The following is a 111161-nucleotide window of genomic DNA, read 5'->3' as shown; positions in this document are numbered from 1 at the left end:
GGACGCTTCGAGGGAACGGGTGAGCTGTTGGACCGCGTGGACGAGGTCGTACGACTCGCTCGCGCTCAGCCCGGTCGCGGCCCAGGCCTGTCGGGGGACGTCGCTGGCACGCTCTTGGAGGGCGCGGCCCTCGCGCGTGAGGACGACGTCGACGACCCGCTCGTCGGCGGTCGACCGGACGCGACGCACCACGCCGTGCGCCTCGAGCCGCTTGAGGAGAGGGGAGAGCGTGCCGCTGTCGAGACGGAGGCGTTCGCCGAGGTGGCCGACGCTGATGCGCTCCTCCTCCCAGACCACGAGCATCACGAGGTACTGCGGGTAGGTGAGGCCGAGGCCGTCGAGCAACGGACGGTACGACGCGGTCATCGCGCGCGACGCCGAGTACAGCGCGAAGCACAGCTGCTGGTCGACGGTCGGCATGGCCATGTCTCCTGTATAGCGCGCAATCAAGTTGTGCACAACCAAATGTGGACGGGCAGGGCATGGCGACGCCCCTGCGCCGAGGGGGTCAGTGCAGGGGCGTCGCTGGTCGTCGGTCAGGTCACGGCATGACCGGGACCCTCCAGCAGTTGGAGACCGTCCACCTGCCCTGGAGCCGGTCCTCGATCCAGTCGAGCGCCGAAACCTGGTCCTCGATCAAGGGGAGGAAGTGGTTCGTGAGCACGACCTTGTCGCCGAGGTTCGGCAGGTAGATCGGGTGGTAGGTGACGTCGGCGCCCTTCTTGCACCAGTCGACGGCGAGCTGCCGTGCCTGCCCGTGGGGCACGGTGTCGTCGGCGACGCCGGTCGCGACGCGGACGGGCGTCGCAGGCTTGAGGCGGCCGATGCGCTGTGCGTCGACGGCCGCCTTGATGACGGGCTCCCGCGCGACGACCTCGCTGAGGGAGATGCCCTGCTTCGTCCAGTCCTTGGTCTTCGCGAAGGGGTAGCCGAAGATGCCGTCTCCGACGCACGTCGTCGAGATGTCGGCGAGCGCCGCCCGTCCCTTGTCGTTGGTGTAGGTGTCGATCAGGGGACGCAGCTCCGGGTACGTGTGCGCGAGCCCGTTGACCGTCCAGCCTGCGGCGGCGGCGAGAGCGCTGCCGTCGATGCCGGGGAGCGTACGAGCGAGGTCCGCCGGCGGCGCACCCACGTACGCGCCGGCGAGCTTGATCTCGGGTGCGTACGTGGGCTGGAGCTCGGCGGCCGCACCGGTCGCGCCGCCGCCCTGGCTGTAGCCGTACAGGCCGACCGGGGACGCCGTCGTGACCGAGGTGTTCGGAAGCGCCCTCGTCGCGCGGACCGCGTCGAGGACGGCGTGCGCCTCGTCGAGGCGGTTGACGTAGGTGTGGACGCGGTCGGTCGCGCCGAGACCGGCGTAGTCGGTGACCGTGACGGCGATGCCGCGCGACAGCAGCCGGTACGCGGCGAGGTTCTCGTAGCCGACCGACACGGTGATGCCGTCGCTGAGCCCGAGCGTGAGCGGGTTCTCGAGGGCGAGCGACGCGGCGCACTGGTCGCCCTGGCCCATGGTGCCGGGGGCGAGGACGACGAGCGGGCGCGCACCGCCGCCGGTCCAGCGGGCCGCGGGCTCGATGTACGCGGCGGTCACCGCGACCGGCTGTCCGTGGGTGTCGGTCGACTTGTACATCAGCCGGGTCGCGGTGCCGGGCAGCTGGCGGCCGTCGAGGCCGGGGAGGCTGAGCCCGAGCTTCAGCGGCTCCGTGCGGACGAGCGCGCCGTTCGCGGCGGGGAGCGTGGACGGTGGGTTGTAGAACGTCGGGATCTTGACGCCTCGGGAGACGACCTGGTCGCCGTCGTCAGCCGAGGCGGGGGCCGCCTGGACGCCGACGAAGGCGAGTGCGGACAGGGCCGCGACCATGCCTGCGATGCGCAGCTGCTTCACGAGTGACTCACTCCTGTGGGTGGTGGGCGCCCGCTGATCGGGTCGCCTGGACGTGCGACGGAGTGCGTTCACCCGCGGTGGCGGGGTCGGCGCAGCTGTCCGGACCGGCCCGCAACCCTGGGGTCCCTCCTGCGGGCGGTCACGTCGGGGCTTCGATGTTGCCCGGACGTTACTGACTGGTAACGGAGTGTAGGACTTTGTGACGCTCAGTGACAAGAGGTGTGGCGCCGCGCTCGCTAGGCTTTGTCCGTGCTGACGGGACGGAGGACCACCCTGTGACCGACGAGGTCTCGCCACCCGCCCGGACACGCACCGGGCGTCCGCCGCGGTCGGAGCAGCAGAAGGGCGAGCTGCGTACGCGCGTGGCGCACGAGGCGGTCCGCCTGTTCGCCCAGCGGGGCGTGACCGCCACGACCGGCGAGGCCATCGCCAGCGCTGCCGGCATCTCGGTGCGCACGCTCTGGCGGCACTTCCCGAGCAAGGAGAGCTGTGTCCGGCCGTTCCTGGACGAGGCTCTGACCGGTGCGGCCGAGCTCCTGCGTCACTGGCCGGCCGACACGTCGCTCGTCGACTTCCTGCGGCAGTGCTACGCCGCCGGCGTGATCACGCCTCCGGGCGACGAGCTCCTGACCGTGCTCGCGCTGATGCACCGCGAACCAGCACTTCGTACGGTCTGGCTCGAGGTGCACGAGGATGCGCTGCCGGTGTTCGCGGAGCTCCTCGCCGCGCGCTGGGGAGCGTCTGCCCGCAGCCTCGAGGTCCGCGTGCACGCGGCGACGCTCAACGGCGCCCTACGCGCGGCCGTCGAGGAGTACGAGCGAGACGCCGATCCGCGCGAGGATCCGACCGCGTGCATCTTCGCGCACCTCGACGCCGCGCTCAGCGCCGCCTCGCGCGGCTTTCCGACCTGAGGCTCTCCGACCTGAGGCGCGTACGCCCTCAGGCTCGGCGGTCGGCCGGCTTCACCGCGAGCACGGGGATCGTGATGTGCAGCAGGATGCGCTGCGCGGTGCTCCCGAGCAGCAGCTTGCCGACCGGCGAGCGTCGCTTGATGCCGATCACCAGCACGCTGGCGCCGACCTCGGCTGCGACCTCCTCGAGGACCGGGACGAGGTCCTCGTGGTGCGGGGTCTGACGCAGGTCGAGCTCCACGCCCGCCTCGTCGGTGCGTCGGCGGAGCGCCGCGGCGCGGTCGTCGGTCACCAGGTGGGCGTCCACCGGGGCGCCGGGCCGTGGCGAGTTGAGCACGACCAGCGGCTCGCCACGGTGCGCGGCCTCCTCGACCGCCGCCTCGAACGCGGCGTTGCCCTCTGCTGTGTCGACGTAGGCGACGAGGACGGTCATGGCTGCTCCTTGCGGGTGGTGTGTGCGACGGGGGTGTCGGTGTCTGCGGGGCCGCGGTCGGTGGTGTCGTCCGCGCCGGTCGCACTGTCGTCGTCCGCGCCGTCGGTGCCGTCGGTCCCCGACGGGTGCGCGAGCTCGGCGTCTGCGGCCTTGCGCCACCGCCAGGCGAACGCCGCCAGGGGGAGGAGCACGACGATGAAGAAGGCAGCGAACAGGACGCCGGAGATCGGCCGGGTGACGAAGCCCGACACGTCGCCCTCGAAGAGGATGAGGGACCGCCGTGCGTTGGCCTCGAGCAGCGACCCGAGCACGAAGGCGAGGACGAGCGGGCCGGGCTCGAACCCGAACTTCTTCATCAGGTAGCCGAGCAGGCCGAAGACGACGACGAGGAAGATGTCGAACGTGCTGTTCGCGACGGTGTAGACGCCGATCAGCGTGATGAGCACCGTGATCGGGGCCAGGATCGACCCACGGATCTGGAGGATCTTCACGAACAGGCCCACCAGCGGGATGCTCATGATCAGCAGCAGGATGTTGCCGATGTACATCGAGTTGACGACGCCCCAGAAGAGCTCAGGGTTGTCCTCGACGAGCTGAGGTCCAGGGGTGACTCCCTGGATGAGCAGTGCGCCGAAGATGACGGCGATCGTCGCGTTCGCAGGGATGCCCAAGGTCAGCAGAGGGATGAAGGACGACGTCGCTGCCGCGTTGTTCGCGGTCTCGGGGGCGGCGACACCCTCGACGGCGCCCTTGCCGAATCGCGACGGGTCCTTGGCGACCTTCTTCTCGACGCCGTACGCGGCGAGCGAGGAGAGGACCGCCCCGCCGCCGGGCAGGATGCCGAGGACGAAGCCGATGACCGAGCCGCGTCCGATCGCGCCGGACGACTGCTTGAGCTCCTTGCGCGACGGCCACACGTTGGCGACCTTGGCCGGCGGCCGGCTCGCCGCGTCACGCTGCTCGAGGTTGTAGAGGATCTCGCCGAGGCCGAAGACACCCATCGCGATCGGGACGAAGTCGATGCCGTCGGCCATGGACAGCGAGTCGAAGGTGAAACGCTCGGCGCCGGTGAAGCCGTCGCGGCCGACCGTGGCCAGAAGCAGACCGATGCAGGCGGCGACGACGGCCTTGAGGCGGCCGCCGTTGCTCACCGTCGCGACCAGGAGGATGCCGAGCAGTGCGAGCGCCGTGTACTCCGGCGGGCCGAAGTCGAGTGCGAACCCGGCGATCAGGGGAGCGAGGAACGTCAGCGCGATGATCGAGACGGTGCCGCCGACGAACGACCCGATCGCGGCGATGCCCAGCGCCGTGCCCGCCTTGCCCTGGCGCGCCAGCGCGTACCCGTCGAAGACCGTCACCACGGACGACGCCTCGCCTGGCAGCCGTAGCAGGACGGACGTGATCGTGCCGCCGTACTGGGCGCCGTAGAAGATGCCGGCGAGCATGATGATCGCGGTCACCGGCTCGACCGCGAACGTCAGCGGCAGCAGGATCGCGATCGTGGCGGCGGGGCCCAGCCCCGGCAGGACGCCGACGAGCATGCCGACGAGCACACCGATCAGGCAGTACAGCAGGTTCTCCGGCTGCATCACGACGCCGAAGCCGTCGATCACCGGGCTGATTGAGTCCATGGGAGTTCTCCGTGGCCGTCAGGTGCGGGCCGGGTCAGAAGAGGTGCGGGATCGAGACACCGAGGGCGAGCACGAAGATGAGGTAGAACACCACCACCATCAGCACGCTGCCCACGATCGACACCCGCCAGCTCTCGCGGCCGAGGAAACGGAGCCACACGAACGCGAGGAGTGCGGCGGGGATCTCGAACCCGATCACGCCGACGACGAGGGCGAAGGGCACCATCGTCGCCAGCGCGGCGAGCACGGTGAGGCTCGAGCGACCGAACTGCTCGGCATCGTGGGTGGAACCGGCCCGCACAGCGAGGGCGATGCCCAGGATCGTCAGCGTGGCGCTCACGACCAGGGGCCAGGACCCGGCATCAGGCTCGCCGAGCGAGCCTGCGCCGAGACTGAGCGACATGAGGATCCCGGCGACACCGAACGCGATCACAGCGCCGGCGGCGATCAGGTTGGCGACCGGTCCGGCAGCGGGAGGCTTGGACTCCTCCCACTCCGCTGCCAGCTCCTCAGGCGTCAGCGCCTCGCGTGCGGGCTCGGTCACGAGGCGTCACCCATGTCGATGTTGTACTCCTCGACGAGTGCGGCGTACGAGTCACGCGCCTCGGTCCACTCCTTGACGACCTCGTCACCGCTGATCTCGTGCGGGGTGAGGAGCTGGCCCTCGTTGAACTCCTGGTACGCCGGGTCGTCGAAGGCGGCCTGGAAGGCCTCTTCGAGGCGGTCGATCGTGGCCTCGGGGGTGCCCTTCGGGGCGACGATCGCGCGGTACTGGGAGACCGGCACGTCGTATCCGGACTCGATCGCGGTCGGCACGTCCTCGAGGTACTGGTTGCGCTCCTTCGAGAAGACGACGAGCGGGGTGAGCTTGCCGGCCTCGATCTGGGGGTACGCCTCGCCGAGCTGGATGCTCGCGACGTCGACCTGCTCGCCGAGGACGGCGGTCATCGCGGGCGCGCCACCGTCGAACGGCACGTCCTCGCCGGCGACCCCGGCCTGGTTGAAGAGCAGCTGCGACGACAGCTGGCTGCCGGTGCCGACGCCGGTGGTGCCGAAGTTGACCTTCTTGCCCGACTTGATCAGGTCGTCGACCGTCTTCCACCCCGACGCGGGGTTGGCGACGAGCACGTAGTCGTCCTGGGAGATGCCGGTGACGACCTCGTAGTCCTCGATGTCGACGACCTCGTCCTCGGAGACGGCGAGCGGGGTGATCGCGATCAGGGAGGCGTTGATGACCATCAGGTTCTGGCCGTCGGCCGCCTTGCCCTCGAGCTCCTTCGCGGCGACCGCACCATTGGCGCCGGGCTTGTTCACCACGGGCATGGACTCGTCGAGGTCCTTGGCAGCAGGGTCGGCGAGCGCGCGGCCGATCAGGTCGGTGCTGCCGCCGGGGTCCTGGCCGATCGTCAGGGTGACAGCGCCGTCGGGGAAGTCCTCGCCGGAGGACTCCTCGTCGCCACCGAGGTTGCCGCCGCACGCAGCGAGGGAGGCGGTCAGGAGGAACGCACCTGCTACCGCTCCGGTCCGGGTGAGTGTTCGACGCTGCATGGGATCTCCTTCGTGCGGGGAGTTGATCGGGGGCCTGTGACCGCGATCACTACGGGGGTCTTTGTGGAGCGTAGGAGCCGTCAGTCATGCATGTCCAAGCCCGATCCTGCATCGAGTGATACCCTCCGGGCACCATGTATTCGTTCGAGCAGCTGCGTGGATTCGTGGCCGTCGCCGAGGAGCTCCATTTCGGGCGGGCCGCCGAGCGCCTCAACATGACCCAGCCTCCGCTGAGCCGGATGATCCAGAAGCTCGAGCGCGAGATCGGTGTCCGGTTGTTCGACCGGGACAACCGCGGCGTCGCGATCACGACGGCCGGCGCGGCCTTCCTCGTCGAGGCCAAACGGCTCCTCGCCCTCGCGGAGAGCGCCCCCGACCTCGCCCGGCGCATCTCGCGCGGCTCGGTCGGCACGGTACGGATCGGATTCACGGCCGCTTCAGCGTACGGGGTGCTCCCCGGGCTGCTCGACCACCTCTCGCGGACGGTGCCCGACATCGACGTCGACCTGTACGAGATGGTGACGCGGGAGCAGATCGAGGGCCTGCTCACCCATGGCATCGACCTGGGTCTCGCACGCCCGCCGTTCGACCCCGACGAGTTCGGCAGCCGGCTGCTGCGCCGCGAGGAGATGGTGGTCGCCGTCCCGACCGGCCACCCGTTGGCGGATCTGGAGCGCCCGCTGCGCCCGGAGGACCTCCAGGCCGAGCCGTTGATCATGTACTCCACTACCCGCGCCCGCTACTTCTACGACCTCGTCGTCGGGATCGTTCCGGTCTTCCACGAGAATGTCGTCCACTCCGTCAGCCAGGTGCTGACGATCGTGTGGCTGGTCAGCGCGCGACGTGGGGTGGCGTTCGTCCCGCGTTCGACGACGCTGCTCGGGATCGACGGCGTCGAGTACCTGCCGCTGGTCACCGAGCCCCGTCGTCCCGTCGAGCTGCACCTCCTCTGGCCGCGCGACTCGCAGAACCCCGCCCTGCACGCGGCGCTGCGTGCGCTCCAGACGCTGCCGGTGGAGGACTGAGCGATATCGCTCGGGTATCGCCCCATGTTCGGTTCGTCTTGGACACGCAGCGCGGCGCCTTCCTAGGGTGAGGAGGTCCCTCACCCCGACGAAGGAACGCCACTGTGACCACGACCGCCCGTCCCGCTGGAGATTCCGTCGAGCCCGGCTACGGCGCTGTGCCGACGGTCGCCCGCGTCGAGGTCGTGCCGGTCGCCGGCCACGACTCGATGCTGCTCAACCTGAGCGGTGCCCACGCGCCGTACTTCACGCGCAACGTCGTCGTGATGACGGACAGCCTCGGGCGTACGGGGCTGGGTGAGGTGCCGGGTGGCGAGGACATCCGGCGGACGATCGAGGACGCGGGCCGTCTGCTCCTCGGAGCGCCGGTCAGCCGGTACGCCAGCCTGCTGCGCGGCGTCCAGGAGACGTTCGCCGATCGCGACGCGGGCGGACGCGGCCTGCAGACGTTCGACCAGCGCGTGACCATCCACGCCGTCACCGCGCTCGAGTCGGCGCTGCTCGACCTGCTCGGGCAGCACCTCGGAGTGCCGGTCGCGGAGCTCCTCGGAGAGGGGCAGCAGCGCGGCAGCGTCCCGATGCTCGGCTACCTCTTCTACGTGGGCGACGCGTCCGCGACGGACCTGCCGTACGTCGTCGAGGACGACCCGGCCGACGACTGGGAGCGTGTACGCCGTCAGCCGGCGCTCGACCCCGCCGGCGTCGTACGCCTCGCCGAGGCCGCAGCCGCGCGCTACGGCTTCCACGACTTCAAGCTGAAGGGCGGTGTGCTGCCGGGGGAGCAGGAGATGGACGCCGTCCGTGCGCTCGCCGACCGCTTCCCCGATGCCCGGATCACGCTCGACCCCAACGGCGGCTGGCTGCTGGAGGACGCGGTCGCGCTGTGCCGAGACGCCGGTGACGTGCTCGCGTACGCCGAGGACCCGTGCGGCGCGGAGGGGGGCTTCTCGGGCCGCGAGACGATGGCGGAGTTCCGTCGCCGTACGGGCCTGAGGACGGCCACCAACATGATCGCGACCGACTGGCGGCAGATGGCCCACGCCGTGCGCTCCCACTCGGTCGACATCCCTCTCGCCGACCCGCACTTCTGGACCATGCGCGGGTCGGTGCGCGTGGCGCAGCTGTGCGACGACTTCGGCCTCACGTGGGGGTCGCACTCCAACAACCACTTCGACATCTCGCTCGCGATGTTCACCCACGTCGGGGCGGCCGCGCCGGGCGAGATCACGGCGCTGGACACGCACTGGATCTGGCAGGACGGGCAGGCGCTGACACAGAACCCGCACCAGATCCGCGACGGCGAGATCGAGGTGCCGGATCGCCCCGGCCTCGGCCTCGAGCTCGACCGGGACGCCCTCGACGCGGCGCACGCGCTGTACGAGGAGCACGGACTCGGTGCCCGTGACGACGCGGTCGCGATGCAGTTCCTGATCCCCGGCTGGGAGTTCGACCCGAAGCGTCCGGCCCTCGTCCGCTGACGCGGTCGCCGGCTCAGCCGAGGGCGAGGTGCACGGCGAGCGCGAGACCGGCGACGCCGATCGCGTACCGCAGCGGGCGCTCCGGCGTGATCCTGACCAGCGCCGGCCCGATCACCCCGCCGACGGTGGCACCGAGGCCCAGCGCGAGGACCGCCGGCCAGTCGACCGGGGCGAGGATGACGTACGCCAGCGCGGCGACGCCGTTCGCGGCTCCGGTGTAGACGTTCTTGGTCGCGTTCACGACGGCAAGGCGGTCGCGGTAGCGCACGGCGAGGACGGCGAGCGCGATGACACCGACGCCTGCACCGAAGTAGCCGCCGTACACGCCGACGAGGAGCAGCACGACGACCCATCCCGGTGACCACGACCGGGCGCGTCGCGTGGACCGGGCGCGACGGCGGTCCGTCCACGCGACGATCTGGTCACGGGCGAGGATCAACACGGCGCCGAGGGCGACGAGCCCGGGGACGACCCGTTCGAAGGTCGACGCGGGAGCGGAGAGCAGCAGCGCCGCGCCGAGGAGCCCGCCGACGGCGGAGAGCGCGGCCAGGCCCGCGACGCGACGCCCCTGACCGCGCAGCTCCGGCCGCGAGCCGACGATGCTGCCGACCGTGAGACCGAACAGGGCGACGGTGTTGGTGACGTTGGCCTCGAGCGGGTCGAGCCCGACGGCGAGGAGGGCGGGATAGCTGGCGATCGACGCCAGCCCGGCCATCGATCCGAACAGGCCCGCCGCCACTCCGGCGACGACCAGGAGCGCGAGGTCCGCGGTCATGGTGCGGCGGCCACCCAGGGCGTACGGGCGCGTCCGTGGCGCAGCCAGTCCTCGACGTTGGCGACGAGGAGGTCGTCCATCGCGGCTCGTGTCTCCTCGGTCGCCGATCCCATGTGGGGGAGGAGCACGACGTCCTCGCGTTCGAGCAGGGCCGCGGGGACGTACGGCTCGTCGAGGTAGGTGTCGAGGGCGGCGCCGGCGATGCGTCCGTCCTTCAGCGCATGGACCAGCGCGGACTCGTCGACGACCGTTCCGCGGGCGACGTTGACGAGGTAGCCGTTCGGGCCGAGCGCGTCGAGCACCTCGGCGTCGACCATCGCCGTCGTCCCCGGGCCGCCGGGCACGGTCACCACCAACGAGTCGGCCCAGGTCGCGAGCTCCAGCGGCGACGAGGCATAGCGGTAGAGCGAGCCTTCGACCCGACGACGGCTGTGATAGCCGACCTCGCACCAGAACGCGTCCAGCCGCCGGGCGACGGCAGCGCCGATCCGCCCGAGCCCGAGGATGCCGACGCGGGTTCCGGAGAGCCTGCGCCCTAGCGGGTACGGGTCGCCGGCCGTCCACGCACCCGAGCGGACGTGCCGGTCGCCGGCGCTGATGCGACGTCGTACGTCGAGCAGGGCGCCGACGGCGAGGTCGGCCACGCAGTCGTCGAGGACGCCCGGCGTATGCGAGACGGTGACGCCACGCGCAGCGGCAGCATCGAGATCGACGTGGTCCAGACCGACACCGTAGCTGGCGACGAGCTCGAGCGACGGGAGCGCGTCGAGCATCGCGTCGTCGACGGTGATCTTGTTGGTGACGACAGCGATGCGCGTGCCCGGTCCCGGCTCACCGACCACGGCGCCGTCGTCCGCGCGGATCCGCTCCACGACACCACGCCGGAGCCGGCCGAGGAGGGCGACCTCGACCGGCTCGTGGAGCGTACGCGTGCTCAGGGGCGCTTTCCGAACTCGGCCGTGCCCACCGTCCACGCACGAGCCTGCTCGCTCAGGGTGAAGCCGAGACCCGGCCGGTCGGACACGTACATGCGGCCGTCGCGCGTCTCGAGCTGCTCGTCGAACAGCGGGTCCAGCCAGTCGAAGTGCTCGACCCAGGGCTCGATCGGGTACGCCGCGGCGAGGTGCAGGTGGATCTCCATCGCGAAGTGCGGGGCGAGCTCCAGCTGCTTGGCCTCCGCGTACGCGGCGAGCTTCTGGAACTGCGTGATGCCGCCGATGCGCGGGGCGTCGGGCTGCACGACGTCGGAGGCACCGGCGTCGATGAGGCGCACGTGCTCGGCGACGCTCGCGAGCATCTCGCCGGTCGCGATGGGTGTGTCGAGCGCCCGAGCGAGGTTCGCATGGCCCTCGGCGTCGTACGCGTCGAGCGGCTCCTCGATCCACACGAGCCCGAACTCCTCGAAGATGCGGCCCATGCGCATCGCGGTCGCGCGGTCCCACTGCTGGTTGGCGTCGACCATGAGGGGCACGTCGGGATCGAGGGCTTCGCGTACGGCGGTCACGCGAGCGACGTCCTGGCGCCAGTCGGGCTGCCCGACCTTGAGCTTGATCGCACCGATGCCCGCCTCGAGTGAGCGGCCGGCGTTCTCGATGACCTCGTCGATCGGCGTGTGGAGGAAGCCGCCGGAGGTGTTGTAGGTCCGGACGGAGTCGCGGTGCGAGCCGAGGAGCTTGGCCAGCGGCAGTCCCGCCCGCTTGGCCTTGAGGTCCCACAGGCTGACATCGATGGCGGCGATCGCCTGCGTCGCGAGCCCGCTGCGCCCGACGGAGGCGCCTGCCCAGGTGAGCTTCGTCCAGATCTTGCCGATGTCGCTCGGGTCCTCGCCGATGAGCACCGGCGCGATCTCCTGCGCGTGCGCGAACTGCCCCGGGCCGCCGGCGCGCTTGGAGTAGGAGAAGCCCACCCCTTCGTAGCCCTGCTCGGTCGTGATCTCGGCGATCAGGAAGACGACCTCGGTCATCGGCTTCTGGCGGCCGGTCAGCACCTTGGCGTCGCTGATCGGGACCGCGAGCGGGAGGACGACCGACGAGAGCTTCACGTGGGCGATGCGGTCGATGGTGGCGTCCGCCTGCGCGGCGGCGATCAGGGCGGCGTCGGGGGAGCTCAGCGCGCTGACGGGATGGATGTCGGAGGTCGGCACGGCTGCTCCTCGTGGTGCGGGTCGGACGTCGGCGCGAGTCATTCGGGGCGCCCGTCGATGCGGCGGAAGATGTGCTGGACGTTGTCGTCGCGGAGCTCGGTCGGCAGGAGGTCGTCGGGGAGGTCCTGGTAGGCGACCGGGCGCAGGAACCGCTCGATCGCGCGCATCCCGACCGAGGTGGTGCTGGGTGCCGAGGTCGCGGGGTACGGGCCGCCGTGGACCATCGCGTGCCCCACCTCGACCCCGGTCGGCCAGCCGTTGAGGATGAGGCGTCCGGCGATCAGCTCGAGGTGCTCGAACAGCTCGCGGGCGGTGCCGTGGTCGCTCTCGTCGGCGTGGACGGTCGCGGTCAGCTGACCCTCGAGGGTGTCGGTGATCGCGACGAGCTCGCCGGCGTCGGCGACACGGACGACCAGGGACGCCGGGCCGAACATCTCCTGCTGGAGTTGCGGCTGGGCGAGGAAGTCGGCGCCGCTCACGTCGTACAGGGTGGGTGTGCCCGTGCAGGCGATCGACGCGTCTGCGGTGCCGGACCCGATCGGGCGTACGCCGTCGCTGCCGGCGGTGCGTGCGGTCGCGGCTTCGAAGGCGCCGGCGATGCCCGCACTGAGCATCGGCACGGACGCGACGTCGGCGACGGCTGCCTTCGCGGCGTCGACCAGCGCGTCGGCGCCATCGCCGTCGATGACGAACAGCAGCCCGGGCTTCGTGCAGAGCTGGCCCGCGCTGCCCGTCACCGAGGTGACGAACGCGGATCCGATCGCCGCGGCCCGGTCGGCCAGCGCACCCGGCAGGACGAACACCGGGTTGACGGCGGACATCTCGGCGTACACGGGGATCGGGACGGCGCGTCGCCGGGCGATCTCGACGAGGGCGAGGCCGCCGGCGCGGGAGCCGGTGAAGCCTACGGCCCGGATGCGCGGGTCGGCGACGAGCGCTCCGCCGAGCTCGTTGCTCGTGCCTTGGAGCAGCGAGAACGTGCCCTCGGGGAGGTCGTGCTTCTGGACCGCTGCGCGGATGGCGCGCCCGACGATCTCGGAGGTGCCGGGGTGCGACGGGTGCGCCTTCACGACGACCGGGGCCCCGGCGGCCAGCGCGGACGCGGTGTCGCCGCCCGCGACGGAGAAGGCGAGCGGGAAGTTGCTGGCGCCGAAGACGGCCACCGGACCGAGGGGCACCGACCGCTGCCGGACGTCCGGCTTGGGCAGCGGGCTGCGGGACGGGTCGCCGGGATCGATCCGTGCCTGCAGCCAGCTGCCCTCGCGCAGCGTCGCCGCGAACATCCGCAGCTGGCCCGTGGTGCGCGCGGTCTCACCCGCGACGCGGCCCGCGGGGAGCCCCGTCTCTGCGATCACCCGCTCGGCGAGCAGGCTGGCGCGCGCCTCGATCTCGTCGGCGATCGACTCCAGGAACGCGGCACGCTGCTCCGGCGTCGTACGGCGGTAGTCGCCGAACGCCGCCCACGCGAGCGTCGTCGCGCTGACGACCTCGTCCGGTCCGCACTCACCGAAGGCCGGTTCGAGCGCGGCACCGGTCGCAGGGTCGTACGCCTGGAAGGTGCCGCCCGCGGTGCCGGTGACGTCCTCGGCTCCGACGAGCGAGCTGCCGGTCACGTCTGCGAGGTCTGTCATCAGCTCACCTTCTTCACGAGTGCGGCGAGCTCGTCGAGCTCCCCTGCGGTGAGGTCCGTCAGCGGGGAGCGGACCGGGCCCGCGGGGCGTCCGACGACCTTGAGACCCGCCTTGATGATGCTCACCGCGTAGCCGGCCTTGCGGTTGCGCAGGTCGCAGTAGGGGATGACGAAGTCGTTCAGTGCGGCCACGACGTGAGCCTGGTCGCCTCGGCGTACGGCGTCGTAGAAGTCGATCGCGAACCCGGGGAGGAAGTTGAAGATCGCCGACGAGTACGTGGTGAGGCCTAGGCTCAGGTAGGGGAGCGCGAACAGCTCGGCCGTCGGCAGCCCGCCGACGTAGAGGAGGCGGTCGCCGAGCGCCGAGTAGATGCGGACCATCTGCTCGACGTTGCCGACGCCGTCCTTGAAGCCGACGAGGTTCGGACACGCGTCGGCGAGTCGAGCAACGGTGTGCTCGTCGTAGACGGCGTTCGCACGGTTGTAGATGATCACGCCGAGGTCGGTGGCGTCGCAGACGGCCTTGACGTGGGCGTACAGGCCGTCTTGGCTCGCCTCGGTGAGGTACGGCGGGAGCAGCAGGATGCCTGCAGCGCCGGCCCGCTCGGCCGACTGCGCGAGCTCGACGGCGGTCGCGGTGCCGTACCCGGCGGGGGCGATGACTGGGATCTCCTCCGGTGCCTCGTCGACGGCGGAGCGGACGGCCTGCTCGACCTCGGCCGGGGTCAGCGAGAAGAACTCGCCCGTGCCGCCGGCGGCGAACAGGCCCGCGGCGGGGTACTCCGACAGCCATCCGATGTGCTCGCGGTAGGCCTTCTCGTCGATCGTCAGCTCCTCGGTCAGGTGCGTGACGGGGAACGACAGGAGGCCCGACCCGAGGCGGGCGGCGACATCGGTGGGTGAGAGCTGCGACACGGTGGCTCCTCGGCCGGGGACAGGACGTGTCTCGACCCTAGGAAGCGGGAGCGATTCTGGTCTAACACTATCTAGGGATTGTCCGATACCCCGCGAGCATTACTTGCGGTCCGACCTCGGGCGATACCACGTGCCACTCGCGCGATGCCCGGACGATCTTGGCCGCCCGGCCGCGGAGCCTCGTACGCTCCCCGAGGAGAGGAGCCCGATGAACCCGACGACGCCCGACACGCTGGTCGAGCACCTGCGTGGAGCGCTCGGACCCACCGCGGTCCTGACCGGCCCGGAGGACACCGACGGCTACACCGCGGACTGGCGCGGCGCCTATCGTGGCGCGGCGCTGGCGGTGGTCCGGCCGGGGTCTACCGACGAGGTCGCGACCGTCGTACGGCTCTGCCGCAAGGCCGGCGTCAGCATCGTCCCGCAGGGTGGCAACACCGGGATGTGCGGCGGCGGGGTGCCGGACGCCTCGGCGACCCAGGTGGTCCTCTCGACCACGCGGATGCGCCGGGTCCGCGAGGTCGACCCGGCGAACGACGCCATCACCGTCGACGCCGGCGTCACCCTCGACGCGGTGCACGAGGCCGCCCGCGCTCACGGACGGATGTTCCCGCTCACCCTCGGTTCGCAGGGCAGCTGCACGATCGGCGGCAACGTCGCGACGAACGCCGGCGGCGCGGGCGTCCTGCGCTACGGGATGATGCGAGACCTGGTGCTCGGCCTCGAGGTCGTCCTGCCCGACGGTCAGGTGTGGGACGGGCTGCGCGGGCTCCGCAAGGACAACACCGGGTACGACCTCAAGCAGCTGTTCGTCGGAGCGGAGGGGACGCTCGGCATCGTCACGGCTGCGGTGCTGCGTCTGTTCCCGGAGACGCCTGCGCGGGCGACGGTGTGGGTCGCGCTCCCCGACCTCGGCGCCGGTGTCGCGCTGCTCGAGCTCCTGAAGAAGCACGCCGGCCCCCGGCTGGGCGCGTACGAGCTGGTGTCCCGCACCGCCCTCGACCTCGTGCTCGAGCACACCGTCGGGGCGCACGACCCGTTCGGGCAGAGCCACCCCTGGTACGGGTTGATCGAGCTCGAGGACGCCGACGACGCCGCACGGCTGGAGGAGGTCGTGGAGGCGGGTGTCGGAGCGGCGTTCGAGCAGGAGCTCGTCACGGACGCCGTTGTCGCCGGCAGCCCCGCCCAGCGCGCCGCGCTGTGGGGTCTGCGGGAGGGCATCTCGGAGGCGCAGAACGCCGTGGGGGCGAGCCTCAAGCAGGACGTCTCGGTGCCCATCAGCAGCCTCGCAGCGTTCACGGCGGACGTCGACGCCGCCGTCGAGGCCGTGCTGCCTGGAGTCCGCCGCGTCACCTACGGGCACGTCGGCGACGGCAACCTGCACTACAACCTCAGCAAGCCCGACGGTGCGGACGACGCGGGGCTGCTCGATGCCTCGGACGCCCTGACGAAGGCCGTGTACGACGTCGTCGCGGCTTACGACGGGAGCCTCAGCGCCGAGCACGGGCTCGGGCGGACGAAGACCGCCGCCGCTGCGGCGTACAAGGATCCGGTCGAGCTGGCGCTCATGCGCACGGTGAAGGCCGCGCTGGACCCGGCCGGCACGATGAACCCCGGCGTGCTGCTCGCGTGATCGTGGTGGTGGCTCCGCGCAGGATGGTAGGAAGAGTCGGGCGCGCCTCGGTTGTGCGTCGTCCGAGAGGAGTGGCGTGTCCGAGTCGACGATCCCCTGGTATGCGTTGTTCGGCCTGATGACCGTCGGGAGAGGCCCCTTGCCGACGTTGCGTGGAGTCGTCCGCGTGGTGTCGTTCGACCCGGAGGACGATGAGGAACCGGTCGAGACGCTCACGCGGGTGTGGGTGGACGGCGAGCGGGTGAGGCGCGAGTCGCTTGACGGTCAGCTGGAGTCGATCGACGGCGAGGAGGACCAGTGGGTGTGGGACGTCCCGGACCAGCCGCCGGTCTGCGACCCGCACTCCCGCAGCGGGTTCGTCGAGGACGGTGGCCTGCTGAGCCGGAGGGACCAGGAGATCTGGGACGACGAGGAGGACGAGCGCCCGATCGAGCCGATTCGGTCGACGACCTGTCTGGGCAGGGCGGCGTGGGACGTTCGCTGGGAGAACCAGCCGAAGCGTCGGATGCTGATCGACGACGAGACCGGGTTGGTGCTCCACCAGTCGGGGCTGGCGGCCTTCATCCCGGTGGCGGAGTGGGTCGAGCTGACGGTGGGCGAAGCCCTGGACGACTCGCTCTTCGCATGGGAGGGGTCGACACGCCCCGGCGACGACGACCCGCACGACCACAGCTCGTGGGAGGACTACCAGCCCATGAGTCGATCGGGGTCGCTTCGTCAGCACGTGTTCGAGCGCCTTCAGGTGCTCGCCGCGCTCGACACCGCGCTCACGCGTTGGGACGAGGTCACGGCGCTGGGCGCGGCCTCCGCGAACGCGTCCGCATTCGTCCACGGACTGCGTTCGCTTCTCGGGGTGGACGAGATGGGTGCTCGCGCGGTCACCGACCTCCAGCTGCGACGGCTGTCCGTCCGTGAGCGTACGGCCATCGCCGACGAGGTCGCGGACCTGCGCCGGGAGCTCGCCGACCTCGACGGTTGAGCGCTGCGGTCAGGCTCCGAGCGACCGGAGCCTGACCTCGAGGCCACCGAAGCCCGCCTTGCGTGCCGCCTCGATCGGCGTGCACTCGTCGAACACAGACAGGAGCCGCGGATCTGCCCCTCTGTCGAGGAGGAGGTTCGCGACGTCCTCCTGGCCGTCGAGGATGCAGGCGACGAGCGCCGTCGACTGGAACTCGGGGTGCGCGTAGTCGACGTCGACCCCCTGATCGAGATGGAACCGGACCAGCTCGACGTCGCCCTTGCAGGCCGCGTTGAACATGTCCTTCCAGTCTCCGCCGGACATCCTGTCTCCTCTTCGGTCGGTTTCGTTCGATCGGTTGTCGACTCAGGGCAGCGTGAGCCGTACGCCTGCTTCCTCGGCGCTGTGCGCGTCGCGGAGAGCATGGGTGCGCTCCAGGTCTGCCTCTGCGGTGAGCCGAGACGTGAAGTCGACACGTGCGGTCCACCTGCGGGCGAAGGCGAGCGCAGCGTGCAGACCGGCGAAGTTGTCGTTGTGCGTGGCGCCGCGCAAGGCCGACAGGTAGTTCAGCCTGTACACGGTCGGGACGACGATCCGGACCTCCCCGGCAGCATGCAGCTCGGCATTCATCATGAGTCGTGCGATGCGCCCGTTGCCGTCGGCGAACGGATGGACCTCGCTGATCAGGAACATCATGAACAACGCCCGCGCCGACGGTGACACGAGGTCGGCACCGAGGTCGAACCCGCGACGCAACGTCCCCTCGACGAGCTCGGGAGCGACGAACAGCGTCGCCCCGGCGCGGTTCGCGTGGCGCTTGAACCGGCCGGGCGCCGTCTCGGGACGGCCCCCCAGCAGCGTCGCGTGCCGTTCCTTGAGGATCTCGAGCAGCTCGTCGTCGGTCGTCGGGCGACGGCGCATCTCTGCGTCCGACGATGTCAGCTGGTACGTGCCGAGGACGTCGTGCGCGTCCTGGGGGCGCTGCGCCGGGACCATGTCGTCGAACACGATCGCGGCTGCTTCGTCGAGTGTGAACTCGGTGCCCTCGATGTAGTTGGAGAAGTAGGCCTCGTAGAACGGCAGGAGGGCGCGCCGGTCCCGATCGATCGGCATCGCGGTGACCACGTCCGGAGCGACGTCGGCGAGGTAGTCCGCGAGGCGGCCGAAGGCGTCGACGCGGCGACGATCGTACGCCTGACCTTGCGCGCGGCCCCGCAGCTGCGGCGTCTGCAGGATCGCGGTGGGGTGCGTGTTCATCGCGGCGCCGACCAGCTGGTTCAAGGTGGCGAGCTCGCGTCGTCGGCCGAGGAAGGGAGCGAGGGTGCGGGCTTCGTCCCTGACCTGGTTCAGCCCGTCCTCGCCGCGGTCTCGGCAGATGTCGTCCAGCCACACCTCGACCTCGGCCCGGGTCAGGGTCCTCGGTGGCCGGCCTGCCGCCGTACGGGTCGGGGCCAGGTTCTCGAGGAGGCTCCGGGCCGTCCCAGCCAGCCAGATGCCGTCCGGGAGCTCGATGTCACCGTGCATGGGGCCTGCGCCGTGCCGTGGAACGACCACTGTCCCGGCCAGCTTCAAGGGACGCGGCCTGCGGTGAGTGACGAACAGGGTCCCGCCAGGCGCCGTGCCCCCGAGGCGTGCGGAGCGGTCGACGATCACCGCACCAGGGAGCTCGTGCGCGACGAGCTCCCACAGGCGCTCGCGAACGACGTCCTCGGCGGGCTTGCTGAGATCGCTGGTGTAGACGCCGGTCCCGAGCTTCACCAGTCGACCTGCCGCGTGCGCACGCGCGACCCGGTCCTTCCCGTGCTCTCGGGAGTAGACCAGGGGAGGGAAGTCGTCAGCCATGCGAACGCCTTTGTCGGGAACCTGCAATTCCTCGCAGTTTAGACGCAGCCGCGATGAATTGCAGGTTTGAAAGACGTGAAACATACAATTATTCGCGCATGTGCGACGAATTGCATGTTTCGAACTCTTGTGGCGCAGTCGGTATGTCGTCCGAACCTGCACTCGGCGCCCAGCGGTCACGATTTGATCCAGGCCGCCGCCCGCGAGAGGATCGTTGCTGGCCGCAACTGGCCATCAGGTTCGTAAGGAACGGAGCGCGGGATGCAGCACCCGGGAAGCGAGGCGGCCCTCCTGGCCTGCTCAGGCTTCGGGCACGCTGCCTCGACCACCGTCTGACTCCCTCGGGCGCGGGATCGAGGCCATCGACCCGACCCCAGTTCCAGCTCCCGAGAGCGAGTCTCCGATGCATGCCCTGACCGAGTCCCAGATCCGCGCGTCCTTCGTCAACGCCTCCCGGCGTGAGGCGTCCCAAGCACCGCTTCCGCCTGGCCTACCCGACCTCGCGTGGGACGACCTCGACCTCCTGGGGTGGGTCGACCCGAAGGCGCCACGACGCGCGTACGCGGTCGTCCCGACTCCGGAAGGCGCCGTCGGGGTGCTGCTCCGGACGACCCAGCCGACCTCGCAGCGTCCGGCCGTCTGCACGTGGTGCGAGGACGTCGAGGCCACCGACGGCGTCGTCCTGTACGTCGCCAAGCGCGCAGGTGCAGCCGGCCGCAACGGCAACACCGTCGGCGCGCTCGTCCACGCCGACCTCTCCTGCTCCGCTCACGCACGTCGGCGTCCCACGCGGGCCGAGGGGGCGGTCGATCCCGTCGCCTTCGTCGAGCGCCGGGTCGCGGGGCTGCGCGAGCGCACGGCACGCTTCGCCGAGCGCGTGCTAGCCACCTCCTGATGCACGGGTTCCCTCAGGGAACTGACTGCGTTACGGTGAGGCATGCAGCGCACGCGGTTCGGTGACATGAGGTGCTCGATCGCCCGGACCTGGGACGTGGTCGGCGAGCCGTGGTCACCTCTGATCCTTCGCGACGTCTTCGTCGGCATCACCCGGTTCGACCAGATCCAGGCCGACCTCGGCATCTCCCGCAAGGTCCTCGCCGAGCGGCTCGCCTGGCTGGTCGAGCACGAGGTTCTCGAGCGGAGGGCGTACTCGGCACGTCCTCCGCGCCACGAGTACGCCCTCACGCCACGGGGCGCCGAGCTCTGCGACCTTCTGATGCTGATGGCGGCGTGGGGCGACCGCTGGCTCGCGGGGGAGGCGGGGCCGCCCGTGCTCTACCGCCACCACGGCTGCGGCGAGATCACCTCCGCGGAGACGCGCTGCGCGCACTGCCGTGAGCCGATGCACGCCACAGACGTGGACGTGCTCCCCGGCCCAGGCGCAGAACCCACCGAGGAGACACCGTGACCGAACCGCTCCGAGCGACGCTGCTCGCCCTGGACGCCGACGCGGACGCGTCGCCGATCCCGTGGGAGGACATACGCCGCCGCTTCTCCGAGGCGTCTGGCTATTGGTTCGCGACCACGTCCGCGGCGGGCCGTCCGCATGTCCGACCCGTGCTCGCCGTGTGGGTCGACGGCGCGGCCCATGTCGCCTCCGCCCCGGCAGCGGCGAAGACGGCCCACCTCGCCGCGGACGGCCGGTGCTCGCTCACCTGTCAGGCGGACGACGCGGACCTGGTCGTCGAAGGCGTTGCCGAGCGGGTGTCGGGGTCGGGTGACGTCGAACGTGTCGCCGCGGCGTACGCCTCCAAGTACGGCTGGGCGCCGGCAGTGCACGACGGTCTGCTCGTCGGCGCGGACGGTGCACCGACCGCAGGGCCACCGCCGTACGAGGTGTACCGGATCGACCTCGATCGGGCGTACGCCTTCGGGACCGACGGAGACCTCGGTCCGCGTTCGACGCGCTGGCAGCGGGAGTAGCCGCTAGCCCAAGGCCGCCTTCTCGGCGCCGATCGTCGTGTCGTCGCCGTGGCCGGTGTGCACCACGGTGTCGTCGGGCAGACCGAACAGTGCGGACCGGATCGACGAGCGGATCAGGTCCGCGTCCGAGTACGACCGCCCCGTCGCGCCGGGCCCGCCCTGGAAGAGCGTGTCTCCGGTGAAGACGCACCCGAGGTCCTCGGCGTAGAGGCAGACGGCTCCCGGAGCGTGCCCCGGCGTGTGGATGACCTGGAGCGTCGTCCCGCCGACCTCGATGGTGGCGCCGTCCTGCAGGTCGACGTCCCACAGGGTGTCAGGGTGCGTGAGCTCCCAGAGCGGACGGTCGGCGGGGTGCAGCATGATCGGCGCGACCACCCGCTCGCGCAGGGCCGGCGCGACACGCACGTGGTCGTCGTGCGCGTGGGTGCAGATGATCGCCTTCACTGTCCGGTCTCCGACGACGGCGAGGATGTCGTCGACGGAGTGCGGGGCGTCGATCACCACGCACTCGGTGTCGTCACCCACGACCCACACGTTGTTGTCGACGTCGAACGTCTCGCCGTCGAGGCTGAACGTCCCCGACGTGACCGCGTGGTCGACGCGTGCCATCAGAGCACCACCACCGAGCGGAGGACGTCGCCACCGTGCATGCGGCCGAAGGCGGCCTCGACGTCGTCGATGCCGATCTCCTCGCTGACGAACGCGTCGAGGTCGAGCCGTCCCTGCTGGTAGAGATCGACGAGCATCGGGAAGTCGCGCGACGGCAGGCAGTCGCCGTACCAGCTGGACTTGAGCGCACCCCCGCGGCTGAACATGTCGATCAGCGGGATGTCCGGCAGCTCCATGTCGGGCGTGGGGACGCCGACGAGGACGACGGTGCCCGCGAGGTCGCGAGCGTAGAAGGCCTGCTTCCACGTCTCGGGACGGCCGACCGCCTCGATCACGACGTCGGCGCCCTCCGCGCCGGCGTACACGGCGCCGACGATCTCGCGGATCGCGGCCACCGGGTCGGTCGTGGACGAGTCGACCGTGTGGGTCGCGCCGAGGCGTACGGCGGCCTCGAGCTTCTTGGCGTCGATGTCGACGGCGATGATCGGGGAGGCGCCAGCGAGCGCGGCGCCCGCGACGGCCGCCACCCCGACGCCGCCGCAGCCGATGACGGCGACGGACTTGCCGCGGGTGGCTGCGCCCGTGTTGATGGCGGCACCGATGCCGGCCATGACGCCGCAGCCCAGGAGGCCGACGGCGGCGGCACGGGCGGACGGGTCGACCTTCGTGCACTGGCCGGCAGCGACGAGCGTCTTCTCGGCGAACGCGCCGATGCCGAGCGCGGGGGAGAGCTCGGTGCCCGCGTCGGGACCTTCGGCCAGGGTCATCTTCTGCGTGGCGTTGAAGGTGTTGAAGCAGTACTGGAGGTCGCCGCGCTTGCATGCTCGGCACTCGCCGCAGACGGCGCGCCAGTTGAGGACCACGAAGTCGCCGGGCTCGACACCGGTGACGTCCGGTCCGACCGACTCGACGACGCCGGCGGCCTCGTGCCCGAGCAGGAACGGGAACTCGTCGTTGATGCCGCCCTCGCGATAGTGCAGGTCGGTGTGGCAGACCCCGCAGGCCCGGATCGCGACCACGGCTTCGCCCGGCCCGGGATCCGGCACGTTGATCGTCGTCACCTCGACCGGCTGACCCTTGGCGCGTGCCACGACCGCCTTCACCTGCTGCATGTGCCCATCCTCCGTGGTTCGGGATCTGTTCCCCTCGAACCTCTCACGTACGGGGTGGCCGCCGTCAGGCGAGGGTCGTGGCCGCCACCGACTTGGTGAGGAGGACGGCATCGTCAGGGGTGGTCGGTGCGGCCGTGAGGTGGAAGCCCGCGCGCTCGTAGAGGGCGATGTTGCGTCGGCTGCGCTTCCCGGTGAACAGCGCGACGGTCGTGGCCTCCTCCGGCGCGTGCTGCTCCGCGACCGCGAGCAGCCACGAGCCGATGCCGTTGCCGGCCTGGTCCGGCGCCACCATCAGTCGACCGATCTCCCATGTCGAGCCGACCGCTCGCGCGCGCACCGCGCCGACCAGCCGACCGTGGCGTCGTACGGCCCAGACCGTCCACGTCTTCGCCCACGCCTGGACGTCGGCGAGCGTCTCGTGCAGAGGTGCGAGGTCGAGCGTGTCGTTCGCGTGCGCCTCCTCCACCCAGCAGCTCCGCTGCAGCACGAGCAGCTCCGAGACGTCGTCACCCTCGCCCACTCGCGAGAGGCTGAGTCCGTCGACCGGGCCCGGCGTCGTGCCGTCGGTCGCCGGAGCGAGGTGCAACGGGCGCAGCGCACGCGCCACCCGCGCCAGCTCGACGACGACCTGGCGCGCTGCCCGGCCGAGCATCGGTCGCTCGCTGACGCGTCCGTCCTCGATGCTGTCCCCGATGCGCAGGGCGACGGTCGCGCCGATCGGCATCATCCGCAGCGTGGTGACCACCTGCTTGGTCATCTGCACCGACCGTGTCCCGGCCGAGGTGTTCCCGTAGCTGACGAAGGCGACGGGCTTCCAGGCCCACTCCTCGTACAGGTAGTCCAGCGCGTTCTTCAGGACCGCGGGCATGCCGTAGTTGTACTCCGGGGTGACCACGACGAAGGCGTCGGCGTCGGCGACCCGGCGGCTCCACGCGCGGGTGTGCTCGTGGGCGTAGACGCCGGTGGAGGGGTGCTCGAGCTCGTCGAGGAACGGCAGCGCCAGAGCGCCGAGGTCGACGACGTCGACGACCATGCGCTCGCGCTCGGTCTCTCGTCGCGTGGTCTCGACGAACCACTCCGCGACGGCGGGGGCGAGGCGGCCAGGTCGGCTGCTGGCGATGACGACAAGGACGCGGAGGGGGCTGCTCGGAGAATTCGATGACATGTCATCAACATAGTTCGAAAATCTATGACGTGTCAACGATCGGGTAGGGTGGCCCCGTGGACACAGACTGGTTGAGCTCGGACGAGGAGCAGGCGTGGCGCGCGATCCGGCGGATGTTCACCGCGCTGCCGGCGCGGCTGGGCCGGGACCTGGCGGAGGAGTCAGGCCTCTCGTCGGCTGACTACGAGGTCCTCAGCACGCTGTCGGAGAAGCCGGACCATCGATGGGCGCTCAAGGATCTCGCGAGCAAGGCGGAGTGGTCGCGCAGCAGGCTCTCCCACCACGCGAGCCGGATGCAGGCTCGTGGTCTGATCGACAAGGAGCCGGATCCCCAGGACGCGCGCGGATGCCTCCTGCGCCTGACGCCGCGGGGCCTCGCGGTGCTCGAGGAGGCTGCTCCCCGCCACGTCATGTCCGTACGGCGACGGTTCCTCGACCACCTCACATCCGAGGAGCTCGCGGTGCTGGGACGCCTCTCGGCGCGGGTCGCCGACCTTCCGGACTGATCAGGGTCCTGACGACGGCGCCGGAGGCACCGCCAGGAGCGCGAGCGCGGACGTCGTCACGAGGCCGGGAGCGCGTGCGGCGGTCAGCGCGCCCTGGTGGACGGCGGTCGCTGCGCCGTGGAGGAGGCTCTGGACCGCGGTGACCTGCCAGTCGAGCGGCATGTCCTTCCGGAACCGCCCCTCGCTCCGTCCGCGTCGCAGCACCGACTTCGCGCGGTCGACGAGCTGGGTGTGGGCGCGCTCGAGCAGGTCCGGCGACAGGGCCTGGTCTGCTGCCTGGACCAGCCCGCCGTTGCGGAACGTCACGGTCCACGAGGCGTCCAGGAGGCGGGTCATCGCGTCGTACGGGTCGCCCGTGACGTCGACCGCCGACAGCTCGGCCTCGGCGCGGTCGAGGGCGTGCTCGACGACGACCGCGACGAGCGCCGAGCGTGACTCGAAGTGGCCGTACAGAGTCATGCGTCCGACGCCCGCCGCCGTCGCGATCGCCGACATGCTCACACCCGGGTCCTCGGCGAGGCAGCGGGTCGCCGCCTCGACGATCGCGCTGATGTTGCGGCGTGCGTCGGCGCGCCTGGGGGGCGTGCCTGCGGGCAGCTCGACCACGGTCGCTCCTCTCGTCGCGCCGGGGAGGCGCCTCCGCATCGTAGCGCGCGCGACTGCTAACTCGTACACATGAGTCCACGTTCGTGCTAGCGTCAACTCGTACACCACCGTACGAATTAGGGGGAACGATGCAACACACCCACCACGAGGCGTCCCTGGAGGCGACACCCCGACCCTGGTGGAGGCGCCCGGTCGCTCTCTTCGTCCGCCACTACCTCGAGATGGTCGCGGCGATGGTCCTCGGCATGGTCGTGCTCTATCCGCTGTGGACCCTCGCGACGGACGGTGTCGCAGCCGACTGGGTCCGTCGGCCGGACGTCGAGGCGACCGTCATGTCGACCGCGATGGCGCTGCCGATGATCGCGCTGATGATCTACCGCGGTCACGGGGCTCGGCCGATCGTCGAGATGACGGTCGCGATGTTCGCCGGGTTCTGGGTGCTGTTCCCGCTGCTCTGGTGGAGCTCGGTCGACGAGATGACGGTGATGATGGTCGGGCACGTGCTGATGCTGCTGTTCATGCTGGTCGCGATGCTGCTGCGGACCGACGAGTACACGCATGCGCACACCTCCTGAGCGCGGTCCGTGGCCCGAGCCCTTGCGCCACAGCGCCGACGCACGGAAATGTAGGCGCGATGAGCAACGCGATAGTGACAGGTGCAGCGAGCGACATCGGACAAGCAATCGCGCGGGCGATCGTCTCCGAAGGAGGTCACGTCGTCCTCGCTGACAACGACCTCGCGACCGTCGAGGAGGTGGCGCGGGAGATCCCGGGCACGGAGGCGGTCTATCTCGACCTGCGGTCCCCGGACTCGGTGCGCGAGGTCGCGTCCGACTTCATCGAGCGACACGGCGCCCCGCACCAGGTGGTGAACGGGGCGGCGGTCTGCAACGGCGGGCCGTTCGAGTCGGTCGACGAGGCGACGTGGTCGCAGGACCTCGACGTCGTCCTGGGGGGCACGATCCGGCTGTCCCAAGCTCTGCTGCCCGCGATGCGCGAGGCCGGGCGGGGCTCGGTCGTCAACATCGCGTCGGTGAACGGGCACGCCTACTTCGGGAGCGATGTCTACAGCGCGGCGAAGGCGGGCGTCCTCAATCTCACTCGGACCCTCGCCGTCCAGTACGGCCCGTACGGCGTGCGCGTGAACTCGGTGTCGCCCGGCACGGTCGTGAACGCCCCGCGTCGACGTCAGCTGGCGGAGGACCCGCACGCGCTCGACCGTGCCACCGAGTGGTACCCGCTCGGTCGCGTCGGGGCGCCGGAGGACGTCGCCGACGCCGTCGTCTTCCTGCTCTCCGACCGCGCGAGCTGGATCACCGGCACCGATCTGCGGGTCGACGGAGGCCTCCTCGCCGGGATGCGGGGACTCGCCCAGGCCCTCGACACGAGCGGGGACGCCGGCTAGCCCGGGGGTGGGGAGTACGACCCGGGCGGGCCGAGTCCGTCCGCCTTGCGCTCCAGCACCGCGCGCTCCGCCGCGTTGCCGCAGAGCGCGGCGGCGCGCGCGTACTCCTCGCGGGCCTCGGCCGTGCGCTCCATCCGTGCCAGCATCTCCGCACGCACGGCGGGCAGCAGGTGCGATCCGGCGAGCGCACCGCTCTGCGCGATCCCGTCGACGACCTGCAGCCCGGCAGCAGGGCCGGACGCCATGGCCACCGCGACCGCACGGTTGAGGTCGACCACCGGCGACGGCGTGACCTGACCGAGCGCCTCGTACAGGACGACGATCCGGTCCCAGTCGGTCGCGTCGACCGTCGGAGCGAGCGCGTGGCACTCGGCGATGGAAGCCTGCAGACCGTACGGCCCGAGTCCCCGCCGCGCGGACGCCGCTCGCACCAGCGCTGCCCGACCGCGACGGATCGCCGACCGGTCCCAGCGCCTGCGGTCCTGGTCCTCCAGCAGGACGGGTCGCCCCTGCGCGTCGAGCCGTGCGGGGAACCGCGCGGCGGTCAGCTCCAGCAGGGCGAGCAGCCCGAAGACCTCGGGTTCGGGCGTCAGGCCGGCGAGCACGCGCGAGAGCCGCACCGCCTCCTGGGCGAGGTCCGTCCGGATCCACGTCTCGCCGCCGGAGGCCGACGAGCCTTCCGTGAAGATCAGGTAGATCACGCTGAGCACGGAGCCGAGACGCTCCGCCCGCTCGGACGGCTCGGGGACGGCGAACGGGACCTGAGCGGCGGCGAGCGCCTTCTTCGCTCGGGTGATGCGCGCCTGGACGGTCGGGACGGGGACGAAGAACGCCTTCGCGATCTCGTCCGTCGTGAGACCACCGACGACGCGCAGCGTCAGTGCGACGCGCGCCTCCTTGGCGAGCACCGGATGGCACGCCGTGAAGATCAGCGCAAGGACGTCGTCGTCGATCGCCCCCGGGTCGAACAGCACGTCGACGCCCGGGGTGCTCTCGTCGAGGTCGCGCGCGAGGTCCGCGTAGCGCTCGTCGCGTCCGGCGCGCCGCCGGAACGCGTCGATCGCCCTGCGGCGCCCGACCGCGAGCAGCCAGCCGGCCGGGTTGTCGGGCACCCCGCTGGTCGACCATCCGACCAGCGCCTCGGCGAGCGCCTCCTGAGCGACGTCCTCCGCGAGCGGGAGATCGCCGGTGTAGCGGGCGAGGGCGCCGACGATGCGGGCGGACTCCATCCGCCACACCGCCTCGACGGCGCGCCTCGCCTCGTACCCGGCCATCGGGACGCCTGCGTCCGGAGCGCTCAGAGCTGTCCGGTCCGCTCGCGCCAGGCGCGCTCCCTCTGGATCCACTCGTTGTCCTGCGGGAACTCGTCGATCGTCGGCACCCGGCGGATCTCCACCTTCGTGCCCTTGGCGTACGGGAGTCGCTTGGCCCACTCGACGGCCTCCTGCTTCGACGCCACGTCGAGGATGTAGTAGCCGCCGAACAGCTCCTTCGTCTCGCCGTACGGCCCGTCGGTGACGACAGGCGTCTCGTCGCTGAAGTCGACGACGACACCGTCCGACGGGTCGTCGAGGCCTTCGGCCGCGAGCAGGACGCCGGCGCGCATGAGCTCGTCGTTGAACTTCCCCATGATCTCGAGCATGTCGTTGAAGTCGACGTTCTCGAACGCCGCAAGCCCCTCGTCGGTCGTCCGCATGATCAGCATGTACTTGGACATCGTCGTGCTCCTCGTTCGGTTCGAGGTCGCCGTTCGACCTCTCCTCACCCACAGGTCGAACGGGCGGCGGAGGGATCGACAGCGCGCAGAGATTTCTTGTGGAGGATCCTCTCATCGTTGTCGCTGTGTTCTCGACCTCCCAGGTTCGGGACGGTCTGTCACTCGACCTCGCGGGGTGGCGGCGGGAACGCTGGGTGCATGGTGACCGTCTTTCGCAATGCGCGCGTGTTCGATGGCCACGCCTACCTCGGCGATGTCGGCGACGTCGTGATCGATCACGGCCGCGTCGTGTCCGTCGGGGGTACGGCGGAGGGCGACGCCGTCGTCGACGTGGCCGGTGGGCTGCTCGCGCCCGGCTTCGTCGACGCCCACGTCCACGCGGTCCAGGGCGGGCTGGAGAGGATCCGCTGCGACCTCAGCGAGACCGACCACGTCGAGCGGCGCTACCTGGACGTGATCGGCGAGTACGCCGCACGCCGACCGGACGTCGCCTGGATCCTCGGGGGCGGCTGGGCGATGGCGGCGTTCCCGGGCGGTACGCCGACGGCTGCGGCTCTCGACGCCGTCGTGCCAAACCGCCCGGTGTTCCTGCCGAACCGTGACCACCACGGCGCCTGGGTCAACTCCCGGGCGCTCGAGATCGCGGGCGTCGACCGCTCCACACCCGACCCGGTCGACGGTCGCATCGAGCGCGACCCGGACGGCAACCCGACCGGCACACTGCACGAGGGCGCGATGGCACTCGTCGCACGGCACGTCCCCCGGACCTCCGACGACGAGCTGTACGCCGGTCTGCTCGCCGGCCAGTCGTACCTGCACTCGCTCGGCGTCACGTCGTGGCAGGACGCGATCGTCGGGTCGTACTCGGGGATGGACGACAACGGCCCGACGTACGCCCGCGCGGCGGCGGCCGGTGACCTGACCGCCCATGTCGTCGGGGCGCTGTGGTGGGACCGCGACCGCGGCGTGGAGCAGGTCGCCGACCTGGTGCAGCGTCGTACGGCGCTGTCGGCGGGTCGGTTCGCGGCGACGAGCGTCAAGATCATGCAGGACGGTGTCGCCGAGAACGGGACCGCTGCGCTGGTCGAGCCGTACCTCGACCGGTGCGGGCACGCGACGGACAACCGCGGGCTGTCGTTCGTCGACCCGGCGGCGCTGCGCGTGTGCATCGCCGAGCTCGACGCACTGGGATTCCAGGTCCACGTGCACGGCCTCGGTGACCGCGGGGTGCGGGAGGCGCTCGACGCGTTCGAGGGCACCGACCCCGCGCGCCGACACCACATCGCCCACCTCCAGCTCGTCCATCCCGACGACGTCCCGCGGTTCTCCGCGCTGGGCGTCTCCGCGAACCTCCAGGCGCTGTGGGCGTGCTACGACGAGCAGATGGTGGACCTGACGCTCCCGTTCCTCGGGGATGAGCGGGCCAGCCGGCAGTACCCGTTCGCCGACCTCAAGGCGAACGGTGCCCACCTGGTGGCCGGCAGCGACTGGCCGGTCAGCACCCCCGACCCGCTCCAGGCCATCCACGTCGCCGTCAACCGGACGGCGTACGGGGAGGCCGGCCGCGCGGGCACTGACCCGTTCCTGCCGGAGCAGGCGCTCTCGCCCGAGGCGGCGTTCGCGGCGTACACGAGTGGGTCGGCATGGATCAACGGGCGCGACGACGCGGGCACGATCGCTGTCGGCAGCGTCGCCGACCTCGTCGTTCTCGACCGGGACCCGTTCGAGGATCCGGCGTCGATCGGCGCGGCGAGCGTGGTCACGACGTGGGTGGAGGGCCGCGCGGTCTCCACAGCCTGACGGACGGGGGACGCCCTAGCGGACGCTGTGGGCGAACTCCATCGACAGGCGAGCCTTGACGCTCAGGAGCGTCTCGATGATGAAGTCCTCTCGCGCGCCGTCCAGGCGGCTCATGGGCACGGCCACGCTCAGGCCGTCGATCGCGGGACGGGCGAAGGGCAGGGCGACGCCGAAGCAGCGGACGCCGATGCACGACTCGTCGCTCTCGGCCGCGTAGCCCAGGTCGGCGGCCTTGTCGATGATCGCGAGCACGGCGTCGCGCTCGGTCACGGTGTGCGTGGTGATCGGATCGATGGCGTCAGGGACGAGTGCCTCCCGGACGTCAGCGGGGTGCTCGGCGAGGATCGCGCGGCCGAGCGCGGTGGAGTAGGCGGGCAGCCGGCGGCCGACAGGGGAGTGCATGCGCAGCGGGTGCACGGACTCGCGCTTGGCGGTGTAGATGACGTCCGCCCCGGCGAGCCGGCCCAGGTTCACGGTCTCCTCGGTGGCGGTGGCGGTGGCGGTGGCGGTGGCGCCGCCAAGAACGTCGGCCCGGGCACCTACACCGCTGCGGTGGTGGTGCCGACCGCCGGGACGTGGAGGCTGCACGTGACGCTACGGACGAGCGAGTTCGACAGCTCCGTGGCGGCGCTCGCGTTCACCGTCGGCTGAGTCGGCCCGCATTGCGACGCCCGCCCTTGCGGAGGATGGTGACGAGGTGCCCGTACTCGACCTCCTGCCCGCCGCACCCGAGGACGCGGACGCCGTCCGCTCGTTGGTGCGGGCGGCGTACGCGCCGTACGTCGAGAGGATCGGGCTCGAGCCCGCACCGATGAACGCGGACTACCGGCAGGCCATTCTCGACGGCGCTGTCGACGTGGTGCGGGAGGACGGCGAGATCGTCGCCGTGGTCGTGACCCGAGACCGTGGCGACCATCTGCTGCTCGAGAACATCGCGGTCGCGCCGTCGCGACAGGGCGGCGGGTTCGGTGCGCAGATCCTGGACTGGGCCGAGACGCGCACGAGGGCGCTCGGTCACGACGAGGTCCGGCTGTACACGCACGAGAAGATGGTCGAGAACGTGGCGTTCTATCTCCGGCACGGCTTCGAGATCACCGGGATCGCGGACGAGGACGAGTTCCGGCGGATCCACTTCCGCAAGGTGTGCCGACGAGACACCGATCAGATCCGGAGGGCCCCATGACCGCGAACTACACCTTCGACGTGTTCTCCAGCCTCGACGGCTTCGGCACCGCCACGGGGGACTGGGGTGGTTACTGGGGCAAACAGGGCCCCGAGCTGCTCGAGCACCGTCGCGCGCTGTACGACGAGGACCAGCGCATGATCCTCGGAGCCAACACCTACCGAGCGTTCGCGCAGCTGCTGGCCGCTGACACCGAGCCGGGAGTGCACGACGCCTGGGTCGAGCGCATGACGCACCTCCCGGCGACGGTCGTGTCGACCACGCTCCAAGCACCTCTCGACTGGCCGGACGCGACCGTGGTCAGCGGGGACGCCGTCGACGTCGTCGCCCGCCTCAAGGAGGAGTCGCCGGTGCCGCTGCGCTCTCACGGCAGCCTGTCGATGAACCGCGCGCTGATGGCTGCCGGTCTGGTCGACCGCGTCCAGGTGACCGTCTTCCCTGTCATCACCGGTCACACGGGTACGGAGCCGATCTTCGGTGGCGCGGCCGACTTCGACCTCGAGCTGATCGAGGCGACGACGCTCGACGGGAACATCCAGGAGCTCGTCTATCGGCCCACGCTGCACGGCTGAGCCCGGCGGCTGCCGCGCATGACATTCGTCATCGCGAGGCCGTGACGGATCCACGCCTCTTCGTGACGCCGTGCACTACTGGCGACGCGGGGCGCCGGCGACGCTGGAGGCATGAGCGAACAGCTGAGTGGATCGAAGCCTGACGAGCGGGCTCCCGTGATCGAGGCGCGGGGCCTACGACGCGTGTACGGCGAGGGTGCCACCGCGTACGAGGCCGTCCGCGGGATCGACCTCGACGTCACCGAGGGGGAGGTGTTCGCCCTCCTGGGGACGAACGGTGCGGGCAAGACGTCGACGTTCGACCTGCTGGAAGGGCTCGCGTCGCCGACTGCCGGCGAGGTTGCGGTGTTCGGGCTCGACCCGGTGCGCGACCGTCGGCAGATCCGGCCGAGGGTGGGCACGATGCTGCAGAGCGGCGGCCTTCCCGCCGAGCTGACCGTCACCGAGACGTTGGAGATGTGGCGCGGCACGTGCAGCAACCCGACGACGGTCGAGGACGTCCTCGAGCGGGTCAGGCTGACCGACCGGGCCGACGTGCGGGTGGCGGCGCTGTCGGGGGGCGAGCAGCGCCGCGTCGACCTGGCGTGCGCGCTGCTCGGGCAGCCGAAGCTCCTGTTCCTCGACGAGCCGACCACGGGTCTCGACCCGGAGAGCCGTCGCGGCACGTGGCAGCTGCTCGCCGACCTGAAGTCCGCCGGCGTGACGATGGTCCTGACGACGCACTACCTCGACGAGGCCGAGGCGCTGGCCGACCGCGTCGCGATCATGCACCGCGGCGAGATCGTCGTCTGCGGCACGCTGCGCGAGATCGTCGACTCGCAGCCCGCGAGGATCACGTTCGACCACCCCGGTCTCGCCCTGCCGCCGTTGCGCGGCGCGGAGGTCGACGCCGGCGCTCGCGTCACGATCAGCACCCACGACCTGCAGGGGCACCTGTCGGAGCTGCTCGGATGGGCCGACGACCTTCGGCTGCAGCTCTCCGGGCTCGAGGCGCGTGCCGCCTCGCTCGAGTCCGTGTTCCTCCGCATCGCCGAGGGCGACCGCACCTCGGCCACCACCGCCGTACCGATGGGAGCAACGGCATGACCACGACGACCACCACCACGCCGACGCCGAGCCGCATGCGACCGCTGGTCGCGCTCGCGAACGCCGAGTACCTGCAGTTCCGGCGCAACCGGACGCTGATGTTCATGGGGACCGTGTTCCCGATCGCGATCCCGCTGCTGCCGTACGTCATCGGGCGGAGGACCGGCGGCAGCACGCCGGAGCTGGCGGCGACCGCGCTGGAGATGGTCGCGTACATCACCGTCGTCTTCGTCCAGTACTACTCGGTGCTGTCGATGATCACGACGCGGCGCGGCGAGGGTGTGCTGAAGCGGCTGCGTACAGGGGAGGCAGCCGACTGGCAGATCAAGACCGCGCCCGCGGTGCCGGGAGCGCTGTTGACGTTCGCCGGCGCCGCGGTGGTCGCGGCCGTCGTCTACTCCACGGGCGCACCGGCACCGGTGAACGTGCTCGCGATGGTGCTCGGCCTGGCTGGCGGCGTCGTGGTCTTCACACTGCTGGCGCTGCTCACCGCCGCGTACACGAAGAACGCCGAAGCCGCGCAGATCACCTCGCTGCCTGTCATCGCTCTCGCGACGGCCGGCCTCGGCAGCCTCCGTGCCGTGTTCCCCGACAACATCGCCCAGGTCCTCGACTGGACGCCGTTCGCCGCGGTCTCCGACCTCGTCGCGATCGGTGCGCTGGGTCGGCCGCTGAGCGCACCGGACGCGGATGCGGTCGGCTTCGCCGCGTCGTTCGGCGAGCTCGGTCGTCCGGTTGCGACACTTGTCGTATGGACAGTCCTCACCCTCGTCGTCGTGCAGAGGAGCTTCCGCTGGGACGACCGCGGGTGAACCGTGTCGCTGCCTGGTGGCATCCGCTGAGCGATCGGCAGCGGTTCCGGCTCTACAGCCGGGTCGCGTTGGAGGGGGCGGTCGTCGCGGTTGTCGTGGCGATGGCGTTCGCGGTGACCACGCCGTGGTCACGGGTCCTGATCGTCGTCGCCGGCCTGGCGGGCGTCGCCGCGATCGAGGCTCGCCCCGAGCTCACCGACTGGCCGCGGGCGGTGCAGCGGCGGGCGGCAGTCGTCGCCGCAGCTGTGCTCGTCGTCGTCGGCGTGGTGTCCTCCGTCGTGGCGCACAGCTCCTCGGACGATGCGGTCGTCGACGACGCCAGCGTGACCGGCTTGCTCGCCGTGCTGCTGATCGCCGTGGCGATCGTCCCGTTCCTGCGGTGGCGGTGGTACGCGCTCGCCGTGGTCGCCGTCCTCGCCGGGCTCGCGTACGGCAGCTCGCCGACCGAGGCGCTGCAGGTGGCCGCCGTGGTGGCGGTCGTGGGCGCGTTCATGGCGACGACGACGCTGCTCACCCTGTGGAGCCTGCGGGTCGTCGAGGATCTCGAGCACGCCAAGTCGGTCGAGGCAGAGCTGCGGGTCGCCGAGGAACGCCTGCGGTTCTCCCGCGACCTCCACGACGTCGTCGGTCGAGGATTCTCCGCGGTCGCGGTGAAGAGCGAGCTCGCGGCGACGCTGACGCGCGCAGGGGAGCACGACCGCGCCGCCGCGGAGATGGACGACGTCAAGGCGATCGCGGTGGAGTCGATGGAGCAGATGCGCGCGCTCGTGCAGGGGTATCGCGAGGTGAGCCTCAGCGCCGAGGTCGCGGGCGCGCAGTCGCTGCTGTCGGCAGCCGGGTGCCGGCTGGTGGTCGAAGGCGATCCGGCGACGGTGCCGACGGCGTACCACGAGGCCGCCGCCTGGGTCGTCCGCGAGGGCACCACCAACATCGTGAAGCACTCGGCCGCGACCACCGCGACGCTCACGCTCGGTCCGGAGGGCATGTCGCTGACGAACGACGCCGCGGGCGAGGTGTCGGACGCGCGGGCGGGCCAGCGCGGGCTGGCCGAGCGGCTGGCGGAGGTGGGGGCGAGGATGAGGACTTCCGTGCACGACGACCTGTACGTCCTGGAGGTTCGGTGGGAGACGTCATGATCCCGGTGCTCCTCGCCGATGACGAGACCCTCATCCGGACCGCGCTGGCGACGATGCTCGACCTCGAGCCCGATCTCGACGTCGTGGCGCATGTCGACTCTGGCGAGGAGCTGCTCGCGCTCTGGCAGCAGCGCGTACGCTCCGGCGAGCCCGTCGCTGTCGCGGTGCTCGACCTGCAGATGACCGGCCTCGACGGGATCGACACCGCGGTGCGTCTGCTCGAGCAGACCCCGAACGCGGGCGTCCTCATCGTGACGAGCCACGGCCGCCCCGGCTACCTCAAGCGCGCTCTGTCGGCTGGCGTCCGTGGGTTCCTGCCGAAGACGAGCTCGGCATCGACGCTCGCGTCAGTGATCCGTACCGTGCACGACGGCGGCCGGTACGTCGACCCGGCCCTCGCGGCGGAGGCGATCAGCACGGGGGACTCGCCGCTCACCGCGCGAGAGGCCGACGTGCTCGAGTTCGCGATCGATGGCGCCTCCATCGAGGAGATCGCCCGCCGTGCGCATCTCGCCGTCGGGACGACCCGCAACTACCTGTCCTCGGCGATGACGAAGCTCGCGGTGGCGAACCGGTACGAGGCTGCGTTGAAGGCGCGCGAGCTGGGATGGATCTGAGGTCGGGAGCGGACGGACCGACCTGCGGCACGCGGTGGAGTCGCGCGCAGGTTCCGACCTCGGGTCGGATCAAAGTTCGATGGTTTCATCCCGCGAACGGGCGCTCGCCGCTGGCATTCTGAGGGGATGTCGAACTCGTGGTGGGAAGCTCTGCAGGCGATCGGCCTGTTCCTGTCGCCGTTCGCGGTGGCGTGGCTGGCGTACGTCCTCAGCATCCGTCAGTCGCGTAACGACGAGCTCAAGCGTGTACAGCTGGAGTACTACAGCGCGCTAGCTCCGCGTCTCAACACGCTCGTCTGCTACGTGACGTTCATGGGGGACTGGCGCGACATCTCGCCCCCCGAGGTGATCGCCCTCAAACGGCAGCTCGATCGAGAGTTCTTCGTGGCAGCTCCTCTGTTTTCGCCCCGGGTGCGACAGAGGTACGACGCCTTCCTCGACGACTGCTACCGGACGTTCGGCGAGTGGGGCACCGATCCCAAGGTCCGAAGCAGTGCTCTCCCGCGTCGCGAAGTCTGGCGCGGCGAGTGGGACTCCTCCTGGGACGCCATGTTCGAGTTCGGCGACGTGCCGCTGACTACCGAGATGATTCGCAAGCCTCGTCGATCGCACGACGAGCTGATCGCTGCACTGGTGACCGATCTCAAGGTGGTCCGCTCTCGACCGAACTACACGTCGGACCTGGTTGCGCTCGAGAGGTCGTCACTGGGCCACGCGGAGAGGGACCCCGTGCCTCCCGGAGCCGCGTAGCCGGTCCCTGGTCGACCGATTCGTCCTGACTGAGCAAAAGCATGTAAGTCACTAGAGTTTAAAGACATAATGACCGGGTGACTGTCTCAACCCTCCACCCGCGCTCCGGTCGCGCACTCACGCCCGCCCAGCTGCGTACGGTCGTCGACCGGTTCGCCGCTGAGGCCCGGGCGGGTGTCTACACGCCGACGTTCGACTGGGACGAGCGCTGGCATGTCCGCATCCATGCCGACGACGACGTCGAGGTCTGGTTGATCAGCTGGACCAAGGAGCAGGGGACCGAGCTCCACGACCACGGTGGTTCGTCGGGCGTGTTCACCGTGGTCGAGGGGGCGCTCACCGAGTACGTCTGGGCCGGCTCGCGCCACGGTTCCACCGGACGGCTGGTCGACCGCGTGCGCCGGGACGGCGACACCGTCTCCTTCGGACCTCGCTACGTCCACGACGTCCGCAACCACGACGATCTCCCGGCCGTCAGCGTGCACGCCTACTCGCCACCGATCTCCTTGATGAACTACTACGACACGACCGGCAGCACGTTGGTGCGGCGGGCCTCGAGCTGGACCGACGACCCAGAGGCACCGTCGCCCGAGCGGATCAGCGCATGACGTTCGTCGGACTCGAAGCCTGGCTCGACGACGCGCGATCCGGTCTCCTGCGCCAGACGCCGGAGCAGGCGGCGGCCGCTGTCGGCGACGGCGCGGTGCTCGTCGACATTCGCCCTGCGTGGCAACGCCGTACCGAGGGAGAGATCCCGGGCTCGGTGGTGGTCGAGACCAACCACATCGCCTGGCGGCTCCACCCGGACTCCGATGCTCGCCTCACGATCGCGCGCCCGGGGCAGCCTTGGATCGTCGTCTGCAGCGAGGGCTACACCTCCTCGCTCGTCGCCGCCTGGCTCGTGGCTCTCGGGCTGGACGCCACGGACCTGGTCGGCGGATTCCACGCCTGGCAGGCAGCTGGCCTGCCGACGACGCGCAGTACGACAGAGGTCGAGCGCCGGGTCGGTAGTGACGAGCCGGTCGGTCGCGTCACCGCCGCTGCTCACTGACGCAGCGCCTGCCGAGGCACCGGCGGCCTACGCCGCGCGGCCGCGGTCACGCGGGCGCGAGAGGCAGCCGGACCGTGACGGAGAGTCCTCCGGTCGGCCGGGCCGCGAGGGTGAGGCTGCCGTCGTGCGCAGCGGCGATGCGCTCGACGATCGCCAGTCCCAGGCCGACCCCGGAGTGGTCGGCGTGCACGCGATCGGTGCCGCGTCGGAACGGCTCGGCGAGCGTGGTGACGAGCTGCGCCCCGAGCTGCTCACCGGTGTTCTCGACGGTGAGCGCCACGCCCGAGTCCTGTACGGCGGTGGTGACCCACACGCTGCCCTCGTCGGGGAGGTTGTGGACGATCGCGTTGTGCACGAGGTTCGTCGTCATCTGCAGCAGGAGCGAAGGCGAGCCGACGGTCGTGGTGATGTCGCCTGACGTCTCGATGGTGATGCCGCGCTGCTCCGCGAGCGGGAGGAGCGTCTCGGTGACCTCCTCGGCGAGGAGGGACAGGTCGACCGGCTCAGTTGAGAAGGCGCCCTGATCGGCGCGGCTGAGCAGGAGCAACGCTTGGGTGAGGTCGATCGCCCGGGCGTTGACGGCGTAGAGACGGTCGATGAGCTCGGCGGAGTCGCGGGTCGGATCCTTGCGGGCGAGGTCGAGGAGCGTCTGCGTGACCGCCAACGGCGTACGGAGCTCGTGGGAGGCGTTTGCCGCGAACCGTTGCTGCTCGGCGACGTGGGCCTCGAGCCGCGCGAGCATCGCGTCGAACGCGTCGGCGAGCTCGCGGAACTCGTCCTGGCGGCCCTCCATGTCGATCCGGTGCGCGAGCGACCCGGTGGCGGCCCGACGCGTGGCGTTGGTGATGCGGGTCAGGGGAGCGAGCATCCGCCCGGCGAGGAACCAGCCCCCGACGAGACCGAGGACGAGCAGGAACACCAACGCCTGGGCCGCTCTCGGAGCGAAGGCGTCCAGGAGGTCGGAGCGGGTGGGCGTGAACGGGCCGGGACCGAAGCTCGCGCGGTCGGGGACGTACCGCAGGAGGAACACCCACACCGTGGCGAGCAGCAGGGCGCCGGCGACCATCAGGAAGCCTGCATAGCTGAGTGTGAGCTTGAGGCGGACGCTCAATCCGCGCGGCCTATCCACGATCGCCTCCGCCCGCCCCGTCCGAAGGCGTGTCGATGCGATAGCCGACGCCGGGCACGGTCGCGATCAGCCAGGGCTCGCCGAGTCGCTTGCGCAGGGCAGAGACGGTGATGCGTACGGCGTTGGTGAACGGGTCCGCGTTCTCGTCCCACGCTCGCTCGAGGAGCTGCTCGGCGCTGATGACACCGCCCTCGGCGGCGACGAGGATCTCGAGCACGGCGAACTGCTTGCGCGTCAGCGCGACGTAGCGGCCGTCGCGGTAGACCTCGCGGCGGAACGGGTCGAGTCGCAGCCCGGCGATCTCGTGCACGGGTGGCCTGTTATGCGCGCGTCGGCGATCGAGTGCTCGCAGCCTGAGCACGAGCTCGCGCAGCGCGAACGGCTTCGTCAGGTAGTCGTCGGCGCCGAGCTCGAAGCCGGAGGCAAGGTCGTCGAGGCGGTCGGCCGCGGTGAGCATCAGGATCGGCATGCCTGTGCCGGAGGCGACGATGCGCTGGGCGACCTCGTCCCCGGACGGCCCGGGGATGTCGCGGTCGAGCACGGCGAGGTCGTACGCGTTGACGCTCAGCAGCTCCAGCGCGGTGTCTCCGTCTCCGGCGATGTCGGCGGCGATGGCCTCCAGGCGCAGACCATCACGGATCGCCTCAGCAAGCAGGGGCTCGTCCTCGACGACCAGTACGCGCATGCTCCGATGGTAGGGAGCAGGCACGTATCGTCGCCGTATCGAAAACCGCATACGCGCTGGCAACACCCCCTTTTCTGTACTGGTGGCATGTCTCGAAACCAGTCACGACGACCCGCCGTACGCCGCGTCCGATCGACCGTCCTCGCTGCTGTGACCGCCGTCGCGGTGCCCGTGTGCGCCGTCGCGTGCAGCCCGATCGCCGCCGCGCCACTGGTGGGCCAGCGCGGTCCGGTCGGTGTCGCTGACGGCGTGGTCGCCGACGGCACCTCGGTCTTCGCCGATGTCCCCGCGGTGGCCAACCTCGACCGAAGGCTCCTCGCTTCGCTCCGGGACGCCGCCGACGAGGCTGCCGACGACGGAGTCGAGCTCGACGTCAACAGCGGGTGGCGGTCGGAGCGCTACCAGGAGCAGCTCTTCGAGGAAGCAGCGGCGAAGTACGGCTCGGAGGACGAGGCCGAGCGTTGGGTCGCCCGCCCCGGCACGTCCGTGCACGAAGCCGGTGACGCGGTCGACATCGGTCCGACGTCGGCCATGTCGTGGCTGTCGCGGCACGGCGCGTCCTTCGGGCTCTGCCAGGTCTACGGCAACGAGCCGTGGCACTTCGAGCGGCGCCCCGACGCCGTCTCCGACGGCTGTCCTGCGCCGTACGCCGATCCCACCGACGACCCGAGGATGCGCCGGTGAGCGAGCCGTCCCCGCCGTCGATCGCACCCAGCCGCGGCGTCATCATCAACGGTCCCGGTCCGGGCGACTGGATCGGCAGGTACGAGTCGGTCGCCCTCGTCATGCTCACCGTGCTGCCCCTGGCGGCGCTGGTGGTGTGGGGGCTGGCCCGCAGGCGCCGTCGAGCCGGCAGCCCGACGGCGGCCGCCTGGCGTACGTCGCTGGCGGAGGTCGGCATCGTCGCCGGGACGCTGCCGTGGGTGTGGCTCACCCTGCTGCCGGCCAGCCACGGCGCCGCGCACGGTGGGGTGAGCGAGGTGCCGATCCGGGACCTCCTCGGCATGCCGCCGTACCAGATCGTCGGAAACCTTCTGGTCTTCGCGGCGCTCGGCTTCCTCGCGCCTGTGCGGTTCGCGGCGCTCGCGTCGATCCCGCGGATCCTCGCCCTCGCGGCTGCCGGCTCGATCCTGATCGAGTCGGCGCAGTACGCCATGCAGCTGGGCCGCGTCTCGTCCGTCGACGACGTCCTGCTCAACACCGCCGGCGCTGGGCTGGCCGCCGTCGCGTCACGCCGATGGTGGCGCGTACGCCCCGACTGTCAGCCGAGCTGCTCGAACAGGGACACGATGATCCCCTCAGGCCCCCGTACGTAGGCCATCCGCACGCTGTTCTCGTACTCGCCGATGCCGGCAACGAGGCCGAATCCGTCCGCAGCCACCGCTTCCAGGGCCGCATCGAGGTCGCCGACCTCGAACGACACGTTGCGCAGGCCGAGCTCGTTCGCCATCGCCGTGGGGGATCCGGGCACGTGGTCGGGTGTCACGAAGCTCGAGAGCTCCAGCCGCGAACCTCCGTCGGGCGGTCGCAGCATCACGATCTCGCACTGGGCTCCCGGGATGCCGCAGACGGTCTCCACGAACTCGCCCTCGACGGAGCCGGTGCCCTCCACCTCGAGACCCAGCCCGACGAAGAACGCGGTCGCCGCCTCGAGGTCGGCGACGGTGATGCCGATGTGGTCGAAACGTTCGACATGTGCCATGAGGCCACCTTGCCAAGGGTGTCAAGCCCGACCGACAACGTGGGGCACAAAGTCGGCGTCGTGACCGGAGAGCGAGCGTAGCCTCGAAAGACGAGGCAGAGGGGTCTGTCTCCTACCTTCGGAGCTAGGAGATGACGTGGCCAAGAAGCAGGAGTTCAAGCATCAGTACCTGACGATGAGCATCAGTGCGACACGACGCGGTCTCGAGTTTCGCCCGAAGTGGGGCGAGGGCTGTGACATCGACACGGGCTGCGTGTGCACGGATGGCTGCACCAACTGCAGCGGGGAGTGCACGGCGTGCAGCGCGACCTGCAAGGGACCCGACTCGACGGGCGCCCTCATCCCGAACCCGCAAGGTGAGGTCGAACTCGTCCTCAACCTGAAGGCGATCGCCGCGGTCCTCAAATCGGTGGAGGCGAAGGCAGGAGGCTAGCCACGTCCGGATCGCTGCCGCAGCTCTCGGAGCGAGGGCTCCGCTACGGCGCGGCACTGGGCATGGCCGCTCGTGACGACCTGACGGTCCGGTTGTACGGGTTCAACCGGCTCCCGCTGTCGCCCAAGATCCGTGCCGCGGTGCCCGGCGAGCGTGACCTGCGAGGCTTCGTGCTCGCTGGCACGCCGGGCCTGAGCGAGCACTGGCGGAGCAGACGGCTCGAGCGCCGGGCAGGCTGGCTCAGCTGGATCCGCCGGGACGGCACGAGTAGGACTCCCACGGTCGCGCACAAGCTGTACATCAGCCCGATGCCGGAGGCCGTGGGAGACGCCGTGCGCGTGCTGACGCCGCTGGTGACCGACTCGCCCTGTGTCGCGTTCAAGCTCGGCGCGACACCGAGCTTCCTCGCGCGCCCCGACAAGCTGGTCGCCTACTTCCGAGGTCGCAACGAGATGCTCGACGTGGCACGGCTGGCGGCGGAGAGGCTCGATGGCATCCCGGCCCACGGCGTACCGTTCACGTTTCCCCTCGACTCAGCAGGCCTCGTGTCGAGCGGGGTCGACCCGCCGTACGACGCGGACCGGCTCACGAGCTGGCGGCTGTGGCTGTGCACGGAGCTCGCTCGCGCGATCCTCGCGGCCGACGGCGGCGATGCGCTCGCTGCCGCCCGGTCGCGGCTGGTCGCACTCGGGATCGACCCGGACACGTGGCAGGCACCGCTCGATCCGTGGGGGACGCATGGACCCGGATGAGGCCTTCGTCCTCGCGAGTGAGGTGACCGTGGTGGCGGTCGGGGACCTCGACCCCGTGCTGCAGGCTCAGATCGATGCCGAGGACGGCGACTTCGCGATCACGAAGGAGCACTCGCGACGGACGACACGCCTGATCGATCGTGCGGGTGCGGAGCTGCTCGAGGAGTTCCGTGCGGCGAGCAGCATCCCCGACGCTCTCCAGCGCTACAGCGCGCGGACGGGCCGTGTCCCGATGGACGTCCTCAACCAGAGCTTCGACCTCCTCGCAAGAATGGTGAAGGACGAGTTCCTCATGCCGGCGGCGGCCCGCTCGGTCTCCGCAATGGGTGCGGTCGAATCGGCGGGCGGGTGGCAGCCGCTCGAGCCGTTGCGTCAGCTCGACGACACCGAGGTCTTCCTCGTACGCGGACCGGACGGTGGTCGCGGCGTCCTGAAGCGGGTCTCGCCCCGTGCCGAGGCGTGGGTGCACGTCGCGTTGCGGAACGAAGCCATCGCGCTGCACCAGCTCGCTGGCAACGGCGCGCCGGAACTGCTCGAGGAGGGCGTCGACGCGGAGACGCCGTACCTCGTCGTTGCATGGCGTCCTGGGCTGACCTCCGAGCTTGCGGCCGCGCACGTGCGCCGCCCGTGGCTGTCCGAGACGCGCGCACCGCTCGCCGTGATGTGCACCAGCGTCCTCACGCGCTACGCCGAGCTGCACGAGCACGGGTTCCTGCACGGCGACGTCCAGCCGACGAACGTGCTCCTCGATCCTGGCACCGGGGACGCATCTCTGGTCGACTTCGGGCTCGCCGTACGCGTGGGGGAGCAGCAGCCGTCGCGGCTCCGCGGGGGAGTCGCGACGTTCATCACCCCGGAGTGGGCGGGGTCGGCGCTCCGCGGGGAACACCCACCGACGCCGACTCCCGCCTCGGAGCAGTACGCCGTTGCCGCGCTCGTCTATCGGCTGCTCGCCGGGCACGACTACCTTGAGCGGCGGCTCGACCCGGATGCCTGGCACCGCGCCGTCTGCACCGAGCCACCCCGTGCGTTCGTCCGCCACGGGATCCCGCCGTGGCCGGAGATCGAGGCGGTCCTGCATCGCGCGCTGTCGAAGGACCCTGCAGCACGGTACGCGTCGGTCGCCGAGCTCCGCGATGCGTTCGCGGATGCTGCACAGCGCAGTCTGGTCGGTCCGGGCCGTCCTTCGACCGCCCAGCCGTGGACGCCGCCGGGGCTCGTCGATGCGGCCATCGGTCGTCTCGCCGAAGACGCAGAGGTGCGTCGCCCGCTCCCACGCCCGACGGCCAGCGTCAACCTCGGCGCAGCCGGCATCGCGAGCTTCCTCCTGCGCGCGAGCGGCCTGACGGAGCGCGGGGATCTGCTCGCCGCGGCCGACCTCTGGATCGAACGCGCGAAGCGGGACGCTGTGACCTCCTACGACGACGCATTCGCCGACCCCTCGAGAGGACTGGACGAGGACACCGTCGGCCGGGCGTCGCTCTACCACTCACCGGTGGGTGTGCACCTGGTCGACGCTCAGATTGCGCTGGCCCTCGATCAACGATCGCGGGCGAGTGAGGCGATCGGGCGCCTCGTCACAGCCTCAGAGCGCTCCGACCCTCGTGCCGACGTCGTGACCGGGGCGGCCGGTCGGCTGATCGCGTTCGCGACTCTGCTCGAGACGGCCGCGGCGGTCGGGGTCGACGACGAGCGCGACAGGCTCCGTGCCCTCGGCGACAAGACGACGGGAGCGCTGCTGGATCCGCTCGACGGCGTCGAGGAAGCCGTGCCGGGAACCGGCGAGCCGTTCCTTGGGGTCGCGCACGGCTGGGCTGGAGTCGCGTACGCACTCCTGAGATACCTGCGTGCAGCCGGGGAGCCCGTTCCCGAGTCCGTCCGTGGCCTGCTCCGCGCTCTCGCCGGTGAGGCGCAGCGTGACGCGGGCGCGGTGTCGTGGTCGATCGGCAGCATGAACGAGGGTCTGGAGGCGGGATGGTGCCACGGGACGACGGGGCACACGCTGCTGTGGTCGGAGGTGCACAGCACCGAGGCACTCCCGGACGTCGACGCGCTCGAGCTCGCGCTGGCCGCCGGGGAGCACGTCTGGAGGCATCCCTCCCCAGGAGCGGGGCAGCTCTGCTGCGGCGCCGCCGGACAGGGCTATGCGTTCCTGGCGCTGTCGCGGCTGACGGGCGACGGTGTCCATGTCGGACGGGCTCGCGACCGGCTCGACCACGCCGTCGGCTTCGTCGGGACCCGCGGAATGCTCCCGAACAGCCTCTACAAGGGGGATCTCGGCGTTGCGCTGCTGGAGCTCGAGATCGCGGAGCCGTACCTCGCGGCGATGCCGATGTTCGAGCCGGAACGCTGGGGCGCCGTGGCGAGGTGACGGCGCCGCCCGGGATCACCAGCCGGTCGACGCCTCGAGCACGATGTCTCCGGCGCCGCGGCCGACCTGCACGAGGAACCCGCCGGGCTCGATCGTCCACGCGCCGGCGTCGGTGTCCCAGTGCTCGAACGTGCGCCGCGGCAGCGGCACCTCCACGGTGACCGTCTCGCCGGGGTCGGCGCCCACCCACGCGTACGACGCGAGCCACCGCGTCGGTCGCTCCACGGCGCTGCCCTCCCGGGCGACGTACGCCTGCACCAGCTCGCGCCCGCTCCGGTCCCCGGTGTTGCGCACCGTCACGCGCGCCACGGCGTCGTCCGGTCCGCCGGCGACGTCGAGCGCGTCGTACGACCAGGTCGTGTAGCCGAGGCCGTGCCCGAACCAGTACGCCGGAGCGACGGCGTCGCGCAGGAACCGGCGGTAGCCGACGTGCAGCCCCTCGTCGTAGGCGAGAGCGCCGTCGACCGGCCGCGTCGACGGCAGCACCTCCGACTCGGTCGCGGGCCACGTGGTCGGCAGCCGTCCGCCGGGTTCGACGACACCCGTCAGCAGGTCGGCGAGGGCGTGGCCGAACTCCTGCCCCGGGAACCACGACAGCAGGACGGCGGCGACCTCGTCGCGCCACGGCATCACCACCGGCGCACCGGCGTTCACGACGACCACCGTGCGCGGGTTGGCGGCGGCGACCCGGCGTACGAGCTCGTCCTGACGCCCCGGCAGGTCCAGGGAGTCGCGGTCGAAGCCCTCGCTCTCGACCTCCTCGTTGGTGCCGACCACGACGACGGCCACGTCGCTGACGCGCGCGAGGTCGACGGCGTGCGCGATCGCGGCCTCGTCGCCGGGGTAGGGGAGGTCGGCGTTGAGCTGGAGCGAGACGAGCAGGTCGGAGCCCGGAGTGTGATCGGTGATCGTGCGGACGACGGTGAGCTCGACGCTCTCGCCCTCGGCCAGCGCCACGTCGACCCCGCGCTGCGGCGGACGCATGAGGCCTTCGACCGGGTCAGCCCCCTCCGGCAGCACGAGCAGCTCGTCGACGGCGACGTCCCCGCCGAGCAGCATCCGGAACTGGCCGAGGCCGGAGAAGCCGACGCGGTACTCGCCGGTCTCCGGCGCGGTGAGCACGGTCGTCATCTCGATCGCGCCGAGCTTCTCGGGTGCGACACCGTCGACGAAGGCGTTGTTCCAGTTGTACGCGGTGCCGGTGCGTTCGTCGGTCGCGAGCACGTCACCGTCGCGGTCGACGAAGCGGATGCGTACGCCGGGCGCGCCGCTGCCGGGCACGCTCAGGTGCGCGGGGTCGGCGATGCCGATCCGGTGGTGCGCACGGACACCCTCCGCGTACACGACGACGTCCTCGCCGAACGCCTCGCGCAGGCCGTCCACCGGCGAGATCTCGCGGTCGGGGAACACGAACGCGCTGCCCCCACCGAGCGTCCGCCCCGGGTGTGCGTTGGGGCCGACGACCGCGACGCGGCGCAGCTCCGGCCGGTTCAGGGGGAGCGCAGGGACACCGCCCACGGGCTCGTTGCGGACCATGACGAACCCGGCCGCGGCCGCACGGCGTACGAGGGCATGGGTGTCCTCCGGCGTACGGGGCGCGAGCGGCTGCTGGGTCACCGGCTCCAGCGCGCCGACCCGGTGCGCCAGCCGCAGCAACCGCCGTACCTTGTCGTCGACCGCCTCCTCCGAGACCTGCCCGTCGCGGACCGCCTCGACGAGCAGGTCGCCCCACGGCCCCGTCGGCCCCGGCATCGCGAGGTCGAGCCCGCCGACGGCCGTGGCGACGGTCGACCGCGTCGCGTACCAGTCGCTCATCGTGACCCCGTCGAAGCCCCACTCCGCGTGCAGCACGTCGCGCAGCAGCGGCGACTCGGTCATCGTGGTGCCGTTGACCTGGTTGTACGCCGCCATCACCGCCCAGGCACCGGCGTCGCGCACGATCACCTCGAACGGCGCGAGATAGACCTCGCGCAGCGTCCGCTCGTCGATGCGCATGTCGACGGTGAGCCGGTCGGACTCGGAGTCGTTGGCGACGAAGTGCTTCACCGTTGCCGCGACGCCGTCGTCCTGCATCGCGCGGACGATCGCGGCGCCGACCCGGGCGGTCAGCACCGGGTCCTCGCTGAAGCACTCGAAGTGACGGCCACCGTACGGCGAGCGGTGCAGGTTGACGGTCGGTGCGAGAACCACGTCGACGCCCTTGCGGCGCGCTTCCGACGCAAGAAGGTGGCCGAGCTCGGCGAGCAGCGCGTCGTCCCACGTCGCCGCGAGCGCGGTGGGTGAGGGGAGGTTCGCGGAGGTGTCGCGCTCGTCCCACAGCTCACCGCGTACGCCGGCGGGCCCGTCGGAGGTGACGACCCGGCGCAGCCCGATCTCGGGCTCGGCGTTCAGTGCCCAGAAGTCGGCGCCGGTCAGCAGGCGGACCTTCTGCTCGAGCGTGAGACGCCCGACGAGAGCGGTGAGGTCGGGCGGGTCGAGGTCGGTCATCAGGTTTCTCCTGGAGGTGGGTGCGACGGCGTACGGGCCGGTCAGGCCTTGACGCCGCCTTCGGCGAGCCCGCTGCGCCAGAACCGCTGCAGCGCGAGGAACGCGATGACGAGCGGCACGATCGACAGCAGCGACCCGACGATCACGAAGAGGCGGAGCTCGGGGAGCTGGTTGACCTGGCTGTTCCAGGTGTTGAGGCCGAGCGTGAGCGGGTAGAGCGTGGTGTCCTGCAGCATGACCAGCGGGAGGAAGAAGTTGTTCCAGATGGCGACGAACTGGAACAGGAAGATCGTCACCAGCGCTGGCCCCATGAGCCGGATCGCGACGGTGAAGAACGTCCGGAACTCCGAGGCGCCGTCGATGCGGGCCGCCTCGAGGAGCTCGTCGGGGACGGCCGACGCGGCGAAGATCCGGGCCAGGTAGACGCCGAACGGCGAGACGAGGCTGGGGAGCAGGATCGCCCACATCGTGTCGGCCTGGTCGACCTCGCTGAACAGCAGGAACAGCGGCAGGGCGAGCGCGGTCGCCGGGACGAGGACGCCGCCGAGGATGACGTTGAAGGTCGCCTCGCGGCCCGGGAAGACGTACTTCGCGAGTGCGTAGCCGGCCATCGCCGCGAACAGTGTGCCGAGCACGGCGCCCACCCCCGCGTACACGAGGCTGTTGAACGCCCAGCGCACGAAGATGCCGTCGTCGTAGGTGACGACGTCGGTGATGTTGTCGAAGAGCAGGAACGGGTCGGAGAACCAGAGGCCCTTGCCGCTGCTCAGCGCGGCCTGGTCCTTGCTGGAGGCGACCAGGAGCCACCACAGCGGCACCAGGAAGTACGACGCGCAGATCACCATGAAGAGCGTCGCGGTGGCGGTGCTGGAGCGCGTGGCGCGGGTCATCCGAGGGCTCGCTTCTGGGTGAGCTTGAGGAACGTGAACGACAGCGTGCACGTGATGAGCGCGAGCACGACCGACATCGCGGCGGCGAGGTGGTAGTCGGGGATGCTCGAGGTCGCGTCGACCATGAGGTTCGGGGTGTAGTCGCGGCCGACGGCGCTGGAGATCGCCCGGAACACCCGTGGCTCGTTGAAGAGCTGGAGAGTGCCGATGATCGAGAACACGCCGGTGAGGACGAGCGCAGGCCCCACGGCCGGGATCTTCACCGACCACGCGATCCGCAGCTGACCGGCGCCGTCGATGGTGGCGGCCTCGATGGTCTCCCGCGGGATCGCCTGCAGCGCCGCGTAGATGATCAGCATGTTGTAGCCGATGTAGACCCAGTTGACGACGTTGACCATCGCGAACATGACCAGCTCGGGCCCGAGCAGGTCGACGTTGTTCGCGACCTGGGGGAACGGTGAGATCTCCGGCGAGTAGAGGAAGCCCCACATGATCGCCGCGATCACGCCCGGCACCGCGTACGGGGCGAAGAACGCGAGCCGGAAGAAGCTCTTGCCCTTCACCAGTGGGGAGTCGAGCAGGAGCGCGAACAGCAGCGCCAGCCCGAGCTGCAGCGGGATCGAGGCGACGAAGAAGACGAGGACCCGGACGATGCTGGCCCAGAAGTCGCCGTTGTCGAGCACCCTGCCGTACTGCTCGAGTCCGCCGAAGACCTCGCGGGCCTTGCCGAACGTGCCCTCGCGCTCGACCTTGAAGAACGACTGCCACACCGCGTACGCGATCGGCGCCAGGTAGAAGAGGACGAAGAGCACGACGAACGGGCCGAGGAAGCCCACGATCGCGCCCTTGTGCCGGATGCGCTGTCGTGGGGGCTGCGGCGCCGGGGCCTCGGCGATCTGCGCCGACACGGACGTCGCCATACGCTGCTCCTTCACGGGGGGACGGATTGGGTGCGGCCGGCGGTTCGGGGGTGCCGGCCGCACCCGTCTGTGAAGCGGGACCCTAGTCGTTGACGTCCAGCGACTGGGCCTTGAGCGTGTCGACGGTCTTCTGCTGGGCCTCGGTCAGGGCGTCGGTGAGCGTGCCCTGTCCGTTGACGGCCTTGCCGAAGCCGTTGCCGAGGTCGGCGTACGTCTGGGTCATCGTCGGTCCCCACTGGAAGTCAGGGTCGACACCCTCCGATGCCTGGGCGAAGACCTCCCACACCTTCTGGCCGCCGTAGTAGGGCAGCCCCTCGGTGAGCGAAGGGAGCGAGGCCTGGCCCTCGGTGGTGGCGGGGTACTGGCCGCCGTTGGCGTTGTTGAGCGCGAGCGCCTCGGGCGCGCTGAATGCCCACGTCGCGAACTTCGCCGCCTCGTACGGGTGCTTCGACGTCTTCCAGACGACCGCGTTGGAACCGCCCCAGTTGCCCGACGTGGTGCCGCCGGCCTCCCATTGCGGCATCGGTGCGACGGCCCACTTGCCGGCCGTCTTCGGCGCGCTGGTCTCGAGCAGCTTGGTGGTCCAGGCTGCACCGATCAGCGTCCACTGCTTGCCGTTGTCGAGCGCGTTCCACTGGGCGTCGACCAGGCCCGGCAATGTGCCGACGAGATCCTCGTCCAGGAGCGACTGCCAGTAGTCGGCGACCTGCTGGGTCTTGTCGTCGTTCAGGCTGACCGTCCAGGCACCGTCGTCCTCGGAGAACCAGGTCGCGCCGTTCTGCCAGGCGAGCGAGGTGAACCAGGCGGGCTGGTCGGGCGGGAAGTTCGTGATGTCCGCGCCGAGCGCCTTGATCTTCTTCGCCGCGTCGGTGAACTCGTCCCAGGTCGTCGGGACCGGGATACCGTTCTGCTCGAACAGGTCCTTGCGGTAGTAGAGCCCCATCGGGCCGACGTCCATCGGGACGCCGTAGGACGAGCCGTCCTCGCCGAAGCTGACCTGCGAGACGGTCCAGGGCAGGAAGTCGTCCTCGACGTCCTGCCAGGGCTCGCACCCGCCGATGTCGGCCAGGCCGTCCTGCAGCCGGAAGCTCGCGAGGTTGTCGAACTCGATCATGCCGATGTCACCGGTGGTGCCGGCCTTGATCTGGTTCTGGTACGCCTGGTAGGTGCCCTGGTTGCCGCCGACGACCTCTTTGTACTCGACCTGGATGTCGGGGTTGTTCTGGTTCCACAGGTCGACCGTCTCCTGCATGCCCGGGACCCAGGAGGTGAAGGTCAAGGTGACCTTCTCCCCGTCGGCCGCAGGCTTGCACGCGTCGGATGCCGAGTCGTCGGAGTCGTCGTCGCCGCCACCGCACGCGGCGACGAGGACCATCGCTGCCGCGGCTGCGAGCGCTGCGGCGCTGCGGCGCCTGCGCCTGGTGAGTACCGCCATGTCGTGTCGTCCTTTCAGATCCGACGTGCGTCGGTGGAGGTTGGCGTGCGGCCCGAGCAGCGCACCGGGTGTGACGTCGGACACATCACCCGGTGGAGATATCGAAGCACACTTACTGAGGTGCAAGTAAGTAACGGGGATAACGATGAGGTAACAGCGACCCGCTGTCAGAGATCGTTGTCGATCCGCGAGGGAGACCCCACGCGCTCGAGCAACGCGTCGATGACGAGCCCGACCGCGTACGGCATGTCGACCTTGTCCGGGTCGAGCAGCCACTGCACCTGCAGGCCGTCCATCAGGGCCAGGATCGAGGACGCGGCCGCGTCGATCTCCTTGTCGGACGGCATGGCGTCGACCGGGCACGACGCCCGCAGCGCGTCGGCAGTCAGCTCGCGCAGCTGCGTGAACCGGTCGCGGAACGACCCCTGCGCGGGGTGCCCTTCGGTGACCGACTCCGCCGACAGCACGGCGTACGACTGGACGAGGCCCTTGCGCTGGGTGTTCCGCCGAGCCGTGTCCACGAGGTGGCGCAGCAGGTCGGGACCGTACGGGGGCTGCTGGTTCTCGTACTCCTGGACGTCCAGCGCGTCGCGGTACGCGAGAACCTCCACGAGCAGCTGCTCCTTCGACCCGAAGTGGTGGAGGACGCCCTGGTGGGTGATGCCGACCCGCTCGGCGATCTCGGTCAGCCCGCCCTTGTGGTAGCCGCGGCTCCCGAACACCTCGAGCGCGGCCGCAAGGATCTCGGCGCGGCGCTGGTCCGCCGGCACGCGCGGCAGGCGGTCGCGTCGCGGGGGAGCGGGGTGGGTCGCCATGCCCGCGAGCCTACGCGCAGCGTTTCGTCGGTTCTGCAGAAACCTTGCCGCGCGAGGCATCCGATCCGGCGGCGGTGTCGAAGTACAGGCATGGATGTCCCCGACGCAGGCGAGCGCGCCATCGGGATCCGGCTTGCTCGCCGGGACGAGGCCGCGCTGCAGGAAGCGTACGAACGGTACGCGCCTGTGGTGCTCGCCTACGTCCGCCGCTACGTCGGAGCCGACGAGGCCGAGGACGTGCTACAGCGGACCTTCTTCGACGTGTGGCGCGGGGCGGCCCGCTACGACCCGAACCAGCGGTTCACCGGGTGGCTGTTCACGATCGCCCACCATCGCGCGGTCGATGCGCTGCGTGCGCGCAAGCACGCGGTGGTGGACGTCGAGGCGGTACGCGACCTGGCGGGGGAGGACGGTCGAGAGACGGCGGACCGGTTCGCTGATGCCGCCGACGTCCGATGGGCGGTCGCGCGGCTGCCCGAGCATGAACGGACGGTGCTCGAGATGGCGTACTTCGCGGAGCTGACGCAGCGGGAGATCGCCGCGCGGCTCGATGTCCCGCTCGGCACCGTCAAGGCACGAGCGTCACGAGGAACACGACGGCTGGGAGAGATGTTGCGGGCGGAAGAGGAGGGAGAGCGATGACGGACCACGCGGACCTGGTCGGTCTCCTGCGCGGTGAGCTGACCAACGCCGAGGTGATGGAGGTCGACGCGCACCTCGGCACCTGCGACGAGTGCCGGGTCGCACTCGCCTCCGTGGCGACCGGCCACGCCCTCCTCGCGTCCACCACCCGGACGCTGCGCGCACCTCGTCCTGCCGAGGTGCCGGTGGCTCCGCAGATGACGGCCCGCCCGCCTCGCCGGTGGAGGGGGCCGGTCGCCCTCGCAGCGGCGGCCGTGCTCGTCGTCCTCGGCGCGGTGACGGTCCCGACCCTGCTCGACGACGACCGGCCTCCGACGGCTGAACGGCAGAGCGCGCCCCTCGAACCCGTCGAGGGCGCGGGCGGCGGCGAAGTCGTGATGACGTCCAAGGACGACGCGGTCGGCATGACCATCACCACCCGAGGCCTTCCGCAGGTCGGCGACGGTGACTACTACTACGCGTGGCTGTTCGACCCCTCGACGGAGAAGATGCTCGCGCTCGGCGTCATCAACCCCGACGGCACCGCGTCGTTCGACCTCCCGAGCGACATCGTCGGGCGCTACCAGGTCGTCGACGTGAGCCTGGAGCAGGACGACGGCGACCCGAGCCACTCGGTCACCTCCGTGCTGCGCGCCGACTACTCCGGATCCGATGCATCCGACCGCGCTCTCTCTCCGAAGTACGTGCAGGGCCGGGCATCCGGCACCGTCGAGAGAAAGGCGGAAAGATGAGCAGTCGAAGGATCTTCGGAGCGATCATCGCTCTCGTCGCCTCGCTTGGGCTCGTCGCTGTGGCGACGACTCCTGCGGAGGCACACTCACGGCACAAGACGGGATACACCCAGGTCGTCGTAGCACCCGAGGTCTATGAGCTCGTGGCCGGGGCGGGCATCACGCCCGCGGCGATCGGAGGCGCCAAGGCGTTCCCGTACAAGAACACGCTCGCAGCGCGGTTCCCGATCACCGGGTACTCGGTCAGCAAGCTGCGGATCAAGCACAGCGGTGGCATCAGTCTCACCGCCGGCTCCGCGACGATCTCGCTGAAGCGGTTCAACATCGACCTCGGTCGGCTCCGGGTCAGCGGCAAGGTGAGCGGGACCGTCGGAGACGTCGGCAGGGTCGACCTCTTCAAGATCCGCCTCTCCGACCGGCGCGGTCTGGGGCTCGTCCGGTTGACGCTGACCGACACGGCTGCCGGAGCGCTCAACGCCACGTTCGGGGTCGACGCCTTCAGCGCCGGAGACACCTTCGGCTACGCGACGCCCAGGCCGTTCTCCCGGTTCTGACACCGGCCGGCCGGCGGGGGGTGCTACCCACTCCGTTCGCACCTCCCGCCGGTCCTACTCGACGAGTGACCTGTCGGTCGTGAGCTCGATGTAGGCCCACAGCTCGAAACCGAGCGGCTCGAGGCCTGCGAGGACCGCACGGCGGACGTCGTCCTCGTCGGAGACCTGCCACCCGTCGGGCTCGACGACGAAGTCGACCTCGAGGAACAGCTTCCGGCCGACCTTGCGCATCCGGACGATCGGCTCGTCGAGACCGAACTGGTTCTGGACCTGGTCGACGACCGCGCGCACGGACTCCTGCACCTCCGCCGACGGAGCGCCCTGCAGGAGCTCGCGTACGCCCGACCGCAGCAGGCCGACGGGCGTCGGAGCGAGAGCGACGCAGGCGAGGATCACCAGCACCGGATCGACGTACGCCGTCACGTCGAGCGACGTGGACTCGTCGAGGACGATCGCCACGACTGCGCCCACCACCATGCCGACGCTGAGGACCGCGCTCGCACGCCAGGTCGCGATCTCCGCGCCCACGAGGTCCGAGTCCGAGCCGGTCCGGCGCAGCGAGACGTAGACCGCGGCCGCACCCAGTGCGGAGATCAGGCCGTAGAGGACGAGGCTCCTGGTCGCGACGGGATCGCCGCCCTCCCGCAGCAGGACGACCGCGTCCGCCAGGGCGTACAGGAGAGTCCCGGCGAGGGCGACGCCCTGGAGGAGGACAGCGAGCGGCGTGAAGGCGTCGCGCCCGAACGGGAACCGCTTGGTGGGGCCCTCCTCGACGGCTCGCGCGGCCTGCAGCCCGAACCAGGTCAGCGCGATCCCGATGAGGGCGTAGGCGCCGTCGAGGAGGAGGATGCGCAGCTCGCTCGCGACGCCCCAGACCATCGCCAGCCCGCCCAGCGCGGCCGCGGCGACGATCGAGCGCCGCAGGGCGGTGCGTTCGATCGATGCCTGCGTCGCCTGAGCCGGGCTCACGAAGGTCAGCGTAGGGCGTGACCAGGTCCTCGGCTGTGTCAGCGGGCCTGCCCAGCGGCGACCGTCCTCCCCGAGCCGAGGATCTCGTACGGTGCAGGGTCGAACGCGCCGTTCTCGGCACGATAGCGATGCATGTAGTCGGGCCACAGAGCCGACAGTCGTCCGCTCACCGGGTGCCGGTACCAGCTGCGACAACCCTCGGAGAGCCACACCGTCCCCTGGCTGCGCAGGTCGAGGTCGGCGACATACGCGTCCTCCGCCTCCACGGTCGGCTCGATCGCGGACTCGCGATCGACGATGAAGTCGACGGCCCCGCTGACGTACTCCGCCTGGCTCTCGATGATGTAGACGATCGAGCCGGCGCCGAGGCCGGTGTTGGGTCCCTGCATGACGAAGAGGTTCGGGAAGCCGGCGACGCTCGTGCTCGCGACCGTCCGCCCGCCCTCGGCCCAGTGGTCCGACAGGAGCCTGCCGTCGCGGCCACGGATGCGATGGGCGAAGGGAAGGTCGGTGGCCTCGAAGCCGGTCGCCACCACCAGGACGTCCAGCGCGATCTCCGAGCCGTCGCGCGCGACGACGCCGGTCTCGGTCATCCGCGCGATCCCGCTCGTCTCGAGGCGCACGTGCGGCTGGGTGAGCGCCGGATAGTAGGTGTTGGAGAGCAGGATGCGCTTGCACCCGAGCTCGTACGCCGGGGTGAGCCGGTCGCGAAGATCGGCGTCGGCGACCTGCGCTGCCAGGTGATCGCGGGCCGCCTTCTTCATCTGCGCCAGGAACGCGGGAACTCCGAGGCGTTGGGGGAACCGAGCCTCGCTGTCCCAGAAGAGGCCCGCGCGCAGCTGCTGCGCCGTCTCGGGCAGCCGGCCGAACATCGTCTTCTCCGCCTCCGAGTAGGCACGGTCCTTCCGCGGCACGATGTAGGGCGCGGACCGCTGGAAGACGGTCAGCGACTCGGCGAGGTCAGCAAGCTCCGGCACGATCTGGATGGCCGAGGCGCCCGTGCCGACGACGCCGATCCGCTTGCCGACGAGGTCGACGTCGTGGTTCCAGCGGGCGGAGTGGAAGATCTCGCCGGTGAACGTGTCGAGCCCCTCGAGGTCGGGGATCGCGGGGTCGGACAAGTGGCCGCACGCGGTGACGAGGGTGGTCGCGAGGTGCCGGCCGCGCGAGGTGCGGACGTCCCACCGCTGGGCCTGCTCGTCCCAGACGGCGTCGAGCATCTCTGAGTCCAGGAAGGTGTGGGGGAGGAGCCCCTCCTCCACTGCGGTGCGCTCGAGATAGTCGAGGATCTGCGGTTGGCGGCCGTACACGTGCGACCACGACGTCGACGGGCGGAACGAGAACGAGTACAGGTGGGAGGGGATGTCGCACGCAGCGCCGGGGTAGGTGTTGTCGCGCCACGTGCCGCCGACCGACGAGGCGCGGTCGACCAGCGCGAACGAGTGACGTCCCTGCCGTGCGAGCCGCGTGCCGATCGCGAGGCCGGAGAACCCCGTCCCCACGATCAGGACGTCGGTGTCGCTGAGCACCGTCTCGTTGCCGGCGGCGGGCACGGGCGGACTGACGATGGTGCTCACACGGCCTCCTGGAGGATGACGTCGCCCGGCGTCGTCCTCGCCGGGTCGGTGAGGAACGGGTCGATGAGGTGGTAGAGCTCGGCCGGGCGCTCGTGCACCACGGCGTGACCGGAGCGGATCTCGACGTAGCGCGCGTCGCGGATGCCGCCGAAGAGCAGTCGCGCGTGGTGCGGCGGGACCATCTGGTCCGCGGTGCAGCCCACGACGAGCGTCGGCGCCGCGATCTGGGCGACGTCCTCGCTGACGTCGACGGTGCGGTTGAACCGCATCATCGTCGCGCGGTCGCGTCCCGTCGCGGCGCTCGCGACGAGGTCGGCGAGCTCGGGCGCCGTGCGGGCGAGCAGGTACGCCGGGCTGTAGGCGGTGAACACCATGAACGCAGGCAGGGCTGACGAGCCCTCGGCGTGGAGCCGTGACCAGACCTCGTTCCGGAGCTGCTGCTGCTGGTCCGACCGGGTCCAGCCTGCGACGAGGACGAGGCTCTCGACCAGCTCCTGCCGGCGACCGGCGAACGCGGCGGCGACGACGGCACCGAACGAGTAGCCGACGACCGCGACGCGACGGTGCGGACTGAGCGCGGCGACGACGGCCTCGACCTGCTCGACGTACCAGCTCGTGTCGGGCTCGCCGTCGGCCTCGGCGGGGTCGGTGAAGTCGAGCGCGATGACGCGGTGGTGCTCGGCGAGCATCGGGAAGAGCGCCCAGAAGTGGCTCGTGGCCGTGCCGCCGGTGCCGTGGAGCAGCACGACCGGGGTGCGGGGGTCGTCGGGGTCGGTCGAGTCGTAGGACGTCACACGCGCACGGGAGGTGCGGACGACGCCCTCGCGCACGCCAGGAAGAAAGTTCACGAGATCCCTCGGGAGTCGGTTCGATGAATAGTGAGAGCGTACTCTCACAATTTCTAGTCGAGCAATACCTGTGAGCGATTGAAGACTAAAATTGGAGGCGGTGCGAGAGCGGCCTGATTGAAAGTGCACTCTCTCCATAACCAGCCCGGCGGCGCCCTGCGAGCCCGTTGTGCAGTACGCTCTCTGCGTGCCCGCCTCCGATCAGGGGCCCCGTGACGTGGCCCGGCGCGAACGCCTGGACCGCATCAGGGTCGCCGCCACCGAGCTGCTCCTCGAGAAGGACTTCACCTCCATCACCACCCGCGACATCGCGCGCCGCGCGGGCGTCGCCGAGGCCACGCTCTTCCGCTACATCAAGGGCAAGCAGGAGCTGCTCACGATGGTCTACGCGGACCACCTCGACGCGCAGCTGAGCGTGGTCGAGGAGGAGGACGCCCGCATCGTCGCACGGCAGGCGGGCCTGCCGCCGTCGATGGATGCCGTCCTCGAGCGGATCTTCCACATCTACCAGCGTCGCTGCGCGTTCTACCAGGCGTCGCCCCACAACGCGTCGCTCTACCTGCGCCAGGGGTTCGACGTGGACCCGGACGTGAGTGCGCGTCCGGTGTCGCAGGGCGACCGCACGATCCGGCTCGTCGTCTCGATCCTCGGCGAGGGACAGCGCGCGGGTGTCCTCGACCCCGCCGTCGACGCCGCGCTCGTCGCCCAGAACCTCCACGGCACCTATATGCACGAGATCGACCGCACGCCCGTGCGCGGGTTCGAGCCGAGCACGCTGTGGGATCGGCTCCGACCGCGCCTCGAGGTGCAGCTCGTGCCGCTGGGGCGTCGCACGTCCTCAGGCACGCCCGCCCCGTAGCTCCCGCCGCAGGATCTTGCCGCTCGCAGTCTTGGGCAGCTCGTCGACGAATGCGATCGCGCGGGGGTACTTGTACGCCGCCATCCGCTCGCGGCAGTGCGCGACAAGCGCGGCCTCCGTCACCACCGCGTCCGGCTGCAGCGACACGAAGGCGTGCACGGTCTCTCCCCGGTACTCGTCAGGGACGCCGACGACTGCCGCCTCGCGGACCGCCGGGTGGCTGTAGAGCACGTCCTCGACCTCTCGCGGCCACACCTTGTAGCCGGATGCGATGATCACGTCCTTCAGCCGGTCGACGAGGTAGAACCACCCGTCGGAGTCCATGAAGCCGACATCGCCCGTCCGCAGCTCCCCGCCCGGGAACGACGCCGCCGTCGCGTCCGGCCGCCCCCAGTAGCCCTCGGCCACCTGCGGACCGGCGATGGCCAGCTCGCCGACCTCGCCGAGCGGGACCTCGTCGCCGGCCCCGTCGACGATCCGGGCTCGGACGGAAGCGATCGGGACGCCGATCGACAGCGCACCCGACTCGGGATCGACCGGCGCCCGTCGCTGCGGGGGGACGAGGTGCGTGATCGACGACGTCTCCGTCAGCCCGTAGGCGTTGTGCACGTAGGCGCCGAGAACCGACTCGACCTTGTCGGCCACCGACGGCGGTATGGGCGCACCGCCGGAGTAGACCTTCGTGAGCGAGGCGAAGTCGTCCGGTCCGACGCCGGGCCCCCCCACCATCGCCGTGAAGGCGGTGATCGCCCCGACCGTGAAGACGGGCCGGTGCTCGCGGATCAGATCGACCATGACCTCGGCGTTGAACCGGTGTCCGAGCACCAGCGGTGCGGGCACGAGCAACGACAGCACACCGTGTCCGACCAGTCCGGTGATGTGGAACAGTGGCGCGATCGCGAGGATGGCGTCGGGCGGTGACAGCTCCATCCACTCGCGGTAGCTGCGTGCGTTGAACACGAGGTTCGCGTGGGACAGGCAGGCGCCCTTCGGCTCGCCGGTCGTGCCGGAGGTGTAGACGAGGAACGCCGGATCGTCCGGATGCGCCGCGCGTACCGGCGCGGGCCGCTGGCCGGCGTGCCGGGCCAGCAGGTCGGTGAGTCCGACGGCTCCGGGCAGGGCGGCGGGATCGCGGTCCGGCAGGACCCGCGGATCGTCGCGGGTCTGGAAGTCTCGCCCCGCGGAGCTGATCACGATCTCCACCTCGTGCCCTGCTCCGGCCAGGACGTCGGCAGCCACCTCGTGAACCTCGTCGAGGCACAGCAGCACTCTGGCGCCCGAGTCCTGCAGCAGGTGCCGGAGCTCGCGCTGCTTGTACATCGGGTTGACCGACACGGCGACGCCGCCGGCCTTCCAGGCCGCGAGCATGCCGATGACGAACGCCGGATGGTTCTGACTGAACAGCGCCAACCGATCGCCGGCGGCGAATCCCCGCTGCTGCAGCGCGGCCGCCAGAGCGTCGGCCGCCGCGTCCAGCTCGGCCAGGCTCATCCGACCGTCGAAATAGCGGATGGCGTCCTGGTGGGGCGCGCGCCGCACCGCGTCGTCCACCATGGCGAGCAGGTTGTCGAACTCCGGGTCGATGTCGGTGGGCTGGCCCTCGCGGTAGAGCGCGAGCCACGGCCTGTCGCCGTATGACGAGGTCGTCATCCCAGCTCCTTCCTGGACGGTCACTCGAACGACGTCACGCGATCGGGGTCGAGGCGCACGTCGATCAAGAGCGGACGCGTACGCCGGGCGATGACGTCGCCGATGGTGCTCAGCTCCTCCGATGTCCTGATCGTGACACCGTCACCTCCCAGCGCGGAGGCGACCGCCGCGAAGTCGGGCCAGGTGAGCAACGACAGTGCGGGGTCGAGCCCCCGGCCGGTGAACTGAACGTGCTCCGCGCCGTACGACCCGTCGTTCGCCACGACGCAGACCAGGTCCAGACCGTGACTGACTGCCGTCGTGAACTCGTTGAGGCCACCGAGCGCGAAGCCACCATCGCCGACCAGGAGCACGGTGGGGCGGTCCGGCCGCGACGCGGCTGCTCCGATCGCCATCCCCGTGGCGAGTCCGATCGAGGCGAACCCGGCACCTGCCCACATCCACGACCTCGCGTCGGGCGCCGTCATGACGCGGAGCGCGTGCAGCGCGAACCGGCCGACGTCGACGACAACCGTCCGCTCGTTCGGCAGGATTTCGTCGAGGTGCCGGAAGACCTCCTGGAGGTCGACCGTCCCCGCACGACCGGGTGCGGCGACGCGACGCGCTGGCTCGGCCAGCCGAGCGGCGGCACGCGCAGCGAAGGCGGACGGTGTCGCCTCCGCCTCCTCCAGCCACCGTACGAGCTCCTCAGCCGTCGCGGCGGCGTCGCCGACGATCGCGGCGTCGGGAAGGACGTACCGCCCGATCGCTGCCGCGTCGTCGTCGCACTGGATCAGCGTCCTGCCCTCAAGCAGGCCTCCCTTGTCGGAGGTCTCGGGTGTGATGGACGCACCGAAGGCGAGGATGCAGTCGCTGTCGGCGATGACGTCCTGAGCCGCCGCCGTGGACAGCGTGCCGAAGATCCCGAGGTGGGCGGGCTCGCCGGCGAACAGATCCTTGGCCTGTGCGGTGCAGGCCAGCGGCGCCCCGAGCATCGCGGCCAACCGGACGAGCGGCTCGCGGGCGTGGAGAGCGCCCTGCCCTGCCAGGACGATCGGCCGCCGGGAGGACATCACGATTCCGAGCGCGGTGTCGATGGCGCCGGGGGCCGGCGCGCTCCGGGTGAGGGCCATGGGGCGAGCGCCGCGGCCGGTCTGCTCGGGTACCTCCTGACCCATCAGGTCGATCGGCACCTCGAGCACGATCGGGCGCCGCTCGGCACGCGCCCGCCAGAACGCGTGGGCCAGGTCCGCATCGAGCGTGTCGGCGGCGCGAGCCACCTCGAACCCTGCACCTGTCGCCTCGACGAGCGGTCGCTGGACGAGCTTCTGCGGCGCGTGACGGCGCTGGTCCGACGTCCGGCCGGCGATCACCAGCACCGGGATCGAGCTCTTGGCGCACTCGACGAGCGCGGTGACGACGTTCGTCAGCCCAGGGCCGTGGGTCACGGTCGCGACACCGACGGCACCGGTCGCGCGCGCGTGCCCGGCTGCCATCATCACGGCGTTCGCCTCGTGCGCGGCGCCGATGTAGCGACCGCCGACCTTGTTCACCCAGTGGTCGACGAAGAAGAGGTTGGCGTCACCGATCAGGCCGTAGACGACCTCGACCTCGTGCTCGTGCAGCTGCCCGGCGAGCGCCGCGTCGTACGTCGTCATCGGAAGGCCGGGATCCCGGTGAGAGCCTGCCCGACGACGAGCGTGTGCATCTCGACCGTGCCCTCGTAGGTGAGCACCGACTCCAGGTTGTTCATGTGCCGGATCACCGGGTACTCGAGCGAGATGCCGTTCGCGGCCAGGATCGTCCGGGCGGTCCGGCAGATCTCGAGCGCCTCGCGCACGTTGTTGAGCTTGCCGAGGCTCACCTGCTCCGGACGCAACGTCCCGGCATCCTTGAGGCGACCGAGGTGGATCGCCAGCAGCAGGCCCTTGGTGTACTCCAGCGACATGTCGGCCAGCTTCTGCTGCGTCAGCTGGAAGGCGGCGATCGGCTTGTCGAACTGGGTGCGCTCGACCGCGTACGAGAGTGCGGCCTGCAGTGAGCTGCGGGCCGCGCCCATCGCGCCCCACACGATGCCGTAGCGCGCCTCGTTGAGGCAGGCCAGCGGACCCTTGAGGCCGCGGACGTCGGGGAAGGCTGCGGAGTCGGGGAGACGTACGGAGTCCAGCACGATCTCACCCGTGATCGACGCGCGCAGCGACATCTTGTGCTTGATCTCTGGGGCGGAGAAGCCGGGGGAGTCGGTCGGTACGACGAAGCCGCGCACGCCCTCGTCGGTCTGAGCCCACACGACCGCGACGTCGGCGACCGGGGCGTTCGTGATCCACATCTTCTGGCCGTCGAGGATCCAGTCTTCCCCGTGGCGGCGGGCCGTGGTGCGCATCGAGCCCGGGTCGGAGCCGTGGTCGGGTTCGGTGAGGCCGAAGCAGCCGATCGCCGTTCCTTCGGCCATCGCCGGCAGCCACTGCTGCTTGTGCTCCTCGCTGCCCCACTTCCAGATGGCGAACATCGCCAGGGAGCCCTGCACCGAGACGAGCGAGCGGATGCCCGAGTCGGTGGCCTCCAGCTCGAGGCAGGCGACGCCGTACTCGGTGGCGGTCATCCCGGCGCAGCCGTACCCCTCGAGGTGCATGCCGAGGACGCCGAGGGAGCCGAGCTCCTTCGCCAGGTCGCGGATCCCGGGGATGGTGCCCTGCTCGAACCACTCGGCGACGAACGGGTCGATCCGCTCCGTGCACAGCTGTCGGACGGAGGCCCGGACAGCCTTCTCGTCATCGCTCAGCAGGGTGTCGAGGGCCGCGAGATCCAGGGGTGCGACGGTGCTCATGTGAGGTTCTCCTTCGGGTGATCGGCCAGCCAGCAGCGAACTTCTTGGTCGTGCTGTCCCAGACGTGGCGGGGGACGGTAGTCAGTGACGGGGGTGCGGGAGTACGTGACCGGATGCCGGACCTGGGCCGGTGCGCCAGCCCCGACGGCGACGGTGGGTTCGAGGCCCAGGCGCTCGGCGAGCGCGATCGCATCGCCGAGATCGCCGACCTTCCCCGCGGGGACCCCGACGTCCGTGAGCACCGAGGCCCAGTGCTCTGCGGAGGCGGTCGTCAGGCGTGCCTCGAGGGCCGCGACCAGCTGCGGTCGGTTCTCCACCCGCGCTGCATTGGTCGCGAAGCGCCGGTCCAGCGCCAGCACGGGGGCGTCGATCGCCGCGGCCAGCCGACCGAACTGGCCGTCGTTGCCGCAAGCGACGGCGAGCTGGGTGTCGCTGCAGCGCAGCAGCTGGTACGGCGCGATCGAGGGATGGGCGTTGCCCATCCGGTCGGGCGCTTGTCCGGTGAGCAGGTAGGAGCTGGCCTGGTTGGCCAAGGAACCCAGAAGGCTCGACAAGAGATTCACCTCCACGTGCTGGCCGTGTCCCGTCACGTCCCGCGCCCGCAGCGCGGCAAGGATCCCGATCGTGGCGTCCTTCGACGTGAGCACGTCGACCACCGCGACCCCGACCTTCGTCGGCTCCGCGTCGGCAGCACCGGTGATGCTCATCAGACCGCCGACGGCCTGGACGAGGAAGTCGTACCCGGGCAGGTCGGCCCCGCCGGCGGAGCCGAACCCTGTCACGGAGCAGTAGACGACGCCGGGGTTGGTGGCGGCGACCTGGTCGTATCCGAGGCCGTGCCTGGCGAGCGTCCCGGACTTGAAGTTCTCGACGAGCACGTCGGCGCGCGCCGCGAGTCGGGCAGCGAGGTCCCGGTCCACCGGATCAGCGAGGTCGAGGGTCACCGACCTCTTCGAGCGGTTGGCTGCGTGGAAGTACGACGCCGTACCTCCCGGCTGGTCGACCCACGGAGGCCCCCATGAGCGGGTGTCGTCGCCGGTGCCGGGGCGTTCGACCTTCACGACGGTGGCGCCGAGGTCGGCCAGCATCGCCGAGGCCAGCGGTCCGGCGAGAACGCGGGAGAAGTCGGCGACCAGCACGCCGTCGAGCGGCCCCGTCATCCGAGCTCGAGCCTGCCGTCGACGCGTCGCGGCAGCTGCCAGGGGTCGCTGGTGCGCGCAGGCGCAGGCAGCCACGGATCCGGCACAGACTGGTAGCTCACCGGGCGGACGAAGCGGTCGAGCGCAGCGGCACCGACGGACGTGCTCGCCGGCGCGGAGGTGGCAGGCCACGGCCCGCCGTGCTGCTGCGCCCAGGTCCACGCCACCCCGGTGGGCCAGTCGTTCACCGTGACCCGGCCGGCGTTGCGCGCGAGAGCCGTGACCAGTGGGGCGGCATCCGGATCGTCCTCCGTCCCGTCGGTGACGACTGTCGCCGTGAGACTTCCCTGGAGCAGGCCGAGCACGGAGACGGCCTCCGCGACCGTCGCGTACTCGACGACCACGGCGACCGGGCCGAAGCACTCCTCCAGAAGTCGGCTGCCGGCGTGCAACGCGGCGCTCGGAGCGGCGAGGACGACCGAGTCTGCAGACCACCCTTCGCCGCCCCCCTCGACACGGGCGACGACCTCCGCGCCGGCCTCCACCAGCGCGGAGACACCGGCGCCGGCGGCGTCGGCGATCCCTCGCGTCAGCATGGTCGCAGCGGGGGAGGTGGCTGCCAGTGCTTCCGCCACCGCGGTCGCGACGCCGTGCCCCGCGGGCGCGAGCAGCAGGCCCGGCTTCGTGCAGAACTGTCCGGAGCCGAGTGTGAACGAGCCGACGAAACCGGAGGCGATGTCAGACGTCCGGACGAGCGACCCCGGCGTCATCACGACCGGGTTCACGGTGCCCATCTCGGCGTACACCGGGATCACGACCTCGCGCTCGTTGGCGAGCCGCCACAACGCCATCCCCCCGGCCTGCGAGCCGGTGAAGCCGACCGCCCGGACCGCTGGTTCTCGCACCAGCTGGACGCCCGCGTCGAATCCGACGACCTGGCCGAAGGTGCCGGCCGGGGCTCCGGCCGCGGCGAGTGCCTCGACCGCCAGGTCGCCCAGCCGCGCGCACAGCAGCACGTGCGCGGGGTGCGCCTTGGCGACGACCGGGCAGCCGGCTGCCAGGGCTGAGGCGGTGTCGTTGCCGAGCACGCCGAACGCGAAGGGGAAGTTGCTCGCGCCGAAGACCGCCACCGGCCCCAGTGGCTGCTTGAGGCGGACAAGGCCGGGCGCCGTCCCCGAGGCGTGGTCGACGGTCAGGTCGAGGAACGACCCCTCGACGGCGACCTCGGCGTAGAAGCGCAGCTGCGCCGCGGCCCGCTCGACCTCTCCGGTGAGCCGCGGGCGGCCGAGCGCTGTCTCGCAGTCGGCCAGTCGTACCAGCTCGTCGCGGTGGTCGAGCAGCGTCTGGGCAATGGCCTCGAGCCACACCTGCCGTTCGCGCGGGGACGTCGCTGAGATCACGGGTGCAGCGGCAGCTGCTCGATCCACCGCGGTGGAAACCTCGGGTGGGAGGCTGTCGCGTACCGAGCCTGCCCGCTCACCGGTCGCCGGTCGGAAGCTGACCGTGGCGGTCACGCAAGAGCCTCGACGGCGTCCTCGAGCACGGACACGGCCTCGGCGAGGAGGTCTTCTCCGATCACGAGCGGCGGCAGCAGCCGGATGACGTTGCCGAACGTTCCGCAGGTGAGCGTGAGGACGCCCTGGCTGTTGGCGTAGTCCGCGACCTTCTTGGCTGCTTCCGGCGCAGGGTTCGTCGTGCCGGGCTCGACGAACTCCATGGCCAGCATCGCGCCACGACCGCGCACCTCGCCGACGTACGAGTCGTCGCCGGTCAGTGCCTCCAGACGCGGCCGCACGATCTCCTCGATGCGACGCGCCTTGGCCGGCAGGTCGTCGCGCTCGATGACCTGGAGCGCTGCACGGGCGGCCGCGCAGGCGATCGGGTTGGCGGCGTAGGTCCCGCCGAGTCGTCCCGGCCCGACGGCGTCCATGATCTCCGCACGTCCGGTGACGGCCGAGATGGGAAGTCCTCCGCCGAGCGCCTTCGCCGTCGTGATCAGGTCCGGGACGACGCCTTCGTGGTCGACGGCGAACATCGCGCCGGTCCGCCCCAGACCGGCCTGGATCTCATCGGCGACGAACACGATGCCGTGCTCGCGGGCGAACGCGGCGACCCGGGACAGGTAGCCCTCGGGCGGGACGATGAAGCCGCCTTCGCCCTGGATCGGCTCGACGATGATCGCGGCGACGTTGTGGGCACCGATCTGGCTGGTGACGGTCTCGACCAGCAGGTCGTACGCGTCGTCGCCTGCCGACTCCGCGCCGCTGATCCAGCGGTACGGGTACGGCGAGGGCACCTTGTAGACCTCGGGCGCGTACGGGCCGAACCCGTCCCTGTACGGAACGTTCTTGCCGGTCATGCTCATCGTGAGAAGGGTTCGCCCGTGGTAGGCGTGCGTGAGGACGACGACGGCGCTGCGCCCGGTGTAGGCACGGGAGATCTTGATCGCGTTCTCGACGGCCTCCGCGCCCGTGGTGAAGAGCGCAGTGCGCTTCTCGTGGTCCCCGGGGGTGATCCGGTTGAGCGTGGCGGCGACGTCCACCGCAGGCTCGTACTCGGTGACCATGAAGCAGGTGTGCGTGAAGCGCTCGGCCTGCTCCTTCACGGCTGCGACGACGTCCGGGTGCGAAGCGCCCACGCTGGTGACGGCGATGCCGGCTGCGAGATCGATCAGGTGGTTGCCGTCGACGTCGACGATGATGCCCCCACCCGCCTCCTCGACGAAGACCGGCAAGGTGACGCCGAACCCGGCGGCGATCTCCTCGGTTCGCTGCTGGTGCAGCTTCGTCGACTTCGGGCCGGGCACGGCCGTGGCGAGGATGCGCTTCTGCGCGGGGAGGGACATGACTACTCCTGTCGGATCATGGCTGTCGTGAGTGTGGAGCGGTGGGTGAAGCGGCCTCACGGACGGATGTCCACGAGCACCTTCCCGGTCGAGGCACCGTTGAACAGGCTGAGGAACGCCTCCGGTACGGCGTCGAGACCGCGGTAGTGGGTCTCCTCGACACTGACCCGGCCGGCGGTGAGGTGATCGGCCATCTCGGCGTGGAACCGGTCCCACTTGTCCTCGTGGTCGAAGACGAGGAAGCCCTCTGCACGCAGGCGCTGGGAGAGGAGGAGGCCGGTGTTCTGCAGCGTGTACGGCTCTCCGTTGTAGGTCGAGATCGAGCCGCAGAGCGCGAGCCGGCCGTGCGGGCGCATCGCGGCCATGGCCTGGTCGAGCTGGGCGCCGCCGACGTTGTCGAAGACGACGTCGACCCCGCTCGGGACCTGGTCCGCGAGGTAGTCGGCGACCGACGTCTCCTTGTAGACGAAGGCGTCGGTGAAGCCGAGCTTCTCGGTGACGTAGGTGGCCTTCTCGGCCGAGCCGACCGATCCGATGACGCGGCTCGCGCCCCGGGCCAGGGCCAGCTGGCCGGCAGCGGCACCGACTGCGCCGGCGGCGCTCGTCACCAGCACGACGTCACCGGGCTGCACGTCGCCGACGAGCGTGACGCCCAGCCAGGAGGTGAGGCCGGGGTGGCCCATCACACCCAGGTACGACGACTCCGGCGCCCGCGTGACGTCGATCGCCCGCACGGCGGACGTCGGCACGAGCGAGTGCTGGCGCCATCCGACCCGGTGGAACACGTGGCTGCCCTCGGGGAACCGGGGGTCACGCGAGGCGACGACCTGGCCGACCGCGCGGCCGGTGACGGGCTCGCCGACCTGGTAGGTCGTGACGTAGGAGCTGCCGCCGTTCATCAGCCCGCGTTGGCCGGGATCCACGGAGAGGAAGTGGTTCTCGACGACGACCTCGTCCTGCCCCGGATCGGGTACGTCGAGGTCACCGAGGGCGAAGTCCGTCAGGGCGGGCACCCCCGCGGGACGACGGGCGAGCAGGACGGCACGGGACGAGAGCGACATCAGGACCGGAACTCCTTGACGACGTCGCCGATCACCTTGCGCTGGACGAACTTCCAGCCGTCGTCGGTCTTCCGCAGGATGTCGCGGTACATCGAGGAACGGTCCACACGCGGCGCGGCGAGGTCCCGGCCGTCGATCGTGACGATGTAGGCGACGCCCGTGGCGTCCTCCGGACCGTCGGGGGTCTCGGTGATGATGATGTTGTCGTTGAGATGCTTGAAGCCGCCGGCCTGGGCATCGATCGCCTGCTGCATGAAGCCCTGGATGGCCGCCTTGCCGACCACGAGCTCGGGGAACCGGTAGTGGTCGTACGAGCAGTCCTCGACGAAGAACTCCGTCATCTTCTCGGAGTCGCCGAGGATGTCGACGGTGAAGTTGTACTGGTAGTACAGCTCCCAGATCTCGACCTTGTCGTCAGCGGTGAGTGCCATGCGTTCGCTCCTCTGGTTGGGGATGGTCTGCGGTGGTCGGAGTCAGCTGAAGGCAGGCGGGGTGCGGCTGGCCCAGTCGAGCTCCTGCTCGAGAGACTGTGCGAGCCGCAGGATGGTCGTCTCGTCGTACGGCGAGCCGACGATCTGGGCTCCGACAGGGAGCCCGTCGGCATCTGTCCCGACCGGCACGCTGATCGCCGGGAGGCCGAGGATGTTGGCGTACGCGTTGAACGCCAGCATGCGCGCCTCGCGGGGACTGCTGCCGTCGAGAAGCTCGTTGGCCTCGGCGAGGATCACACCGACCGGCGGGACCTGGCAGGCCAGCGTCGGGCTGACCAGCACGTCGAAGTCGCGTCGCCAGTGGGCCACCATCCTGCGACACTCCAGGTGCATCCGGAGGACGGCCTTCGCGTACTCGCTGGACGGAAGCTCCTCGGCCATCTTTCGACGGGCGATGATGAAGGGCTCGGACTGAGTCGGGTCGTCGTACGGGACCGTGTGCAGGGAGGCCGCGATCACCTGGCGGCTGTAGATCCTCAGCGCCTCGGTGCTGATGAAGTCCGCAGAGACGGGGACGACCCGGTGGCCCGCCGCCTCCAGCAGCCGGGCCGTACGCTCGGCGGTCTCGGCGCAGACCGGGTCGACCTCGACGCCGTTCGGGGCGTCGAGCATCAGACCGATCCGCAGCGGCGCGGTCACCTGGGTGTAGCTCTCGCCGAACGGTCGCTCGGGGGCAGGGGCGCGGTACCACCCGAGCGGGTCCTCGGCAGACAGGTAGTCGAGGGTCCGGGCGGCGTCCTCGACGGTGCGGGTGACGACTCCCTGGGTCGTGCCGTGCTCCCAGCCCAGCACCTTGGCGGGGACGCGCGCACGGCTCGGCTTGAGACCGACGAGCCCGGTCGCGGCGGCGGGCATCCGGATCGAGCCCCCGCCGTCAGAGGCGCTCGCGATCGGCGCCAGGCCGGCGGCGACCGCAGCCGAGGCTCCGCCGCTGGACCCGGCCGGGGTCCGCTCGAGGTTCCACGGGTTGCGGGTGATGCCGTAGCGGCTGTTCTCGGTCACCTGGGTCATCCCGCCCTCCGGCGAGTTCGTCCGACCCATCAGGAGGAAGCCCGCGTTGAGGATGCGGTCGACGACGAGGTCGTTCTCCGGCTGCGGCTCGGTCGACGTGCCGAGCCCGCCCCGGGTGTTCGGCTGCCCGGCGACCGACACCAGGTCCTTGATCGGCATCGGCACGCCGTGGAAGAACGGCAGCGACCCGCCGGAGCCCAGCGCCGCCTCCGCCGCCCTGGCGGCCCGACGGACCTCGTCGTCGTTGCGCCAGACGATCGCGTTGACGGCGTCGTTGTGCTTGTCGATCCGCGCGAGGTAGAGGTCGACGACCTCGACCGGGCTGACGGCCCCCGCGCGGATCGACCGCGCGACGTCGCTGGCGGAGCTGAACGGATCCATGGATCTCCTTGAATGACGAGTGGGAACTGCGGTCAGGCGCTGGCGGCGAGACGGCGCCGAGGCTTCCAACCGCGATGGGGGACCGCGTCGAGCAGGCGGCGGGTGTAGTCGGCCTGCGGGTCGGTGAGCACCGCGTCGGTGGTGCCCTCCTCGACCACGCGCCCGCGGTGCATGACGATCGCCGTGTCGGTGACCTGCTGCGCGACGGCGAGATCGTGCGTCACGAAGAGGTAGGTGACCTCGCTCTCCGCGCGCAGGTCGTTCAGCAGGTTCAGGATCTGGGCCTGGATGGACACGTCGAGCGCGGCGACGGCCTCGTCGAGGATCAGGACCTCGGGATCGACGGCCAGGGCGCGGGCGATGGCCACGCGCTGGCGCTGGCCTCCTGAGAGGCTTCCCGGGCGCATCGAGAGGTGACGCTGGTCGAGGCCGACCCGACGTAGCTGCGTCAGGGCGACCTCCTCGCATGCGTCCCTGTCGGCGATCCCGTGCAGTCGGAGGATCTCGGCGAGGCCGTCACCGATCGTCTGCCGTGGGTCGAGCGACGAGTAGGGGTCCTGGAAGACCATCTGGATCCGACGGGCACGCGCCAGCCGGGCCTCCGCGCCGCGTCCGGAGTGGACGAGCGGAGCGCCGTCGAGCAGGAGCTCTCCGGACGTCGGCGTCTCCAGACCGGCCATCATCCGGACGACCGTGGTCTTGCCCGACCCGGACTCGCCGACGATCGCCAGCGCGCCGCCGCGCGCGACCTCGAAGTCGATGCCGTCGACGGCGACGACAGGTTCGCCGCGGCGGCCGCCACCGAACTCCTTGCGGAGGTCCCGGGCACTGAGCTGCGGTGGGGTGGTCATGAAGGCTCCTTGTCCTGACCGGGTGCGTCGGCTCCGACGGGTCCGTCGGCGAGGGGGAGGAGCACGCCGTCGAGCTCCTCGGCGCGATGGCAGGCGACCTGACGGCCCTCGAGCGACCGGAGCTGCGGCCGCTCGCTCACGCACTGCTCGGTGACGAACGCGCACCGCTCGGCGAACACGCACCCGTCGCCGACCTCGAAGCCGGAGGCCGGGCGTCCTGGCACCGTCCGCAGCCGCGCCCGCACCCCGATCTCGGGTCGCGCAGCGAGGAGTCCGGCGGAGTAGGGGTGCAGCGGGCGCTCGACGAGACCGGCGCCGTCGGCGACCTCCACGACCTGCCCGGCGTACATGACGGCGAGCCGGTCGCAGGCCGCCCCCGCGAGGTCGAGGTCGTGCGTGATGAGCAGGATCGAGAGGCCGCGCTGCACCTGGGCTTCCCGCAGGATCGCGATGACCTCCTCCTGGGTGGTCACGTCGAGGGCCGTGGTCGGCTCGTCGGCAAGGATCACGTCAGGCTCGGTCGCGAGAGCTGCGGCGATCATCACGCGCTGCAGGAGTCCGCCCGACAACTCGTGCGGGTACTGGCTCAGGCGACGGGCACCGTCGGCGATCCCGACGGCGACGAGGAGCGCAACGACCTTCTGCTCCGCCTCGCGCCGGGGGACCTTCTGCACCTGGCACAGGCCCTCGACGAGGAAGTCTCCGACGGTCCGCAACGGGTTGATGTGCGCGTGGGGGTTCTGGTAGATCATCGCGATGCTCGACGCCCTGTACGCCCGCAGCCGGCGCGGACTCATCTCCTGGACGTCCTCGCCCTCGAAGCGGATCGCCCCGTGGACCTCGGCGCCGTCGGGCAGCATGCGCATCAGCGCGCGCGCCGTCATCGACTTCCCGGAGCCCGACTCGCCGACCAGCCCGACCGCCTCGCCGCGACCGATCGTCAACGTGACGTCGTGGATGACCGGTGCCGGGCTGCCGTCGACCGGGATCCGAACCTGGAGGTGCTCGATGGCGACTGCAGGTTCGACCGCGGTGTCCGGGAGCGTGGTCGTGGGCTCGAGCGTGTTCATCGACCCTCCTTCTGGGCGGCTGCAGCGAGTCGTTCGCCGAGGATGTTCACCGCGATGACGACGACCAGGACGGCGACGCAGGCCGTCAACGACTCCCACGGCTTGCCGGCGAGCAGATCGGCCTGGCCGGTCGAGATCTGCAGGCCCCACTCGGCTGCGGGCGCCTGGACCCCGAGACCGATGTACGACACTGCGGCCAGGTCGACGAGGGCGGTCCCGAGCGCGATCGTGACGTGCGCCCGGACGAACGGGAAGATGTTCGGCAGGAGATGGCGCACACAGATTGTCCATCCAGAGACGCCCAGCATCTCCAGCGCGTTCACGTACGTCATCGACCGCTCCCTCAGCGCGACAGGACGGAGCACGCGGGCGATGTAGGGGATGAACGCGATCGAGAACGCGACGATCGGACCGGTGATGCCGGCACCGACGATGGCGACGACGACGATCGCGAGGATCAGACCGGGGAACGAGAACAGGACGCTGAGTGCCTTCCCGACGAACCGGTCGTACCGGCCGCCGATCCAGACCGAGGAGAGGACGAGGGTCACGGCGCACACCGTGGCGACGCCGATCACGACCACCGGGCCGAGCAGGCTCAGCCGCGTCCCGTAGATCAGCCGGGACAGCAGGTCGCGGCCGAGTGCGTCGGTCCCGAGCAGGTGGGCGCCGCTCGGGCCCTGCGACGCCGCGAGGATGTCGGTCTCGTCCGGCGCGTACGGCGCGAGGACGGGTGCGAGCAGGGCGACCAGGACGAGGAGGCCGAGGAAGATCGTCAGCCCGAGGGCGACACGGTCCTGGCGCAGCACCGATCGGCGTGCGGGCTGACCTGAGCGCAGGCGGCGAGCACGACGCGGCGACGGGGTGACGAGTCCGGTACTGGTCATCGGTCCACTCCTCGAGAACGCAGCCGCGGATCGATGGCCAGCTGGATCAGGTCCGCGATGACGGTGACGGCGATGAACACGACGACGATGAGCATGGTGATCGCCATGACCACCTCGGCGTCGTGCCGCAGGATCGACTGGACGAGGAAGGCGCCGACGCCGTCGATGCTGAAGGCGCGTTCCACCACCACGGACCCGGCGATGAGGCCGCCCATGGTCAGGCTGATGACACTGACGATCGGGGCGGCTCCGTTGCGCATCACGTGACGACGGAAGATCGCGTTCTTCGTCAGGCCTCGCCCGACCGCGGTCTGGACGTGCTCCCGGCCGAGCTGCTCTCGGAAGCTGGCACGGGATATCTGGGCGACGAGGGCGATCCATGAGAGGGAGAGCGCGATGGCGGGAAGCGTCAGCGAGTGGATCGTGGACGCCAAGCCGTCGCCGGTGTCGGCGAGCGCCGGGAACCAGCCCAGCGAGATCGCGAACACCTGGATGAGGAAGATCGCGGCGACGAACGTCGGCAGCCCGACGAACACGCTGCTCACCACGGTCAGCGTGGAGCTCATACGGCGGTTGCGGGCCGCGAGCACGCCGAGGCCGATGCCGACGACGGCGACGAGCAGCGTGGCGTACAGATCGAGCATGAGGGTCGCCCCGAGCCGAGGCTTCAGGAGGGTCAGCACGCTCTGGCGGTGCTGGAGCGACTGGCCGAAGTCCCCGGTGACGAATCCTCCGAGCCAGTCGAAGTAGCGGATCCACGCGGGCCGGTCCAGACCGAGGTTCTGCCGGACCTGCTCCACCTCTGTGGCGGTCGCGTCGGTGCCGGCGATCTCGGCGGCCGGGTCCCCGGGGACGAGCTGCATGGCCGCGAAGATGACAGCGCTGGCCACCAGGATCGTGACGAGCGCGCCGATCACGTTCTTGAGAACGCTCCGCATCCCCTTACTCCCTTCGTGTGGTCGGTCTGGTGCGATGCGGAGGCGGCGGCCGGGTTCTCCGGCCGCCACCTCCTGCCTTCGTTCGACGTTGGACGAAGGGCCGTGCGGTGACGTCGGTGACGGCTACTTCGTCGCGCCGATGGTCGCGAGGCTCGGGTGGTAGACGTACGCGAACGAGGTGGTGAGGCCACCCAGGCCCTCGCGCACGAACGAGACCTCGCGGGGGTTCGCGACCGGCATCAGGGGCACCTCAGGCGTGAACGTCGCCTCGGCCTCAGCGAAGGTCTCGGCGCGCTCAGGCTCGTCGAACGTCTGAGCCGACTTCTCGACCAGGTCGGTGACCGTCGGGTTCTCGTAGCCGAGGAGGTTGAACCGGCCCTCGGGAACCACGACACGGCGGGCGTAGAAGAGGTAGTCGGGCACGGCGGACCAGCCGGTGTTCATGATCAGGTCGACACCCTTGCGCGCGGCGGGGTCGGTGAAGTAGGCGACGTTCTCGGCCGGCTGGATCGGCTTGATCGTCAGCGCGATCCCGACCTTCTTCAACGACTCCTGCAGCAGCGCCGACGTGAGCCGCATCTGCTCGTGGCCCGCGATGATCGCCATGGTCAGCTCGGTCGGAGGGTTGTCCATCGACTCGATGAGCTTCTTCGCCTCGTCGAGGTCCACCTTCTCCGGCTTGTCGAGCTTGTCGAGCGCCGCCTGGAGCGTGTCGGCGCCGTCGCCCCAGAGGAGCTTGGGGGTGAAGGTGTACATCGGCTCGGCGGTGCCGTGGTAGATCTGCTCGGCGACGGCGGTGCGATCGATGAGCAGGTTGACCGCCTGGCGCAGCTTCACGTCGTCCATCGCGCCGGCGCTCGGGTAGATCTGCAGCATCTGGGGCGACGGGCCCTGGTAGACGCTTCCGGTCTTGCGCAGCGAGGCGATCGACCCCGGCGGCACGTCGTACGAACCGTCGAGGCTCCCGGACTCCAGGCCCTGGACGAGCGAGGACGCCTCGGTGATGAACTTGAGGTTCACCGTCTTGGCGTGCGGCGTGAACTTCTCGTCCCAGTAGTGGGGGTTGGCCGTCAGGGTCATCCCGCTCCCGGACTGCCAGCTCGCGATCGCGTACGGTCCCGTGCACATCAGGCCGCCGGATGCGGTGCCGTACGAGGTGCCGGCCTTCTCGACGTACGCCTTCTCGCTGACCAGCCCGGCGGTGATCGACATCGCCTTGACGAAGAGGGAGTCCGGCGCAGTGAAGTTGACCACGACCTTGTCGTCGCCCTCGGCGGTGACGGACTTGACGTTGCCGTACACGCTGCTCGCCCAGGTGGACGCGAGCTCCGGCTCGAGGTTTCGAGCGAGGCTGTACCGGACGTCCTCGACGGTCATCGGCGTGCCGTCGGAGAACTTGACGTCCTGGCGGATGGTGAAGGTGAGCGTCAGGTTGTCGTCGGAGTACTCCCACGACTCCGCCAGCGCAGGGCTGATGGTGTAGTCGTCGTTGAGGCGGAGCAGCGGCTCGCAGACGTTCGCCTTGATGAGGTTGGCGCTGCTGTCGCCGCCGGCGGCGGGGTCGACGCTCGGCGGTTCGCCGAACGGCACGCCCCAGTTGAGCTCGTCGATGGAACCGTCGGCTGCGGGGGCGCTGTTGACGACCTCCGCGTCGCGCTCCGAGCTCGCATCGGAGGACGACGAGCCGTTGCAGGCGGTGAGGCTTGCCGCGAGGACGGCGGCCGCGGCGACGGAGAGCGCACGAGTGCGTGTCCGAGCGAAGAGGTTTCGGGTCATGGATCCTCCAGGAGGCGATCAGGCCGTGGGGGGAGAAGGTCGGTCGACGTTGACCGATGCGCACATGCTGCCGAGTGACCCCGGGCACGTTCGTTGGACGAGATGCACAAAAGCTGACCGACCTGTGCGGTTCGACCCGGGCCGGTGTCCGTGAGTGAGAGTGCGGTCTCATAAGATGCCGACATGGATCTCCCCTCCGTCTCGCAACTGTGTGCGGAGATCCCTGATGTCTTGAGGTTGTTGCCGCTTCAGGACGCCCCGGACATGGCTGTGAGTGCGGTCCACGTAAGTGACCTCGCCGACCCAACTCCGTACCTGAGCGGTGGCGAGCTCCTGCTCACGACAGGGCTTTCCCTCCCTCGGAGCGAGGCGGGCATCGAGGAGTACGTCGCGCGGCTGGCCCGTGCTGACGTCGCTGCGCTGGGGCTCGGGCTCGGGCCCAGCCTGGAGGGCGTCCCGCTGGCGTTGCGGGAGGTGTGTGCGCGTGCTCGGCTGGCGCTGCTGGTCGTCCCTCCCGAGGGTGCGTTCCTCGACGTGACCAAGGCGTACTGGAAGCTGCGCACCGAAGCCGAGCGCCGTGATCTCGGCGAAGCGGTGATGGCGCACAGCGAGCTCGTCAAGGCGGCGTTCTCTGGCGATCCCGTCTCGGCGACGCTGCGCTCGTTGGCGTACGCGATGCGGGGATGGGCGGCGATGCTCGGCCCGTCCGGCGAGGTGGAGCACGTCCATCCGTCCGGCCGGCTCCAGGATGCTGTCGACGTGGCGGCCGAGCTGCGGTCGTCGTCGCGGCGTGCGTCGACCGCGCCGCTCACCATCGAGCGCAGCGACGGCTCGTCGATCGGGTATCCGATCACCCTGGGCCAGCGCGTCGTCGGCCATCTCCTCATCGGGACCGAGAACCGCCTCAGCGGGACCCAGCACCGGGTCGGGCTTGCGGCGGCGGCGCTCCTGACCCTCGGCACGCTGCGTCGAGACCAGGATCAGGCCCGTACGCACGGCCACGCCCAGGCCGTGGCGGCGCTCGTCGACATGCGCCTTGCCGACGCGGCTGCCCGGCTGGCATCTCGGCTCGACATCGCGATCGGGCACGAGGTCCGCGTCGTGGCCGTGGACAGCTCGGCGCCCGTCGCCGTCGATCGGGTGGTTCACGAGTGGTGCGCGGGAGCGATCGCGGGGTGGCGCGACCCGGACGCGCTGTGGTTCCTCGCTCCGAGCGAGAAACCTGACGCAGCAGAGCTGGGAGCTGCCCTGCTGCAGGTAGATCCCGCGGTGGTCTCAGTCGTCTCCGAAGCGGTGCCGCTCGAGCGTGTCCACGATGTCCGTGTCGGGCTGCAGCGACTGCTCGACTCCCTTCCCAAGGGGAGCGTGCGCGTCCAGGAGAAGCGGTCGTTGCGCACGTCGGGCCTCGACCATGCGCTGCGTCGCCTCGGGGACTACGGCCGTGCGGACCTGACGGGAGCAGTCGTCGCCTATCTCCGCAACTGGGGTCAGTGGGAACCGGCCTCCCGTGAGCTCGGGGTGCATCGCAACACCCTGCGGCACCGGATGGCGCGAGTGCGCTCGCTGCTCGGAGTCGACCTCGACGATCCCGACGTGGCGGCCGAGCTGTGGCTCCTGCTCCGCAGCAGCGGTCTGGCCTGATCGGACCCCCTCGTGCCGAATAGAGTTCGACCATGACTCGGACCTCGGACGAGAAGACAGGCTTCTGGGATCGCGCCGCCACCTGGAAGGCCGTCCTCTTCGTCGTCGCGTACCTCGCGTTCTACCTGGTGGTCGGCCGCGTGGTCGTGCGTGCCTTCGACAGCCGCATCGACGACGACAACGCGGTCGCCGACGCGGCCAGCATCGTCCTCGGCGTCGCGCTACCGATCGCGATCGGCGCCGCAGCGCTCCTGCTCTTCGCCGCCAGGCTCGGTTGGCTGCGTGAGATCTTCGGGCCGCAGCCCGTCAAGGGCCGACGCTGGATGTGGATCGCCCCGGTGCTCGTCCTCGGCGCGATCGTCGCGCACCTCGCTGGTGCCGACTGGGACCGGTGGAGCGGGAGCGAGCTCGCCGCGCTCGCCTTCTTCGGCCTGTGCGTCGGGCTCACCGAGGAGCTCGCGACGCGCGGCATCACCGTCAAGATGTTGCGCGACGCCGGACATGCCGAACGTTATGTGGCGGTCGTGTCCTCGCTGATCTTCGCGTTGATGCACTCCGTCAACCTCATCTCGGGCATGTCCGTCAGGACGGTGCTGGCGACCGTGGTCTACACGTTCGGCTTCGGCATGTGCATGTACCTCGCCATGCGGGTGACCGGCACCATCTGGGCCGCGATCCTCCTGCACGGGCTCACCGACCCGACGACGATCCTGGCCGTGGGTGGGCTCGACGAGGCGGTCGTCAGCCAGGACGGGGGAGCGTCGGCGATCGCCGTGCTGGTGACCATCGCGCTCGTCGTCTTCGGGATCGTGGCGATCTTCCTCGTACGCGGGAAGGCCGGCGAACCGCAGGCAGGGCCTCCGTCGCCCGCCTAGCCGAGCGACGGCTCAAGAAAACTCGACGCCGGGCAGTGTGATCCAGGTCACACCGGGTAGTGGACTACTTGTTCCTCTCGAAAGCCGGTGCACCATGTCCGAGATCGTCGATCACGCCACGCCCCACACCTACCGCCCGAGAGGACGCCGACGGCTGGCGGTCCTCGTCGCCGGGACAGCAGCAGCCCTCGCCGCGGCGCTGATGTCGCCGTCGAGCGCCACCCAGCCCGCCGCAGGTCCGGACGACCAGCCCTGGACCAACGCCAGCCTCTCTCCGGACGCCCGCGCCGCCGCTCTGCTCGAGGAGATGACGCTCGAGGAGAAGGTCGAGCTGACGACCGGCGACCAGGGCGAGGCCCCGTCAGCGTTCTACAACGCGCCGATCGAACGCCTCGGCATCCCCGAGCTCCGCATGGCCGACGCCGGCGGCGGCATCGCCGCCCGCGGGTGGACCCTGCCCGACACCGGGGAGACGGCCACCGCGTTCCCGGCGGGGGCGGCACTCGGCGCGACGTGGAACCCGCGGCTGGCCCGCCGCTACGCACGCGCGGTCGCCGTCGAGGCCAAGGCGACGGGGCACGCGATGCTCCTCGGCCCGGGGTCCGACATGGGGCGCCAGCCGTTCTGGGGCCGCATCGCGGAGGGCATGAGCGAGGACCCGTTCCTCACCTCGGAGCTGACCACCCCGTACGTCGACGCCGTGCAGGACGAGAGCGTCATCGCGAACCTGAAGCATTACGCGGGCTACACCCAGGAGGTCGACCGCGGGAACGCGCAGGACAGCATCATCGACCCGCGTGCGCTGCGGGAGGTGTACACGGCGCCGTACGCGGACGCGATCGCCAAGGCCGACCTCGGCTCGGTGATGTGCTCGTTCAACGAGGTCAACTCCGTCTTCGCCTGTGAGAACGACCTATTGCTCGACACCATCCTGCGCGAGGAGCTGGGCTTCACCGGTTTCGTGATCACCGACTTCGGAGCGATCCACTCGACCGAGCCGTCGATCGAGGCAGGCACCGACATGGAGACCGGGACCGACGCCTTCTACGGCGACGCCCTGCTCGCCGCAGTCCAGGACGGACGCGTCCCGGAGTCCCTCGTGGACCGCTCCGTGCTGCGCATCCTCCGGACGATGTTCGCGATCGGCGTCTTCGAGGGCGACTACACAATGACGTCGATCCCCGTGACAGAGCACGGGCGTCTCGCTCGCCGCGTCGAGGATCAGGCGATCACCCTGCTGAAGAACGACGGCGTCCTGCCTCTGCGGCGCCGCGTCAGGTCTGCGGTGGTCATCGGCGCCGACGCCGACGTCACGGGCCGGCTCGGTGGCTCGTTCGCCGTCAAGCCGACGTACGAGGTCAGCCTGCTCGACGCGATGCGCGACGTGGGCCGCAGGACCGGCATGCGTGTGCGCTACGCCGCCGGGAACGACATGGTCAACGGCACCTCGATGATCGAGACCGCCGACATGACCGCGGTGCCGTCCACCGTCCTCAGCCCGGAAGGGGGCGCCGGCGACGGGCTCACGGCCCGGCACTACGGCAACACCACGTTCTCCGGCGACCCCGTCACGCGGACCGAGGCGCAGGTGCTCTACGACACGGGATTCACCGCAGGAGTGCCGGCGTTCGCGAACCTGTACTCGTCCCAGGTGCCACCTGTGCCCGACGTCGGGGGCACCGGCGTTGCGGCCGGGCAGTCGGTCGCCTACACCGGGACCCTGACCGCACCCGCCACGGGCGACTACCGGCTCGGCCTGACCGGTTGGGGCGACGCCACCGCGACGCTCGACGGCGAGGAGATCATCGACATGACCGGTGGTCCCGGCCGCCAGGCGGTCGAGGCGACCGTGTCGCTGCAGCGGGGGGAGTCGTACGACCTGAGGATCGAGTACGCGGCGACCCAGCCGCTGGTCGCACTCCAGCCGGGATCGCTGCTCCTGCAGTGGAGCCCGCCCCGCCGAGCGGTGTCGCCGGCGATCGCGGAGGCGGTGCGCCAGGCGAGGCGGTCCGACGTGGCCGTCGTCTACGCGCGCACCTACGAGTCCGAGGAGCGCGACCGGGTGTCGCTCAAGCTGCCGCAGAGCGCGGACCGCCTGATCTCGGCCGTCGCGGCCGTGAATCCTCGTACGGTCGTCGTGCTCTCCTCGGGTGGTCCTGTGACCATGCCGTGGCGCGGGCAGGTCGAGGCCGTCGTCCAGTCGTACCCCGGCGGGCAGGAGGAAGGATCGAGCCTCGCGCGCGTGCTGACGGGTGCGGTGAACCCGTCCGGCCGGCTTCCGATGACCTACCCGGTCAGCGAGCAGCAGCTGCCGCCCGGGATCGAGAACCCGTGGGACAACATCGGAGACACGACCGTCGAGTTCAGCGAGGGCGTCAACATCGGCTACCGCGGATACATCGCCTCGCGGACGCGGATGCTCTACCCGTTCGGCTTCGGTCTCTCGTACACGCGGTTCTCGTACCGCGGCCTGCGGACGTCGACCTTGCGTGCTGAGGGGCGGCGGGAGTCGACGACCGTGCGTGTCCGGGTCCGGAACACGGGGCGGCGGACGGGCGCCGAGGTCGTCCAGCTGTACGCGGGTCCGCTGCCAGGTCTCGACGCACCGGCCCGCAAGCTCGTCGGCTTCGCGAAGGTGACGCTGCGGCCCGGGCGGGCGGCCTGGGTCAGGATCCCCGTCTCGCGTCGCAGCCTGTCGTACTGGGACGACGCGTCGAGCTCCTGGGTGACGCCGCGTGGGCGCGTCCGGCTGCTCGTCGGGAGCTCCGCACGGGACATCGAGCTCGCAGGAGCGATCACGGTGCGGTGAGAGCGAGGTCAAGACCGGGTCGCGCCACGGAGACGCACGACTATCGTCCTTGTCATGCCCGGCGAGCCGCTGGTCCCCGACGAGTTCGACGTCTACACGCTCGTGATCCTGCGCCGTCCTCCCGACGCGCCAGACCTGTCGGACGACGAGCTCGCGGCTCTCCAGACGCGTCATCTCGCCTATCGCGCCGCGCTGGCGCAGCGAGGCACGGTCGTGGCGAACGGGCCGTTCGACGAGCAGAGCGACCCGTCGTACCGCGGGATGTCGATCTTCGCCTGCGACCCCGCGGAAGCCGCACGACTGTCAGGCCAGGACCCGTCCGTCCTCGCCGGTCGCCTCGCGTACGACGTCATGGAGTGGTGGGTGGGAGCCGGCTCGATCGCCTTCCCACGCGCCGCCGGCACCGTCGGCGACCGTCGGACGATGCCCGACGACTGAACGCGACGCGCTGATGCGTCGGCGCGTGGTCGGCGTCTGTCTGGGTACCTCTCCGCTGGTGGAGGGAGTGTCCGATGGGCTCGAGACCAGGTGGCCGTCGCCGCGACAGAGGCATCGCTCCGGAGCAGAAGACGCTTCGTGCGTTCACGACGTGGCTGGCGTGAGGCGGGATCCTGACCAGCCGCTGAGTCGACGTCTGTGCAGGTCCTACCGCACGCTGGCCGGCGCTGACGGGGCAGCGATCACGGTGCACTACGAGAGCGCGAACCGCGTGACGCTGTGCGCGACGAACGAGGTCGCGGACCAGCTCGAGGACCTGCAGGAGGTGCTCGGGGAAGGCCCCGGACACACCGCGTCCACGTCCGGGCAGATCGAGCGGTGCGAGGTCCCCGGCGATGCGCCGTCGCGTTGGCCGCTGTTCGTGGAGGCCGCGCGGGAGATCGTCGAGAGCGCCCTGGTCGTTGCTGTGCCGATGCACTCCGACACGTCGGTGCTCGGCGTGATCACGCTGTACCAGAGCCCGCAGTCACGGACGCCGCTCTCGCTCGCCAGGCACGACCTCCAGTTCCTCGCCGACGTGGTCGGGACCGCCCTGGTGAACGACCAGGACGCGGCGGCGCCGGATCTCGCCGGTGGTCCCTGGGCCTCGCGCGCGCGGATCCACCAGGCGACCGGGATGGTCGTCGCACAGATGAAGGTCAGCCCCGAAGACGCGCTGGCCGTCCTGCGCGCCCACGCCTTCGGCCAACAGTCGACCTTGTCGGACATCGCGTCAGCAGTCGTGGAACGGCGCATCACGTTCTCGGGCCGATGACGGCTCAGGAACGGTGACCGTCCGAGTCGGGGTCGATCTGGGCCCGGAGCTGTGCGTTCTCCGTCTCGAGCGCGAGCACCATGGTGATGCCGGCCAGGTTGAGTCCCTCATCGAGCAGGGCGACGACCCGACGGAGCCGAGCGATGTCCCGCTCGCTGTAGCGGCGCGACCCGCCGGCCGTCCGGAGCGGCTCGACGAGTCCGGCGCGGTCGTAGGCTCGCACGTTCTGGATCGACGTCCCGACGAGCTCGGCCGCCACGGAGATGGTGTAGACGCCGAGCCCTTGGTCGCGGGCCATGCCGTTCCCCTTCTTCTCGCTCGGTGGGTATTGCGCGGGGGTATGTCTTCTGATATATCAAAACTGTATCAGCCACTATAGGTCTGATTGCCGTTGAGGCAGCTCACTGATGATTGGTGGAGGTGATCAAGGTGCTTGTACGCACTGACCCGTTCCGAGAGCTCGATCGACTCACCCATGAGGTGTTCGGGACCGCAGCCAGGCCCGCCGTCATGCCGATGGACGCCTGGCGCGACGGTGACCAGCTGGTCGCAGAGTTCGACCTTCCGGGCGTCGCGGTGGAGACCATCGATCTCGACCTCGAACGCAACGTCCTGACAGTCCGGGCGGACCGTCGTCCCCTGGAGGAGAGCGCTGGCGAGCTCATCGCGTCGGAGCGTCCGCGTGGTGTCTTCAGCCGTCAGGTCATCCTGGGCGACACGCTCGACAGCTCCCAGATGCGCGCGGCCTATCGCGACGGCGTCCTCCGGGTCACCGTCCCGGTCGCCGAGAAGGCGAAACCGCGCAAGATCGCCGTCGCGCACGACGGCGAGAGCACGCAAGCGATCTCGGCGTAGAGCTCTCGCTGCCAGCCCGAGCCGTCAGCCCGTGTCGCACAACACCGGGCCGACGGCTCGGGCTCGGCACCTGCGCTGCGCCTCTCACGAACGACCACCTCGAGCAGGAAGGCTGTCCGTTGGAATCGCTCGACCACCACGCGCTTGCCGATCTCGTCGAAGAGCTGCACGCGGCCGACACGCCGCAGCAGACCGCCGACCAGGTGATCAAGACTCTCTGCGAGCTGTTGGGGATGGATGAGGCCGGCGTGACGATGATCCGGCGGGCCGGCGCACTGGAGACGGTCGCGGCCACCGGGTTGATCGCCAGGCGCGCCGACCAGCTGCAGAGCGAGCTTCGCGAGGGTCCGACCCTCAGCGACTCCTGGGACGAGACGTTGCGCCTGGGTGAGCTCGCGGACGACCGGCGCTGGCCGACGTGGAGCGCCAAGGTCGCTGGGCTCGGCGCCGCGAGCCTGCTCGCCGTGAGCCTGGCTCCGGAGGCGAGCCGGATCGGGGTGGTCTCCCTGTACTCCAGGGAGCCACGGCACTTCGACAACGACGACGTGGCACTGGCACACCTCTTCGCCCGCCACGCGGCGGTGGCGCTCGCGCGGGCCGAGACCGAGGCAAACCTTCATATCGCGCTCGACGCCCGCAAGCTCATCGGGCAGGCGCAGGGCATCCTCATGGAACGTTTCGGCCTGGACGAGCCCCGGACGCTGGAGGTCCTCCGGCGCTACTCCCAGCACCACAACATGAAGCTGAGGCACGTCGCCCAGCTGCTGGTGGAGACGAGGAGGCTGCCGGACGCGACGCGCCCATCGGACCTGACGGGCACGGATCCGAAGGCGGCCGGCGCCGCCTTCTGACGTCGACACAGCCCGCGTCGACGTGTAGGTGGTTTGTGACGCGGGTCGTGGGGAACCACTCCGGGAAGTGGTTCGGAGGTCACCATGTCCGCACGTCGCCCGTCCGCACGTCGCCCGTCCTCACGTCGCATCGCCGCGGCCACCGCAGTCGCGGTCTCTGCAGTGCTCGGCGCCTCGCTCCTCGCGGCCGTTCCGGCGGCCGGAGCGCCCCGCGCCCCCGCGCCCGACGGCCCGGGTCTCAAGAGCACCTGGACGGAGGCGGACAAGACGGGATTCGGGACCGCGCGGTCCCGGCGCAGCAACGTGTGGTTCACCCTCCAACGGGGACGGGTGAGCGAGGTGTTCTACCCGGATCTGTCGACGCCGAGCGTGCGCAGCCTCGAGCTCGTCGTCACCGACGGCGCGACCTTCACCGATCGCGAGTCCGTCCAGATGCGGCCCTCCACGACCCGGCCCGATGCGCGCAGCCTGCGGTTCAAGCAGATCGGTGGCCGAGCCGGGCGCTACCGGGTGACGAAGCGTGTCGTCACAGACCCGCGCCGTGACGCGCTCGTGCTCCGGGTGCGGCTGCGGTCGCTGGACGGGCGTCGCTACCAGCTGTACGTCCGGCACGACCCGGCCCTCACCAACAACGGCATGGACGACCGCGCCTGGACGGCCGGACGCACCTTGGTGGCCAGCGACGGCGCGGTCGCCACCGCAGTGCGCGCGAGGCCCCGCTTCGGGGCGCGCAGCAACGGCTACGTCGGTCGCGCCAGTGACGGCTGGCGGGACCTGCGCCGCGACCACGACCTCGACCGACGGCACCGCTCGGCGGGGCCCGGGAACGTCGTGCAGACCGCGCGCGTGAGTCGCGTCAACGGACTGCCGGGCCGCCAGAGGGCGACGGTCACCCTCGGGTTCGGTCGACGGCCCGCCGCCGCGCGAGCCACCGCGAGAGCGAGCGCGCGGAGCCGCTGGTCGCGCATCGAGCGTCGGTACGACCGCGGCTGGCACCGCTACCTGGCCTCGCTGAAGCCCGTGCCGCGGACCGCCAAATCCGTCAAGCGGGAGTATCTCGCCTCGGCACTCGTGCTCGCGGCCGCCGAGGACAAGCTCAACCCGGGCGCCGTCGTCGCCTCGCCGTCGGCGCCCTGGGTGTGGGGCGACGAGGTGCCCGACCTCTCCTCGCCGTCCGGCGCCTACCACCTCGTCTGGTCGCGCGACTCGTACGAGTTCGGCAGCGCCATGTGGGCCATGGGAGACCGTGCGGCCGCGCGCCGGATCGTCGACTGGCTGTTCCAGGTCCAGCAGAAGCCGGACGGCTCCTTCCCCCAGAACTCGGACGTGACGGGCGAGCCGGTGTGGTCCGAGCTTCAGCTCGACGAGGTGGCGCTGCCGATCGTCCTCGCGAGCCTGACCGGCAAGACCGGCCCCGCGACGTACGCGGGTGTGAAGCGGGCGGCCGACTTCCTCGTCCGGTTCCGTGACGAGGAGACCGGGCTTGCCGCACCGTTCTCGCCGCAGGAGCGCTGGGAGAACCAGGCCGGCTACTCGCCGAACTCGATCGCCGCGCAGATCGCCGGCCTCGTCTGCGCCGCGGACATCGCCCGCCGCAACGGCGACCAGGCGTCCGCCCGTCGGTGGCTGGAGCTCGCCGACAGCTGGGCGGCACAGGTGAAGGGATGGACGGTCACCACCACCGGCCCCCTGTCGACGCAGCCGTACTTCCTGAGGCTCACCAAGAACGGCCAGCCCGACACCGCTTCGCCGTACGACATGGGCGACGGTGGCCCCCTGCAGGTCGACCAGCGCCGCGTCGTCGACCCCAGCTTCCTGGCCCTCACCCGGTGGGGGATCCTCCCGGCCACGGACCCGGCGGTCGCGTCGTCGCTCGCGGTCGTCGACGACGAGCTGCGCGTGCAGACGCCGAACGGCCCCTTCTGGCGGCGGTTCAGCTTCGACGGGTACGGCGAGACCCGCGACGGCACGCAGTGGACGATCACCGAGCCGGGCACCTTCACGACGCTCGGCCGCGGTTGGCCGATCCTCACCGGCGAGCGCGGAGAGCAGGAGGTGGCCGCCGGCCGCGACGCATCGTCGTACCTTGCCGCTGTGGCCGCCGCCGGCAACGGCGGGGACATGATCTCCGAGCAGGTGTGGGACGGCCGTCCGCCGACAGGTCAGCCGTGCTGCACTGCCGGGGAAGGCACCCGCGCCGCGACGCCCCTCGTGTGGTCGCACGGGGTGCTCGTCCGGCTCGCGTGGTCCATGCAGCTCGGCCGACCGGCGGACCAGCAGGCGGTCGTCGCCCGGCGTTATCTCCCCTGACGCGGTCAGGAACGCGTGGCCACGTGGGAGCCGATCGCGTAGGCGCCGGAGGTGCCTGAGACGGGCGAGTACGTCGTGGTCGTGTACTGCTGGTGCGGCGCACCGGCCGCCGCCGCGACCACGTTGGTCCCGCTGTTGGCGCAGATCTGGTCACCGGTGTTGCAGACGTTGTAGACGAAGACACCGGTCGGCCATGAGGCGCGCCGGCCCATGATGCCGCCCCGGGTCGAGGAGTTCTTGGAGACCTTGCCGCGGAGCGCCGGGTTGAACATCGGGTCGCCGATCAGGCCGATCCCGTGCAGGCGAGCACGCTGCGCGCTCGTCATGCCGACGACCACGTCCCCGACGACGTGTGCTCCTTGGGAGTAGCCGAACAGCACGATCTTCGTCGTGCTGCAGCTGGCGAGGTAGGTGTTGATCTTGGCCTTCAGGTTGTTGCGGCCGTCCCGCATCGAGATGATGTACTCGATCGCCGCCGGGTAGTACACGTAGTCGCTCGTGACGTTGGCCGTGCCCTTCTTGGCCCTGAACGCGGCGACGGCGGTGGGCAAACGGGTGCCCATGGACGTCCGCTCCCCGTCGGCGGTTCCCCGGACACCGATCACCGTGTACGCCCTGCAGGTGACGGCGTTCGCGGCTGGTGCGTTCGCTGCCACGATGCCCGATGCTGCCATCGTCGCCGCGACCGCGCCGAGAGCGGCACGATGGATTCTCCTCGATCCGATCATGTCGGCTTCCTCTCCCCGAAGGCCCGCGTCGGTACGGACCGGTCACCTCACCCTCGTGGCGATCCCGGACCGGCGTAACCCCCGGAAACGGGGGGTCGGACTCACTCCTCGTCGAGGACGTCGCCCGGCGCGGCGCCGACCGCGCGCTCGATGTCGCCCGGGCTGGCGTGCTGGAGGTAGACCCGCAGCTTCGTGCACGCAGCGCGGTAGTGCTCACGAGCGGTGTCCTCGGTGATGAACAGCGTCGTCGCGATGTCACCCCAGTGCCGACCCCGTGCTCGGGCCGAGATGACCTGTCGCTGTCGCGGGCTGAGATCCAGCGAGGCGCCGCGTCGGTCGAGGATCTCGGTGAGCCCGACGAGGGACTGCGTGATCGCCACCTGCCCGTGCCGGATGTCGTCGACGGCCTGTACGGCGACCTGCGGCGGGTCGGACTTGTGCACGACGCCGTTCGCGCCGGCTCGCAGGCAGAGCGCGAGGACGATCGCTCTCCGCTCGTCGGTGTACAGGCACACCGGATGACCGAGGTCGCGCACGGCTCGGATCGCGGCGCGCCCCTGCTTGGTCGACGATGCCACTCCCTGTGGGCCTCGTAGCAGCAGGTCGAGGACCACGACGTCGCAGTCGACCGGCATGGCCTCGAACTCCTCGACGCTCGCGTACGTCGCCACCACGTCGAGACCTGGATGGACCGTGGCGAAGCCGCCGCGGATCACCGTGCTGTCGTCGATGACGGCGACCCGGGGGAGTGGCACGACCACGTCCGGCACCGGTCGCTCGGTCACGGTGCGTCCTCTCCGCGTCCGACGCGCCCGACGATCGTGACGGAGGTCCCGCGGCCCGGTGACGAGAGGATCTCCGCCGCAACGCCGCATCCCGCCAACGCGTCGCACACCTGGGTGTCGAGGCCGAACCCGAGGGTCTGGTTCTCCTGGTCGAAGCCCACGCCGTCGTCCGACACGACGACCTCCCAGGTCGCGCCGTCGGTGTCGGCGTGGACAACCACCTGGTGCGCGGCGGCATGCATCCGGGCGTTGTGCAGCACCGCTGCCACCGCCCCGCGGCTCGCCGTCCAGACGTCCTCGCTGAGCTCGACGTGCGCGCCCAGCTCGACGGCCAGCTCGAGCGGGAGGTCGTCGAACCCCTCCAGGGCCGCGGCGAGCATCGTCCCGACCGTGCACCGCGTGCGGTCCGAGGGCTGCTGGAGCTGGCTGCTCAGATAGTTGCGCAGACGGCGGGCCTCCCGGTCGGCCTGCACCCGCAGGCCGGGCAGCACCGCGGCCGGGGTCTCCTCGTCGGACAGCAGCCTCAGGATGCTCGACGCGTCGTGGACGGTGAGCTGGTAGCGCTGCAGCTCCAGAGCACGGGTCGCGGCGACGGCGTCCTCACGAGACTGGTCGGCGTCGGCCGCGAGCTCCCGCAGGTAGTGCGCCAACAGCGCCACGACGATCGCATAGCCGGGGATCGTCAAGGCGTTGCCGAGGCTCGTCTCCCACGACGCGACGTCGACCGCCGAGGTCCAGACGAGAAGCCAACCGCCCAGGGCGAGGGCGTGGGTCACTGCGACCGCCGGCCGCATCCACGTCGCTGCCAGCGCCGCCACGTTGATCGCGTAGCCGGGTGCCCACGACTCCCAGGTGCCGACGACGTGCGACGTCGGCAGCAGCAGGTTCATCGCCGGGATCGCCAGCCAGGCGAGCGTGAGGTCGGGGTAGCGCCACACGCCCGTGCGTACCGTGCCCGAGAGCAGGCACTGGGCGACGAGCGTCACGGACACCACGACCACGGCGCCGGTCAGTGCCGCGTACGCGCTGGGATGGTCGGACAGGCGTACGCCGGAGGCGGTGCTGAGGACGATCTGGAGCAGGACCACGCCCCGCATCGCGGGAGCGACCAGGGCGATCCCTCGCTCGGCCCGACGCGCCGAGGTCCGCTCTGGCGCCGACACGTCAGCCGACGGCGATGTCACCGGTGACTCCTCACGTCGGACATCGTGGCAGAACTCGGTCGACGTGAGGGTCGAGTTGGCTACCTCAGCAGCGTGAGCGGGCCGGGTGACAGGGCCTGGAGGAAGTCCGCCGCGTCGAACGCCTCGCCAGGCGCAGCAACGCCCGCAGCGTTCGCGCGACCGTCCAGCAGGCGTACGGCCGCCTCCACGACGAGCGGTGCGCTGATGGCGTAGATGTCCCGTCCGCTCGCGGTGATCCGGTGCGTCCCCGACCCGGTCTCCGCCACCACGTCCACGACGAACTGCTGGGCCGAGCGCCCGCTGTCGTCGGTTGCCGACGGGGGCGGGGTGTCCGCGCTGCGGAGCTCGGAGAGGGCCGACGTGTTGAGGTAGGAGTCGAGCCTGCTCACCGGGAGGTGCCTCGCGAGCAGGATCGGCTCCGAGAACGGCAGCGCGACGACCTCCTGCTCGCCGAGCACGCTGGCGAAGCGCCAGGAGGTGGTGGGCGCAGGATCGGGAAGGGGAGCCAGGGCACCGTCGACGATGGTCTGCCGGCGGGCGGTGTTGCGGCTGCCGGTGATCCGTGTGCCGGCGGTCGGCCACCACCGGTCGAGCCCGATGGCGACGGTCACCGAGGCGGGCTCGGTCGACCCTGCCAGGAGCGCGGTCACGAGGAGGTCCGCGAGGCCGCCGTAGAACGCCATCGCGGGTACGACGGCGACCCCGGCCGCTGCCGCGTCACGGGCTCGCGCGGCGTACACCGCCTCGACGGCGGGCTGCTCCGCGGTGACGTCGAGGTAGTGCGCTCGCGCGGCGACGGTTGCCTCGGATACTGCCACCGCAGTGTCGAGGAACGGACCCGCGACGTTGATGACCGCACCGGCGCCGCTCAGCGCCTCGCGGAGCGTGCCGGGCTGGTCGATGCTGGCCGGACGGATCTCCAGGTCGGGTCGGCCTTCGAGCATCGCCTCGAGGCGATGCTCGTCGCGGCCGGAGAGGATCGGCGCGTGGCCACGGCGCACCAGCTCGTCGACGATGAAGCGGCCCGTGTGGCCGTACGCGCCGTACACGACGACTGGGCCGGAGGAGGGGGTAGGCATGAGGTCAGTATGTGAGGTCGCTGCACAGTGCGGGAGTGAGGTCGCCTGCCGGAATGACCCGTGTCGTCTCCTCGCCGTCGTCCGTGACCTTCGTGAAAGCGACCTCGCCCGGCTCGAGCGTCTCAAGGTCGGCGAGCGTGAATGAGTGGTGGGCGGCCGACCAGTCGTTGTCGCGCGACCAGCCGTAAAGGCTGTACGACATGTCCTCGGTCATCGCAGCGAGCGGCTCCTCGGTCACCCATCCGTCCGTCGGTGCTGTCAACGACCACGTTGCGGCCGCGGTGACAGGCTCCGGTGCGGCCCAGGTGCCGTCCGTCACCGACGAGTCGTCCTCCGCGGACGTGTCGTGGTAGAGCGTGGCCCCGTCGACCGATCCCTCGCACATCAGCAGGTAGCCCACGGGCTGCCCGGAGGCGTCGACCCCGATTGCGGCAACGCCTCCCGGCTCCACCGTGCACGCGCTTAGGGACAGGAGCGCGACGGATGCCGCGCCCGCGGCGATCCACCGACGAGCCCACATCTCGGCAGGGTAGGCCACGGACGGGCCCAGGCCGCGGTGCAGGTGGGCGTTCGCCTTCGCGGCTCTTACACGCCGTCCCGATCCCTGGTGACCACGACCAGCTTCCCTCGGGCGCCTCCGGACTCCATGAGGGCATGGGCCTCGTGGATGTGGTCGAGGTCGAAGACGCGGTCGAGCGGGACCTTCGCGTGCCCGGCCGCGACGTCGTCGAGATAGCCCTGGAGGGTCTCGCGCGGCAGGTCGCTCGCCTCGCCCGAGTACGCGGTGAGGCGTACGCCCTGAGGGAGGTAGCCGATGGGATAGAAGTCCTTGACGATCCACTCGTTGGAGAGCATGCCCGTGAAGCAGACGACGCCGTGGACGCGCGTCGCGCGCAGCGTGTCGGGGAGGGTCGGCGTGCCCACGAGCTCGAGGGCGGCATCCACGCCGGTGGGCACGAGCTCGCGCACCTGGTCGGCGACCGCACCGTCGTCGACGAGGACGTGGTCCACCCCGATCCCGACGAGGGCGTCGGCCTTGGCCGGACTGCGGGTGGTCGACAGCACGGTCATGCCGTGACGCTTAGCGAGGACGGCAGCGGCCATGCCGACGGAGGAGGTGCCGCCACGGATCACGATGCTCTGGCCGGGCTGAGCATCGAGGCCGACGGTGAGCGAGCCGTACGCGGTCTGGAGCATCTCGGGTACCGCGCCGAGCCTCGCCCAATCGAGCGCCGAGCGGAACGGGATGACCTGCTCGGCCGGGACGCACGTGTACTCGGCGTACCCGCCGTCGAAGGTGCGCCCCATGCCGCCCATCATCGTCATCACCTGCTGCCCCTCGGCGAAGGTGCCGGTCGGGTCGGCGTCGACGACCCCGGTCGCCTCGATACCGAGGACGCGGGGGAACGTGACGCCTTCGGCGAGCCCGAGCCTGGTGTGGAGCTCGGAGCGGTTCAGGCCGAACGCCTCCACCTTGATCCGCACCCAACCAGGCGCAGGCTCGGGCACCGGGAGCTCGCGCACGTGGAGGTTGGTGACAGGTCCGGGTTCGTCGAGGACGACGGCTCGCATCGTGGCGGTCATGCAGCACTCCTCTGCCGCGCCGACGTGGTGCGCTGGCTCCGTCAGGCTAGCCCGCGCCCGACCGCTCGCGGCCGGCCGCCGCCGTACGCGCTGCGCGTGCGGCCGCCGCCGAGAACGCCTCGAGCGGACCACGTCCCACGTAGCGTCGCCAGGGGATCGCGAGCGCAGCGGCGAGCGCGACGTGGATCAGCAGGGCGTCGTCGGTCTCCGGCGGCAGCAGCGTCGCGACGAGGACGACGTGCAGCGAGTAGAGCGTGAAGGTCATGCTGCCGATCGCGGCGACGGGCCAGAGCGCGCGACCGACAGCACGCTCGAGCAGCAGCATCGCGCCGAGGACCGCGAGCGCGCTCCCGAGGGTGTGGATCAGGTCCGGTGGAGCGCCGCTGTGCGGTGACGCGATCCCGAGCCACGACCACGTGGTCGTCGGTGTCGTGCCGTAGAACCCGACGTACAGCACGTCGGCGTCAACCGGGCCCGTCGTCGGGTGGCCACCGAGGCCGGCCGACTGCAGCGCGGCGAGCCCGTCGCCGGACAGCCAGCGCGACGATCCGGCGTACGCCGCGACGGCGAGCGCCGCGCCTCCCAGCATGAGCGTCACCGCCACGCCGACCCGCCGTAGCGGCAGGCGACCGATGCCCAGGCCGACGAGCAGGTACGCGGTCCAGGTCAGCACCGGGTAGTAGCCGGTGAGGAGCAGGCTCGACAAGGTCCCGCCCGGGTCGGTGAGCACGGTGCCGAGGTCGGGGAGTGCCGATGCGAGCGTCGTCGGCTCGCCCGCCCTCAGGGTCTGGCTGATGACCGGACCGATCACCGTCCACGCTGCCCCGAGCCCGATCAGCCAGCCCGCTCGAAGCGGCAGCACCGGCAGGGCGACGAGGAAGAGCAGCCCGTAGTAGCAGAGGATCACCGCGAGACCCGACTCGAATCCGCCGAGCACCAGGCCGACCGCGAAGATCACCGCCGCGCGTGCCGTCGTGGCCGCCGCAGCGCCTGCCCACGCCCTCCCCGACGGCGGCCTCGTCCCCCCGCTCGCGAGCGCGATCCCGACCCCGGCGAGGAGGGCGAACAGCGCCGACGCCCGTCCGGCCGCGAGGAGGTGCGCGGTCGACGTCGCCCCGTCCGGCCCGATCTTGGGCTCGAGGTGGGTCGCCATCATGCCGACCAGCGCGACGGCGCGAGCCGCGTCGACGCCGAGGAGTCGGCCTGTCGCGGCCATCGTGGAGCGCTCGCGAACGCGTGGGGCGTCCGTCATGCGCACAGCGTACGGCGGTCGTGACCGCTGCAGGAGCCGTGACAGCGCGGCACACTGAGGGTCATGAGCAAGACCGCGACGGGCGCGAGCAGCGCCATCTACTCGCTGGGGATCTTCGGGGCCTGGTTCTGGTTCTGGCAGGAGGCCGACGGCTTCTGGGAGCACATCTGGGCGATCGTCCAGGGATTGTTCTGGCCCGCGTTCATGGTGTACGAGGCGTTCCAGGCGCTCGGCTGAGCAGCCGGGTCACGGCTCCGGCGGCGCCGCCGAGCGTTCGCGCTCGGGGTACAGCTCCTCGAACACGAGGAACGTGCGCGTCGTCAGGACCCCGGGGATCATCTGGATCTGCTCGAGGATGAGCTGACGCAGCGCGGCGTTGTCCTCGGCGCGCACGAGCACCAACGCGTCGAACTCGCCGCCGAGGAGGGCGACGTGCTCGATGCCCTCGAGCGCGGCGAGCGCGGGACGGATGTCGTGCCACTCCTCCTGCTGGAGCTGGAGGGCGACGTAGGCGGATGTGCCGAGCCCTCGCAGGCCGGGGTCGACCAGTGCCGCGAACCCCGTGATCACGCCGGTGTCGCGGAGCCGCTCGACGCGGGCGTACGCGTTGGCGCGTGAGATGTGCACGGTCTCCGCGAGTCGTCGCATCGACATGCGGCCGTCGCGCTCGAGCTCGCGCAGGATCCGGCGGTCCACGTCGTCGATCGGGGCGCCTGCCATGTGTCTCACTCTCGGCGTCTTCTCGCCGTCGTGATGGACGAACGGCAAGGTTCTTGTGCAGCTGGATGGATGTCTTCTCGAATTCTCGCTCACACTAGCGGACAGATGGGCGAAGTGAGGACTCTTCTCTTAGACGATGCTTCCAGCGGAAGGGCGTGGCGTGAACGTGTCCATCGAGGACGTCATCACCGGATGGGACGGGTCCCTGGTCGCGACCCGGTACGACCGGGAGACCGGAGCCTTCTTCGTGGTCGCGATCCACTCGCGCGAGCGCGGGCCTGCCGCGGGGGGCACGCGAGTGAAGCAGTACGACTCGTACGCCGATGCGGTCACCGACGCGACGCGCCTCGCGGGCGCGATGACGCTCAAGATGGCGGCTGCCGATCTGCCGATGGGTGGCGGGAAGGCCGTCATCGCGTTGCCGGCGCCGCGCCGCGAGCTCGCGGACGACCACTGGCGACGCATCCTCGAGCTCCACGCCGAGAACCTCAAGACGCTGGGGGGCAGCTATTGGACGGGCCCTGACCTCGGGACGTCGTCGGCGGACATGGACGTCGTCTGCGGGTTCGGCGCGCCGGCGTTCGGGAGGTCGGAGGCCGCCGGGGGTTCCGGCTCGAGCGCACCGGCCACTGCGCTGGGCGTGCACGTCGCCATCGTCGCGTCGGCTGCCGAGGTGGGGATCGATGACCTCGCCGGGTGCCGCATCGCCGTGCAGGGGCTCGGCGCCGTCGGCATGGAGGTCGTCGAGCTGGCGCGAAAGGACGGCGCTCACCTGATCGTCACCGACATCGACCCGGTGCTGTGCGAGCGGGCCGCTGCGCTCGGCGCCGAGGTCGTACCCCCCGACGCGATCCTCGGCGTCGAGTCCGACGTCTTCTCCCCGTGCGCGGTCGGCGGCGTGATCGACGTCGACGTCGCGCGGACGATCCGTACCCGGGCGGTCGTCGGCTCCGCTAACAACGTCCTCACCGACACGGCGGCGGGTGACGAGCTGGCACGGCGTGGGATCGTCCTCGCGCCCGACTTCGTCGCTAGCGGAGGCGGTGCGATCCACCTGATCGGCCGTGAGGTGCTGGGTTGGACCGCCGAGGAGGTCGCCACCCACGTCGAGGGGATCGCCGACACGCTCCGCGAGGTGTTCGTACGGTCGCGGGTGGGCGGCATCAGCCACGATCACGCCGCTCGGGACCTGGCGGACGAGAGGCTCGGCAGGGCGGGCTCGCGCGTGTAGTCTGATACAGAACGATCGGTCAGTAAATACTGGTCAGCCCATCACGTGCAGGAGGCGCCATGACCAGCGCGCCACAGGTCGACGCTGTATCGCCGGACGAGGCTGCGCTTCTCGAGCAGTTCGAGCAGACGATCGCGCACAACGACCGCATCGAGCCGCGCGACTGGATGCCCGAGCGCTACCGCAGGACGCTCGTCCGCCAGATCGCCCAGCACGCGCACTCCGAGATCATCGGGATGCAGCCCGAGGGCAGCTGGATCACCCGCGCGCCCTCGCTGCGCCGCAAGGCGATCCTGCTTGCGAAGGTGCAGGACGAGGCCGGCCACGGGCTCTACCTCTACTCGGCGACCGAGACCCTCGGGGTCTCCCGGGCCGAGCTCACGCAGATGCTCCTCGAGGGTCGCCAGAAGTACTCCTCGATCTTCAACTACCCGGCGCTCACATATGCCGACGTCGGCACGATCGGCTGGCTCGTCGACGGCGCCGCGATCTGCAACCAGGTGCCGCTGTGCCGCACCTCCTACGGGCCGTACGGCCGCGCGATGATCCGCATCTGCAAGGAGGAGTCGTTCCACCAGCGTCAGGGCTACGAGCTGCTGATGACGATGATGCGTGGCACGGACGAGCAGCGCGCGATGGTGCAGGAGTCCGTCGACCGGTTCTGGTGGCCGTCGCTGATGATGTTCGGACCGCCGGACGACCAGTCGCCCAACACGGCGCAGTCGATGGCGTGGGGGATCAAGCGCGACACCAACGACGACCTGCGCCAGAAGATGGTCGACATGACCGTCCCGCAGGCGGAGGCGCTCGGCGTGACGCTCCCCGACGCGACGCTGGCGTGGAACGCCGAGCGCGGGCACTACGACTTCGCGCAGCCCGACTGGGACGAGTTCGCCGACGTCATCAGCGGCAACGGCCCGTGCAACGCCCAGCGCCTCGCCCACCGCAGGCGGGCGCACGACGAGGGAGCGTGGGTACGCGATGCCGCGACCGCCTTCGTGCAGGCTCCGCTGGTTGAGCGACTTGGGTTGAGGAGGGCCGAGGAACGAGGCCCGTCTCGAAACCCGCAGCGAGTCGAAACCGAGCCACCCCGATGAGCGGCGTGAGGGCCGAGTGGCCGCTCTACGAGGTGTTCGTCCGCGGCAAGCGCGGGCTCAACCACGTGCACGTCGGCTCGCTCCACGCACCCGACGACGAGATGGCCGTGCGGCACGCGCGCGACGTCTACACGCGCCGCAGCGAGGGCGTGAGCATCTGGGTCGTGCGCTCGGACGCGATCACGGCGTCGAGCCCGGACGAGAAGGACCCGATGTTCGCGCCGAGCGCCGACAAGGTCTACCGGCACCCGACGTTCTACGACATCCCCGACGACGTCCCTCACATGTGAGGTCGTGATGGTCTCGACAGGTCCGACCGACGAGCAGCCCGACACGGACAACCCGTACGCCGGACTGCTCGGCGGCGACCCGTCCCACTGGGCGTTCGGGATCGCGGCGTACGACGCGCAGAGCGCCGACCCGCTCGCCGGCGTCGACGCCACGCTCCCGGACGGGGTCGACCGGCGCGACCTCGCGACGTACGCGGTGATGCTCGCCGACGACGCGCTCGTCATGTCGCACCGCCTCTCGCAGTGGTGCAGCAACGCGCCGGATCTGGAGGAGGACATCGCGCTCGCGAACACGGCGCTCGACCTCCTCGGTCAGGCGCGGCTGCTGCTGGCCCGTGCGGCCGCGGCCGATCCGTCGGTGGTGCCTGCCTTGCCGGAGGGGTCGCCGGTCCTGCCGGAGGATGCGCTGGCGTACTTCCGGGAGGCCGGCGACTTCCGCAACGTGCGGCTCGCCGAGGTCGAGGACCGGGACTTCGCGGACGTGGTCGTGCGGCTGCTCGTGTTCTCGACGTGGCGGCTGGCGCTGCTCGAGCGGCTCCGCGGCAGCCGTGACTCGGTGCTCGCCGCCGTCGCCGCGAAGGGCGTCAAGGAGCTGGCGTACCACCGCGACTACGCCGGGCGCTGGTTCCTCACTCTCGCGCAGGGCACCGACGAGTCGCGGGCACGGACCGTCGCGGCGCTCGACCGCATATGGCCGCTGCGCAGTGAGCTCACCGACGTCCACGACGTCGAGGCACGGGTGGCGGACTGCGGCGTGGGGGTCGACCCCTCGACGGTGTCCGCAGAGGTCGACGCGGTCCTCGCGCAGGTGTTCGCGGTCAGCGACGTCGTACGCCCGGACGCGTCGCCCCTCGCCGGCGTGCACGGGCGCAAGGGGCGGGACGGACTCCACACCGAGGCGCTGAGCCGGATGCTCGCCGAGATGCAGGTCGTGGCGCGCGCGCACCCGATGGGGAGGTGGTGACCGTGCTGGCGGCGGACCAGGTGGCGTACGGCGTCGCCGCGCGCGTCGTCGACCCGGAGATGCCGATGCTCACCCTCGAGGACCTCGGCGTGTTGCGCGCCGTCCAGGTCGAGGACGACGGGAGCGTGGTCGCGACCATCACCCCGACGTACTCGGGATGTCCCGCGATGACGTCGATGCGCGACGACCTCGTCCGTACGCTCCGGGGTGCGGGCTTCGCCGACGTGCGGGTCGACGTGGTGCTGGAGCCCGCCTGGTCGAGCGACTGGATCAGCGAACGCGGTCGTCGCGCCCTCGCCGCGCACGGGCTGTCTGCACCCGGCCCCGCTCCCCGGTACGACGGGCCGGTGCCGCTGACGCTGGTCCCGACTCGTCGCGCGGTGCGGTGCCCGCGGTGCGGAGCGTCCGACGCCGCGCTGACGTCGGAGTTCGGTCCGACCGCCTGCAAGGCGTTGTATCGGTGCGTCCGCTGCAGCGAGCCGTTCGAGCACGTGAAGGAGATCTGACGTGCCCGCGTTCGGGACCCTGACCGTCGCCGGCATCGAGAGGCTCACCGACGACGCCGTCGCGGTCACCTTCGACGTCCCCGACGACCTCGCCGACGCGTACGTGTTCGCTGCCGGGCAGTCGCTCACGCTGCGCCGCTTCGTCGACGGGCAGGAGCAGCGCCGGTCGTATTCGATCTGCGCACCCGTCGGAGACCGCCTCCGCATCGGCGTGCGAGAGATCCCCGACGGGATGTTCTCCCGCTGGCTCTCGCGCGACGTGACGCCCGGGACCGAGGTCGAGGTGCTGCCGCCGGCGGGAGGTTTCCGTGCCGACCCCGCCGAGGGTGGCCGCCACCTGTGCATCGCCGCCGGCTCCGGGATCACGCCGATGCTGTCGATCGCGAGCACCGTGCTGAGGAACCCCGACGCGACCGTCACCCTCGTGTACGGCAACCGTCGGACGTCGACGGTGATGTTCGTCGAGGAGCTGGCCGACCTCAAGAACCGTTACTGCTCGCGCTTCGAGCTCGTCCACGTGCTGTCCCGCGAGCCGCGCGACGTCGACCTGTTCTCGGGGCGTCTCGAAGCCGACCGGCTGCGTGAGCTGCTGACGCTCCTCGTCCCGGTCAGCGACCTCGACCACGTGTGGCTGTGCGGACCGTTCGCGATGCTCGCCGACGCGCGCGCCGTGCTGTCCGAGCTCGGCGTGGCGCAGGAGCGGGTGCACGTCGAGCTGTTCTACGTGGACGAGCCGCCGCCGGAGGTGCACCGCGCGGACCCTGTCGTCGACGGCGCGACGAGCGACGTCACGGTGGTCCTCGAGGGGCGCAGCGCCACGTCGCCGATGTCGCGTGGCGAGACGATCCTCGACGCGGCCCAGCGCGTTCGTACGGACCTGCCGTTCGCGTGCAAGGGCGGCGTCTGTGGCACGTGCCGGGCGCAGCTGCGCGACGGGGAGGTCGACATGCGGCGCAACTACGCGCTGACGCCCGACGAGCTCGAGCGCGGGTTCGTGCTCACCTGCCAGTCGTTCCCGGTCAGCGACACCCTCACCGTGGACTTCGACGCGTGAGCAGGCCGGACGAGCACGCGCAGCAGCGGGCCGAGCGCAGCGCCGCGGCGATGTGGGAGGGGGACGCCGCGAGCAAGGCGCTGGGGATGACCATCGAGGACGTCGCCCCTGGTCGTGCCCGGGTCTCGATGGTCGTCCGCGACGACATGGTCAACGGGCACGCCCTGTGCCACGGGGGCCTCATCGCGTCGCTGGCCGACTCCGCGTTCGCGGTGGCATGCAACACCGACGGCGTCGTCACGGTCGCGGCCGGCTTCGACGTCACGTTCCTCCAGCCTGCGCACCTCGGCGACACGCTCGTGGCAGAGGCGGCCGAGCGGGCACGGCAAGGCCGGTCGGGCGTGTACGACGTGACGGTGCGGCGCTCCCACGACGGAGCGACGGTCGCCGAGTTCCGGGGGCGCAGCCGAAGCCTCGGACGCCCGATCGAGTGACTCAGGCCTGAGGCAGCGCGAGCCCGTCGAACGCCAACGACACGACAGCGTCCGCGAGCACGGCGACGTCGACGTCCCCGTCGGCTCGGTACCACTCGGTCAACGAGTTCACCATCCCGAAGACCAGGCGGCTGATCAGCTCGGGAGAGACGTCGTCGCGCAGCGCGCCCTCGGCGACAGCGCTGCGGACCAGGCCGGCGAGCTGCTCGTCGATGTGGCGCCGCCGCTCGAGCGCCTGCAGCTCGATCGCGCTGTTGCCGCGCACGCGCAGCAGCAGCGTGACCGACGGGAGCTTGTCGACGAGGACCTCGACGCTGCGGCGCACCGCCGTACGGAGGCTCTCGTACGCGCTCATGGCGGGCGACTCGCGAACGGCAGCGTCGATCACGACCTCGAGCGAGTCGAGCGCGTCGTCGAGGGCGAGCGAGAGCAGGTGCTCCTTGCTCGGGACGTGGTGGTAGATCGCGGACTTCGTGAGACCGAGCTCCGAGGCCAGGTCGCCGACGCTCGTCGCGTCGTACCCGCGCCGGTTGAAGACCTCGACCGCCCGCCGCACGAGGGTCTCCTGGTCGTACCCCGGCCGTCCGCGGCGAGTCGTGCCCTCCGAAGTCCCGGCGCCCATGCAGACACCGTCTCACAGCGGATCGGTGCGTGATGCGTGAGTATCAGCGGGTGCAGACCTACGACATCAAGCGCGAGCGCAAGGACCTCTACGCACCCAGGGCCGACGAGTTCGTGCTCGTCGACGTGCCGGAGATGGCCTTCGTGATGGTCGATGGTCACGGTGACCCCAACACGTCCTCGGCGTACAAGGAGGCGGTCGAGGCGCTCTACACGACGTCGTACGCCGTCCGCGCGCTCGCGAAGGCGCAGCTGGATCGTGTGCACACCGTGGCGCCGCTGGAGGGCCTGTGGTCGGCCGAGGACTGGGCGGTCTTCCGGACGCGCGAGAAGAGCGCGTGGGACTGGACGATGATGATCGCCCAGCCGGACTGGATCACCGCCGACCTCGCCGACGAGGCGCTCGCCGCGGCACGACGGAAGAAGGCGTTGCCGGCGCTCGAACTGCTGCGTTTCGACCGGTTCCGCGAGGGGCGCAGCGTCCAGATCCTCCACCGAGGCTCGTACGACGACGAGGCCCCGACGCTGCGCCGCCTCCACGACGAGTTCCTTCCCGCCCACGGGCTCGAGCCGCGCGAGCGCCACCACGAGATCTACCTGTCCGACCCGCGCAAGACCGAGCCCGCGAGGCTCAGGACGATCCTGCGGCAGCCGGTGACCGAACGGACCCGGTGAGCCGGTTCAGCCAGCGGATGCTCGCACAATGACTACGCTCCTGAGTGGTTGTCGGCGAGCATCGGATGGCGACGATGAACGGTTCGGCGGGTCTACGACGCCTCGTACGCCCTGTGGTGCTGCTCGCGCTGTCGCTCGCGGCGGGCTGGATCATCATCGGTCTCGTCGGGGCGGTCGACTGGCAGGCTGTCGGTGACGCGCTGGGGCAGCTGCACCTGTGGCAGCTGGTGCTGCTCGTCGCCGTCGTGGTCCTGCGGCAGGCCCTCAATGCCTGGCCGCTGGCGATCTTCATCGACGGGCTCGGGCTTCCTCGGGCGGTGGTGAACGACCAGGCGTCGATCCTGATGTGCACGCTTGCCCCGCCGCCTGCGGACCTGGCGATCAGGATGACGATGTTCGCCGGGTGGGGGATCGACGTGTCGCGCGGGTTGGCGGGCGTCGTGATGAACACGGTGTCGTTCTACGTGGTCCGCTGGTCTGCTCCCGTGATCGGTTTCGTCCTCGTGCTGACCGACCGGTTCGACTCGTCGTTCGCGACCGGAGCGCTGGCCGGGGGGCTGGCGGCCCTCGCTCTCGTGGTCGCGATCTGGGTGATCGCGAGCGGCGCGTCGGCGGCTCGCTGGGTCGGCCGGTCGGCGGGTCGGGTCGTCCGTGTGGTGCGACGCAGTGTCGACCCGGACGTGTGGGCGCAGAGCGTGGCGACCTTTCGTGGACACATCGCGGACAAGCTCCGCCGCGGCTTCCCGCGCTCGCTGCTGGCGCTGCTCGCGATGATGGTGTGCGACGCGACCGCTCTCCTGCTCGCGGTGCGGTTCGTCGGTGTCTCGTCCGACGCGCTCCCGTCGATCGAGATCGTCGCCGCGTACTTCCTCACCTATCCGCTGACGATGCTTCCCGTCTTCGGGATCGGTGCTCTGGACGCGGCGGCAGTCGCCATCATGGTCGCCTACGCCGGGATCTCGTACGAGGCTCCGCTCGTGGCCGCGATGATCGTGTGGCGCGCCGTCACGATCGGCACGCCGCTGACGCTCGGCGCCTTCGCCGTGCTGCTCTGGCGACGGATGGGCCCGGCTCCTGATCCCGTCGCCCCGACGGCCCCGGCGTCAGGATGAGTCGCTCAGGACGCGCATCCCGGTCGATCCGCACGCTGGTGCTGCTCACCGCGTCGTTGCTGCTGGGGTGGTTCATCATCGTCCGCGTCGGCACGGTCGACTGGGAGGACGTCGGCGACGCGCTCGCGAAGCTGGCGGCGTGGCAGCTCGTAGTGCTGTTCGGTGTCGTGGTCGTGCGCCAGGTCCTGAGCGCTGTCCCGACGGCCCTCTTCGTCCCCGGGCTGGGCATGACTCGCGCCGTCGTGAGCGACCAGGCCGCCATGTTGATGCGCGTCGTGGCGCCACCGCCGGCCGACACCGCGATCCGTCTCACGATGCTCGCGCGGTGGCGCGTCGAGCCACCGGCCGCGGTCGCCGGGGTGGTCATGACGAAGGTCGCCCACAACACGGTGCGGTGGTCCGCGCCGGTGATCGGGTTCGTCCTCGTGCTCACCGACAGGTTCGACTCGTCGTTCGGTGCTGGAGCCCTCGCCGGAGGATCGGTCGCGGCGGTCATCCTCGTCGTGGTCTACCTCGTCGCGCGGGGACGGACGACGGCGGGCCGCGTCGGGCTCGTTGCCGGGCGGAGCGTCCGTACGGTCCGGCGCAGCGTCGATCCCGAGGAGTGGGAGGCGGCGGCCACCGCGTTCCGCGAACAGATCTCGGGCCGCCTCTCGACGGGACTGCCCCGGTCGCTGGCGGCACTGCTGGTGATGCTCGCGTGCGACGCCGCGATCCTGCTGCTGAGCGTGCGGTTCGTCGGGGTCGGAGCCGACGCGCTGCCTGCCAGCGAGGCGGTCGCCGCGTACCTGCTGGTCTATCCCATGACCCTGCTGCCGATCTTCGGCCTCGGGGTCCTCGACGCGTCCGCCGTCGCGATCATGGTCGCGTACGCGGGTCCGGAGCTCGAGGGCTCCCTGGTCGCCGCGCTGTTCGTGTGGCGCACCGTGACGATCGGCGCCGCGCTCGTCCTCGGCGGCGTCGCGGTGCTCGCCGGTCGGCTCATGCCTCCGGCGCGCCGAGACGGCTGACGTGGCCACGGCTGGACAAGCGGTACGCCGTCGCCACCGACGCGGTCTCGCGGAGCCGAGTCGGTGCACGGGACCGGCTCGGCTCCGTCACGCGTTCACATCTCCGCCGCGCCGGACCGGATCGCGTCGCGGATGCGCGAGTAGGTGCCACAGCGGCAGATGTTGCGGATCCCGTCGAGGTCCTCGTCGGTGATCGAACGGCCTTCGGCGGCGACCCGGCGTACGAGCGCGACCGCCGTCATGATCTGACCAGGCTGGCAGTAGCCGCACTGGGCAACGTCGCGTTCGATCCATGCCTCCTGCATGGGGTGGAGTGAGCGGCCGACCGTGTCAGGAAGGCCCTCGATCGTGGTGACCTCGTCGGTGGGGCCGATGTCCTTGACGGGGACGGCGCACGGATTGAAGGCCTTGCCGTTGAGGTGGCTCGTGCAGGCCTTGCAGACGTTGATGCCGCAGCCGTACTTGGGTCCGGTGACGCCGAGCAGGTCGCGCAGGACCCACAGCAGGCGCACGTCGTCGGCGACATCGACGGCGACCTGGCGACCGTTCAGCCGGAATGTGTGCTTGGGCACGGGATCTTCTCCTCGGTCAGCGGACGTGTTGCAGGCCGTCGGTAGGGGACTGCGGGATCGGCGGCACCGTGGGCTTCGGTTCGAACGACAGCACCCCGTGGTTGATGGGGAACGTCGTCGGCATCGTCCCGGTCGCCCTTCCGTACGCGCATGCCACGGCCGCCATCGACGCCGCGACGCCGAGCTCGCCTGCACCACCGGGGTCTCCGGTGGTCGGAGGCATGACGAAGATCTGCAGGTCGGGCGGCGTGTTCCACTGCCGGGTGTAGAAGTAGTTGTCCCAGCTCGCCTCGAGGAAGTGGCCGTCGCGGAGGTGGAGGCTCGAGGTCAGCGCGAGCGCGATGCCGTCCATCAGGCACCCCATCATCTGCGCCTCGAGACCGCGTGGGTTCACGGCGAGGCCGACGTCCGCGGCGATCACGGCCTTGGTGACCCGCGGTCCGGTCACCGCATCGCGGATCGTGCGGCCGACGGCCTCGGGGCGGCAGTCGAGCTCGACGAGGACGGCGCTCATGGAGCGGTACTCGTCGTGGAAGGCGATGCCTTGAGCGACCCCGGCCGGCAGTCGCCGACCCCAGCTGCCGGCTTCGGCGACCTTGTCGAGCACCGCCCGCGCTCGATCGCTGCGCAGGGAGCCCCGGCGGAACTGGTACGGGTCCTTCCGCATCCTGGAAGCGACGCGGTCGACGACCAGCTCCCGCGCGCACGTCATGTCGGGGGAGTAGACGTTGCGCATGCTGCCCGTGTTGAAGCCCTTGTCGGTCTCGTTCAGGACGCGGTTGCTGACCCCGAAGTCGTACGGCATCGTCTGGGACAGCTGGAAGAACGTCTCGGAGAATGCGAGGTCGCCGACGGGGATGCTCGCGGCCAGTGCCGTGATCATTTCGCCGAGGCCGTGGCCGAGGTCGGTGGCGACGCTCGTGTGCACCTGCTTGAAGCCCAGTACGGAGCTGCCGAGGTAGGTCGCCCTGACCCGCGAGAGTGCCATCGGGTGCGTGCGGCCCTGACGCGAGTCGTCCGCGCGATGCCACATGAGCTTGACCGGTTTGCCGATCTTCTTCGACACCTCGGCGGCCTCGAGCGCGGCGTCGAAGAAGAGCCGCCGCCCGAACGACCCACCGCCCTCGGTCACGTGGACGGTCACGGCGCTGACCGGGAGGCCGAGCTTTGCGGCGATCTTCTGCTTCGCGACGATCGGCGACTTCAGGGACGACCAGATCTCCGCGCGGCCACCGCTGACGTCGGCGATCGCGCAGTTGGTCTCGAGTGCGCTGTTGCTGCGGAAGTGGAAGGTGAACCGGGTGTCGACCGTGGGCGTCAGCGGCGGAAGCCCCATCGGTAGCTCGGCCCGCCGCAGCTCGGCGATGACGTCGTCGTCGGACTTGCCCTCGGCCGTGCCGGGCCCCCACGACACCTGAAGGGCCCGGACGGCGTCGATGCACTGGCCGAAGGTCTCGGCGCGCACCGCGACACCCGTCGCGATCGTGACGACGTCGGTGACGCCCGGCATCGCGCGGACGGTGGCGGCGTTCGCCACCGACCGGACGGTGCCGTTGATCGTCGGCGGGCGGCAGACCATCGTCGGCTTCGCGTCCGGGACCTGGAGGTCCATCGCGAAGGTCTTGCGCCCGGTGACCGCGGCGAGCGCATCCACGCGGTTGCGTGCCGTGCCGATGACCGTGAAGTCCTCGCGCCCCTTGAGCGTGACCCGGACCTCCTCCGTACGGGAGCTCGCTGCCTTCGCGGCCAGCTCGCCGATGTCGAGGCCGGTGTGCCCCGGAGCCGTGACGACACCGCCGCGCAGCGTGACGTCGGACCTCGCGACCCCGAGCTCGGCTGCCGCTGCCGCGAGCAGCCTCAGCCGGGCGATGGCCGCGGCGACCCGGATCGGGGTGAAGGTCGCGATGGTCGTGTTGGAGCCTCCGGTGAGCTGGTTGAACAGCAGCTCCGGCCGCGCGTCGGCAAGGGTCACCCGGAGGCGGTCCAGCGGGACGTCCATCTCCTCCGCGATCAGCATCGCGGTCGAGGTCGTGATGCCCTGGCCGACCTCGGCCCGCGGCAGCGCGAACGACACCGTGCCGTCGGTGTTGACGTTGACCGTGATCAGGTGCGAGGTCGGCAGGGCCGCGACCGTCATCAGGTCGTTGAGGTCGAGGAAGTCGGTCGGCTGCGGTGAGACGATGCCCTCCGCGCTGGGCGCGATGCTGAGCTTGGCGGCCGTCGTCAACGTCGTGGCAGCGAGCACGTAGCCGAGGAAGCGGCGGCGACCGAAGCCGCCGGCGGCCGGCGGGGGAAGGTCCTCGTCGGTCATGACGCGGGGAAGGTGCGGTTGCGGTCGGGGATCGAGATGACGGTCCCCTTGCCCTTGGTCAGGTAGAACATGAGGTACGCGCGGGCGATCTCGTCGATCGTCCACGCGAGCCGCGGCACCAGTGGCAGCTTGATGGCTCCTTCGCGGAGGGCGATGAAGGCGGGCCAGGCGGCGCGGATCGCGCCCTCCCACAGCGGCTCCCGGTCGATCCCGTCCCAGTCGGCGATCCTGTCACCGACGAGGAACCGGGCGAGGGCGTCGACGAGCGGTCGGCTGACGCTGAACGGGCTGGTCTGCTCCGCGAGCTGGCCGAGCAGGATGTCGGTGAGAATGACACCCTCGGGGGTCGGGCCGAGGACGGGCTCGAAGAGCTGCGTGTACTGGGTGTTGGCGGCGTCCCACGAGGACGGGATGTACTCGTCGGGGACGCCGAGCAGGTGGGCGGTCACCTGCCAGGAGTGGAGGTAGCCCTCGGACTCCTCGGTGGTGAGGCGTACGCGCCACTCCCGCAGCTTCTTCATCGTCCACGTGGGGAGGCTGTGCCAGGTGACCAGCACGTCGGCGATGCTGATCGGGATCTTCTGACCACCGCTCGTGCCCTCCCAGTGCGGAGACTGGGGGAGGAGATGGCGTACGGAGGCGTGCACCATCCGGGTCTTGACGGCCTGCACGATGCAGTCGCCGTCGGGCTCGTACGCGTTGAGGTCGCCGACCGAGAACCCGAGGATGCTCGTCTTCGCGACGCGGTCCTCCATGTCGGCGCCGCCCTTGGAGTAGTAGACGGCGCGTGCCTCCCTGGGGATCGCCGTGCTCAGCATGCCGCCGCCGGGGCCGTTGCAGAGGTTGAGCAGGATGCCGCGCGACTCGTTGAATCGGGCGGCGGCGCGCAGCTTGCCGTGGTCTGCCCAGTCCGGCAGCTGCCGGGCGCGCTCCATCCACGCGCGGACGTCGGCCGGGAGCCCGGACGGGACGGGCTGGTCGTTGCGGGACCACCCCGCCAGGTGCTGGTTGACGAGAGGGACGTCGCCGCGGTCGATCACCGCCGCCATGAGGGCGTCGACCTCCTCGTCCCACACCCACTGGGGGTCGATGCCGCGACCCGAGCCGGCGAGCGAGCTGGTCGCCGCCCACGTCCACGCGGGTCGGGCTGCCGCCGGCGCCATCCCTCCGAGCGCCCCGGCCGCGCCGAGCGCACCGCCGGCGATCAGGACCTTGCGTCTGCTGACCTCGTTCATGATCTGTCCTCCTCGCTGCGTGGGCGTCTCAGGACGCCGAGCTCGGGTAGTTCGGGTTGTTCATCGTCGGGATGTCGATGTTGATCGTCTGGCCGGGCTCGAGGTAGAAGAGCGCGAACTTCCGGATCAGCTCCTCGAACACGAAGTAGATCGACGGCACCCCGAGCAGAGGGAGACCGAGCTCGCGCAGCCGGACGAACGGGATCCAGGCCGCGGCGACCGTGGCGTCGAGGATGGGGTTGCGGTCGATCCCCAGCCAGTCCGTGACCTGGTCGCCGAGCATGTATCGGGTGACCGACTCGAACGCTGGCTTGGTCACCAGGGTGAAGTCGATGCGGTCGCCCAGGTTCACCAGCATCTCCGCGAGCTTGACGCCTTCGGGCGTCGGTCCGAGCAGCGGCACCAGCACCTGCTCACGCTGGGCGAGCGCCTCGTCCCAGGATGCGGGGATGTACTCGTCGAGGACGCCGAGCATCGACGCGGTCACCTGCCAGATGTGGAGGTAGGCGTCAGCCTCGGCCTTGGGGATGCGGATGTTCCACTCCCGGAGCTTCTGCCAGACCGACGACGCGAGGCTGTGCCACGTCACCATGATGTCGAACTGGCTGATCGGGATGTCTTCGTCGGCCGAGGCCACCCAGTGCGGGGACTGGGGGAGCAGGTGACGGACGGCGGCGTGCGTGAGCCTGGTCTTCACACAGGTCACGATCATCTCGCCGTCCGGCCGGTACGCGTGGTAGTCGCCGATGTCGTACCCGAGCTTCGCCGTCTTCGCGATGCGGTCCGTGAGGTCCGCGCCGCCCTTCGAGTAGTAGACAGCGCGCGCCTCGCGCGGGATCGCGGCGCTCATCATGCCGCTGTTCATGCCGTACAGGACGCCGAGGTAGAGCCCGCGCTTCCTGGTGAACTGGTACGCGAGGTCGAGCTTCGCCTGGTCCGCCCACGCCGGGAGCCTGCGGGTCTGGTTGACGAGCGCCGCGACGTCGGAGGGGAGGCCGGACGGGACGGTCTGACCGTTCTTCGTCCACGAACGGAGCACGTCGTTCACGGCGGGGACACCGCCGCGGTCGAGGAGCGAGGCGAGCACGGGATCCGCCAGGTCGTCCCACACGTAGCGCGGGTCGCGACCGGTGCCGGTTCCCGCGATCGAGCCCGTGGACGACCACGTCCATGCTCGGGCGGGGGCGGCGGCCGCGAAGGCGCCCAGCGCGCCGAGGGCTCCGCCAGCCCTGATGAGGTTTCGTCTGCTGAGCTCTGACATGTCCACACTCCCCGTCGAGTCGCGTGCCGCGAGCGGCCTTCAGCGCATCGTAGGGCTAATATCGGCAGCATGACAATAACAACTGGCAACTTGCCAATAAGCCCTCGCGGTCGTGCGGGTCCGGCCATCCGACAGTCGGACGTGCCTGGCTCCGGCAAGATGACAGGCATGGACACACCGCGTCGCCGCCTCCCTCCGGACGAGCGACGCGACCTGATCGTCTCCGCCGCGAGCCGCGTCTTCGCGGAGCGCCCGTACGACGAGGTGTCGACCAGCGAGCTCGCGCAGGCGTGCGGCATCAGCAGAGGTCTGCTGAGCCACTACTTCCCGACGAAGAGAGACCTCTACCTCGCGGTGATCGGCCGGCTGCTCGGCGCGCCGCGCCTCCCGACGCCGGCGTTCGTCGAAGGCGCGACCGCGGAGGACCGCATCGAGGAGGCGGTGCACGAGTGGGTCGTCATGGTCTCCCGCAGTCGCGAGACCTGGCTCGCCGCATCGGGCTTCCTGGGGGCGTCGCGTGACGGCGAGATCGAGCGACTGCTCAACGAGTACGTCGAGAGCATGACCGACCAGATCTGCGAGATCGCCGGCCTCCACGCCGTCCGAGAGGATCCCGCCGTCCGCATCGCGCTGCACGGCTACTCGGCGTACGCGACCGTCGTCACCCGGCGCTGGCTGACCGGCGCCGAGGTCACGCGCGAGCAGGCCGAGGGGCTCCTGAGCGGAGCGCTCGTCACGCTCGTGCGCCAGACCATCCCGCGCGTGCTCGCGTGAGTCCTAGGTCGTGCCGTCCCAGGGTTGCGTGGCTGCTCGGTTCGCCGATGCGAGACGGTCTCGGATGGCGCGGCGCGCCTGGTCGTACGCGGGCTCGCCGCGGCCCAGCAGCGAGTCGAGGTTCGCGCCGTCGAGGAAGGCGTTGAGCTCGAAGGCGAGCTGGGGCAGAGCCTCGGTGCCGGCGAGCTCGCCCAGGGACTGCGCCTCGGCGAGTGACTGCTCGATCAGCTCGAGCCACTCGTGGCGGGACGCGGTGAGCGCGTCGCGGACCTCGCCGTCGCGGGCGGCGTACTCGTAGCTCGTCCTCGCGAAGAAGCATCCGCCCGGGAAGACGCGTCCACGGGAGTAGTCGATCCACGCGGCGACCAGTGCCCACACCCGTCCCAGACCCGGCGGCGTCTCGAGTGCCGGGGTGACGACCGTGTCGATGTAGATGCGCTTGGCGGCGCGGATCGTGGCCAGCTGGAGCTCCTCCTTCGCGCCGAAGAGGGCGAAGAGGCCGCTCTTGCTCATCGACAGCTCGGTCGCGAGGCGCCCGATCGACAGTCCGTCGAGGCCCTCCACCGAGGCGACGTCGACGGCACGACGAAGCACGGCTCGTCGCGTCGCGTTGCCGCGCCGTACGCGTCCGTCGGGGTGCTCGTCCAGCATCTCGGTGTCCATGACGTCCCCGAACTTACCGCACGACCGTGCGCCAAACAAATGGTACGATCGTTCGTATTGTATTCGCGAGGGGGATCCGATGACGTCCACGCTCCAGGCGATGCCGGTCGGCGCACCGCCACAACCACTCACGACGCGACTCGCGGGACGTGCCCTCGGCGGGCTCGCCCGGGTCGCGCCCGACTCCGCGGCACGCGCCGGCTTCGAGCTGTGGCGCCGCCCGCTCCGGCGAGGCCCGGTCCGACAGCACGAGCAGGTCGTCCATCGCGCAGCGCGCGTGTCGAGCCTGCCGTGGCGTGGGCGTCGCGTCGCCCTGTACGAGTGGGGCGACGGCGCGAGGCCCGTCCTGCTCGTGCACGGCTGGAGGTCCCGGGCGTCACGCTTCGCATCGATCATCGACCGCTTGGTCGCGCACGGCTTCAGTGCTGTCTCGTACGACGCCCTCGGGCACGGAGCCACGCGCGGCGGCGCCGGCACGATCCTCGACCACGAGGCGATCATCCGAGCCGTGGTGGACCGGAGCGAGCCGTTCGAGGGCGTGGTCGCGCACTCGCTCGGCGCCCCGATCGCGTTCCACGCGCTCCGACACGGGCTGGCTGCGCGTCGCGTCGTCGCGATCAACGGCGTGGGGGACTTCGGCTATCTCGTCGACGCGTTCTGCGCGGCGCTCGGTCTCGGGGCGGAGGTCAACGTACGCCTGCGCCGGACTATCGAGCAGCGGCTGTTCGACGGCGCACCCGACATCTGGGACCGCTTCTCGGTCGGTGACGGTCCCGCGGACGAGCTCCTCGTCGTCCAGGACCGGCTCGACGACGTCGTGCACCCGAGCCAGGCCGACCTGATCGTTGCGGCGCACGGCGCGCGCAGTCAGAGGCTCGACACGATCGGCCTCGGCCACAGCGCGCTCCTGAGCGACCCGCACGTCCTCGACGCCGTCGTGGACTTCCTCGCCGCAGGAGCACGGCCATGACCATGCTCCAGTCGCGCCCTTGGTCGCCCCCGCCCGTCGTCCGCCCGGAGTCCGAACCCCCCGCCCCTGAGCGGACGGACATCCGTCCAGGATCTGCCCAGGATCTCGAGGCGATGACGACGTTCCTGTCCGGGCTGTCGGCAGAGACGCTCTACAAACGGTTCCTCACCGGGCTCGGCCAGGTGATGCCGCCCGGCCTGCCGAGACAGCTCCTGGTCCCCGGCGCGACGGGTGGATCCCTGCTGGCGGTCCGCGGCGCCGCCGTCATCGGGCACGCGATGTGGGCGCCGGTCCCGACCGCTGACGATCCGTCGGGTGCGTCGACGGTCGAGATCGCGCTGGTCGTCGCCGACGACCACCAGGGGCAAGGTCTCGGGTCGCGCCTGGTCGACGCGCTCGTCGACGACGTGTCGGGTCACGGCTTCGCACACGTCCACGCCGTGGTCAGCGCTGAGAACCACGTCGTACGGCGCATGATCACGAGGCGGGTGAGCGATGCGCGCTACGGCCGCGACGGTGCGTTGATCACGGTCACGGCCGATGCCCGATCGCTGGCGCCACGGAGGTCCTGGCCTCGCGGCGCGTCCACGGCCAGGTGAGCAGCGCCCACACCGCGGCGACGATCGCGATCTCGAGGACGACGTACGCCGGCCACGGTCCGAGGTAGTCGAGGAGCGAGGCGCCGTTCGGCTTGCCGTTGAGGTAGCCGTAGTTGACGTCGGCGATCGCGTTGTAGGTGAAGGCGAGCACGGCCCAGACGAGCGTGATGACGACCGTACGGCGGTAGGTCGCCCACGTCGGCCAGACCCCGAGCCCGACCACGAGGTAGAGCGCTGCCCAGACGATGAGGATGTGCATCGCCCAGAACATGAGGAACCGCGGCTCGGGCCACGGCGTGGCGAGGTCGGGTGTGAGCATGCCCTGGGTGGTGAGCGTGATGCCCCACAGGTACGTCACGGTCGACGTGAGGCGTGAGCGCGTCCAGAGGGCGTGAACGGCGAAGACCCACGCGAGGTCGCAGAGCTGGAAGGGAAGTGACGTCCTCGGGTTCCACTCGTCAGGGAGGAACTGCATGACCTGGAGCGGGATCGTGACCGCGCAGATCCCGAGTGCGAGCGCGCGGCTCACCGGCGTCTCGGCCGCAGTGCCCCGGACACGCCAGCCGATCCACACGACGGCAGCGAGGCCGATCGCGAAGGCGCACAGCACTGCGAGGTGCTGCGAGCCGAACGTCTCGAAACGGCCGTCGGCGGCCACGCTCACCATGACGTCAGGCTAGTGCCGTCGAGGGTCTCGCCGACCTCTAGCATCGCGAGGGTGAAGACGGGAAACGAAGCATCGGCGGTCAGTCGGACGGATCGGGTGGATCGGGGACTGCGGCGCCCGGGCGACCCACGGGTCTGGGGGACGATCGTCGGCGCCATCGGCGCGAGCGTGTTCGTCCACGCCAATCGCGTCGAGCTGGCGCACACCGCGTCCCTGGTCGCTGTGGTGCTGTGGGCGGCCGCTCTCGCGACGTACGTCTGGGCGGTCTTCCTCGTGGAGCGCCGCTTCCCTGATCCCCAGCAGGTGTCTCGGAGCGCGGGCTGGGTCTACCTGGCCAGCGTCGCCGGCATGCTCGTCGTGGTCCAGGTGGGGCGAGCGGCGCTCGACGCAGGCGACGCCGTAGACGTTCTGCCCGGGGTCATCGTGCTCGCCGTCGGCCTGCACTTCCTGCCGTTTGCGAGGGCCTTCCAGACGCCCCTGTTCACCCGGCTCGGACTGACGATGTCGGTGCTCGGCGCGGTGGCTGTGGCCCTCGGCCTGCTGTGGACGCCGACGGCCACGGCGGCGATCGCGGTGCTCACCGGACTGGTCATGCTCCTCGCCATCGCCGAGGACGCCCTCCGGGACCGGCGCTCGTCGGTGAGACGGTCCTGGCGCTCGCCCGCACCGCTGTGATGATGAAGCTTCCAGCGAGCGACAAGGAACTGGTTGATGCGTGCGATCGTCGTGAACCGCCATGGCGGGCCCGAGGTGTTCGAGGTCGTCGAGAGGGACAGGCCGACGCCCGCGAGCGGTGAGGTCCTGGTCGAGCTCTCCGTGTCGGGGGTGAACTACCTGGACGCCTACCAGCGCAACGGCACCACGCCGGTCGCCGCCCCGTATGTCGCCGGGGTCGAGGGCGTCGGTGTTGTCGCCGAGGTCGGCGACGCCGTGAGCGGTGTCGACGTCGGCCAGCGCGTGGGATGGCTGACCGGTGGCAAGGGCAGCTTCGCCGACTTCGCGGTCGTCGACGCCGGCACGGTGGTGCCGGTCCCGGACGGGCTCGACGACGAGTTCGCGGCGGCGGTGCTGATGCAGGGGGTGACGGCGCACTACCTCGCCACCGACGCGTACGCAATCGCCGCCGGCGACACGGTCCTGGTGCATGCCGCGGCGGGTGGCGTCGGGCAGATGCTCACCCAGGTCGCGAAGCTTCGCGGTGCGCGGGTGATCGGCACGGTCTCGACCGAGGCGAAGGCCGAGGCCGCGCGCGCCGCCGGCGCCGACCACGCGATCGCGTACGACGGGTTCGCCGAGACGGTCGCCGACCTGACCGACGGTGTCGGCGTCGCCGCGGTGTACGACGGCGTGGGAGCGGCGACCGTCGACGGCAGCATCGCCTCGCTGGCGGTGCGCGGGACGTACGTCGTGTACGGGGCGGCGAGCGGACCGGTCCCGCCGCTGGAGCTGACGCGGCTGGCGGCGGGCGGGTCCCTGTACGTGACCCGCCCGACCGTCCTCCACTACACACGTACGCCTGAGGAGCTGCGCGGCCGCACCGACGAGCTGTTCGCGTGGGTCCGCGCCGGCGACCTCCGGGTCACGATCGGCGGTCGCTACCCGATCGCCCGGGTCGCCGACGCGTTCAC

115 protein-coding genes (2 of these 115 cut by a window edge) are annotated in these 111161 nt (G+C 70.7%); 54 read left to right on the top strand and 61 right to left on the bottom strand.

What is annotated here, in order from left to right; all coding sequences use genetic code 11:
• On the bottom strand, positions 1-426 hold the 5' portion of the coding sequence (locus GH747_RS20905; RefSeq protein ID WP_149771568.1) for a MarR family winged helix-turn-helix transcriptional regulator. Its footprint begins 51 nt before the window's first position; 426 of the gene's 477 nt are visible here — the first part of the coding sequence; the start codon lies at positions 424-426; its stop codon lies beyond the left edge, outside the window.
• A 115-nt stretch (positions 427-541) separates the two neighbouring features.
• Positions 542-1885, bottom strand: coding sequence for a lipase family protein (locus GH747_RS20900; protein ID WP_228553030.1), 1344 nt, complete (start codon positions 1883-1885; stop codon positions 542-544).
• A gap of 275 nt (positions 1886-2160) precedes the next feature.
• Between GH747_RS20900 and GH747_RS20895 the strand changes: the two genes are divergently transcribed.
• Positions 2161-2796, top strand: a complete 636-nt coding sequence (locus GH747_RS20895; protein ID WP_149771567.1) for a TetR/AcrR family transcriptional regulator — start codon at positions 2161-2163, stop codon at positions 2794-2796.
• 28 nt (positions 2797-2824) lie between these two features.
• Here the strand turns inward: GH747_RS20895 and GH747_RS20890 are convergent, their stop codons facing one another.
• Genes GH747_RS20890 through GH747_RS20875 form a run of 4 tightly spaced genes read right to left on the bottom strand, consistent with a single transcriptional unit; the run spans position 2825 to position 6408 of the window.
• Positions 2825-3229: a universal stress protein gene (locus tag GH747_RS20890; protein WP_149771566.1), complete on the bottom strand. Its 405-nt coding sequence runs from the start codon at positions 3227-3229 to the stop codon at positions 2825-2827.
• Entirely contained in the window at positions 3226-4860 is a 1635-nt protein-coding gene (locus tag GH747_RS20885) for a tripartite tricarboxylate transporter permease (protein ID WP_149771565.1), read from the bottom strand. The genes GH747_RS20890 and GH747_RS20885 overlap by 4 nt, the downstream gene beginning before the upstream one ends.
• 34 nt (positions 4861-4894) lie before the next feature.
• Positions 4895-5404, bottom strand: coding sequence for a tripartite tricarboxylate transporter TctB family protein (locus GH747_RS20880; protein WP_149771564.1), 510 nt, complete (start codon positions 5402-5404; stop codon positions 4895-4897).
• On the bottom strand, positions 5401-6408 hold the full coding sequence (locus GH747_RS20875; protein ID WP_149771563.1) for a Bug family tripartite tricarboxylate transporter substrate binding protein: 1008 nt from the start codon (positions 6406-6408) through the stop codon (positions 5401-5403). The genes GH747_RS20880 and GH747_RS20875 overlap by 4 nt, the downstream gene beginning before the upstream one ends.
• A gap of 134 nt (positions 6409-6542) precedes the next feature.
• On the opposite strand from GH747_RS20875, the gene GH747_RS20870 reads away from it, so the two are divergent.
• A complete protein-coding gene (locus GH747_RS20870; protein ID WP_149771562.1) occupies positions 6543-7433 on the top strand; it encodes a LysR family transcriptional regulator in 891 nt (296 codons plus the stop codon).
• Between the two features lie 104 nt (positions 7434-7537).
• Positions 7538-8911 (top strand): enolase C-terminal domain-like protein, encoded by a 1374-nt coding sequence (locus GH747_RS20865; protein ID WP_240466224.1) that lies wholly within the window; start codon positions 7538-7540, stop codon positions 8909-8911.
• A gap of 13 nt (positions 8912-8924) precedes the next feature.
• Here GH747_RS20865 and GH747_RS20860 read toward each other — a convergent pair whose 3' ends face one another.
• From GH747_RS20860 to kdgD, 5 genes are read right to left on the bottom strand one after another with little or no spacing between them, the layout of a single operon-like run.
• The gene (locus tag GH747_RS20860; RefSeq protein WP_149771561.1) at positions 8925-9686 is read right to left on the bottom strand and encodes a sulfite exporter TauE/SafE family protein; all 762 of its coding nucleotides are present in this window, start codon (positions 9684-9686) and stop codon (positions 8925-8927) included.
• Positions 9683-10660 (bottom strand): 2-hydroxyacid dehydrogenase, encoded by a 978-nt coding sequence (locus GH747_RS20855; protein WP_205603052.1) that lies wholly within the window; start codon positions 10658-10660, stop codon positions 9683-9685. Before GH747_RS20855 ends, GH747_RS20860 begins: the two co-directional genes overlap by 4 nt.
• Positions 10621-11829, bottom strand: coding sequence for an L-talarate/galactarate dehydratase (locus GH747_RS20850; RefSeq protein WP_276208368.1), 1209 nt, complete (start codon positions 11827-11829; stop codon positions 10621-10623). The genes GH747_RS20855 and GH747_RS20850 overlap by 40 nt, the downstream gene beginning before the upstream one ends.
• 38 nt (positions 11830-11867) lie before the next feature.
• Complete coding sequence (locus GH747_RS20845) at positions 11868-13460, bottom strand: aldehyde dehydrogenase (NADP(+)) (RefSeq protein ID WP_149771559.1); 1593 nt, start codon at positions 13458-13460, stop codon at positions 11868-11870.
• The gene (gene kdgD / locus GH747_RS20840; RefSeq protein WP_149771558.1) at positions 13460-14374 is read right to left on the bottom strand and encodes a 5-dehydro-4-deoxyglucarate dehydratase; all 915 of its coding nucleotides are present in this window, start codon (positions 14372-14374) and stop codon (positions 13460-13462) included. Before kdgD ends, GH747_RS20845 begins: the two co-directional genes overlap by 1 nt.
• Positions 14375-14582: 208 nt before the next feature.
• Here kdgD and GH747_RS20835 point away from each other — a divergent pair, with 208 nt between their 5' ends.
• On the top strand, positions 14583-16007 hold the full coding sequence (locus GH747_RS20835) for an FAD-binding oxidoreductase (RefSeq protein WP_149771557.1): 1425 nt from the start codon (positions 14583-14585) through the stop codon (positions 16005-16007).
• 76 nt (positions 16008-16083) lie between these two features.
• Complete coding sequence (locus GH747_RS20830) at positions 16084-16986, top strand: hypothetical protein (RefSeq protein ID WP_149771556.1); 903 nt, start codon at positions 16084-16086, stop codon at positions 16984-16986.
• Between the two features lie 9 nt (positions 16987-16995).
• Here the strand turns inward: GH747_RS20830 and GH747_RS20825 are convergent, their stop codons facing one another.
• Together GH747_RS20825 and GH747_RS20820 are read right to left on the bottom strand one after the other, a co-directional pair.
• Positions 16996-17289, bottom strand: a complete 294-nt coding sequence (locus GH747_RS20825; protein ID WP_149771555.1) for an ankyrin repeat domain-containing protein — start codon at positions 17287-17289, stop codon at positions 16996-16998.
• A gap of 42 nt (positions 17290-17331) precedes the next feature.
• Positions 17332-18807 (bottom strand): Fic family protein, encoded by a 1476-nt coding sequence (locus GH747_RS20820; protein ID WP_163695867.1) that lies wholly within the window; start codon positions 18805-18807, stop codon positions 17332-17334.
• A 403-nt stretch (positions 18808-19210) separates the two neighbouring features.
• On the opposite strand from GH747_RS20820, the gene GH747_RS20815 reads away from it, so the two are divergent.
• The 3 genes from GH747_RS20815 to GH747_RS20805 are packed head-to-tail and all read left to right on the top strand — an operon-like array spanning position 19211 to position 20730.
• On the top strand, positions 19211-19702 hold the full coding sequence (locus tag GH747_RS20815; protein WP_149771553.1) for an FBP domain-containing protein: 492 nt from the start codon (positions 19211-19213) through the stop codon (positions 19700-19702).
• A 42-nt stretch (positions 19703-19744) separates the two neighbouring features.
• A complete protein-coding gene (locus GH747_RS20810) occupies positions 19745-20215 on the top strand; it encodes a winged helix-turn-helix transcriptional regulator (RefSeq protein ID WP_149771552.1) in 471 nt (156 codons plus the stop codon).
• On the top strand, positions 20212-20730 hold the full coding sequence (locus tag GH747_RS20805) for a pyridoxamine 5'-phosphate oxidase family protein (protein ID WP_149771551.1): 519 nt from the start codon (positions 20212-20214) through the stop codon (positions 20728-20730). Before GH747_RS20810 ends, GH747_RS20805 begins: the two co-directional genes overlap by 4 nt.
• A gap of 3 nt (positions 20731-20733) precedes the next feature.
• On the opposite strand, the gene GH747_RS20800 is transcribed toward GH747_RS20805, so the two are convergent.
• From GH747_RS20800 to GH747_RS20790, 3 genes are all read right to left on the bottom strand, one after another.
• A complete protein-coding gene (locus GH747_RS20800; protein WP_228553029.1) occupies positions 20734-21339 on the bottom strand; it encodes an MBL fold metallo-hydrolase in 606 nt (201 codons plus the stop codon).
• Positions 21339-22451, bottom strand: coding sequence for an S-(hydroxymethyl)mycothiol dehydrogenase (locus GH747_RS20795; RefSeq protein ID WP_149771550.1), 1113 nt, complete (start codon positions 22449-22451; stop codon positions 21339-21341). The genes GH747_RS20800 and GH747_RS20795 overlap by 1 nt, the downstream gene beginning before the upstream one ends.
• Before the next feature lie 64 nt (positions 22452-22515).
• Positions 22516-23616, bottom strand: a complete 1101-nt coding sequence (locus tag GH747_RS20790; protein ID WP_149771549.1) for a bifunctional NAD(P)H-dependent oxidoreductase/GNAT family N-acetyltransferase — start codon at positions 23614-23616, stop codon at positions 22516-22518.
• Positions 23617-23672: 56 nt separating this feature from the next.
• Here GH747_RS20790 and GH747_RS20785 point away from each other — a divergent pair, with 56 nt between their 5' ends.
• Positions 23673-24122, top strand: a complete 450-nt coding sequence (locus GH747_RS20785) for a MarR family winged helix-turn-helix transcriptional regulator (RefSeq protein WP_149771548.1) — start codon at positions 23673-23675, stop codon at positions 24120-24122.
• On the opposite strand, the gene GH747_RS20780 is transcribed toward GH747_RS20785, so the two are convergent.
• Positions 24123-24728 (bottom strand): TetR/AcrR family transcriptional regulator, encoded by a 606-nt coding sequence (locus GH747_RS20780; protein WP_228553028.1) that lies wholly within the window; start codon positions 24726-24728, stop codon positions 24123-24125. It abuts the gene before it with no gap.
• 128 nt (positions 24729-24856) lie between these two features.
• Between GH747_RS20780 and GH747_RS20775 the strand changes: the two genes are divergently transcribed.
• Complete coding sequence (locus GH747_RS20775; protein WP_205603051.1) at positions 24857-25303, top strand: hypothetical protein; 447 nt, start codon at positions 24857-24859, stop codon at positions 25301-25303.
• 59 nt (positions 25304-25362) lie between these two features.
• Entirely contained in the window at positions 25363-26133 is a 771-nt protein-coding gene (locus GH747_RS20770) for an SDR family NAD(P)-dependent oxidoreductase (protein ID WP_149771546.1), read from the top strand.
• Here the strand turns inward: GH747_RS20770 and GH747_RS20765 are convergent.
• Both GH747_RS20765 and GH747_RS20760 read right to left on the bottom strand, forming a co-directional pair.
• Positions 26130-27407 (bottom strand): RNA polymerase sigma factor, encoded by a 1278-nt coding sequence (locus GH747_RS20765; protein WP_149771545.1) that lies wholly within the window; start codon positions 27405-27407, stop codon positions 26130-26132. The genes GH747_RS20770 and GH747_RS20765 overlap by 4 nt on opposite strands.
• 23 nt (positions 27408-27430) lie before the next feature.
• A complete protein-coding gene (locus GH747_RS20760; protein WP_149771544.1) occupies positions 27431-27850 on the bottom strand; it encodes a YciI family protein in 420 nt (139 codons plus the stop codon).
• 198 nt (positions 27851-28048) lie between these two features.
• Between GH747_RS20760 and GH747_RS20755 the strand changes: the two genes are divergently transcribed.
• A complete protein-coding gene (locus tag GH747_RS20755) occupies positions 28049-29650 on the top strand; it encodes an amidohydrolase (RefSeq protein WP_149771543.1) in 1602 nt (533 codons plus the stop codon).
• A 15-nt stretch (positions 29651-29665) separates the two neighbouring features.
• Here the strand turns inward: GH747_RS20755 and GH747_RS20750 are convergent, their stop codons facing one another.
• Positions 29666-30238, bottom strand: coding sequence for an IclR family transcriptional regulator (locus tag GH747_RS20750; protein ID WP_377036004.1), 573 nt, complete (start codon positions 30236-30238; stop codon positions 29666-29668).
• A 109-nt stretch (positions 30239-30347) separates the two neighbouring features.
• Here GH747_RS20750 and GH747_RS20745 point away from each other — a divergent pair, with 109 nt between their 5' ends.
• From GH747_RS20745 to GH747_RS20705, 9 genes are all read left to right on the top strand, one after another.
• Positions 30348-30833, top strand: coding sequence for a GNAT family N-acetyltransferase (locus GH747_RS20745; RefSeq protein WP_205603050.1), 486 nt, complete (start codon positions 30348-30350; stop codon positions 30831-30833).
• The gene (locus GH747_RS20740) at positions 30830-31405 is read left to right on the top strand and encodes a dihydrofolate reductase family protein (RefSeq protein WP_149771542.1); all 576 of its coding nucleotides are present in this window, start codon (positions 30830-30832) and stop codon (positions 31403-31405) included. Before GH747_RS20745 ends, GH747_RS20740 begins: the two co-directional genes overlap by 4 nt.
• A gap of 111 nt (positions 31406-31516) precedes the next feature.
• Positions 31517-32491, top strand: a complete 975-nt coding sequence (locus GH747_RS20735) for an ABC transporter ATP-binding protein (protein ID WP_149771541.1) — start codon at positions 31517-31519, stop codon at positions 32489-32491.
• A complete protein-coding gene (locus GH747_RS20730) occupies positions 32488-33303 on the top strand; it encodes an ABC transporter permease (protein WP_149771540.1) in 816 nt (271 codons plus the stop codon). The genes GH747_RS20735 and GH747_RS20730 overlap by 4 nt, the downstream gene beginning before the upstream one ends.
• A complete protein-coding gene (locus tag GH747_RS20725) occupies positions 33300-34439 on the top strand; it encodes a sensor histidine kinase (protein ID WP_205603049.1) in 1140 nt (379 codons plus the stop codon). Before GH747_RS20730 ends, GH747_RS20725 begins: the two co-directional genes overlap by 4 nt.
• Complete coding sequence (locus GH747_RS20720; protein ID WP_149771538.1) at positions 34436-35056, top strand: response regulator transcription factor; 621 nt, start codon at positions 34436-34438, stop codon at positions 35054-35056. Before GH747_RS20725 ends, GH747_RS20720 begins: the two co-directional genes overlap by 4 nt.
• Before the next feature lie 126 nt (positions 35057-35182).
• Entirely contained in the window at positions 35183-35806 is a 624-nt protein-coding gene (locus tag GH747_RS20715; RefSeq protein ID WP_149771537.1) for a hypothetical protein, read from the top strand.
• Between the two features lie 77 nt (positions 35807-35883).
• Positions 35884-36414 carry a cysteine dioxygenase gene (locus GH747_RS20710; protein WP_149771536.1) on the top strand — a complete coding sequence of 177 codons (531 nt, stop codon included), beginning with the start codon at positions 35884-35886 and terminating at the stop codon, positions 36412-36414.
• Positions 36411-36857 (top strand): rhodanese-like domain-containing protein, encoded by a 447-nt coding sequence (locus tag GH747_RS20705; protein ID WP_149771535.1) that lies wholly within the window; start codon positions 36411-36413, stop codon positions 36855-36857. Before GH747_RS20710 ends, GH747_RS20705 begins: the two co-directional genes overlap by 4 nt.
• A gap of 46 nt (positions 36858-36903) precedes the next feature.
• On the opposite strand, the gene GH747_RS20700 is transcribed toward GH747_RS20705, so the two are convergent.
• Together GH747_RS20700 and GH747_RS20695 are read right to left on the bottom strand one after the other, a co-directional pair.
• On the bottom strand, positions 36904-37968 hold the full coding sequence (locus tag GH747_RS20700) for a sensor histidine kinase (protein ID WP_276208367.1): 1065 nt from the start codon (positions 37966-37968) through the stop codon (positions 36904-36906).
• A gap of 10 nt (positions 37969-37978) precedes the next feature.
• Positions 37979-38671 carry a response regulator transcription factor gene (locus GH747_RS20695; protein WP_149771533.1) on the bottom strand — a complete coding sequence of 231 codons (693 nt, stop codon included), beginning with the start codon at positions 38669-38671 and terminating at the stop codon, positions 37979-37981.
• 87 nt (positions 38672-38758) lie between these two features.
• Between GH747_RS20695 and GH747_RS20690 the strand changes: the two genes are divergently transcribed.
• Both GH747_RS20690 and GH747_RS20685 read left to right on the top strand, forming a co-directional pair.
• Positions 38759-39355, top strand: a complete 597-nt coding sequence (locus tag GH747_RS20690; protein WP_149771532.1) for a M15 family metallopeptidase — start codon at positions 38759-38761, stop codon at positions 39353-39355.
• Positions 39352-39987: a VanZ family protein gene (locus tag GH747_RS20685; RefSeq protein WP_228553026.1), complete on the top strand. Its 636-nt coding sequence runs from the start codon at positions 39352-39354 to the stop codon at positions 39985-39987. The genes GH747_RS20690 and GH747_RS20685 overlap by 4 nt, the downstream gene beginning before the upstream one ends.
• Here GH747_RS20685 and GH747_RS20680 read toward each other — a convergent pair.
• Positions 39933-40373 (bottom strand): VOC family protein, encoded by a 441-nt coding sequence (locus GH747_RS20680; protein WP_149771531.1) that lies wholly within the window; start codon positions 40371-40373, stop codon positions 39933-39935. The genes GH747_RS20685 and GH747_RS20680 overlap by 55 nt on opposite strands.
• Positions 40374-40509: 136 nt before the next feature.
• Between GH747_RS20680 and GH747_RS20675 the strand changes: the two genes are divergently transcribed.
• The 3 genes from GH747_RS20675 (at position 40510) to GH747_RS20665 (ending at position 43929) form a co-directional block, all read left to right on the top strand.
• Complete coding sequence (locus GH747_RS20675) at positions 40510-40806, top strand: hypothetical protein (protein WP_149771530.1); 297 nt, start codon at positions 40510-40512, stop codon at positions 40804-40806.
• 62 nt (positions 40807-40868) lie between these two features.
• Positions 40869-41558: a hypothetical protein gene (locus GH747_RS20670; RefSeq protein WP_163695864.1), complete on the top strand. Its 690-nt coding sequence runs from the start codon at positions 40869-40871 to the stop codon at positions 41556-41558.
• Positions 41545-43929, top strand: coding sequence for a lanthionine synthetase LanC family protein (locus tag GH747_RS20665; protein WP_163695861.1), 2385 nt, complete (start codon positions 41545-41547; stop codon positions 43927-43929). The genes GH747_RS20670 and GH747_RS20665 overlap by 14 nt, the downstream gene beginning before the upstream one ends.
• Positions 43930-43944: 15 nt before the next feature.
• Here GH747_RS20665 and GH747_RS20660 read toward each other — a convergent pair whose 3' ends face one another.
• The 5 genes from GH747_RS20660 to GH747_RS20640 form a co-directional block, all read right to left on the bottom strand.
• On the bottom strand, positions 43945-46416 hold the full coding sequence (locus GH747_RS20660; RefSeq protein ID WP_149771528.1) for a glycoside hydrolase family 3 protein: 2472 nt from the start codon (positions 46414-46416) through the stop codon (positions 43945-43947).
• 41 nt (positions 46417-46457) lie between these two features.
• A complete protein-coding gene (locus GH747_RS20655; RefSeq protein ID WP_149771527.1) occupies positions 46458-47306 on the bottom strand; it encodes a carbohydrate ABC transporter permease in 849 nt (282 codons plus the stop codon).
• Entirely contained in the window at positions 47303-48226 is a 924-nt protein-coding gene (locus GH747_RS20650; protein ID WP_149771526.1) for a carbohydrate ABC transporter permease, read from the bottom strand. The genes GH747_RS20655 and GH747_RS20650 overlap by 4 nt, the downstream gene beginning before the upstream one ends.
• A gap of 82 nt (positions 48227-48308) precedes the next feature.
• The gene (locus GH747_RS20645; RefSeq protein WP_149771525.1) at positions 48309-49661 is read right to left on the bottom strand and encodes an ABC transporter substrate-binding protein; all 1353 of its coding nucleotides are present in this window, start codon (positions 49659-49661) and stop codon (positions 48309-48311) included.
• 167 nt (positions 49662-49828) lie between these two features.
• Positions 49829-50476 carry a TetR/AcrR family transcriptional regulator gene (locus GH747_RS20640; RefSeq protein ID WP_149771524.1) on the bottom strand — a complete coding sequence of 216 codons (648 nt, stop codon included), beginning with the start codon at positions 50474-50476 and terminating at the stop codon, positions 49829-49831.
• A gap of 90 nt (positions 50477-50566) precedes the next feature.
• On the opposite strand from GH747_RS20640, the gene GH747_RS20635 reads away from it, so the two are divergent.
• Genes GH747_RS20635 through GH747_RS20625 form a run of 3 tightly spaced genes read left to right on the top strand, consistent with a single transcriptional unit; the run spans position 50567 to position 52403 of the window.
• Positions 50567-51118 (top strand): RNA polymerase sigma factor, encoded by a 552-nt coding sequence (locus GH747_RS20635; protein WP_149771523.1) that lies wholly within the window; start codon positions 50567-50569, stop codon positions 51116-51118.
• Complete coding sequence (locus GH747_RS20630; RefSeq protein ID WP_149771522.1) at positions 51115-51849, top strand: anti-sigma factor; 735 nt, start codon at positions 51115-51117, stop codon at positions 51847-51849. Before GH747_RS20635 ends, GH747_RS20630 begins: the two co-directional genes overlap by 4 nt.
• Positions 51846-52403 (top strand): hypothetical protein, encoded by a 558-nt coding sequence (locus tag GH747_RS20625; RefSeq protein WP_149771521.1) that lies wholly within the window; start codon positions 51846-51848, stop codon positions 52401-52403. The genes GH747_RS20630 and GH747_RS20625 overlap by 4 nt, the downstream gene beginning before the upstream one ends.
• A 54-nt stretch (positions 52404-52457) precedes the next feature.
• On the opposite strand, the gene GH747_RS20620 is transcribed toward GH747_RS20625, so the two are convergent.
• Genes GH747_RS20620 through GH747_RS20610 form a run of 3 tightly spaced genes read right to left on the bottom strand, consistent with a single transcriptional unit; the run spans position 52458 to position 55797 of the window.
• Positions 52458-53372 carry a cation efflux transmembrane domain-containing protein gene (locus GH747_RS20620; protein ID WP_149771520.1) on the bottom strand — a complete coding sequence of 305 codons (915 nt, stop codon included), beginning with the start codon at positions 53370-53372 and terminating at the stop codon, positions 52458-52460.
• A 38-nt stretch (positions 53373-53410) separates the two neighbouring features.
• The gene (locus GH747_RS20615; protein WP_205603048.1) at positions 53411-54949 is read right to left on the bottom strand and encodes a flavin-containing monooxygenase; all 1539 of its coding nucleotides are present in this window, start codon (positions 54947-54949) and stop codon (positions 53411-53413) included.
• A complete protein-coding gene (locus tag GH747_RS20610; protein WP_163695858.1) occupies positions 54946-55797 on the bottom strand; it encodes an alpha/beta fold hydrolase in 852 nt (283 codons plus the stop codon). The genes GH747_RS20615 and GH747_RS20610 overlap by 4 nt, the downstream gene beginning before the upstream one ends.
• Before the next feature lie 187 nt (positions 55798-55984).
• On the opposite strand from GH747_RS20610, the gene GH747_RS20605 reads away from it, so the two are divergent.
• The gene (locus tag GH747_RS20605) at positions 55985-56656 is read left to right on the top strand and encodes a TetR/AcrR family transcriptional regulator (protein WP_163695855.1); all 672 of its coding nucleotides are present in this window, start codon (positions 55985-55987) and stop codon (positions 56654-56656) included.
• On the opposite strand, the gene GH747_RS20600 is transcribed toward GH747_RS20605, so the two are convergent.
• The 14 genes from GH747_RS20600 to GH747_RS20535 all read right to left on the bottom strand — a co-directional run bounded on the left by GH747_RS20600 (position 56636) and on the right by GH747_RS20535 (position 73562).
• Positions 56636-58306: an AMP-binding protein gene (locus tag GH747_RS20600; RefSeq protein WP_149771517.1), complete on the bottom strand. Its 1671-nt coding sequence runs from the start codon at positions 58304-58306 to the stop codon at positions 56636-56638. The two genes, GH747_RS20605 and GH747_RS20600, sit on opposite strands and share 21 nt — an antisense overlap.
• 20 nt (positions 58307-58326) lie before the next feature.
• Positions 58327-59943, bottom strand: coding sequence for a thiamine pyrophosphate-binding protein (locus GH747_RS20595; protein WP_149771516.1), 1617 nt, complete (start codon positions 59941-59943; stop codon positions 58327-58329).
• Positions 59940-61112 carry an acyl-CoA dehydrogenase family protein gene (locus tag GH747_RS20590; RefSeq protein ID WP_149771515.1) on the bottom strand — a complete coding sequence of 391 codons (1173 nt, stop codon included), beginning with the start codon at positions 61110-61112 and terminating at the stop codon, positions 59940-59942. The genes GH747_RS20595 and GH747_RS20590 overlap by 4 nt, the downstream gene beginning before the upstream one ends.
• Positions 61109-62272 carry a CaiB/BaiF CoA transferase family protein gene (locus GH747_RS20585; protein WP_149771514.1) on the bottom strand — a complete coding sequence of 388 codons (1164 nt, stop codon included), beginning with the start codon at positions 62270-62272 and terminating at the stop codon, positions 61109-61111. The genes GH747_RS20590 and GH747_RS20585 overlap by 4 nt, the downstream gene beginning before the upstream one ends.
• Positions 62269-63765, bottom strand: a complete 1497-nt coding sequence (locus GH747_RS20580; protein ID WP_149771513.1) for an aldehyde dehydrogenase family protein — start codon at positions 63763-63765, stop codon at positions 62269-62271. The genes GH747_RS20585 and GH747_RS20580 overlap by 4 nt, the downstream gene beginning before the upstream one ends.
• Positions 63762-65096 (bottom strand): 4-aminobutyrate--2-oxoglutarate transaminase, encoded by a 1335-nt coding sequence (gene gabT / locus GH747_RS20575; protein WP_149771512.1) that lies wholly within the window; start codon positions 65094-65096, stop codon positions 63762-63764. Before gabT ends, GH747_RS20580 begins: the two co-directional genes overlap by 4 nt.
• 56 nt (positions 65097-65152) lie before the next feature.
• Positions 65153-66157 (bottom strand): MDR family NADP-dependent oxidoreductase, encoded by a 1005-nt coding sequence (locus tag GH747_RS20570; protein WP_149771511.1) that lies wholly within the window; start codon positions 66155-66157, stop codon positions 65153-65155.
• Positions 66157-66588 carry a nuclear transport factor 2 family protein gene (locus GH747_RS20565; RefSeq protein ID WP_149771510.1) on the bottom strand — a complete coding sequence of 144 codons (432 nt, stop codon included), beginning with the start codon at positions 66586-66588 and terminating at the stop codon, positions 66157-66159. The genes GH747_RS20570 and GH747_RS20565 overlap by 1 nt, the downstream gene beginning before the upstream one ends.
• Before the next feature lie 42 nt (positions 66589-66630).
• Complete coding sequence (locus GH747_RS20560; RefSeq protein WP_149771509.1) at positions 66631-68040, bottom strand: amidase; 1410 nt, start codon at positions 68038-68040, stop codon at positions 66631-66633.
• A 32-nt stretch (positions 68041-68072) separates the two neighbouring features.
• The gene (locus tag GH747_RS20555) at positions 68073-68891 is read right to left on the bottom strand and encodes an ABC transporter ATP-binding protein (RefSeq protein ID WP_149771508.1); all 819 of its coding nucleotides are present in this window, start codon (positions 68889-68891) and stop codon (positions 68073-68075) included.
• Positions 68888-69961: an ABC transporter ATP-binding protein gene (locus GH747_RS20550; RefSeq protein ID WP_149771507.1), complete on the bottom strand. Its 1074-nt coding sequence runs from the start codon at positions 69959-69961 to the stop codon at positions 68888-68890. The genes GH747_RS20555 and GH747_RS20550 overlap by 4 nt, the downstream gene beginning before the upstream one ends.
• The gene (locus GH747_RS20545) at positions 69958-70848 is read right to left on the bottom strand and encodes an ABC transporter permease (RefSeq protein ID WP_149771506.1); all 891 of its coding nucleotides are present in this window, start codon (positions 70846-70848) and stop codon (positions 69958-69960) included. Before GH747_RS20545 ends, GH747_RS20550 begins: the two co-directional genes overlap by 4 nt.
• Complete coding sequence (locus GH747_RS20540; protein WP_149771505.1) at positions 70845-71786, bottom strand: ABC transporter permease; 942 nt, start codon at positions 71784-71786, stop codon at positions 70845-70847. Before GH747_RS20540 ends, GH747_RS20545 begins: the two co-directional genes overlap by 4 nt.
• 123 nt (positions 71787-71909) lie before the next feature.
• On the bottom strand, positions 71910-73562 hold the full coding sequence (locus GH747_RS20535; RefSeq protein WP_149771504.1) for an ABC transporter substrate-binding protein: 1653 nt from the start codon (positions 73560-73562) through the stop codon (positions 71910-71912).
• A gap of 183 nt (positions 73563-73745) precedes the next feature.
• Between GH747_RS20535 and GH747_RS20530 the strand changes: the two genes are divergently transcribed.
• From GH747_RS20530 to GH747_RS20510, 5 genes are all read left to right on the top strand, one after another.
• A complete protein-coding gene (locus tag GH747_RS20530) occupies positions 73746-75203 on the top strand; it encodes a PucR family transcriptional regulator (protein ID WP_149771503.1) in 1458 nt (485 codons plus the stop codon).
• Positions 75204-75235: 32 nt separating this feature from the next.
• Positions 75236-76078, top strand: coding sequence for a CPBP family intramembrane glutamic endopeptidase (locus GH747_RS20525; protein WP_149771502.1), 843 nt, complete (start codon positions 75236-75238; stop codon positions 76076-76078).
• A gap of 94 nt (positions 76079-76172) precedes the next feature.
• The gene (locus GH747_RS20520) at positions 76173-78887 is read left to right on the top strand and encodes a glycoside hydrolase family 3 protein (protein ID WP_149771501.1); all 2715 of its coding nucleotides are present in this window, start codon (positions 76173-76175) and stop codon (positions 78885-78887) included.
• A gap of 54 nt (positions 78888-78941) precedes the next feature.
• On the top strand, positions 78942-79325 hold the full coding sequence (locus GH747_RS20515) for a YciI family protein (RefSeq protein ID WP_149771500.1): 384 nt from the start codon (positions 78942-78944) through the stop codon (positions 79323-79325).
• A 160-nt stretch (positions 79326-79485) separates the two neighbouring features.
• Positions 79486-80139 carry a GAF and ANTAR domain-containing protein gene (locus GH747_RS20510; protein WP_163695849.1) on the top strand — a complete coding sequence of 218 codons (654 nt, stop codon included), beginning with the start codon at positions 79486-79488 and terminating at the stop codon, positions 80137-80139.
• A 4-nt stretch (positions 80140-80143) separates the two neighbouring features.
• Here GH747_RS20510 and GH747_RS20505 read toward each other — a convergent pair whose 3' ends face one another.
• Positions 80144-80437 (bottom strand): MerR family transcriptional regulator, encoded by a 294-nt coding sequence (locus GH747_RS20505; RefSeq protein WP_149771498.1) that lies wholly within the window; start codon positions 80435-80437, stop codon positions 80144-80146.
• Between the two features lie 131 nt (positions 80438-80568).
• Between GH747_RS20505 and GH747_RS20500 the strand changes: the two genes are divergently transcribed.
• The 3 genes from GH747_RS20500 (at position 80569) to GH747_RS20490 (ending at position 84155) form a co-directional block, all read left to right on the top strand.
• Positions 80569-80994 carry an Hsp20/alpha crystallin family protein gene (locus GH747_RS20500; RefSeq protein ID WP_149771497.1) on the top strand — a complete coding sequence of 142 codons (426 nt, stop codon included), beginning with the start codon at positions 80569-80571 and terminating at the stop codon, positions 80992-80994.
• A gap of 119 nt (positions 80995-81113) precedes the next feature.
• Positions 81114-81845, top strand: coding sequence for a GAF and ANTAR domain-containing protein (locus tag GH747_RS20495; RefSeq protein WP_149771496.1), 732 nt, complete (start codon positions 81114-81116; stop codon positions 81843-81845).
• 84 nt (positions 81846-81929) lie between these two features.
• The gene (locus tag GH747_RS20490) at positions 81930-84155 is read left to right on the top strand and encodes a glycoside hydrolase family 15 protein (RefSeq protein ID WP_149771495.1); all 2226 of its coding nucleotides are present in this window, start codon (positions 81930-81932) and stop codon (positions 84153-84155) included.
• A 5-nt stretch (positions 84156-84160) separates the two neighbouring features.
• On the opposite strand, the gene GH747_RS20485 is transcribed toward GH747_RS20490, so the two are convergent.
• The 7 genes from GH747_RS20485 to GH747_RS20455 form a co-directional block, all read right to left on the bottom strand.
• Complete coding sequence (locus GH747_RS20485) at positions 84161-84883, bottom strand: cutinase family protein (protein ID WP_149771494.1); 723 nt, start codon at positions 84881-84883, stop codon at positions 84161-84163.
• Between the two features lie 101 nt (positions 84884-84984).
• Entirely contained in the window at positions 84985-85668 is a 684-nt protein-coding gene (locus tag GH747_RS20480) for a helix-turn-helix domain-containing protein (protein WP_149771493.1), read from the bottom strand.
• Positions 85665-86852: a sensor histidine kinase gene (locus GH747_RS20475; protein WP_149771492.1), complete on the bottom strand. Its 1188-nt coding sequence runs from the start codon at positions 86850-86852 to the stop codon at positions 85665-85667. Before GH747_RS20475 ends, GH747_RS20480 begins: the two co-directional genes overlap by 4 nt.
• A 59-nt stretch (positions 86853-86911) precedes the next feature.
• Entirely contained in the window at positions 86912-87931 is a 1020-nt protein-coding gene (locus GH747_RS20470) for a saccharopine dehydrogenase NADP-binding domain-containing protein (RefSeq protein WP_149771491.1), read from the bottom strand.
• A 4-nt stretch (positions 87932-87935) separates the two neighbouring features.
• Positions 87936-88451 (bottom strand): hypothetical protein, encoded by a 516-nt coding sequence (locus tag GH747_RS20465; protein ID WP_149771490.1) that lies wholly within the window; start codon positions 88449-88451, stop codon positions 87936-87938.
• Between the two features lie 65 nt (positions 88452-88516).
• Entirely contained in the window at positions 88517-89515 is a 999-nt protein-coding gene (locus tag GH747_RS20460; protein ID WP_149771489.1) for a zinc-binding alcohol dehydrogenase family protein, read from the bottom strand.
• Positions 89516-89561: 46 nt separating this feature from the next.
• On the bottom strand, positions 89562-90767 hold the full coding sequence (locus GH747_RS20455; RefSeq protein WP_149771488.1) for a heparan-alpha-glucosaminide N-acetyltransferase domain-containing protein: 1206 nt from the start codon (positions 90765-90767) through the stop codon (positions 89562-89564).
• Between the two features lie 63 nt (positions 90768-90830).
• Here GH747_RS20455 and GH747_RS20450 point away from each other — a divergent pair, with 63 nt between their 5' ends.
• Complete coding sequence (locus GH747_RS20450) at positions 90831-91004, top strand: hypothetical protein (RefSeq protein WP_163695846.1); 174 nt, start codon at positions 90831-90833, stop codon at positions 91002-91004.
• A 9-nt stretch (positions 91005-91013) separates the two neighbouring features.
• On the opposite strand, the gene GH747_RS20445 is transcribed toward GH747_RS20450, so the two are convergent.
• Positions 91014-91487, bottom strand: coding sequence for an Lrp/AsnC family transcriptional regulator (locus tag GH747_RS20445; RefSeq protein ID WP_149771487.1), 474 nt, complete (start codon positions 91485-91487; stop codon positions 91014-91016).
• A gap of 160 nt (positions 91488-91647) precedes the next feature.
• Between GH747_RS20445 and GH747_RS20440 the strand changes: the two genes are divergently transcribed.
• From GH747_RS20440 to paaI, 7 genes are read left to right on the top strand one after another with little or no spacing between them, the layout of a single operon-like run.
• Entirely contained in the window at positions 91648-92718 is a 1071-nt protein-coding gene (locus GH747_RS20440) for a Glu/Leu/Phe/Val dehydrogenase family protein (RefSeq protein ID WP_205603047.1), read from the top strand.
• A 59-nt stretch (positions 92719-92777) separates the two neighbouring features.
• Positions 92778-93815 carry a 1,2-phenylacetyl-CoA epoxidase subunit PaaA gene (paaA, locus tag GH747_RS20435; protein WP_149771486.1) on the top strand — a complete coding sequence of 346 codons (1038 nt, stop codon included), beginning with the start codon at positions 92778-92780 and terminating at the stop codon, positions 93813-93815.
• Complete coding sequence (paaB, locus tag GH747_RS20430; protein ID WP_149771485.1) at positions 93812-94105, top strand: 1,2-phenylacetyl-CoA epoxidase subunit PaaB; 294 nt, start codon at positions 93812-93814, stop codon at positions 94103-94105. The genes paaA and paaB overlap by 4 nt, the downstream gene beginning before the upstream one ends.
• Before the next feature lie 7 nt (positions 94106-94112).
• Entirely contained in the window at positions 94113-95069 is a 957-nt protein-coding gene (gene paaC / locus GH747_RS20425) for a 1,2-phenylacetyl-CoA epoxidase subunit PaaC (RefSeq protein WP_149771484.1), read from the top strand.
• Complete coding sequence (gene paaD / locus GH747_RS20420) at positions 95066-95575, top strand: 1,2-phenylacetyl-CoA epoxidase subunit PaaD (protein WP_228553025.1); 510 nt, start codon at positions 95066-95068, stop codon at positions 95573-95575. Before paaC ends, paaD begins: the two co-directional genes overlap by 4 nt.
• A 1-nt stretch (position 95576) precedes the next feature.
• Positions 95577-96629, top strand: coding sequence for a 1,2-phenylacetyl-CoA epoxidase subunit PaaE (gene paaE / locus GH747_RS20415; protein ID WP_149771483.1), 1053 nt, complete (start codon positions 95577-95579; stop codon positions 96627-96629).
• Positions 96626-97063, top strand: a complete 438-nt coding sequence (gene paaI, locus GH747_RS20410) for a hydroxyphenylacetyl-CoA thioesterase PaaI (protein ID WP_228553024.1) — start codon at positions 96626-96628, stop codon at positions 97061-97063. The genes paaE and paaI overlap by 4 nt, the downstream gene beginning before the upstream one ends.
• A 1-nt stretch (position 97064) precedes the next feature.
• Here paaI and GH747_RS20405 read toward each other — a convergent pair whose 3' ends face one another.
• Positions 97065-97685: a TetR/AcrR family transcriptional regulator gene (locus GH747_RS20405; RefSeq protein WP_149771482.1), complete on the bottom strand. Its 621-nt coding sequence runs from the start codon at positions 97683-97685 to the stop codon at positions 97065-97067.
• 32 nt (positions 97686-97717) lie between these two features.
• On the opposite strand from GH747_RS20405, the gene GH747_RS20400 reads away from it, so the two are divergent.
• The 3 genes from GH747_RS20400 to GH747_RS20390 all read left to right on the top strand — a co-directional run bounded on the left by GH747_RS20400 (position 97718) and on the right by GH747_RS20390 (position 100481).
• Complete coding sequence (locus GH747_RS20400) at positions 97718-98359, top strand: GyrI-like domain-containing protein (protein ID WP_149771481.1); 642 nt, start codon at positions 97718-97720, stop codon at positions 98357-98359.
• Positions 98360-98433: 74 nt separating this feature from the next.
• The gene (locus GH747_RS20395) at positions 98434-99471 is read left to right on the top strand and encodes a lysylphosphatidylglycerol synthase domain-containing protein (RefSeq protein ID WP_163695841.1); all 1038 of its coding nucleotides are present in this window, start codon (positions 98434-98436) and stop codon (positions 99469-99471) included.
• A complete protein-coding gene (locus GH747_RS20390; protein WP_149771479.1) occupies positions 99468-100481 on the top strand; it encodes a lysylphosphatidylglycerol synthase domain-containing protein in 1014 nt (337 codons plus the stop codon). The genes GH747_RS20395 and GH747_RS20390 overlap by 4 nt, the downstream gene beginning before the upstream one ends.
• A gap of 95 nt (positions 100482-100576) precedes the next feature.
• Here the strand turns inward: GH747_RS20390 and GH747_RS20385 are convergent, their stop codons facing one another.
• The 4 genes from GH747_RS20385 to GH747_RS20370 are packed head-to-tail and all read right to left on the bottom strand — an operon-like array spanning position 100577 to position 105860.
• Positions 100577-101053 carry a (2Fe-2S)-binding protein gene (locus GH747_RS20385; RefSeq protein ID WP_149771478.1) on the bottom strand — a complete coding sequence of 159 codons (477 nt, stop codon included), beginning with the start codon at positions 101051-101053 and terminating at the stop codon, positions 100577-100579.
• Positions 101054-101069: 16 nt separating this feature from the next.
• Positions 101070-103364 carry a molybdopterin cofactor-binding domain-containing protein gene (locus tag GH747_RS20380; RefSeq protein ID WP_149771477.1) on the bottom strand — a complete coding sequence of 765 codons (2295 nt, stop codon included), beginning with the start codon at positions 103362-103364 and terminating at the stop codon, positions 101070-101072.
• A complete protein-coding gene (locus tag GH747_RS20375) occupies positions 103361-104599 on the bottom strand; it encodes an oxygenase MpaB family protein (RefSeq protein WP_149771476.1) in 1239 nt (412 codons plus the stop codon). The genes GH747_RS20380 and GH747_RS20375 overlap by 4 nt, the downstream gene beginning before the upstream one ends.
• Before the next feature lie 28 nt (positions 104600-104627).
• Positions 104628-105860: an oxygenase MpaB family protein gene (locus GH747_RS20370; RefSeq protein WP_149771475.1), complete on the bottom strand. Its 1233-nt coding sequence runs from the start codon at positions 105858-105860 to the stop codon at positions 104628-104630.
• 168 nt (positions 105861-106028) lie between these two features.
• Here GH747_RS20370 and GH747_RS20365 point away from each other — a divergent pair, with 168 nt between their 5' ends.
• Positions 106029-106634, top strand: a complete 606-nt coding sequence (locus GH747_RS20365; RefSeq protein WP_163695838.1) for a TetR/AcrR family transcriptional regulator — start codon at positions 106029-106031, stop codon at positions 106632-106634.
• 3 nt (positions 106635-106637) lie between these two features.
• Here the strand turns inward: GH747_RS20365 and GH747_RS20360 are convergent, their stop codons facing one another.
• On the bottom strand, positions 106638-107297 hold the full coding sequence (locus GH747_RS20360; protein ID WP_228553023.1) for a TetR/AcrR family transcriptional regulator: 660 nt from the start codon (positions 107295-107297) through the stop codon (positions 106638-106640).
• A 79-nt stretch (positions 107298-107376) separates the two neighbouring features.
• On the opposite strand from GH747_RS20360, the gene GH747_RS20355 reads away from it, so the two are divergent.
• Both GH747_RS20355 and GH747_RS20350 read left to right on the top strand, forming a co-directional pair.
• On the top strand, positions 107377-108267 hold the full coding sequence (locus GH747_RS20355) for an alpha/beta fold hydrolase (RefSeq protein ID WP_205603046.1): 891 nt from the start codon (positions 107377-107379) through the stop codon (positions 108265-108267).
• On the top strand, positions 108264-108866 hold the full coding sequence (locus GH747_RS20350; protein WP_149771473.1) for a GNAT family N-acetyltransferase: 603 nt from the start codon (positions 108264-108266) through the stop codon (positions 108864-108866). The genes GH747_RS20355 and GH747_RS20350 overlap by 4 nt, the downstream gene beginning before the upstream one ends.
• Here GH747_RS20350 and GH747_RS20345 read toward each other — a convergent pair.
• Positions 108799-109533, bottom strand: a complete 735-nt coding sequence (locus GH747_RS20345; RefSeq protein WP_149771472.1) for a YwaF family protein — start codon at positions 109531-109533, stop codon at positions 108799-108801. The two genes, GH747_RS20350 and GH747_RS20345, sit on opposite strands and share 68 nt — an antisense overlap.
• Before the next feature lie 96 nt (positions 109534-109629).
• Between GH747_RS20345 and GH747_RS20340 the strand changes: the two genes are divergently transcribed.
• Both GH747_RS20340 and GH747_RS20335 read left to right on the top strand, forming a co-directional pair.
• Positions 109630-110208 (top strand): hypothetical protein, encoded by a 579-nt coding sequence (locus GH747_RS20340; protein WP_149771471.1) that lies wholly within the window; start codon positions 109630-109632, stop codon positions 110206-110208.
• A 36-nt stretch (positions 110209-110244) separates the two neighbouring features.
• Positions 110245-111161: the 5' portion of a quinone oxidoreductase family protein gene (locus GH747_RS20335; protein WP_149771470.1), read on the top strand. Its footprint extends 49 nt past the window's final position; only the first 917 of its 966 coding nucleotides appear in the window; the start codon lies at positions 110245-110247; its stop codon lies off the right edge, out of view.

The sequence above is a fragment of the Mumia xiangluensis genome (assembly GCF_010994095.1).
GTDB classification, from domain to species: Bacteria; Actinomycetota; Actinomycetes; order Propionibacteriales; family Nocardioidaceae; genus Mumia; species Mumia xiangluensis.
The sequence above is the reverse complement of the archived record's forward strand: the minus strand, read 5'-3'. Positions and strand labels throughout refer to the sequence as shown.

Coding starts and splice junctions, on each gene's coding strand:
- GH747_RS20890 (WP_149771566.1), bottom strand. CDS start 3,229: ATGACCGTCCTCGTCGCCTACGTCGACACAGCAGAGGGCAACGCCGCG.
- GH747_RS20885 (WP_149771565.1), bottom strand. CDS start 4,860: ATGGACTCAATCAGCCCGGTGATCGACGGCTTCGGCGTCGTGATGCAG.
- GH747_RS20875 (WP_149771563.1), bottom strand. CDS start 6,408: ATGCAGCGTCGAACACTCACCCGGACCGGAGCGGTAGCAGGTGCGTTC.
- GH747_RS20870 (WP_149771562.1), top strand. CDS start 6,543: ATGTATTCGTTCGAGCAGCTGCGTGGATTCGTGGCCGTCGCCGAGGAG.
- GH747_RS20860 (WP_149771561.1), bottom strand. CDS start 9,686: ATGACCGCGGACCTCGCGCTCCTGGTCGTCGCCGGAGTGGCGGCGGGC.
- GH747_RS20845 (WP_149771559.1), bottom strand. CDS start 13,460: ATGACAGACCTCGCAGACGTGACCGGCAGCTCGCTCGTCGGAGCCGAG.
- GH747_RS20835 (WP_149771557.1), top strand. CDS start 14,583: ATGAACCCGACGACGCCCGACACGCTGGTCGAGCACCTGCGTGGAGCG.
- GH747_RS20825 (WP_149771555.1), bottom strand. CDS start 17,289: ATGTCCGGCGGAGACTGGAAGGACATGTTCAACGCGGCCTGCAAGGGC.
- GH747_RS20820 (WP_163695867.1), bottom strand. CDS start 18,807: ATGGCTGACGACTTCCCTCCCCTGGTCTACTCCCGAGAGCACGGGAAG.
- GH747_RS20815 (WP_149771553.1), top strand. CDS start 19,211: ATGCATGCCCTGACCGAGTCCCAGATCCGCGCGTCCTTCGTCAACGCC.
- GH747_RS20810 (WP_149771552.1), top strand. CDS start 19,745: ATGCAGCGCACGCGGTTCGGTGACATGAGGTGCTCGATCGCCCGGACC.
- GH747_RS20800 (WP_228553029.1), bottom strand. CDS start 21,339: ATGGCACGCGTCGACCACGCGGTCACGTCGGGGACGTTCAGCCTCGAC.
- GH747_RS20795 (WP_149771550.1), bottom strand. CDS start 22,451: ATGCAGCAGGTGAAGGCGGTCGTGGCACGCGCCAAGGGTCAGCCGGTC.
- GH747_RS20790 (WP_149771549.1), bottom strand. CDS start 23,616: ATGTCATCGAATTCTCCGAGCAGCCCCCTCCGCGTCCTTGTCGTCATC.
- GH747_RS20775 (WP_205603051.1), top strand. CDS start 24,857: ATGCAACACACCCACCACGAGGCGTCCCTGGAGGCGACACCCCGACCC.
- GH747_RS20770 (WP_149771546.1), top strand. CDS start 25,363: ATGAGCAACGCGATAGTGACAGGTGCAGCGAGCGACATCGGACAAGCA.
- GH747_RS20765 (WP_149771545.1), bottom strand. CDS start 27,407: ATGGCCGGGTACGAGGCGAGGCGCGCCGTCGAGGCGGTGTGGCGGATG.
- GH747_RS20760 (WP_149771544.1), bottom strand. CDS start 27,850: ATGTCCAAGTACATGCTGATCATGCGGACGACCGACGAGGGGCTTGCG.
- GH747_RS20755 (WP_149771543.1), top strand. CDS start 28,049: ATGGTGACCGTCTTTCGCAATGCGCGCGTGTTCGATGGCCACGCCTAC.
- GH747_RS20740 (WP_149771542.1), top strand. CDS start 30,830: ATGACCGCGAACTACACCTTCGACGTGTTCTCCAGCCTCGACGGCTTC.
- GH747_RS20735 (WP_149771541.1), top strand. CDS start 31,517: ATGAGCGAACAGCTGAGTGGATCGAAGCCTGACGAGCGGGCTCCCGTG.
- GH747_RS20730 (WP_149771540.1), top strand. CDS start 32,488: ATGACCACGACGACCACCACCACGCCGACGCCGAGCCGCATGCGACCG.
- GH747_RS20720 (WP_149771538.1), top strand. CDS start 34,436: ATGATCCCGGTGCTCCTCGCCGATGACGAGACCCTCATCCGGACCGCG.
- GH747_RS20715 (WP_149771537.1), top strand. CDS start 35,183: ATGTCGAACTCGTGGTGGGAAGCTCTGCAGGCGATCGGCCTGTTCCTG.
- GH747_RS20705 (WP_149771535.1), top strand. CDS start 36,411: ATGACGTTCGTCGGACTCGAAGCCTGGCTCGACGACGCGCGATCCGGT.
- GH747_RS20695 (WP_149771533.1), bottom strand. CDS start 38,671: ATGCGCGTACTGGTCGTCGAGGACGAGCCCCTGCTTGCTGAGGCGATC.
- GH747_RS20690 (WP_149771532.1), top strand. CDS start 38,759: ATGTCTCGAAACCAGTCACGACGACCCGCCGTACGCCGCGTCCGATCG.
- GH747_RS20680 (WP_149771531.1), bottom strand. CDS start 40,373: ATGGCACATGTCGAACGTTTCGACCACATCGGCATCACCGTCGCCGAC.
- GH747_RS20670 (WP_163695864.1), top strand. CDS start 40,869: ATGGCCGCTCGTGACGACCTGACGGTCCGGTTGTACGGGTTCAACCGG.
- GH747_RS20665 (WP_163695861.1), top strand. CDS start 41,545: ATGGACCCGGATGAGGCCTTCGTCCTCGCGAGTGAGGTGACCGTGGTG.
- GH747_RS20660 (WP_149771528.1), bottom strand. CDS start 46,416: ATGACCGACCTCGACCCGCCCGACCTCACCGCTCTCGTCGGGCGTCTC.
- GH747_RS20655 (WP_149771527.1), bottom strand. CDS start 47,306: ATGACCCGCGCCACGCGCTCCAGCACCGCCACCGCGACGCTCTTCATG.
- GH747_RS20650 (WP_149771526.1), bottom strand. CDS start 48,226: ATGGCGACGTCCGTGTCGGCGCAGATCGCCGAGGCCCCGGCGCCGCAG.
- GH747_RS20645 (WP_149771525.1), bottom strand. CDS start 49,661: ATGGCGGTACTCACCAGGCGCAGGCGCCGCAGCGCCGCAGCGCTCGCA.
- GH747_RS20640 (WP_149771524.1), bottom strand. CDS start 50,476: ATGGCGACCCACCCCGCTCCCCCGCGACGCGACCGCCTGCCGCGCGTG.
- GH747_RS20635 (WP_149771523.1), top strand. CDS start 50,567: ATGGATGTCCCCGACGCAGGCGAGCGCGCCATCGGGATCCGGCTTGCT.
- GH747_RS20630 (WP_149771522.1), top strand. CDS start 51,115: ATGACGGACCACGCGGACCTGGTCGGTCTCCTGCGCGGTGAGCTGACC.
- GH747_RS20625 (WP_149771521.1), top strand. CDS start 51,846: ATGAGCAGTCGAAGGATCTTCGGAGCGATCATCGCTCTCGTCGCCTCG.
- GH747_RS20600 (WP_149771517.1), bottom strand. CDS start 58,306: ATGACGACCTCGTCATACGGCGACAGGCCGTGGCTCGCGCTCTACCGC.
- GH747_RS20595 (WP_149771516.1), bottom strand. CDS start 59,943: ATGACGACGTACGACGCGGCGCTCGCCGGGCAGCTGCACGAGCACGAG.
- GH747_RS20590 (WP_149771515.1), bottom strand. CDS start 61,112: ATGAGCACCGTCGCACCCCTGGATCTCGCGGCCCTCGACACCCTGCTG.
- GH747_RS20585 (WP_149771514.1), bottom strand. CDS start 62,272: ATGACGGGGCCGCTCGACGGCGTGCTGGTCGCCGACTTCTCCCGCGTT.
- gabT (WP_149771512.1), bottom strand. CDS start 65,096: ATGTCCCTCCCCGCGCAGAAGCGCATCCTCGCCACGGCCGTGCCCGGC.
- GH747_RS20570 (WP_149771511.1), bottom strand. CDS start 66,157: ATGTCGCTCTCGTCCCGTGCCGTCCTGCTCGCCCGTCGTCCCGCGGGG.
- GH747_RS20565 (WP_149771510.1), bottom strand. CDS start 66,588: ATGGCACTCACCGCTGACGACAAGGTCGAGATCTGGGAGCTGTACTAC.
- GH747_RS20560 (WP_149771509.1), bottom strand. CDS start 68,040: ATGGATCCGTTCAGCTCCGCCAGCGACGTCGCGCGGTCGATCCGCGCG.
- GH747_RS20555 (WP_149771508.1), bottom strand. CDS start 68,891: ATGACCACCCCACCGCAGCTCAGTGCCCGGGACCTCCGCAAGGAGTTC.
- GH747_RS20550 (WP_149771507.1), bottom strand. CDS start 69,961: ATGAACACGCTCGAGCCCACGACCACGCTCCCGGACACCGCGGTCGAA.
- GH747_RS20545 (WP_149771506.1), bottom strand. CDS start 70,848: ATGACCAGTACCGGACTCGTCACCCCGTCGCCGCGTCGTGCTCGCCGC.
- GH747_RS20540 (WP_149771505.1), bottom strand. CDS start 71,786: ATGCGGAGCGTTCTCAAGAACGTGATCGGCGCGCTCGTCACGATCCTG.
- GH747_RS20535 (WP_149771504.1), bottom strand. CDS start 73,562: ATGACCCGAAACCTCTTCGCTCGGACACGCACTCGTGCGCTCTCCGTC.
- GH747_RS20530 (WP_149771503.1), top strand. CDS start 73,746: ATGGATCTCCCCTCCGTCTCGCAACTGTGTGCGGAGATCCCTGATGTC.
- GH747_RS20525 (WP_149771502.1), top strand. CDS start 75,236: ATGACTCGGACCTCGGACGAGAAGACAGGCTTCTGGGATCGCGCCGCC.
- GH747_RS20520 (WP_149771501.1), top strand. CDS start 76,173: ATGTCCGAGATCGTCGATCACGCCACGCCCCACACCTACCGCCCGAGA.
- GH747_RS20515 (WP_149771500.1), top strand. CDS start 78,942: ATGCCCGGCGAGCCGCTGGTCCCCGACGAGTTCGACGTCTACACGCTC.
- GH747_RS20505 (WP_149771498.1), bottom strand. CDS start 80,437: ATGGCCCGCGACCAAGGGCTCGGCGTCTACACCATCTCCGTGGCGGCC.
- GH747_RS20490 (WP_149771495.1), top strand. CDS start 81,930: ATGTCCGCACGTCGCCCGTCCGCACGTCGCCCGTCCTCACGTCGCATC.
- GH747_RS20485 (WP_149771494.1), bottom strand. CDS start 84,883: ATGATCGGATCGAGGAGAATCCATCGTGCCGCTCTCGGCGCGGTCGCG.
- GH747_RS20470 (WP_149771491.1), bottom strand. CDS start 87,931: ATGCCTACCCCCTCCTCCGGCCCAGTCGTCGTGTACGGCGCGTACGGC.
- GH747_RS20465 (WP_149771490.1), bottom strand. CDS start 88,451: ATGTGGGCTCGTCGGTGGATCGCCGCGGGCGCGGCATCCGTCGCGCTC.
- GH747_RS20460 (WP_149771489.1), bottom strand. CDS start 89,515: ATGACCGCCACGATGCGAGCCGTCGTCCTCGACGAACCCGGACCTGTC.
- GH747_RS20455 (WP_149771488.1), bottom strand. CDS start 90,767: ATGACGGACGCCCCACGCGTTCGCGAGCGCTCCACGATGGCCGCGACA.
- GH747_RS20450 (WP_163695846.1), top strand. CDS start 90,831: ATGAGCAAGACCGCGACGGGCGCGAGCAGCGCCATCTACTCGCTGGGG.
- GH747_RS20445 (WP_149771487.1), bottom strand. CDS start 91,487: ATGGCAGGCGCCCCGATCGACGACGTGGACCGCCGGATCCTGCGCGAG.
- paaA (WP_149771486.1), top strand. CDS start 92,778: ATGACCAGCGCGCCACAGGTCGACGCTGTATCGCCGGACGAGGCTGCG.
- paaB (WP_149771485.1), top strand. CDS start 93,812: ATGAGCGGCGTGAGGGCCGAGTGGCCGCTCTACGAGGTGTTCGTCCGC.
- paaC (WP_149771484.1), top strand. CDS start 94,113: ATGGTCTCGACAGGTCCGACCGACGAGCAGCCCGACACGGACAACCCG.
- GH747_RS20405 (WP_149771482.1), bottom strand. CDS start 97,685: ATGGGCGCCGGGACTTCGGAGGGCACGACTCGCCGCGGACGGCCGGGG.
- GH747_RS20400 (WP_149771481.1), top strand. CDS start 97,718: ATGCGTGAGTATCAGCGGGTGCAGACCTACGACATCAAGCGCGAGCGC.
- GH747_RS20395 (WP_163695841.1), top strand. CDS start 98,434: ATGAACGGTTCGGCGGGTCTACGACGCCTCGTACGCCCTGTGGTGCTG.
- GH747_RS20390 (WP_149771479.1), top strand. CDS start 99,468: ATGAGTCGCTCAGGACGCGCATCCCGGTCGATCCGCACGCTGGTGCTG.
- GH747_RS20380 (WP_149771477.1), bottom strand. CDS start 103,364: ATGACCGACGAGGACCTTCCCCCGCCGGCCGCCGGCGGCTTCGGTCGC.
- GH747_RS20375 (WP_149771476.1), bottom strand. CDS start 104,599: ATGAACGAGGTCAGCAGACGCAAGGTCCTGATCGCCGGCGGTGCGCTC.
- GH747_RS20370 (WP_149771475.1), bottom strand. CDS start 105,860: ATGTCAGAGCTCAGCAGACGAAACCTCATCAGGGCTGGCGGAGCCCTC.
- GH747_RS20365 (WP_163695838.1), top strand. CDS start 106,029: ATGGACACACCGCGTCGCCGCCTCCCTCCGGACGAGCGACGCGACCTG.
- GH747_RS20360 (WP_228553023.1), bottom strand. CDS start 107,297: ATGGACACCGAGATGCTGGACGAGCACCCCGACGGACGCGTACGGCGC.
- GH747_RS20355 (WP_205603046.1), top strand. CDS start 107,377: ATGACGTCCACGCTCCAGGCGATGCCGGTCGGCGCACCGCCACAACCA.
- GH747_RS20350 (WP_149771473.1), top strand. CDS start 108,264: ATGACCATGCTCCAGTCGCGCCCTTGGTCGCCCCCGCCCGTCGTCCGC.
- GH747_RS20345 (WP_149771472.1), bottom strand. CDS start 109,533: ATGGTGAGCGTGGCCGCCGACGGCCGTTTCGAGACGTTCGGCTCGCAG.